Source organism: Pseudomonas sp. OA65, from assembly GCF_017498305.1.
In the GTDB taxonomy this organism is placed as follows: domain Bacteria; phylum Pseudomonadota; class Gammaproteobacteria; order Pseudomonadales; family Pseudomonadaceae; genus Aquipseudomonas; species Aquipseudomonas zanjanensis.
In genome coordinates this window covers 173014-281190 of record NZ_JAGDEZ010000004.1, presented here as the reverse complement: position 1 = coordinate 281190, position 108177 = coordinate 173014, and the positions used below count along the sequence as shown (strand labels likewise).

General features: G+C 60.4%; 102 protein-coding genes, 2 tRNA genes and 4 pseudogenes (1 of these 108 only partly in view). 57 read left to right on the top strand and 51 right to left on the bottom strand.

Going from position 1 to position 108177, the window contains the following annotated elements; translation table 11 throughout:
• Positions 1-70: 70 nt before the first annotated feature.
• On the bottom strand, positions 71-733 hold the full coding sequence (yrfG, locus tag J3361_RS05635; RefSeq protein ID WP_207963170.1) for a GMP/IMP nucleotidase: 663 nt from the start codon (positions 731-733) through the stop codon (positions 71-73).
• Positions 734-821: 88 nt separating this feature from the next.
• On the opposite strand from yrfG, the gene nudE reads away from it, so the two are divergent.
• Positions 822-1388, top strand: a complete 567-nt coding sequence (nudE, locus tag J3361_RS05630; protein ID WP_207963168.1) for an ADP compounds hydrolase NudE — start codon at positions 822-824, stop codon at positions 1386-1388.
• A complete protein-coding gene (gene cysQ / locus J3361_RS05625) occupies positions 1385-2212 on the top strand; it encodes a 3'(2'),5'-bisphosphate nucleotidase CysQ (RefSeq protein WP_207963166.1) in 828 nt (275 codons plus the stop codon). Before nudE ends, cysQ begins: the two co-directional genes overlap by 4 nt.
• A 212-nt stretch (positions 2213-2424) precedes the next feature.
• Here the strand turns inward: cysQ and J3361_RS05620 are convergent, their stop codons facing one another.
• From J3361_RS05620 to rfbB, 7 genes are all read right to left on the bottom strand, one after another.
• Positions 2425-2880: a YiiD C-terminal domain-containing protein gene (locus J3361_RS05620; protein WP_207963164.1), complete on the bottom strand. Its 456-nt coding sequence runs from the start codon at positions 2878-2880 to the stop codon at positions 2425-2427.
• Between the two features lie 37 nt (positions 2881-2917).
• Positions 2918-4309, bottom strand: coding sequence for a sigma-54 dependent transcriptional regulator (locus J3361_RS05615; RefSeq protein WP_207963162.1), 1392 nt, complete (start codon positions 4307-4309; stop codon positions 2918-2920).
• On the bottom strand, positions 4306-6114 hold the full coding sequence (locus tag J3361_RS05610; RefSeq protein WP_207963160.1) for an ATP-binding protein: 1809 nt from the start codon (positions 6112-6114) through the stop codon (positions 4306-4308). The genes J3361_RS05615 and J3361_RS05610 overlap by 4 nt, the downstream gene beginning before the upstream one ends.
• A gap of 68 nt (positions 6115-6182) precedes the next feature.
• Positions 6183-7067, bottom strand: a complete 885-nt coding sequence (rfbD, locus tag J3361_RS05605) for a dTDP-4-dehydrorhamnose reductase (RefSeq protein ID WP_207963158.1) — start codon at positions 7065-7067, stop codon at positions 6183-6185.
• Positions 7064-7609 (bottom strand): dTDP-4-dehydrorhamnose 3,5-epimerase, encoded by a 546-nt coding sequence (gene rfbC / locus J3361_RS05600; protein ID WP_207963157.1) that lies wholly within the window; start codon positions 7607-7609, stop codon positions 7064-7066. Before rfbC ends, rfbD begins: the two co-directional genes overlap by 4 nt.
• Positions 7606-8481 (bottom strand): glucose-1-phosphate thymidylyltransferase RfbA, encoded by an 876-nt coding sequence (gene rfbA, locus J3361_RS05595; RefSeq protein ID WP_207963155.1) that lies wholly within the window; start codon positions 8479-8481, stop codon positions 7606-7608. Before rfbA ends, rfbC begins: the two co-directional genes overlap by 4 nt.
• Positions 8478-9560: a dTDP-glucose 4,6-dehydratase gene (rfbB, locus tag J3361_RS05590; protein WP_207963153.1), complete on the bottom strand. Its 1083-nt coding sequence runs from the start codon at positions 9558-9560 to the stop codon at positions 8478-8480. Before rfbB ends, rfbA begins: the two co-directional genes overlap by 4 nt.
• A gap of 207 nt (positions 9561-9767) precedes the next feature.
• On the opposite strand from rfbB, the gene J3361_RS05585 reads away from it, so the two are divergent.
• The 9 genes from J3361_RS05585 (at position 9768) to J3361_RS05545 (ending at position 19498) form a co-directional block, all read left to right on the top strand.
• On the top strand, positions 9768-12680 hold the full coding sequence (locus J3361_RS05585) for an aminotransferase (protein ID WP_207963150.1): 2913 nt from the start codon (positions 9768-9770) through the stop codon (positions 12678-12680).
• A gap of 260 nt (positions 12681-12940) precedes the next feature.
• Positions 12941-14047, top strand: a complete 1107-nt coding sequence (aguA, locus tag J3361_RS05580; RefSeq protein ID WP_207963149.1) for an agmatine deiminase — start codon at positions 12941-12943, stop codon at positions 14045-14047.
• A gap of 244 nt (positions 14048-14291) precedes the next feature.
• Positions 14292-14492 carry a hypothetical protein gene (locus J3361_RS05575; RefSeq protein ID WP_207963147.1) on the top strand — a complete coding sequence of 67 codons (201 nt, stop codon included), beginning with the start codon at positions 14292-14294 and terminating at the stop codon, positions 14490-14492.
• A gap of 304 nt (positions 14493-14796) precedes the next feature.
• Positions 14797-15468, top strand: coding sequence for a DsbA family protein (locus tag J3361_RS05570; RefSeq protein ID WP_207963145.1), 672 nt, complete (start codon positions 14797-14799; stop codon positions 15466-15468).
• Positions 15469-15717: 249 nt separating this feature from the next.
• A complete protein-coding gene (locus tag J3361_RS05565) occupies positions 15718-17004 on the top strand; it encodes an OprD family porin (RefSeq protein ID WP_207963143.1) in 1287 nt (428 codons plus the stop codon).
• Between the two features lie 290 nt (positions 17005-17294).
• Positions 17295-18041 (top strand): 2OG-Fe dioxygenase family protein, encoded by a 747-nt coding sequence (locus J3361_RS05560; RefSeq protein ID WP_207963141.1) that lies wholly within the window; start codon positions 17295-17297, stop codon positions 18039-18041.
• A gap of 13 nt (positions 18042-18054) precedes the next feature.
• Positions 18055-18492 (top strand): GNAT family N-acetyltransferase, encoded by a 438-nt coding sequence (locus J3361_RS05555; protein WP_207963140.1) that lies wholly within the window; start codon positions 18055-18057, stop codon positions 18490-18492.
• Positions 18489-19202: an AzlC family ABC transporter permease gene (locus J3361_RS05550; protein ID WP_207963139.1), complete on the top strand. Its 714-nt coding sequence runs from the start codon at positions 18489-18491 to the stop codon at positions 19200-19202. The genes J3361_RS05555 and J3361_RS05550 overlap by 4 nt, the downstream gene beginning before the upstream one ends.
• Complete coding sequence (locus J3361_RS05545; protein WP_186707272.1) at positions 19181-19498, top strand: AzlD domain-containing protein; 318 nt, start codon at positions 19181-19183, stop codon at positions 19496-19498. The genes J3361_RS05550 and J3361_RS05545 overlap by 22 nt, the downstream gene beginning before the upstream one ends.
• Here the strand turns inward: J3361_RS05545 and J3361_RS05540 are convergent.
• Positions 19415-20341, bottom strand: a complete 927-nt coding sequence (locus J3361_RS05540; RefSeq protein ID WP_207963138.1) for a LysR family transcriptional regulator — start codon at positions 20339-20341, stop codon at positions 19415-19417. The genes J3361_RS05545 and J3361_RS05540 overlap by 84 nt on opposite strands.
• A gap of 450 nt (positions 20342-20791) precedes the next feature.
• Here J3361_RS05540 and J3361_RS05535 point away from each other — a divergent pair, with 450 nt between their 5' ends.
• The 4 genes from J3361_RS05535 to J3361_RS05520 all read left to right on the top strand — a co-directional run bounded on the left by J3361_RS05535 (position 20792) and on the right by J3361_RS05520 (position 22546).
• Positions 20792-21082, top strand: a complete 291-nt coding sequence (locus J3361_RS05535) for a type II toxin-antitoxin system RelB/DinJ family antitoxin (RefSeq protein ID WP_207963137.1) — start codon at positions 20792-20794, stop codon at positions 21080-21082.
• The gene (locus J3361_RS05530; RefSeq protein ID WP_041475662.1) at positions 21048-21362 is read left to right on the top strand and encodes a type II toxin-antitoxin system YafQ family toxin; all 315 of its coding nucleotides are present in this window, start codon (positions 21048-21050) and stop codon (positions 21360-21362) included. The genes J3361_RS05535 and J3361_RS05530 overlap by 35 nt, the downstream gene beginning before the upstream one ends.
• Before the next feature lie 96 nt (positions 21363-21458).
• Positions 21459-21869 carry an MbcA/ParS/Xre antitoxin family protein gene (locus tag J3361_RS05525; protein ID WP_060739641.1) on the top strand — a complete coding sequence of 137 codons (411 nt, stop codon included), beginning with the start codon at positions 21459-21461 and terminating at the stop codon, positions 21867-21869.
• Positions 21869-22546, top strand: a complete 678-nt coding sequence (locus tag J3361_RS05520; RefSeq protein WP_207963136.1) for an RES family NAD+ phosphorylase — start codon at positions 21869-21871, stop codon at positions 22544-22546. The genes J3361_RS05525 and J3361_RS05520 overlap by 1 nt, the downstream gene beginning before the upstream one ends.
• Positions 22547-22707: 161 nt before the next feature.
• Here J3361_RS05520 and J3361_RS05515 read toward each other — a convergent pair whose 3' ends face one another.
• From J3361_RS05515 to J3361_RS05500, 4 genes are all read right to left on the bottom strand, one after another.
• Positions 22708-24315 (bottom strand): methyl-accepting chemotaxis protein, encoded by a 1608-nt coding sequence (locus tag J3361_RS05515; protein ID WP_207963135.1) that lies wholly within the window; start codon positions 24313-24315, stop codon positions 22708-22710.
• Between the two features lie 285 nt (positions 24316-24600).
• The gene (locus J3361_RS05510) at positions 24601-25866 is read right to left on the bottom strand and encodes a type II toxin-antitoxin system HipA family toxin (RefSeq protein WP_207963134.1); all 1266 of its coding nucleotides are present in this window, start codon (positions 25864-25866) and stop codon (positions 24601-24603) included.
• Positions 25859-26110: a helix-turn-helix transcriptional regulator gene (locus tag J3361_RS05505; RefSeq protein WP_207963132.1), complete on the bottom strand. Its 252-nt coding sequence runs from the start codon at positions 26108-26110 to the stop codon at positions 25859-25861. The genes J3361_RS05510 and J3361_RS05505 overlap by 8 nt, the downstream gene beginning before the upstream one ends.
• A gap of 280 nt (positions 26111-26390) precedes the next feature.
• The gene (locus J3361_RS05500) at positions 26391-26669 is read right to left on the bottom strand and encodes a DUF3077 domain-containing protein (RefSeq protein ID WP_024619250.1); all 279 of its coding nucleotides are present in this window, start codon (positions 26667-26669) and stop codon (positions 26391-26393) included.
• A gap of 564 nt (positions 26670-27233) precedes the next feature.
• Here J3361_RS05500 and J3361_RS05495 point away from each other — a divergent pair.
• The 7 genes and pseudogenes from J3361_RS05495 to J3361_RS05465 all read left to right on the top strand — a co-directional run bounded on the left by J3361_RS05495 (position 27234) and on the right by J3361_RS05465 (position 31141).
• Complete coding sequence (locus J3361_RS05495) at positions 27234-27473, top strand: type II toxin-antitoxin system RelB/DinJ family antitoxin (protein WP_207963130.1); 240 nt, start codon at positions 27234-27236, stop codon at positions 27471-27473.
• A pseudogene (locus J3361_RS05490) lies at positions 27466-27546 on the top strand (type II toxin-antitoxin system mRNA interferase toxin, RelE/StbE family); the annotation flags it as partial. The gene J3361_RS05495 and the pseudogene J3361_RS05490, both read left to right, overlap by 8 nt.
• A 54-nt stretch (positions 27547-27600) precedes the next feature.
• Positions 27601-28032: a hypothetical protein gene (locus J3361_RS05485; RefSeq protein WP_207963129.1), complete on the top strand. Its 432-nt coding sequence runs from the start codon at positions 27601-27603 to the stop codon at positions 28030-28032.
• Positions 28029-28951, top strand: a pseudogene (locus tag J3361_RS05480) (hypothetical protein). The gene J3361_RS05485 and the pseudogene J3361_RS05480 overlap by 4 nt, the downstream one beginning before the upstream one ends.
• Positions 28948-29487 carry a DNA-binding protein gene (locus J3361_RS05475; RefSeq protein WP_207963128.1) on the top strand — a complete coding sequence of 180 codons (540 nt, stop codon included), beginning with the start codon at positions 28948-28950 and terminating at the stop codon, positions 29485-29487. The pseudogene J3361_RS05480 and the gene J3361_RS05475 overlap by 4 nt, the downstream one beginning before the upstream one ends.
• Positions 29484-30188, top strand: a complete 705-nt coding sequence (locus J3361_RS05470) for a hypothetical protein (protein ID WP_207963127.1) — start codon at positions 29484-29486, stop codon at positions 30186-30188. Before J3361_RS05475 ends, J3361_RS05470 begins: the two co-directional genes overlap by 4 nt.
• Entirely contained in the window at positions 30161-31141 is a 981-nt protein-coding gene (locus J3361_RS05465) for a hypothetical protein (protein WP_207963126.1), read from the top strand. Before J3361_RS05470 ends, J3361_RS05465 begins: the two co-directional genes overlap by 28 nt.
• A 38-nt stretch (positions 31142-31179) precedes the next feature.
• Here J3361_RS05465 and J3361_RS05460 read toward each other — a convergent pair whose 3' ends face one another.
• The 14 genes from J3361_RS05460 to vapB all read right to left on the bottom strand — a co-directional run bounded on the left by J3361_RS05460 (position 31180) and on the right by vapB (position 42226).
• Complete coding sequence (locus J3361_RS05460) at positions 31180-31671, bottom strand: hypothetical protein (RefSeq protein WP_207963125.1); 492 nt, start codon at positions 31669-31671, stop codon at positions 31180-31182.
• Positions 31672-32316, bottom strand: coding sequence for a hypothetical protein (locus J3361_RS05455; protein WP_207963124.1), 645 nt, complete (start codon positions 32314-32316; stop codon positions 31672-31674).
• Positions 32303-33034, bottom strand: coding sequence for a hypothetical protein (locus tag J3361_RS05450; protein ID WP_207963123.1), 732 nt, complete (start codon positions 33032-33034; stop codon positions 32303-32305). The genes J3361_RS05455 and J3361_RS05450 overlap by 14 nt, the downstream gene beginning before the upstream one ends.
• A 1324-nt stretch (positions 33035-34358) precedes the next feature.
• The gene (locus J3361_RS05445) at positions 34359-34964 is read right to left on the bottom strand and encodes a DUF4145 domain-containing protein (RefSeq protein WP_207963121.1); all 606 of its coding nucleotides are present in this window, start codon (positions 34962-34964) and stop codon (positions 34359-34361) included.
• 116 nt (positions 34965-35080) lie between these two features.
• Positions 35081-35156, bottom strand: a tRNA-Thr gene (locus J3361_RS05440).
• Positions 35157-35231: 75 nt separating this feature from the next.
• Entirely contained in the window at positions 35232-36056 is an 825-nt protein-coding gene (locus J3361_RS05435) for an FkbM family methyltransferase (RefSeq protein WP_207963119.1), read from the bottom strand.
• Between the two features lie 331 nt (positions 36057-36387).
• The gene (locus J3361_RS05430; RefSeq protein WP_207963179.1) at positions 36388-37620 is read right to left on the bottom strand and encodes a methyltransferase; all 1233 of its coding nucleotides are present in this window, start codon (positions 37618-37620) and stop codon (positions 36388-36390) included.
• Entirely contained in the window at positions 37601-38290 is a 690-nt protein-coding gene (locus J3361_RS05425) for an ABC transporter permease (protein ID WP_018606351.1), read from the bottom strand. The genes J3361_RS05430 and J3361_RS05425 overlap by 20 nt, the downstream gene beginning before the upstream one ends.
• Positions 38287-38982 (bottom strand): ABC transporter permease, encoded by a 696-nt coding sequence (locus tag J3361_RS05420; protein WP_207963117.1) that lies wholly within the window; start codon positions 38980-38982, stop codon positions 38287-38289. Before J3361_RS05420 ends, J3361_RS05425 begins: the two co-directional genes overlap by 4 nt.
• A gap of 78 nt (positions 38983-39060) precedes the next feature.
• Positions 39061-39813 carry an ABC transporter substrate-binding protein gene (locus J3361_RS05415; protein ID WP_207963116.1) on the bottom strand — a complete coding sequence of 251 codons (753 nt, stop codon included), beginning with the start codon at positions 39811-39813 and terminating at the stop codon, positions 39061-39063.
• Positions 39814-39826: 13 nt separating this feature from the next.
• On the bottom strand, positions 39827-40600 hold the full coding sequence (locus tag J3361_RS05410) for an ABC transporter ATP-binding protein (RefSeq protein WP_014336086.1): 774 nt from the start codon (positions 40598-40600) through the stop codon (positions 39827-39829).
• A gap of 301 nt (positions 40601-40901) precedes the next feature.
• Positions 40902-41402 carry a hypothetical protein gene (locus J3361_RS05405; RefSeq protein WP_207963115.1) on the bottom strand — a complete coding sequence of 167 codons (501 nt, stop codon included), beginning with the start codon at positions 41400-41402 and terminating at the stop codon, positions 40902-40904.
• 174 nt (positions 41403-41576) lie between these two features.
• Positions 41577-41996: a tRNA(fMet)-specific endonuclease VapC gene (vapC, locus tag J3361_RS05400; protein ID WP_207963114.1), complete on the bottom strand. Its 420-nt coding sequence runs from the start codon at positions 41994-41996 to the stop codon at positions 41577-41579.
• A complete protein-coding gene (gene vapB / locus J3361_RS05395) occupies positions 41996-42226 on the bottom strand; it encodes a type II toxin-antitoxin system VapB family antitoxin (RefSeq protein ID WP_058546214.1) in 231 nt (76 codons plus the stop codon). Before vapB ends, vapC begins: the two co-directional genes overlap by 1 nt.
• A 136-nt stretch (positions 42227-42362) precedes the next feature.
• Here vapB and J3361_RS05390 point away from each other — a divergent pair.
• Positions 42363-42577: pseudogene (locus tag J3361_RS05390) on the top strand (carboxypeptidase regulatory-like domain-containing protein); the annotation flags it as partial.
• 9 nt (positions 42578-42586) lie between these two features.
• Here the strand turns inward: J3361_RS05390 and J3361_RS05385 are convergent.
• The 10 genes and pseudogenes from J3361_RS05385 to J3361_RS05340 all read right to left on the bottom strand — a co-directional run bounded on the left by J3361_RS05385 (position 42587) and on the right by J3361_RS05340 (position 51521).
• Positions 42587-43036 carry a hypothetical protein gene (locus J3361_RS05385; RefSeq protein ID WP_207963113.1) on the bottom strand — a complete coding sequence of 150 codons (450 nt, stop codon included), beginning with the start codon at positions 43034-43036 and terminating at the stop codon, positions 42587-42589.
• Positions 43037-43076: 40 nt separating this feature from the next.
• On the bottom strand, positions 43077-45311 hold the full coding sequence (locus tag J3361_RS05380; RefSeq protein ID WP_207963112.1) for an ATP-binding protein: 2235 nt from the start codon (positions 45309-45311) through the stop codon (positions 43077-43079).
• Positions 45308-45913: a biliverdin-producing heme oxygenase gene (locus J3361_RS05375; protein WP_207963111.1), complete on the bottom strand. Its 606-nt coding sequence runs from the start codon at positions 45911-45913 to the stop codon at positions 45308-45310. Before J3361_RS05375 ends, J3361_RS05380 begins: the two co-directional genes overlap by 4 nt.
• Before the next feature lie 77 nt (positions 45914-45990).
• A pseudogene (locus tag J3361_RS05370) lies at positions 45991-46578 on the bottom strand (PDDEXK nuclease domain-containing protein); the annotation flags it as partial.
• Between the two features lie 269 nt (positions 46579-46847).
• Positions 46848-47255 (bottom strand): hypothetical protein, encoded by a 408-nt coding sequence (locus tag J3361_RS05365; protein ID WP_207963107.1) that lies wholly within the window; start codon positions 47253-47255, stop codon positions 46848-46850.
• A gap of 65 nt (positions 47256-47320) precedes the next feature.
• Positions 47321-47650 (bottom strand): DHCW motif cupin fold protein, encoded by a 330-nt coding sequence (locus J3361_RS05360; protein WP_207963105.1) that lies wholly within the window; start codon positions 47648-47650, stop codon positions 47321-47323.
• 116 nt (positions 47651-47766) lie between these two features.
• Positions 47767-47842 (bottom strand) — tRNA-Phe (locus J3361_RS05355).
• Positions 47843-47944: 102 nt separating this feature from the next.
• Positions 47945-48217: an oxidative damage protection protein gene (locus J3361_RS05350; RefSeq protein ID WP_207963103.1), complete on the bottom strand. Its 273-nt coding sequence runs from the start codon at positions 48215-48217 to the stop codon at positions 47945-47947.
• Positions 48214-49281, bottom strand: a complete 1068-nt coding sequence (mutY, locus tag J3361_RS05345) for an A/G-specific adenine glycosylase (protein ID WP_207963096.1) — start codon at positions 49279-49281, stop codon at positions 48214-48216. The genes J3361_RS05350 and mutY overlap by 4 nt, the downstream gene beginning before the upstream one ends.
• Positions 49278-51521 (bottom strand): AsmA family protein, encoded by a 2244-nt coding sequence (locus J3361_RS05340; RefSeq protein ID WP_207963091.1) that lies wholly within the window; start codon positions 51519-51521, stop codon positions 49278-49280. Before J3361_RS05340 ends, mutY begins: the two co-directional genes overlap by 4 nt.
• 386 nt (positions 51522-51907) lie before the next feature.
• Between J3361_RS05340 and J3361_RS05335 the strand changes: the two genes are divergently transcribed.
• The 7 genes from J3361_RS05335 to J3361_RS05305 all read left to right on the top strand — a co-directional run bounded on the left by J3361_RS05335 (position 51908) and on the right by J3361_RS05305 (position 57858).
• Entirely contained in the window at positions 51908-53569 is a 1662-nt protein-coding gene (locus J3361_RS05335) for an OFA family MFS transporter (RefSeq protein WP_207963087.1), read from the top strand.
• 281 nt (positions 53570-53850) lie between these two features.
• The gene (gene hisB / locus J3361_RS05330) at positions 53851-54444 is read left to right on the top strand and encodes an imidazoleglycerol-phosphate dehydratase HisB (protein WP_003186751.1); all 594 of its coding nucleotides are present in this window, start codon (positions 53851-53853) and stop codon (positions 54442-54444) included.
• Complete coding sequence (hisH, locus tag J3361_RS05325) at positions 54444-55082, top strand: imidazole glycerol phosphate synthase subunit HisH (RefSeq protein WP_024619262.1); 639 nt, start codon at positions 54444-54446, stop codon at positions 55080-55082. The genes hisB and hisH overlap by 1 nt, the downstream gene beginning before the upstream one ends.
• Positions 55082-55336 carry a DUF2164 domain-containing protein gene (locus J3361_RS05320; protein WP_058546227.1) on the top strand — a complete coding sequence of 85 codons (255 nt, stop codon included), beginning with the start codon at positions 55082-55084 and terminating at the stop codon, positions 55334-55336. The genes hisH and J3361_RS05320 overlap by 1 nt, the downstream gene beginning before the upstream one ends.
• Positions 55337-55435: 99 nt before the next feature.
• Positions 55436-56185 (top strand): 1-(5-phosphoribosyl)-5-[(5-phosphoribosylamino)methylideneamino]imidazole-4-carboxamide isomerase, encoded by a 750-nt coding sequence (gene hisA, locus J3361_RS05315; RefSeq protein WP_207963086.1) that lies wholly within the window; start codon positions 55436-55438, stop codon positions 56183-56185.
• Positions 56186-56277: 92 nt separating this feature from the next.
• The gene (gene hisF / locus J3361_RS05310) at positions 56278-57048 is read left to right on the top strand and encodes an imidazole glycerol phosphate synthase subunit HisF (RefSeq protein WP_207963081.1); all 771 of its coding nucleotides are present in this window, start codon (positions 56278-56280) and stop codon (positions 57046-57048) included.
• A 63-nt stretch (positions 57049-57111) separates the two neighbouring features.
• A complete protein-coding gene (locus tag J3361_RS05305) occupies positions 57112-57858 on the top strand; it encodes an ABC transporter substrate-binding protein (RefSeq protein ID WP_207963079.1) in 747 nt (248 codons plus the stop codon).
• Positions 57859-58119: 261 nt separating this feature from the next.
• Here the strand turns inward: J3361_RS05305 and J3361_RS05300 are convergent, their stop codons facing one another.
• From J3361_RS05300 to gpmI, 4 genes are all read right to left on the bottom strand, one after another.
• Entirely contained in the window at positions 58120-58899 is a 780-nt protein-coding gene (locus J3361_RS05300; RefSeq protein ID WP_207963077.1) for a divergent polysaccharide deacetylase family protein, read from the bottom strand.
• 1 nt (position 58900) lies between these two features.
• On the bottom strand, positions 58901-60217 hold the full coding sequence (locus tag J3361_RS05295) for a S41 family peptidase (RefSeq protein WP_207963075.1): 1317 nt from the start codon (positions 60215-60217) through the stop codon (positions 58901-58903).
• 32 nt (positions 60218-60249) lie between these two features.
• Entirely contained in the window at positions 60250-61542 is a 1293-nt protein-coding gene (locus tag J3361_RS05290) for a murein hydrolase activator EnvC (protein ID WP_207963073.1), read from the bottom strand.
• Between the two features lie 240 nt (positions 61543-61782).
• Positions 61783-63312 (bottom strand): 2,3-bisphosphoglycerate-independent phosphoglycerate mutase, encoded by a 1530-nt coding sequence (gene gpmI, locus J3361_RS05285; RefSeq protein WP_207963071.1) that lies wholly within the window; start codon positions 63310-63312, stop codon positions 61783-61785.
• Positions 63313-63464: 152 nt separating this feature from the next.
• Between gpmI and J3361_RS05280 the strand changes: the two genes are divergently transcribed.
• Genes J3361_RS05280 through secB form a run of 3 tightly spaced genes read left to right on the top strand, consistent with a single transcriptional unit; the run spans position 63465 to position 64657 of the window.
• Positions 63465-63878 (top strand): rhodanese-like domain-containing protein, encoded by a 414-nt coding sequence (locus J3361_RS05280; protein WP_207963069.1) that lies wholly within the window; start codon positions 63465-63467, stop codon positions 63876-63878.
• A 1-nt stretch (position 63879) separates the two neighbouring features.
• Entirely contained in the window at positions 63880-64134 is a 255-nt protein-coding gene (grxC, locus tag J3361_RS05275) for a glutaredoxin 3 (RefSeq protein WP_186710850.1), read from the top strand.
• 40 nt (positions 64135-64174) lie between these two features.
• Entirely contained in the window at positions 64175-64657 is a 483-nt protein-coding gene (gene secB / locus J3361_RS05270) for a protein-export chaperone SecB (protein WP_058546235.1), read from the top strand.
• Between the two features lie 147 nt (positions 64658-64804).
• On the opposite strand, the gene trmL is transcribed toward secB, so the two are convergent.
• A complete protein-coding gene (trmL, locus tag J3361_RS05265; protein WP_092173386.1) occupies positions 64805-65260 on the bottom strand; it encodes a tRNA (uridine(34)/cytosine(34)/5-carboxymethylaminomethyluridine(34)-2'-O)-methyltransferase TrmL in 456 nt (151 codons plus the stop codon).
• Here trmL and J3361_RS05260 point away from each other — a divergent pair.
• Positions 65259-65699 (top strand): hypothetical protein, encoded by a 441-nt coding sequence (locus J3361_RS05260; RefSeq protein WP_207963067.1) that lies wholly within the window; start codon positions 65259-65261, stop codon positions 65697-65699. The two genes, trmL and J3361_RS05260, sit on opposite strands and share 2 nt — an antisense overlap.
• Before the next feature lie 522 nt (positions 65700-66221).
• Here the strand turns inward: J3361_RS05260 and ntrC are convergent.
• The 6 genes from ntrC to glnA all read right to left on the bottom strand — a co-directional run bounded on the left by ntrC (position 66222) and on the right by glnA (position 72486).
• A complete protein-coding gene (ntrC, locus tag J3361_RS05255) occupies positions 66222-67658 on the bottom strand; it encodes a nitrogen regulation protein NR(I) (RefSeq protein ID WP_186706133.1) in 1437 nt (478 codons plus the stop codon).
• Complete coding sequence (glnL, locus tag J3361_RS05250) at positions 67655-68740, bottom strand: nitrogen regulation protein NR(II) (RefSeq protein ID WP_053117539.1); 1086 nt, start codon at positions 68738-68740, stop codon at positions 67655-67657. The genes ntrC and glnL overlap by 4 nt, the downstream gene beginning before the upstream one ends.
• A gap of 253 nt (positions 68741-68993) precedes the next feature.
• Positions 68994-69617 carry a DUF4124 domain-containing protein gene (locus J3361_RS05245; protein ID WP_207963065.1) on the bottom strand — a complete coding sequence of 208 codons (624 nt, stop codon included), beginning with the start codon at positions 69615-69617 and terminating at the stop codon, positions 68994-68996.
• Complete coding sequence (locus J3361_RS05240; protein ID WP_207963064.1) at positions 69614-70129, bottom strand: DUF4124 domain-containing protein; 516 nt, start codon at positions 70127-70129, stop codon at positions 69614-69616. Before J3361_RS05240 ends, J3361_RS05245 begins: the two co-directional genes overlap by 4 nt.
• A 265-nt stretch (positions 70130-70394) precedes the next feature.
• Positions 70395-70958: a chorismate mutase gene (locus J3361_RS05235; RefSeq protein WP_207963057.1), complete on the bottom strand. Its 564-nt coding sequence runs from the start codon at positions 70956-70958 to the stop codon at positions 70395-70397.
• A 121-nt stretch (positions 70959-71079) separates the two neighbouring features.
• A complete protein-coding gene (glnA, locus tag J3361_RS05230; protein ID WP_014336114.1) occupies positions 71080-72486 on the bottom strand; it encodes a type I glutamate--ammonia ligase in 1407 nt (468 codons plus the stop codon).
• 328 nt (positions 72487-72814) lie between these two features.
• On the opposite strand from glnA, the gene thiI reads away from it, so the two are divergent.
• The gene (thiI, locus tag J3361_RS05225; RefSeq protein WP_207963050.1) at positions 72815-74269 is read left to right on the top strand and encodes a tRNA uracil 4-sulfurtransferase ThiI; all 1455 of its coding nucleotides are present in this window, start codon (positions 72815-72817) and stop codon (positions 74267-74269) included.
• 137 nt (positions 74270-74406) lie between these two features.
• A complete protein-coding gene (gene typA / locus J3361_RS05220; protein ID WP_207963049.1) occupies positions 74407-76227 on the top strand; it encodes a translational GTPase TypA in 1821 nt (606 codons plus the stop codon).
• A gap of 222 nt (positions 76228-76449) precedes the next feature.
• On the opposite strand, the gene J3361_RS05215 is transcribed toward typA, so the two are convergent.
• Positions 76450-76887 carry a YkgJ family cysteine cluster protein gene (locus J3361_RS05215; RefSeq protein WP_024778075.1) on the bottom strand — a complete coding sequence of 146 codons (438 nt, stop codon included), beginning with the start codon at positions 76885-76887 and terminating at the stop codon, positions 76450-76452.
• A gap of 254 nt (positions 76888-77141) precedes the next feature.
• On the opposite strand from J3361_RS05215, the gene J3361_RS05210 reads away from it, so the two are divergent.
• From J3361_RS05210 to J3361_RS05190, 5 genes are all read left to right on the top strand, one after another.
• Positions 77142-79592, top strand: a complete 2451-nt coding sequence (locus J3361_RS05210) for a glycogen/starch/alpha-glucan phosphorylase (protein ID WP_207963046.1) — start codon at positions 77142-77144, stop codon at positions 79590-79592.
• A 318-nt stretch (positions 79593-79910) separates the two neighbouring features.
• A complete protein-coding gene (locus J3361_RS05205; RefSeq protein WP_207963040.1) occupies positions 79911-83534 on the top strand; it encodes a DUF2339 domain-containing protein in 3624 nt (1207 codons plus the stop codon).
• Positions 83531-84907 (top strand): DUF3999 domain-containing protein, encoded by a 1377-nt coding sequence (locus J3361_RS05200; protein WP_207963039.1) that lies wholly within the window; start codon positions 83531-83533, stop codon positions 84905-84907. The genes J3361_RS05205 and J3361_RS05200 overlap by 4 nt, the downstream gene beginning before the upstream one ends.
• A 256-nt stretch (positions 84908-85163) precedes the next feature.
• Complete coding sequence (locus J3361_RS05195; protein WP_030141457.1) at positions 85164-86174, top strand: class 1 fructose-bisphosphatase; 1011 nt, start codon at positions 85164-85166, stop codon at positions 86172-86174.
• 3 nt (positions 86175-86177) lie between these two features.
• The gene (locus J3361_RS05190; RefSeq protein WP_207963038.1) at positions 86178-86774 is read left to right on the top strand and encodes a DUF924 family protein; all 597 of its coding nucleotides are present in this window, start codon (positions 86178-86180) and stop codon (positions 86772-86774) included.
• Between the two features lie 404 nt (positions 86775-87178).
• Here J3361_RS05190 and J3361_RS05185 read toward each other — a convergent pair whose 3' ends face one another.
• Entirely contained in the window at positions 87179-89071 is a 1893-nt protein-coding gene (locus J3361_RS05185) for a methyl-accepting chemotaxis protein (protein ID WP_207963037.1), read from the bottom strand.
• A 284-nt stretch (positions 89072-89355) separates the two neighbouring features.
• Here J3361_RS05185 and J3361_RS05180 point away from each other — a divergent pair, with 284 nt between their 5' ends.
• The gene (locus J3361_RS05180; protein ID WP_003186715.1) at positions 89356-89610 is read left to right on the top strand and encodes a hypothetical protein; all 255 of its coding nucleotides are present in this window, start codon (positions 89356-89358) and stop codon (positions 89608-89610) included.
• Positions 89611-89641: 31 nt separating this feature from the next.
• The gene (locus J3361_RS05175) at positions 89642-90211 is read left to right on the top strand and encodes a lipocalin family protein (RefSeq protein WP_079301546.1); all 570 of its coding nucleotides are present in this window, start codon (positions 89642-89644) and stop codon (positions 90209-90211) included.
• A gap of 118 nt (positions 90212-90329) precedes the next feature.
• On the opposite strand, the gene J3361_RS05170 is transcribed toward J3361_RS05175, so the two are convergent.
• Entirely contained in the window at positions 90330-91694 is a 1365-nt protein-coding gene (locus J3361_RS05170; RefSeq protein WP_207963035.1) for a formimidoylglutamate deiminase, read from the bottom strand.
• 143 nt (positions 91695-91837) lie between these two features.
• On the opposite strand from J3361_RS05170, the gene hutC reads away from it, so the two are divergent.
• The 14 genes from hutC to pip all read left to right on the top strand — a co-directional run.
• Complete coding sequence (gene hutC, locus J3361_RS05165; RefSeq protein ID WP_207963178.1) at positions 91838-92548, top strand: histidine utilization repressor; 711 nt, start codon at positions 91838-91840, stop codon at positions 92546-92548.
• Complete coding sequence (locus J3361_RS05160; protein WP_207963033.1) at positions 92545-93114, top strand: HutD family protein; 570 nt, start codon at positions 92545-92547, stop codon at positions 93112-93114. The genes hutC and J3361_RS05160 overlap by 4 nt, the downstream gene beginning before the upstream one ends.
• Before the next feature lie 460 nt (positions 93115-93574).
• On the top strand, positions 93575-95263 hold the full coding sequence (hutU, locus tag J3361_RS05155) for a urocanate hydratase (protein WP_207963028.1): 1689 nt from the start codon (positions 93575-93577) through the stop codon (positions 95261-95263).
• Between the two features lie 148 nt (positions 95264-95411).
• Positions 95412-96878, top strand: a complete 1467-nt coding sequence (locus J3361_RS05150; RefSeq protein ID WP_207963027.1) for a cytosine permease — start codon at positions 95412-95414, stop codon at positions 96876-96878.
• Between the two features lie 70 nt (positions 96879-96948).
• Positions 96949-97917, top strand: coding sequence for an ABC transporter substrate-binding protein (locus tag J3361_RS05145; protein ID WP_207963026.1), 969 nt, complete (start codon positions 96949-96951; stop codon positions 97915-97917).
• A 71-nt stretch (positions 97918-97988) separates the two neighbouring features.
• Positions 97989-98840, top strand: a complete 852-nt coding sequence (locus J3361_RS05140) for a proline/glycine betaine ABC transporter permease (RefSeq protein WP_207963025.1) — start codon at positions 97989-97991, stop codon at positions 98838-98840.
• Positions 98837-99667, top strand: coding sequence for a glycine betaine/L-proline ABC transporter ATP-binding protein (locus J3361_RS05135; RefSeq protein WP_207963024.1), 831 nt, complete (start codon positions 98837-98839; stop codon positions 99665-99667). Before J3361_RS05140 ends, J3361_RS05135 begins: the two co-directional genes overlap by 4 nt.
• Positions 99668-99842: 175 nt before the next feature.
• On the top strand, positions 99843-101366 hold the full coding sequence (hutH, locus tag J3361_RS05130) for a histidine ammonia-lyase (protein ID WP_207963023.1): 1524 nt from the start codon (positions 99843-99845) through the stop codon (positions 101364-101366).
• Positions 101367-101497: 131 nt separating this feature from the next.
• The gene (hutH, locus tag J3361_RS05125) at positions 101498-103030 is read left to right on the top strand and encodes a histidine ammonia-lyase (protein ID WP_207963021.1); all 1533 of its coding nucleotides are present in this window, start codon (positions 101498-101500) and stop codon (positions 103028-103030) included.
• A 117-nt stretch (positions 103031-103147) separates the two neighbouring features.
• Entirely contained in the window at positions 103148-104350 is a 1203-nt protein-coding gene (gene hutI, locus J3361_RS05120) for an imidazolonepropionase (RefSeq protein ID WP_207963020.1), read from the top strand.
• Between the two features lie 12 nt (positions 104351-104362).
• A complete protein-coding gene (gene hutG / locus J3361_RS05115) occupies positions 104363-105166 on the top strand; it encodes an N-formylglutamate deformylase (RefSeq protein ID WP_207963019.1) in 804 nt (267 codons plus the stop codon).
• A 293-nt stretch (positions 105167-105459) separates the two neighbouring features.
• Positions 105460-106407, top strand: coding sequence for a choline ABC transporter substrate-binding protein (locus J3361_RS05110; RefSeq protein WP_207963018.1), 948 nt, complete (start codon positions 105460-105462; stop codon positions 106405-106407).
• A gap of 161 nt (positions 106408-106568) precedes the next feature.
• On the top strand, positions 106569-107483 hold the full coding sequence (locus J3361_RS05105) for an alpha/beta hydrolase (RefSeq protein WP_207963017.1): 915 nt from the start codon (positions 106569-106571) through the stop codon (positions 107481-107483).
• A gap of 104 nt (positions 107484-107587) precedes the next feature.
• Positions 107588-108177: the 5' portion of a prolyl aminopeptidase gene (gene pip / locus J3361_RS05100; protein WP_003196909.1), read on the top strand. 382 nt of this gene lie beyond the right edge of the window; the window shows 590 of its 972 coding nt (coding positions 1-590); its start codon is at positions 107588-107590; the stop codon falls past the right edge of the window.

The following is a 108177-nucleotide window of genomic DNA, read 5'->3' as shown; positions in this document are numbered from 1 at the left end:
GGGCTGCGAAGCGGCCCCAATGCATCTGCTGCGCAGCCGAGCGGGAGCAAGCTCCCTCGCCACACTGGTCCTAAAGCCCTTCGATCAAGTCCCGATAGTCCCCCAGCGCGTCAAACTCCCCCGTGTCCTTCGGCCCCTTGCGGCTATCCGGCTCGCTGACGGCCAGCAGGTGCGCCACGCCAAAGTCCCGGGCGCTGCGCAGCACCGGCAGGGTGTCGTCGATGAACAGGCTGCGGGCCGGGTCGAAATTCAGGTCCGCTTGCAATGCATCCCAGAATTGCGGGTTTTCCTTGGGAAAACCGTAGTCGTGGGAACTGATCAAACGGTCGAAGTAGGGGGCCAGCTCGATGCGCTCCAACTTCAAGGACAACGAATCGCGGTGGGCATTGGTGATCATCACCACGCGTTTGCCGGCCTGCTGGATCGCCGCCAGGAAGGTATCGGCGTCCGGGCGCAAGGCGATCAGGTGAGCGGTCTCCAACTTCAGTTCGCGCACCGGCAGTTTCAGCTCGGCGCTCCAGAAATCCAGGCAATACCATTGCAACTGGCCGGCGTTGCGCTCGAACAGCGGCTGCAGCTCCATCTCGGCCATCGCCCGGCTCACGCCATGCAGGTCGGCGTAGCGCTGGGGCAGGTGTTCGAGCCAGAAATGGTTGTCGTAATGCAGGTCCAGCAGGGTGCCGTCCATGTCCAGCAGAACCGTATCGATCTCATGCCAGGGCAGCAAGGCCATAAAACTTCTCCAGCGGTAATCGGATATCCGACACAAACAATCAGAATAGGCCGGGTATAGTAGCCCGCTATCGCCCAGGGAGCCGTTTATGCGCCAGAAACCCACCATACTCGATCGCCGGATCGTCGCGACCAGCCGCCTGTTCTGTGTGGAAGAACTGAAATTGCGGTTTTCCAACGGTGTGGAGCGCACCTATGAGCGTCTGGCGAGCAAGGGTGCAGGCTACGGCGCGGTGATGATCGTGGCGATGCTCGACGCCGACCATGCGGTGCTGGTGGAAGAGTATTGCGGTGGCACCGACGCTTACGAAATGTCCCTGCCCAAGGGCTTGATCGAGCCAGGGGAAGATGTGCTGGCGGCGGCCGAGCGGGAGCTCAAGGAAGAGGCCGGTTTCGGTGCGAGACAGTTAGAGCACTTGACCGAGTTGTCGCTGTCCCCTGGCTACATGAGCCAGAAGATCCAGGTGGTGCTGGCGACCGATCTATATGAGGAACGGCTGGAGGGCGACGAGCCCGAGCCGATGCGCGTGGACAAGGTCAACCTGCGCGAGCTGTCGGCCCTGGCGCAGAATCCGCAATTCACCGAGGGCCGGGCCTTGGCGGCGTTGTATCTGGCCCGTGACCTGCTGACCCAACGTGGAGCGTTCCTGTCATGACATTTCCTCATTCGCTGATGGCCCCGGTGGTCGAGCTGGCGCTCAAGGCCGGCGAGGCGATCCTGCCGTTCTGGCGCGCCAACGTGTTGGTCAACCATAAGGCCGACGAGTCGCCGGTGACCGCCGCCGATATGGCGGCTCATGATGTAATCGTGGCCGGGTTGGCGGCGCTGGCCCCGGAAATCCCAATCCTTTCCGAAGAAGACGCCGATATTGCCCAAAGTGTGCGGGTCGGTTGGCAACGCTGGTGGTTGGTGGACCCGCTGGATGGCACCAAGGAGTTCATTTCCGGCAGCGAAGAGTTCACCGTCAACATCGCTTTGGTGGAACAGGGCCGCGTGGTGTTCGGGGTGGTGTCGATGCCCACCAATGGTCGCTTCTACGTGGGGGGCGCAGGGCTGGGTGCCTGGCGTGGTGACAAGGGGGGCGTACCTTTGCCTATCGCGGTGCGTGACGGTTTGGCGCCAGGCGAGGCGTTCACCGTGGTCGCCAGTCGCCGGCACACCAGTCCGGAGCAGGAGCGCCTACTCAATGGTTTGAGCGCGAGCCTGGGCGAGTTGCAACTGATCAGTATTGGCAGCTCGTTGAAGTTTTGCCTGGTGGCCGAAGGCGCGGCGGATTGTTATCCACGGCTGGCGCCGACCTCCCAGTGGGACACCGCCGCCGCCCAGGGGGTATTGGAAGGTGCGGGAGGCGCGGTGCTGGACTTGAGCGGCGAAGCGTTCTGTTACCCACCGCGTGAGTCGCTGTTAAATACGTCGTTCCTGGCGTTGCCGGCGAAAGCGGCGTGGCGTGGGAAGCTGTTGGAGCTTGCTCGTTCCTGAACCCTATCTGATTCTTGTGGCAAAAGCTTTTTGTCTGGCAAGAGTGCTTTTTGTGGCGAGGGAGCTTGCTCCCGCTGGGTTGCGAAGCAGCCCCTGCTTTTGCGGTTGCTGCGCAACCGAGCGGGAGCAAGCTCCCTTGCCACAGGGGCTACCCACCCTCCAATCCAGGTCACAGGGGCTACCCACCCCTACAATCCAAGCCATGTGCTGTTTTAGCGGTGCAACACGTATTGCCCCTCGAACTGTACAGCCACGTCCTCGCTCCCGCTGTTCATTACCTGGGTCTGCAAGGCCAGCCGCGCCCGTCCGTAACGCCGGTAGGTGGACAGGAAGCGTTTCCAGGGCTTTTCCTCAGGCGCTTGGCAGACGACAGTCGCATCGCGGGTCACCGGCAACGGATAACTGATCTGCCCTTCCTGAATCACGATATGCCCGTCTTCAATGCCTTCCTCGCGCAAGGCCAGGTGCAGCCAGCCCCAGCCGCCGAGTACGGCGCCGCAATACAGGCTGCCGCCGAACATGGTGCTCTTGTGGTTGACGTTGGCCGCCAGCGGCAAGGACAGGCGCAGTTGTCGGGCCTGCCAGTCGAGCACCTTGAGGCCCATGTCCCGGGTCAAGGGGATGTCGTGGTGCAGGATCGATTCCAGGTAACGACTGTCGCGGTTCATTGCGGGGCCTTTTGCTTGAAAGAAAAATAACGATAACTCAATCGGACTCATCGGCCGAACCGTGGCCGCTGTCGCCGAAGGTCAGGCCATGCTTGCGCAACTTGTCGTGCAGGGTCTTGCGGGGAATGCCCAAGGCCTCGGCCAGGCTGCGCACCGAGCTGTGGGGGCGGGCCAGTTCGGCGGCGATGAGGGTTTTCTCGAAGTTCTCCACCTGCTCGCTCAAGCCGCCGCTGACCAGTTCCACCGGTGCGCCAGGGTTGCCGTCGGGCGCGCTGTTGTCCAGGGCCAGTTCCAGGCCCAGGGCAAAGCGCTCGGCGGCGTTCTGCAGTTCTCGCACATTGCCCGGCCAGCTGTGGCGCAGCAGCAATGCCCGGTGCGCCGGCTGCAATTCGTGGGGCGGCAGGCCATGTCGGGCACTGGCTTCGTTGGCGAAATGCTGGAACAGCATCAGCGCATCCTCGCCCCGTTCGCGCAACGGCGGTATGCGCAGCGGCGCGACGTTGAGGCGGTAATACAGGTCGGCGCGAAAACGCCCCTGGTCGGCGGCCTGGCGCAGGTCTTCCTTGGTCGCGGCGATCACGCGGATATCCAGCGGGATCTGTTGATTGCCCCCCAGCCGCTCCACCATGCGCTCTTGCAACAGACGCAGCAGCTTGACCTGGACATCCAGGCTCATGCTTTCGATTTCATCGAGGAACAGCGTGCCGCCATTGGCGAACTCGAACTTGCCGATGCGGCGTTTCTGCGCGCCGGTAAACGCGCCGGGTTCGTGGCCGAACAGCTCGCTTTCCACCACCGACTCGGCCAGTGCCCCGGCGTTGATCGCCACGAAGGGGCCGTTGCGTCGGCCGGAGAGGTCGTGCAAGGCACGGGCGACCACTTCTTTGCCGGCGCCGGTCTCACCGAGGATCAGTACGTCGGCGCGGGTGGCGGCCAACGCGCCGATCTGCTCGCGCAGGCGCAGCATCGGTGTCGATTGGCCGACCAGGCGGGCGCTGAGTTCGTGGCGATCGCTGAGGGCCAGGCGCAGGCTGCGGTTGTCCAGTACCAGGCGGCGCAAGGCCAGGGCGCGGCGTACGCTGTCGAGCAGATGATCGCTGGCGAACGGTTTTTCCAAGAAGTCGTAGGCGCCGGCGCGCATCGCCTGCACCGCCAGCGGCACGTCGCCGTGGCCGGTGATCAGCAGCACCGGCAGCTCTGAGTCCTGGGCGTGGAGTTCGCTCAGCAATTCGAGGCCGTCCATGCCCGGCATGCGAATATCACTGACCACCACCCCCGGCCAGTCACGGGGCAGTTGCGCGGCCACGCCCTTGGCTTCGGCCAGGGGCAGGATTTTCAGGCCGGCCAGGTCGAGGGTCTGGCTCAAGGCCTGACGCAAATGGGGATCGTCGTCGATCAGCACCACCTCAATCCGGTTGTCGATGGTCATACACTTCGGTCCTCGGACGGTTGCAGGCTCACCCCGGGCGCGCCGGCGCGCAGCTTCAAGGTAATCAGGGCGCCGCCTTCCTTGTGGTTGGCGAACGACAGTTCGCCGCCAAAGGCGCGCATCAGGGTGTCGCAGATCGCCAGCCCCAGGCCAAGGCCCTGGGTGCGCGTCTTGGTGGTGTAGAAGGGTTCGCCGGCGCGGCCCAGGGCCTCCATGCAAAACCCCGGGCCGTTATCGCGGATGTACAGGTTGACGCCGGTTTCGGTGGCCTGGGCACTGAGCCAGAGTTTGCGCGGCGGGCCTTTCTCGGTGAGCGCATCGAGAGCGTTGGCCAGCAGGTTGCCGAGCACCTGGCGCAAGCGGGTTTCGCCGGCCTCGACCCACAGCGTGGCAGCCGGCAAGTCGCGGATCAGTTCCACTTCCATGCTGCGCCGGCGTTTGGCGAGCAGGGCCAAGGCATCGTCCAGCGCCGGCTGCAGGGCGACGCTTTCTGGGGCATGGCGGTCGCGGCGGGCGAAGGCGCGCAGGTGGGCGATGATCGACGCCATGCGCCCGGTCAGTTCGCTGATCAGCTTGAGGTTGCCCCGGGCGTCGTCGGTGCGTTGGTGGTCGAGCAAAATCTCGGCGTTTTCCGCGTAGCTGCGAATCGCCGCCAATGGCTGGTTGAGCTCGTGGCTAATGCTCGCCGACATGGTGCCCAAGGCCGATAGCTTACCGGCCTGCACCAAGTCATCCTGGGCGCGGACCAACTCCTGCTGGGCCTGTTCGCGCTCCAGCACTTCCTGCTTCAACCGTCGGTTCAGCCCTTCCAGGTCACTGGTACGCTCGGCCACCCGGCCCTCCAGCTCCTGGCGGGCCTTGGCTTCGAAGGCGATCCGATCCAGGTAATGGCGCCTGCGTTGCATCATCAATCCGAGCAACAACATCAAGACCAGCAAGGCCGCGCCACCGATGGCAACCACGGTGCGCACCGGACGGTCGATCAGCGTGCGGGGGGCGAGGATGCTCACGCTCCAGCCGGTTTCTTCGATCGATTGGGTCTGGGTCAGCCAGGCGTTGGCATCCAGGTTCAGCGGCTTGGGATCGCGGGTTGGATAAGGTTGTACCGCGCTGATGGCCTTGCGCTCGTCGTCGCTGAGCGGCCGGGTCGCGCGAAAGCGCCATTCCTGGCGCGACGTGAGAATGACCACGCCATTGTGGTCGGTCACCAGCAACTGTTCCGGAGTCTTGCCCCACAGGCTTTCGGTGTGGTCGAGGTCGACCTTGACCACCAGCACGCCGATGACTTTTTCGCGGTCGTGCACGGCGGCCGCGAAGAAATAACCGCGCTTGGCCGACGTCGTGCCCAAGCCGAAGAAACGCCCCAGGCGTCCGGCCATGGCTTCGATGAAGTACGGCCGGAAGGCGAAATTGCGCCCGACGAAACTGTCATGTTTGTCCCAGTTCGACGCGGCCAGGGTCTTGCCGGAAGGGTCCATCAGGTACATGACTTCGGCGCCGGTCTGGGCGCTGATGTTTTTCAGCAGCCGGTTGGCGTTGCCTTGGGTCACGCCATCGTCCGGGGTCGACAAGGCGGCGCGCAAGGCCGGCAGCTCGCCGAGGATCTGTGGCAACACTTCATAGCGGTGCAGGGTGCCCAGCAGGTTGGCGACGTAAAGGTCCAGGGTCTGGCGGTTCTGGCCGGCCAGTTCGCTGCGGTAATAACGTTCGGCCAGGTGCTCCAACGGCCACAGCAACGGCGCCAGGCACAGCGCGAGCAAGGCCAGGCTGCGCCAACGGGGTCTGCGGGGAAGGGTGGAATTCATGAGCATGGGGCGCCTGTGGTGACAGGCGTATTATGCCTAGTTGCCTCGCAAATACTATTTGTAAGGCCTTACCAGACTTGTCCGGCCAGACACTGCTGCAACGCGCTTCGCCAGTCGGGCTGGCTCACCGCCCATTCCTTGGACAGGCGGCTGCAATCGAGGCGCGAGTTCAACGGTCGAGGGGCCGGCGTCGGGTAGTCGCTGGACGCAATGGGCTCCAGTCGTGCACACGGCTTGTGTCGCTCGAGCAGGTTTTCGCCGATGGCCTGGGCGAAACCGAACCAGGACGTCTCCCCCCGGGCTGTCAGGTGATAGGTGCCCCAGGCGCCGGGGTGGCCGGTCTGCCAACGCTCGATCAGTTGCGCGGTGCTGTCGGCAATGGTGTCGGCCCACGTGGGTGCACCGATCTGATCGGCCACCACCCGCAGCTGCGGTTTTTCCTGCAACAGGCGCTGCATGGTCAACAGGAAATTGCGCCCTTCGGTGGAGTACACCCAACTGGTGCGCAGGATCAGGTGCTGGCCGCCCGCCTGGCGGATGGCATTTTCGCCGGCCAGTTTGCTGCGCCCGTAGACACTCAGCGGGTTGGGCGTGTCGTCCTCGGTGTAGGGGGTGGGCTTGAGGCCATCGAAGACGTAGTCGGTGGAGTAGTGAATCAACGGGATGCCCAGTTCAGCCGCTGCCTGGGCCAGGATGCCCGGCGCCGTCGCATTGATGGCGAACGCCCGTTCCGGCTCGCTCTCAGCCTGGTCGACGGCCGTGTGGGCGGCGGCATTGATGATCAGGCCGGGTTTCAGGGCCTTGATGGGGGCGCGCAGGGAATCCGCCTGCGCCAGGTCAAGCTGGTCGCTGCCGCATATGAGCAACTCGCCCATGCCGCTCAGGCGCGACTGGAGCGTTCGGGAAACCTGGCCATTGCGGCCGATGATCAGGATGCGCAAGGAAGTACTCATGGGAACAGGTCTGCCTCGTACAAGGCCTTGCCGTTCTGGTCCTTGGCCGAGAGGATCGGCGCGCCGTCCAGTTCCCAATCGATGCCCAGTTGCGGGTCGTTCCAGCGGATGCAGCGTTCGGCCGCGGGGGCGTAGTAATCGGTGGTCTTGTAGAGGAAGTCCGCCGACTCGCTCAGCACGACGAAACCGTGGGCGAAGCCTGGCGGCACCCACAGTTGCCGATGATTCTGCGCCGACAGACGAACACCCGCCCATTGGCCGAAGGTCGGCGAGCTGCGGCGGATGTCCACCGCGACATCCAGCACTTCCCCGGCCGTGACGCGAACCAGTTTCCCCTGGGCCTTTTCGATCTGGTAGTGCAGGCCACGCAGCACGCCCCGGGTGGAGCGGGAATGGTTGTCCTGGACGAACTGCAAGTTGCAGCCGGTCGCCTCGGCAAACGCCCGGGCATTGAAGCTTTCGTAGAAAAAACCCCGGTCGTCGCCGAAGACTTTCGGTTCGATGATCAAGACGTCCGGCAAACGGGTGGCGATGACGTTCAACGTGTTTCTCCGGCGATCTTGAACAGGTACTGGCCGTAGCCGGTCTTGCCAAAATACTGGGCGCGCTCAAGGATGTGCTCGCGGCTGACCCAACCTTGCTGGTAGGCAATTTCTTCCAGGCATGCCACTTTCAGGCCTTGGCGATGTTCGATGGTCTGTACGTATTGCGAGGCTTCCAGCAGGCTGTCGTGGGTGCCGGTGTCCAGCCAGGCGAAACCACGGCCGAAGCGCTCGACGTGCAGGTCGCCGCGTTTCAGGTACGCATTGTTGACGTCGGTGATTTCCAGTTCGCCGCGTTTGGATGGCTTGATGGCCTTGGCGATCTCGATCACATCGTTGTCGTAGAAATACAGGCCGGTCACCGCGTAGCTGGATTTGGGTGCGGTGGGTTTTTCTTCGATGGACATCGCCCGCCCTTCCGGATCGAAGTCGATCACGCCAAAACGCTCAGGGTCCTTGACCCAGTAGCCGAACACCGTGGCGCCACTCGGGCGGTTGATGGCGGTCTGCAGTTGCTCGCCAAAATACTGACCGTGGAAAATGTTGTCGCCCAGGATCAGGCACACCGAGTCGTCGCCAATGAATTCCTCGCCGATCAGGAACGCCTGGGCCAGACCATCGGGCGTCGGCTGCTCGGCATAGCTGAAATTCACACCAAACTGTTGACCGTCGCCCAACAGGTTGCGGTATTGCGGCAGATCCTGAGGGGTGGAAATAATCAGGATGTCCTTGATGCCTGCGAGCATCAGCACCGAGATCGGGTAATAGATCATCGGTTTGTCATAAATCGGCAAGAGCTGCTTGGAAACCCCGAGGGTAATCGGGTGCAGGCGGGTGCCGGAACCGCCGGCCAGGACAATGCCTTTCATCATGCAATTGCATCCTTGTTGTCGAGCGAGCCCAGGCGCTCGCCCTGGTAACTGCCGTCCTGGACCCGTTGGCACCACAGCAGGTTTTCCAGATACCACTGCACCGTCTTGCGCAGCCCGGTCTCGAAGGTTTCTTGAGGTGTCCAGCCCAGTTCCCGTTCGATCTTGCTGGCGTCGATGGCGTAGCGCAGGTCATGGCCGGGGCGGTCCTGGACGAAGCTGATCAGGTCGGCATAGTGCTCGACGCCTTCGGGTTTACGTGGCGCCAGCTCTTCGAGCAACGCGCAGATGCTGCGCACCACGTCGATGTTTTTTTGTTCGTTGTGCCCGCCAATGTTGTACGTCTCGCCGATTACGCCCTGGGTGACGACTTTGAGCAGCGCACGGGCATGGTCTTCGACGAACAGCCAGTCGCGCACTTGCTGGCCGTTGCCGTAGACCGGCAGCGGTTTACCGGCCAGCGCATTGAGAATCACCAGGGGGATCAACTTCTCGGGGAAGTGAAACGGCCCATAGTTGTTCGAGCAGTTGGTCAACAGTACGGGCAAGCCGTAGGTGCGTTGCCAGGCGCGGACCAGATGATCGGACGCCGCCTTGCTCGCCGAATACGGTGAACTTGGGGCATAGGCTGTGGTTTCGGTGAACAGGTCGTCCACGCCGTGCAAGTCGCCGTACACTTCATCGGTGGAGATGTGGTGAAAGCGAAACGCGCGCTTCTGCGGTTCGGCCAAAGCCTGCCAATACGCCCGGGTGGCTTCCAGCAGGCTGTAGGTGCCCACGATGTTGGTCTGGATGAAGTCCGCCGGGCCATCGATGGAGCGGTCCACATGGGACTCGGCCGCCAAGTGCATGATGGCGTCAGGTTGGAATCGCGCCAGCACCGCACTGACAGCCGCTTGATCCACTATATCGGCCTGGACGAATTCGTAGCGGCTGTCGTGATCGATGCTGCTCAGCGATTCGAGATTGCCGGCGTAGGTCAGCTTGTCGAGGTTCAGGACAAGGTGCTCGGTATCGAGAATCAAATGCCGTATGAGCGCCGAGCCGATGAAGCCAGCACCGCCAGTGATGAGAATGCGCATCGGGTAAGCCTTTTTCCGTGGAACGACAAAGCACAGGAGCATAGCTTGTCGGCATGGCGGGAGCGGTGCAAGCGAATATCCCACAGGCAGACCCTCCTAAACAGCTTCCCAGGAGGGCTGTGCATATTTTTGAACAGGAGGGGTTGCTTATCCCTCGGCTCAGTGGCGAGATAGGCATCCGAACAAAACCACCTCAGGGGTCCTTGTATGCCACTCGCTACGTTGGTTCACCGCGCCAGTTTGCCAAGCCCACAGATCAGCGCCGAGCAAGCGCTGGTACTGCTGCGCTCGAATTACGGACTCAGCGGCGACCTGCGACCCCTTGGCAGCAACCAGGACCTCAACTACCGCGTCGACAGCGAGCGCGGGCGCTTTGTGTTGAAAATTTGCCACGGTGACTACGCTGTCCAGGAAATCCAGGCCCAACATGCCGCCCTCAAGCACTTGGCCGGACACGACGGGGTGAAAGTGCCGCGGGTCATTGCGGCGATTAGCGGCCAGGATCTGCTGACCTTGGACGTCGACGGCCAGGCGATTCACATGCGTCTGCTGGAATACATCGACGGCCAGTCTCTCACGCAGCTCAAGCACCTGACGCCCGAGCTGGTGACAGGCCTGGGCCGCCTGTGCGCGGAAATGGACCTGACCTTGGCGACATTCGACCACCCGGGCCTGGAGCGCACCCTGCAATGGGACGCGCGCCATGCCCCGGCCCTGGTCGATTACCTGTTGCCCGTCATCGAGGATGAACAGCGGCGTCATCAGGTCGCCGAGGTCGCGCAACAGGCCGAACGGCGCTTGCAGCCGCTCAAGGCCAGCCTGCCGGTGCAGGCGATCCACATGGACATCACCGATGATAATGTGGTCTGGCAGCGCGATGCCCAGCGCCAATGGCAATTGCAAGGCGTTATCGATTTTGGCGACCTGATCCGTACCTGGCGCATTACTGACTTGTCGGTGACGTGCGCAGCCCTGCTGCATCACGCCGACGGCGATCCGTTCTTTATCTTGCCGGCGATCAAGGCCTACCACGCGATCAACCCCTTGCAGCACCAGGAACTGTTGGCGCTGTGGCCGCTGATCGTGGCGCGCGCCGCAGTGCTGGTGCTCAGCGGTGAGCAGCAGGTTTCCATCGACCCGGACAACCAATACAGCCGCGACAACCTGGCCCATGAGTGGGAGATTTTCCGCGTCGCCCACTCGGTGCCCTTCGAACTGATGGAAGCGGCGATTCTCACTGCCGTCGGCCACAGCCTGCCGGCCATTGCCAGCGAGGGCTTTGCGCCGCTGTTGCCGACCCTGGTAGGGCGTGAGTTCGCCCTGATCGACCTGGGAGTGCTGAGCCCGCATTTCGAGGCCGGCAACTGGGAGCAGCCGGGAATCGACCAGCGCCTACTGGATGAAGCCGCCGGTGTTCATGGTCTGGCGGCCAGCCGCTATGGGCAGTACCGCTTGTCTCGCACCCGGCCGGACAGCGCCGTCGAACCCGACACTTATCCCTTGCACGTGGCGTTGAGTGTGCCTCGGGGAACGCCGCTCGAATCTCCGTTCGCCGGGGTTGTGCACAAGTCCGCCGATGGCATGTTGCAATTGGACAGTACACAGTTGAGCGTGCGGTTGTGGGGCGTGACGTCGCCGCTGCAGTCCGGCGCGGCGCTGGTCAAGGGACAAGTGCTGGGCGAAGTGACGGGGTCGTTGTGTGTCCAGTTGTGCCGGGGCGCCCAAGTGAATCCGCCACTGTTCTGCACGCCTTCCAGGGCCCTGGCCTGGCAGGCGCTGTGCCCTTCGCCGGCGGTGTTGCTGGGGCTGGCGTGCGATGCCGAGCCAGAGATCGATCCCGAGGTACTGCTGGCTCGTCGCGATGCGAGCTTTGCCCGTTCACAGAAACACTATTACGTCGATCCGCCGCGCATCGAGCGGGGCTGGCGCAACCATTTGATCGACATGCAAGGGCGCTCGTACCTGGACATGCTCAACAACGTCGCCGTGCTGGGCCATGGTCATCCACGCATGGCGGCCGTGGCTGCCCGGCAATGGTCGCTGCTCAATACCAACTCGCGTTTCCACTATGCGGCGATCGCCGAGTTTTCCGAGCGCCTGCTGGCGCTGTCGCCCTCCAACATGGACCGAGTGTTCCTGGTCAACAGCGGCACCGAGGCCAACGATCTGGCGATCCGCCTGGCCTGGGCCTACAGCGGCGGACGGGACATGCTCAGCGTGCTGGAGGCCTATCACGGCTGGTCAGTAGCGGCCGATGCGGTATCGACCTCCATCGCCGACAACCCCCAGGCCCTGAGCAGTCGCCCGGACTGGGTGCATCCGGTGACAGCGCCGAACACCTATCGCGGCGAATTCCGTGGCCCCGACAGCGCGCCGGATTACGTGCGCAGCGTCGAACACAACCTGGCGAAAATTGCCGAGAGCAAACGCCAACTGGCCGGTTTCATCTGCGAGCCGGTGTACGGCAACGCCGGTGGGATCGCACTGCCGCCCGGTTACCTGAAGCAGGTCTACGCGATGGTGCGCGAGCGCGGTGGGGTCTGCATCGCCGACGAGGTGCAGGTCGGTTACGGGCGCATGGGCGAGTTCTTCTGGGGTTTCGAAGAGCAAGGCGTGGTGCCGGACATCATCACCATGGCCAAGGGCATGGGCAACGGCCAGCCGCTGGGCGCGGTCATCACTCGCCGGGAAATCGCCGAGGCGCTGGAGGCCGAGGGGTATTTCTTCTCGTCGGCCGGCGGCAGCCCGGTCAGTTGCCAGATCGGCATGGCGGTGCTGGATGTCATGGAGGAGGACAATCTCTGGGAAAACGCCCGGGTGGTGGGCGGGCATTTCAAAGCTCGACTGGAGGCCTTGATCGATCAGTATCCGTTGGTCGGTGCGGTGCACGGCTCTGGGTTCTACCTGGGTGTGGAGCTGATCCGCGACCGCGATACTCTGGAGCCGGCCACCGAGGAAACTACGGCGCTGTGCAATCGCCTGCGGGAGCTGGGCATCTTCATGCAACCGACGGGTGACTACCTGAACATCCTCAAGATCAAACCGCCGATGGTGACTACGCGCCAGAGTGTGGATTTCTTTGTCGATATGCTGATGAAGGTATTGGACGAGGGGCTGTAATCGATCTGGAATGCCGAGCTGTGAAGCTGTATTCCCCTGTGGGAGCGGGCTTGCTCGCGAAAGCGGTGGTTCAGATGGCATTGATGCTGAATGTGCCGCCGCCTTCGCGAGCAAGCCCGCTCCCACAGGTTTTCTCGTCATAAAATCGATTTTTGTCGATGTTTTAAGAGGATTTTTGATTGCTGTCGGTTTTTGTGACTTTATTAGTCGATATTTATCGTCTATAAAGTGACCACTGCCTATCGCCCAGGAGATGACCCATGACAACGTTGCACAGCACTCCGCGCGCGGATGGTTTCCACATGCCTGCCGAATGGGCGACCCAGACCCAGGTCTGGATGATCTGGCCCGAGCGCCCGGACAACTGGCGCTTGGGCGGCAAGCCCGCACAAGCTGCCCACGTGGCGGTCGCCAAGGCCATCGCCCGTTTTGAACCGGTGACCGTGGCGGTGTCCGCGGGCCAATACGAAAATGCCCGGGCGCGCCTCGACGTGCCGAATATCCGCCTGGTGGAAATGTCCAGCGACGACGCCTGGGTCCGCGATACCGGCCCGACGTTCGTGATCAATGACAGCGGTGAAGTGCGCGGTATCGACTGGGACTTCAATGCCTGGGGCGGCTTTGACGGCGGCCTGTACGCGCCGTGGAACCGTGATTCGCAAGTGGCCGGCAAGATCCTCGAGCTCGAGCGCAGCCCGCGTTATCGCACCGAAGGTTTCGTGCTCGAGGGTGGGTCGATCCATGTGGACGGCGAAGGCACCGTGATCACCACGGAGGAGTGCCTGCTCAACCGCAATCGCAACCCGCACATGAGCCGTGAGGAGATCGAGGCGGTGCTCAGTGCGCAATTGGCCGTGGACAAGATCATCTGGCTGCCGGACGGTCTGTTCAATGACGAAACCGACGGTCATGTGGATAACTTCTGCTGCTACGTACGGCCTGGCGAAGTCCTGCTTGCCTGGACCGACGACCCGCAAAACCCGAACTACACCCGCTGCCACGCGGCGTTGGACGTGCTGCAAAACAGCACGGATGCCAAGGGGCGCTCGTTCACAGTGCATAAAATGCCGATCCCGGGGCCGTTGTATGCCACCGAAGAGGAATGCGCGGGCGTGGATGCGGTGGAAGGTTCCCAGGAACGCAACCCAACCGTGCGACTGGCCGGTTCCTATGTGAACTTCCTGATCGTCAACGGCGGCATCATTGCGCCGAGTTTTAACGACCCGCTGGATGCAACGGCCAGGGACATCCTGCAGAACCTGTTCCCGCAGCACGAAGTGGTCATGGTGCCAGGCCGCGAACTGTTACTGGGTGGCGGGAATATCCATTGCCTTACTCAACAGCAACCCGCGCCGTTCGTAAAATGAGTGGCGATGTAACAGCCTGGCGATAATGCCTGCACCGGTTCTAAGTCGCTGATTTTGGATCCATCCCGGCAAGCCCGCGGCCCGATTGGGTCGCGGGTTTTTTTGTGTCTGTTCGCCGCTGGGCATGGATACATTGGCATAGCTCTTGTATTGGATCAGCGGCAGTTCCGGGGAAGGGAGCTGAGTTGTTTTGTCATAAACCTTGGATAAATTAGCCGCTCATCAACCAGGAGAGGGCGCTGGAATGAATATGACAAGCGAGCGCACATGCCATCCCTTGGCCGTAAATGGTGAGTCGCTTCAAGCGTTGGCGCAGTGGTTGAAGTCCAATGGAACGCGTCAGATCAGGGAACCTGATCCGCGCCGGATGATCATTGAGCGCTACCCCGCTGGCCTGTTCAGCGAGGCTGAGCTGGAAGCGCTGTGGGATGTGATGCAAGGATAGAATTCGACGGATTGATAAAAAGCGCTGGCCGGGATGGCAGCGCTTTTTTTGTGTCTGCTGGTTTTCAAGCTCACCCGGATCCTTGTGGGAGCGAGCCTGCTCGCGATAGCGGTGGATCAATGCCACTGATGTCGACTGACACGCCGCCATCGCGAGCAGGCTCGCTCCCACAGGAGGTGGCGTTTCAATTCAGCGGCTATTCGCCCGATCCACGCAACACACTGAAAACCGTTCCAGCGTTTTTCCGTAGAACTGTCGAGGCTACCCTGCTGCCATCGAATCCTCATGGCTAGCGGAGTTTTCCATGACCACTCTCCATTACATCTACGACCCGCTGTGCGGTTGGTGCTACGGCGCCAAACCGCTGGTGCAGGCGGCCCAGGCCGTATTGCCAGTGATCGCCCATGGCGGCGGCATGATGACCGGCACCAATCGCCAGCAGGTCTCGCCACAATTGCGCAATTATGTGATGCCCCACGACCGGCGCATCGCCGAATACTCCGGGCAGCCTTTTGGCGAGGCCTACTTCGATGGTTTGCTGCGTGACCACAGCGCGGTGTTCGATTCGGCGCCGCCGACCGCCGCCGTCCTGGCGGCCGAACAGCTCGGCGGCCATGGCCTGGAACTGCTCGGACGGCTGCAAACCGCACACTACGTCGAAGGCCGGCGCATCGCGGACGACGTCGTCCTGCTGGAACTCGCTCAATCCATCGGCCTGCCGGCCCAGGCGTTCCTGTCGGCGTTCCGCGCGGCTGATGTGCAAAGGCATATCAAGGCCAGTCGCGCCTTGTTGGCCCAGGTTGGCGGCCAGGGCTTTCCAACCTTGGCTTTGGATCGGGATGGCCAGTTCACGCTGATCGACATCGGCCCCTGGCTGGGCAAGCCCGAGGCATTCGCCCAATGGCTGAAGCGAGCCGCGCCGGAACAAACATCTGCGCCATCGGCAAGTTGCGGTTTGGATGGTTGTTCGTTTTGATCGGTTCTTAGATGTTTTTCGCCTAATTACAGACGATTCACGAAATTGACACACTGTTGAGGGCGCGACTAGGATTCGTCCTACGCCTGTGGCTGACAGCCATGACTCTTAAATAATAAAAAGGCCCGACACGATCACTCGTGGGCGGGCCTTTTCATTATTTTCAGGAGCAAGAGTCCGAAAAAGAGCGCAAAGCGCCATTTCGGCTGCTCGTCGCGGTGCGTATCAACCCGTACAAGGAAAATAATCATGTTGAACAAGCGCATTAGTTTGATCGCACTGGGGATCTTGAGCACGACACACGCCATGGCCAACGACCAGGCGGAGTCAAAGGGATTCGTTGAAGACAGCAGCTTGAAAGTGCTGTTGCGCAACGCCTATATGAATCGCGACTACAAAGACGGCAACGAGGACAAGGCCGAATGGGGCCAGGCGGCCATCGGTACGTTCTCGTCCGGTTTCACCCAAGGCACGGTGGGCGTGGGTGTCGATGCCTTTGGCCTGTACGCGTTGCGTCTGGACGGCGGCAAGGGTCGTAGCGGTGCGCAAGGCATCGATTTCTTCAAGCAGGGCGACAGTGGCAACGCGGCCGATGATCTGTCCAAGTTCGGGGCAGCGGTCAAGTTCCGCGTTTCCAATACCGTACTGGCCTACGGTGACCAGATGCCCGCCCTGCCGGTGCTGAGCTATGACAACTCGCGCCTGCTGCCGGAAAGCTACACCGGCACGCTGATCACCTCCAAGGAGATCAAGGGACTGGAACTGAACGCCGGCCGTTTCACCGCCGAGTCGCGCAAGAGTGCCGAAGGCCGTGACAGCGGCGGCCTGAAGTCGATCAACGTCTTGGGCGGCAGCTATCAGTTCACCGAGCAGTTCAAGGCTTCGCTCTATGCCTCGGATGTCGAAGACGTATTGAAGAAGCAATACGTGAACGCCAACTACGTATTCCCACTGGCCAAGGATCAATCCCTGACCCTGGACTTCAACGGTTATCGCACCAAGCTGGACAACAGCTACGTTCGCGAAAACAACGTCACCGGCGACGACAACAAGATCTGGAGCCTGGCCGCTACTTTCGCCACCGGCCCCCACAGCTTCACGCTCGCCCACCAGCGCAGCACCGGCGACAGCAACCTGGGTTATGCGTATGGCGGTTATCAGCGCGGGCAGAACCGTGTGGGTGATGGCGGCAACACGATCTACCTGGCCAACTCCTACTGGTCCGACTTCAATGCTGAGGACGAGCGCAGCTGGCAGTTGGGCTACGGCCTGGATTTCACCACCTTCGGCGTACCGGGCCTGACCTATAACGTCGCTTACGTACGTGGCGATAACATCACCACCTCTACCAGCGAAGGCGGTACCGAGCGCGAGATCTTCAACCAGTTCAAATACGTGGTCCAGAGCGGCCCGGCCAAGGACTTGAGCGTAAGGTTGCGCAGTTCCGTGCTGCGGGTGTCGCAGAAGTCCAGCGAGTACAACGTCAGTGGTAATGAGCTGCGGGTGTTTGTGGATTATCCGATCAGCGTCTTCTGATGCCTGATCAGGTTGTAAGTCGATAACGGTGGCGAGGGAGCAAGCTCCCTCGCCACCGTTGATTCATGCCTGCCTGAAGTGAACAGCATGGCGACGCCAAGCTCGGGTTCTTTTTGCTTTTAGCTCAAGAAAAGCCGCTGGAATCGCCTGTTTACCCGAGAAAAAATCGTACTAATGCAACATTGCCCACCGTTTCAAGCGCCGCTTGAAATGCCTCAAATACTTTCTCATGGACGTAAATCCTGCACCTACTAGATTAGGCCGCTCAATGCAGTGGAGACCTATGAAAAATGATCGTTCTGAACAGGGAAGTGGGCGAAGCGCTGAGACGTGACAAATACGTCAACGTTCGCGGTGGGGACTTCAACCTCTACGGTCATTTCGGCGACTTTGTCCGGCTGACCAAAAGCTGGGAAAACATGGAGCCCGACAGTTATTACGGCCAGGCCGAGTCAGGCATGCGTTTTCGCCGCTACAGCGACTTCGAATACAACCCGACGACCCGCGAACTCACGCAGCTCGAACATCGGGCATACGTTCAGTCCAAGGCCAACAACAGTTATGTCGGCGGAATGGAGCGGCACTTCGAGGATTTCTCCAACGAAGTGATCAACTCGCCGGTGATGCGCAGCCTGATCGACACGGATTTCGAGGTGTACAAGAACGTCCTGCCGCAGGAACTGCACGATGAAATCTGGCAGTGCCAGATCCATCAGATCCGCATCGAGATCAAGCCGGGCAAACAATTGGAAATTACCCCTGAAGGGATTCACTGCGACGGTTATCCGTTCAGCGGCGTGCACTTCTGGGGCCGTCAGAATGTGGCGGGTGCGGAAAGCCGCTTGTACACCGCCCAGGAAGAACAACTGGCGGCAACGACCTACGAGGACATCCTCGACACCACGTTTTTCCTGGATCGCGACATGCGCCATTACGTGACCCCGGCGCGCAACACCCATAGCCATGACATGGCGTATCGGCAGATCCTCGCCATCTCCTTCTCGCGGCCCGGGACCGCTTTCGACATTGTTCGCTGAACGGCTCGAACCCATGGACGACCTGACGCAGCAAGTCCTGTTGCGTCGGGCCATGGTCCGGGACGCCGAGCGGCTGGAACGGTTCTTTCGCGGTTTCGACGAAGTGTCGTTCTGCGAATGGCAGGATGCCCGATTCTTGCGCGGTGTGTTGTTGCAGGACACCACCACCGCTTACCTGGCCATCGATGCGAGCGGTGAAGTGGTGGGCGCGGTGATCGGCGGTATGCTCGGTACCCGTGGCACGATCAATCACTTGGCGGTCAGCCCTCAGCATCGCACCAGGGGCCTGGGCCAGCGCCTGGTCGAGGCCGCATCGGCTGACATGAAGCGGGTAGGCGTGCTGCGCATGTTCCTTTTCGTCGACGATGCTAATCTGGCCGGCAAGCGTTTTTGGGCGGCCCAGGGGTTCTGTGAGCCCCGGGGTGAAATCACCTTCGAGAGGGATTTATGAGCAAGACTTCCAGCCAGCCGCTGGCGGTCGAACCACAAGCCTCGCGTACCTTTGCTGAAGCCAGTCCGGTGGTAGCGGGTTATTTCACGGTTTCGTTTGTGTTCGGTCTGATGGCGGTCAACGCCGGGCTGCCCCTGTGGTTGCCGGTAGCGATGTGCCTGTTCGTCTACGCGGGCGCTTCGCAATTCGCGGCGCTGGCGTTGATCTCCAGCGGTGCCTCGCTGACCACCATCGTGCTTACTACGTTTTTGATCAATGCCCGGCACATGCTGATGTCGGTCTACATGGCTAAGGCCCTGCGCGCGCTGGGGCTCAGTCGTTTCGAACGCTGGTGCTACGCGGCGGGGCTGACGGATGAGTCGTTCGCTTTCCACAGCGTCAAGCTCGGCAGCGGGGCGCCGGTGAGCGTGCGCTACCTGGTCGGCTTCAACCTGTTTTGCCACACATCCTGGGTATTGGGCGGTTTGCTGGGTGCGGTGTGCGCGCAATACGCGGCGCACCTGATCAAATACCAGCTCGACTATGCCCTGACGGCGATGATGCTCTATGTGCTGGTTTCATTGTGCGATACGCGCAACAAACTGATCGCGGCCCTGGCGGCTGTCGTCTGCATGGGCGGGCTGAGCCTGCTGGGCAGCTCGCCGTTCAATGTCTTCATTGCCACGTTCGTTGGCTGCGGGGTAGGCGTATGCCTGACCAAACGTTCCTGATCCTGGTCGTGGTCCTGATGATGGCCGTAACCTTCCTGCCGCGCGCCCTGCCGTTGCAGATCAATACCGACCACTGGCCGCCCTTCGTCGCCCGTGCCCTGGAATACCTGCCCGTGGCGATCGTCGCTGCGATCAGCCTGACCCCGTTGTTGATCAAGGACCAGCAGATACAACTCGATCGCCCTGAGTTTTATGCTGCGATTCCGACGCTGTTATGTGCGTATTTCAGCCGCAACCTGTTTCTCAGTGTGGCGCTGGGCACGGCGGCGTACATCGCGCTCGGTTCGTTCCTGTAGCCTCAGGTCCACCACATCGTGCAGCGCCTGGCCAGACAGCTCCGGATTATTCACCGCCAGGCGGACCTCCAGGAAGTCCTCGAAGTCCGGGAAAATCGCCAGGCCGCTGCCCAGCGCGGCCTCCCGGGACACCAGCCCCAGGCCATCGAGTTGCGTGATCAACGACAACGTCAGCGTCTCGCTGCAGGAATAGACCATGCGCTGGCTCGACCCGTATTCGCCCAGGCCAGCGTCGAGAAAACGCAGGAAGCTGTGGGAATACGGACATTCTTCTGCCGGACGCACCTGAAACTTGTCACCGAGCAGGCCAAGGGAGTCGTCTTCGTCGCCACAATGGGCACCGACCACCTGCACCTGCACATCCGGCATGGTGATGCTGGTAAAACCACTTTGTTGCTGCCCGATCAGGATCGCCAGGTCAAAATCTTCATTCCTGAGCTTGCTCAGGTTCTCCATCGACTCGGCGTAGCTGAATTCCAGCTGATACTGAGGGAATACGGCGATCAACCGATCGATCATCCGCCGGTTGAACTCCGTCGGCAGGGTGGTATTGAGCGCCACTTTGAGCGTGCGCTGTCGCGGCGTCTTGAGCGCTGCGACTTTTTCTTCCAATTGTCGGGTGGCAACCAGCACCTGGTCCATGAAGGGCGTCAGTTCCGAGCCTTGGCTCGTCAACGTCAGGCCTTTGTTCGAGCGCCGGAACAACCGGAAACCAAATTGCTCCTCGACCTTGTTCAACTGCGCCGCCAACGCCTGCACCGTGAGGCACGAATGCTCGGCCGCTGCCGACAACGAGCCGGTCTGCACGATACGCATGAGGTTGCGTAGGGTTCTGCTATCCATGAGGTAATGCCCTCTGCTTAAGTGGGCTCGCTATTGTTGTGCACCTGGGCCGGGCCAGGGGGGCATGCTGGCTATCATCATGCACCTTGCCACGCTTGTCGCGATTTTGTGCCGAAAAGCGCCGAGAGGCGATTATTGGAGCTTATGCGGGATTTGGGGATTTTGCCCAGTCGTTGCTGGCCGGGATCAGTTAGCAGGGTCATAGGTGGACTGTCTTGCGAAAAATCCTGCGTGAGTCTCGGAACACTCCCAACATCATGGCTGATCGCTCTGATATCCGTCCTTGGAAACTCAGGTTGAAATACGCCCCTTAATACAGGCGATGCCAAACCTGCTGTTATCCATGCAAGGCCGCTTATCCACCTGACGTTGACCCATGGCGGCAGTCCCACCACAATGTTTTTGAGGTAGCGCCAATGTAGCTACAAATTTAGCGATGAGGTTTATTTCATGGGTGCATTATTAAAAACCACCGACGTGCGTTGCCGCATTGATGAGGACTTGAAGGCTCGTGCCACCGAGGTTTTGAACGCCTGCGGATTGAGTGTTAGCGACGCGATGCGTCTTTTCCTGCGCCAGGTTGTTGAGACTCAGGGGCTTCCATTCGAAATACGAGTGCCTTCGGACAAGACCGCCCGGGCCATGATTGAGGCACGGGATATCCGTCAACGATTCAACTCGATAGACGACATGCTGAGAGAGGCTGATGGCGAAACCGGGAGAAAAGCAAAAGCGCGCTGAATTGCCGAAGCAATGTGCATATACGTCTGAATTCAAAAAATCCTGGGAGCGTTACAAACGGGCAGGGCGGCGCGATATGAATGAAGTGCGTCATGTGATGGTCATGCTTTTTTTGGGTGAGCAGCTACCGAGCGAATACATGGATCATGCCTTGACTGGTAACTGGGTTGGATTTCGAGAGTGCCATATTGGCGGTGACTTTTTGTTGATTTATGAGCATTCACGCCCGGACCTGGTTACGTTTGTTGACTTGGGAAGTCATGCCGAATTGTTCAAATAGGGAATTTGTGGAGTCCACTTGCGAATAAAAAATTAAAAATAATCCGCATCTGTACTATCCTCTAAGCACCACCCCGCTACAAAGGAGCCCAAACCCATGGCGACTTCCTCCATCACCCTCAACGCACAGCAGCAATTGGATTCCCCGGACGCGGGTCGAGTAGCGTTGAAGTTTTTCTTCAACCTCATGGCGCTCTGGGGCTGCAGCGTCGAGCAGCAGCGCACCTTATTGGGCAAGGTGGGAAATACGACCTTCTACAAGTACAAGCAATTGCCGGAAAACGTGAGGCTGCCTCGCGATACGCTGGAGCGCATTTCCTACCTCATGGGTATCCACAAGGCGCTGAGCATCATCTTCAGCAACAGCCGGGACCGTGCTTATCAGTGGGTCAGCAGCCCCAACACCGCGGCCCCGTTCAACGGCCAGTCGGCGCTGTCCTACATGTTGACCGGTCGGGTGGTGGACATCGCTGACGTGCGGCGATACCTCGACGGAGTGCGCGGCTGATGGTGCCACCACTGGCGGACCCGCAATGGAAACGGGCCTATCGGATCGTCAACAGCAGCTTCCCGCCGATTTCGCTGTTTGAAGACGTACTCGACCCTGAAGACCTGCCCACCGCCTACGCCCTGGAAGCGTTGACCAATGATCGGCTGATGGAACAGGCTGGGGTGCTGTCCCGGGTACGCCCTGAGGACCGTATCTCCGGGCCCGGCTCGTCACCAGTAATGGCAGCGTTTACTCACATCGGCAAAAGCAGCCGCTTCAGCGACGGCACCTTTGGCGTCTATTACGCCGCTAGCAGCCAGGAAGCGGCCATTGCCGAAACCTGCTACCACCAGGCACGATTCCTCGGCGCGACCAACGAGCCCGACCTCGAGTTGACCATGCGCACCTACGTCAACAAGGTCGTCAAACCCTTGCACGACATCCGCCACGATTATCCCCACCTCCACGACCCGGACCCTACCGCCTACGGTCCATCTCAAGTGTTCGCCCGACAACTGCGTGAAACCCTGTCGTGGGGGCTGCTGTACCACAGCGTCCGATTGCCCGGCCACGAATGCGTGGCTGCGTTTCGCCCGCCGGCGGTTTCGATTCCGGTGCAGGGCAAGCATATTCGGTACGTCTGGAGTGCCCAGAAGCGGGAGATTTCGTTTGTGTTTGAGGTGAGTCAGGTGTGAGTTGGAATAGAAAAGCACCTGACAGAATCAGCAACGCTACTTAATAGGGAGTGAACTCGTGGCGAGGGAGCTTGCTCCCGCTGGGCTGCGCAGCAGCCCCTTTTATGAGTGCTACACACTCAAGCGGGAGCAAGCTCCCTCGCCACAAGAGCGTCTATTGATCAAATCTTGAACTGCTGCACTGAGGCCTGCATCGATCCCGCCGCATCGTTCAATTGATCCGCCGTTTGCGTCAGGTTGTGAATGGAACGGGTGTTTTCACGGGACTGCTCGGCAATCGACTCCACACGCTGGGCCATTTCATCACTGGCTTTGGACTGCTCGGCAATGGTCTGGGAAATTTCCTCCACCACTTCGGCCGCATGCCGGGCACCGGTGCGGATTTCGCTGATGGACACCCCGGCCTGCTGGGCCAGGTTGACGCCTTCGTCCACACGGCTGACACAGGCCTGCATGTTCGCCACCGCGTCCCGGGCGCTGGACTGGATGCGCTCGATCATCGCGGTGATTTCCTGGGTGGACTGCGTCGTGCGCGCCGCCAGGTTGCGCACCTCATCGGCCACCACCGCAAAACCACGCCCCGCCTCACCGGCGCGGGCGGCTTCGATGGCGGCGTTGAGCGCCAGCAAGTTGGTCTGTTCGGCGATGCTCTTGATCACCTGGATAATCGAATGAATGTCCTCGGAAGACGCGTCCAGCGCCGTAATCTTGCCGGACGACTGGTTGACCACTTCGGCGATCCGGTTCATGCCTTCCACCACCCCGAGAATCACCTGGCCACCGCTGCTCGCCAAATGCTCGGACTGCGCTGAAATCGTCCGGGCGCTGTCGGCGTGCTGATGGATCTGGCTGATGTTCGCCATCATCTGCTCCATGCTCGCCGCCATGCTGGTCGCGCTCTGGGCCTGCTGGTCGGCGCTGGACACAATCTGCCGCGCCGTATCGCCCAAATTCCGGGACGTGCCGTGCAACTCATCGCTCTGGCTGCGGATCGTGGCGATCATCTGCCGTAGATTGGTCTGCATCTGCTCGATCACGCCCTGCAACTGACCCAGCTCGTCCTTGCCCTGGGCCCCCATCGAGCGCTGCAAATCCCCTTGGGAAATCGCCTGGGTATTGAGGATGATCTTGTTGAGCGGCGTCAGCACCGCCTTGAGCAGGCTCCACGACAACAGCGCCAGCGCCACGCAAGTGGCCAGCAACGTCGCGATCAGCCAGCGTTCCGAGGTATGGATACTGTGGTCCTGATGCTCACGCGATGACTGCGCCTGGTTTTCGATCAGTTCGCTCACCGCCTCGTTGTGTTCCTCCAGCGCCGAAAACGCGCCGTCGAACTCTGCCCGTAACGCCTGGCCGTCCTGGGCGCCGTTCAAGGCCTTGCCGATGACTTGCTTGGCTTTATCGATGTAGGTTTCAACCTCGGGCTTGAGCTCGCCAATTGCCTTGGCGATATCTACGGGCAACTTCGCCTCGGCATTTTCCGCGATGACCTTGCGCATCCGCTGCGTATGCTCGTCGAACGCCTCCAACACTTCCTTCACCCCCTGGGCATCGCCCGGCTTCACCAGCAGAGCGGCGAGTACATCGGCACGAATGGCGTCGTGCATCATGTCCGCCTCCATGTGCTTGCGCATGGCCGAAATACTGGTCTCATTCTGCACCAGGGCCTCGGTCATGGAGTGATAACCCCACAACCCGATACCGCCGAGCAGCAACGCAAAAGAAAGACTGACCAACCCCGAGCCTATGACCTTGGTGCGGATCTTCATCGCTTACTGCTCCTTGGAGCGGGGGAATTCTGGGAAGTGTAGTCGAGCGCAAGCGGAGCCTTGGAACAGGCAATGCCCTTATTCGAGGCTATCGGCGGGGGAAATGATTAGATGAGCCCGTGGCGAGGGAGCTTGCTTGCGCTGGGCTGCGATATAGGTAGCCCGTTCCTTTTACCAGCTCTATCGCACGCACCGGTTTTACGGCGGATTCGCCTCCGAGCGGGAGCAGGCTCCCTTTGCGACGGGGGCCGGCACGCTCAAGATCCTTGCAACCATAAGCCGAGTTCATTTTTGCGCCAATGGCTTCCCCCTGAAGCGCAACGGTGCCGAGTCATAAAGTGCGGCAAACCGGCCCGCGTCCCACTCCCCTCGCATACCCTCCAACAACCCTCCATCCATTCGATACCCGCTGCTTGCCAGGGCCTGGCTCATCGCATCGGCGATTCGTTCGATGATCAAGGCGGGCTTATCGACTTTGCAATGCTTACGACCGAACTCGATCAATTGCTTGCGATCAGGATAAGTTTTTACCTTGTTCATCTTGATCGCCAATGTGCGGTCTACCAGCGAGCGGCCAGACTTGGGGTTGTAGTGTTCATAAACCGTGGTGGTGGTGACATCAAAAACCGGCGCCAACCGCACGCTTTCCAGTGCGTCTGGATGCGTATAGATAACACCAAAGTTTTTTAGATGGGCGTCGCCGTTGCGCACCATCACCGAGAGGCACACCGAAGAAAAAAAGCATTCCAACTCGCGAAGCGGTTCAGCATGACGGCATACCTGTTCCACTACTGCGGCGAGAATTTCGTAGCTTTGGGAGTATTTGTAATTGTCGTGGGGGTCTTTATGCAGGCCGAGCAATACCGCCATGTCTTCGAACCCCAGCCGTCCGGAAGGGGTCAGGTCGAACCTCTCCATAACAAACAACTCGCCGTTTTCCGAGAGCCAGAATGGCGGCGTTTCAAGCCCTGCCAGGCGTGCCGCCTCCAGGCAAAGGAATTCGTTTTGCGCCAGATGGGCATACTCCTCAGCACCGGATTTAACGATCAGATCGGAGCTGAGCATGGTTTTTCGATCACCCGTCAGCTTGTCCAAGTCAGGCACGAGCACCTTGGGCTGCACACCCGAAATACCCGACTCGAAATACGTATCGACCAGAAAATCAAAAACGCTTTGTGAAATGTCCGCCGACAGAATGTCCTGCAGTCCGACCTGAGCAAGAATAGGCACCGAAGCCTCGACAGGATTTAGATAGCTGAGTCGCCCGATTTGGTTGCCACCTATTACCGACAACAGGCGCATATCATCAACTTGCATATGCCTGGCCATCCGACGCTTGATCTGGTCCGCCAGAAAACCCTCAGGCACATTCATGTCGAATATCGGATGAAGGACATTGCTAACTGAAGGCGTAGGGTCATAGGGCATGACCAGCGAAACCTCCCGAGGCGCCTCGGCACTGGCATACGCAAACGAGAACTGCGAACCTTTGGACAAGTCGCCGCTATAGCCTTGTGGTGTCATGACATTGAGCAACTTGACCCTACTCATCATGTTCCACCAGATCTGCCAGAGATTTGAGATCAATGCGTTTGTCGACGATTTCCAGTGCCATTCCCAATGCAGACACGACCCGAAACAGGGTGTACATGGCCACGTTTTCACCGGCTTCAAGGTCGATTATTGTCTTGCGATTGCAGTGGGCTTTTTCAGCGAGACGTTGTTGGCTGTAGCCTTTGGCACGGCGTAGCGAACGTATTCTTTCGCCGAGAGCTGAAGGATTTAGAATGAGCATGATGTCCACCATAACGGACTTTTTGCGAGAGATCCCTGAGTATGTCCTTAATAGCGGACATTTCAAGCGTCTTGTGACGGGCATCCCGAATGGGAAGTGACATTCAGCATCCTGACCGCTGATCACACCACCTGAAACTTTGCTTCTGAAAATCTCGTAAGAATTTGCTTCCTGTTGCGAGAGAGCTTGCTCCCGCTGGGCTGAAGCAGCCCCTCTTTAATCCGCTTCTGCAAATAAAATTCAATGCTGCCCTCTCAGAGCAGCATTGCAGTGGCAGCCCTTAGGCCGGATTGCTCCCTGGCGCCTCAAGCACCTTCACCACATCATCGATGACGGCCTTGCTCATATCCTGCAAATAACACGACGCCCAGGCATACCGATCCGTACTGCGAATCATCGCCGCGTCCTCGGCCAGGACCTTGGCAACGTGGAGCAGGTCGGAGGCGTGGGACAGGGCTTCGCCGATGGGGATACCGCTGTTGACGCGGAAGAGCGGGCGGTCGGAGTGGTAGCAGAAGGGGGTTAGGCCTGGGGTTTTGAGGTCTTGCGGATTTGGCATTGTCTGGCTCCTTGACTGTGAGAGCCGCAACCGTCCTTTCCTACGGGATTGGGTGGCGGCCATGCACGGGGTAGGAAAACCGGGAATCAAGGCACCCGGCACACCCGAAGGTGTCCCGCGCACAGCCGCCATAACGCATATCGCAGACACAAAAAAAGCGCCTGCAATAGTAAGCGAGACGCAGCTGATGCGCCTTGATTTACTTCGGGTTTCCTACGCCCGGTCGCTGAATTGGCAGCGACGGTCAGAGAGTAGCGGGCGATTGGTTAGGGTGCAATCGTGGCGCGATGCTGGCGGGGGAGGGCTTCGTTTTGCATGCGCGGATATGCCGAAACATCTCATCGTTTTAGCGCATAAAAAACCCGCACGATTTGAGCATGCTGACCGGGTCAACCTAGGCTTGGCGGGTATTTGGCAGCCATTTTAGGTTGCTGGAAAAGGTCGTCAACGTCCTAATGAAAGCATTTGTAACCCCGGATTGGAGGTGGGTGAGTTCTGGGACTCGCCGGATTCAGGCTTTTCCTTCAATGTAAAGACCAATGTCATTACAGTGAGGGCCGTCTCATGGCTTCCATCAACGTCCGTATCGACGACGACTTCAAGGCGCGTGAATACCGCGAACTGGAAAAGCTCGGCGTGACCCCTTCCGAGCTGATGCGCCAAGCCTTGCAGTACGTAGCGGAGCGCGGCCAGTTGCCGTTCAAGCCCGTCTTGATGACCGAAGACGATGAAGCCTTGTTCGCAACGTTGCGCGAGCGACTCGCAGCTCCGCGGCGGGTTAAGGTTTCGCTAGACGACCTATAGCCTCGAATTCGATGCACGGGCACTAAAGGAATGGCAAAAGCTAGGGAATACCGTCCGTGAGCAGCTCAAAAAAGATGAGGTTCGGTACCAATCTGTGATTGCGAATCCTGAGCCGGGTAAGATCCGCGTGCACGACGCCAACGGTCTGCCATCGCTGATTGACTTGGTAGAGAGCACTCGCGAACAACAGCTGCTGTTGGCGTTTGAGCGTCAAATGCGATCAATCAATTCAGGAGCTGATCGGGCGCTAGTGGCTGGTTTTATGTCGGACGCCTTGGGCGCGCCGCACTTTTACGGCAGTCTGCCAGACGAGCAACTGAGTCTTACCGGAGCCGTTGTGTTGGGCGAACCGATGCCGTTCCCCTGTCGTGATGGGCAGAGCGTCAAAGCCGCACGGATGCACACCGCTCAGCAACTGCGCCAGGTTGCTGATCACTTCTCGTCGCACAAGCTGCAGTTGCGGCAGCAAGCCACCGGCTTCAAACAGCAGTTGATGCAGGCGCTGGCCGCTCAGGACCTGGGCGCGATCCGGGCGGTAACCTGGGAGCTGCCCGCATGAGTTGGACCCCCGTGACCATGCGCTGGCCAGAGCAGGCCACCAGCTGGATGACAGGCCTGGAAGCGGCCCAAACCCTGGCGGGGAGTGAGCTGGCAAATACTGCGCTGCGCATGACGGGTCTCAGCGACTTGGCCACCACCAACCCGGGACCAGTCGGCGCTGCTGCTCAACAGGCGATCGCCAATGGCCGCGCCGCGATAGCCGAGCAAATGGACCAGGCACCGTCCTGCCTGGTCGTGACGCCGTTCCAGAGCGGTATCGGCCAGGGCACCGGTAACCAGCGTTACCTATCTGCGCCAAACCTGCTGCAGCATCTAGCCGACAAACCTTGGACCCGAGCGATGCCGGTCGACCTAAAGGTGAGCAATACGCGCTGTCTTTGTTGTTCCTGGCCACCGGCTATGCGGAATTGGCCAGCACGTTGTCGAGATTCAATGCTCTGCTGCCTATGCCCGACCTCGTACGCACCGAACGCCGCGCCGGGCAATTAGCGCGCCTGGAGGCTGAAAAATGGGAACTGCCCAGCGCCGGCGCGTTGCCTCGCTGGCAAGCCCTGCCGCTGGAGCGCTGTACGCTGCTCAAGGCCGCGAAACAGAGCATGACCAGCCAAGTGGCCGTGCTGGAAGGTTACGCTGCTGACAGTGCGCCTATGGGTGACTTGGCGGCACTGGCGACACGCAAGGCCGCTCAACAGCAAAGTCGAAATCAGAAGATGTCCGATCTGCAGGCACTGCTGGCCAACGGCAGTCCCGATGATCGACTGCGCGCGCGCCTGGTCGGACCGGGTGACGTGAATCAGCTACGCCGGGCGATGCTTGATGGCGAGGCCCCCGGGCACGAGTGGGTGCTTAGCGCCGGTGTCGTACTGGTCGGCTCGCTGACCGGCTTGAGCTTCGTTCGCGAACTGGTGGGCCTATGACTGCACTGCTGCTCGACGGCCAGAAAGTACGTGGGAAGGGCCTCAAGGTCTCGGCGAACCTGCGTATCGAGACGGAAGACCTGTCTGGCCAAACCAGCAATACCAGCGTCGCCCATAAGGGCTTCAAACCAAAAACTCTGACCGTCACGCTGATGATCCCATTCCGCAATCGGGCGGACTTGGTCGCGCTGATGTCGCTGGCGGAAGCGACTGCCGGCGGTGGCCAGCGTAAGACTTACCGTGTGGTCAACGATACCGCCGAGAGCTTCGGCGTACGCCAGGTCGAGTTCGCGGAAAACTTCAGTGCCCGGGAAGACGACGTGCTTCGCGGCTGGCAGATTCAGTTCGGCCTGAGTGAAAAGCTTTCAACCGCCGAGAAGGTGGAGACGCGCCGCCCTGGTAATGCAGTCAAGTCCCAGGGTGCACCTGGAGAGGCCGTTGGCGGTGAAGGTGCGCCAGGTGATGGAAGCAGCCAGCCGGGCGGTCTCAGTGGTTTTGAGGCGGTTCTGAAACGAGTGGATGACGCCCTGTCATGAAACTACATAAGGTTTTGAGCATTGCCGGCGAGCGATACCCGCTGGTGAAAGATGAGGTTCGGCTGGATCTTGGTAGTCCTGGACGGGCGAGCTTTACGGTGAAAGCCGGTCAAGCCTTGAAGGGGCTTGTGACGCTGGATATCGGTTACAACGAACGCACCCTGCAGCGGCACTTCATCGGGTACATCGAACGCAGCACCGCAACCAACTCCCAGCAGCAGGCGCTGTTCTGCCGCGAATTGACGGCCGTCCTGGCCTTACCGCTCCCAATGAACTTGCGTCATGTGGATCTGCACCAGGTGCTCGAGGAGATCAGCACCCGCACAGGCTTGCGGTTTCGTGTTCCGGATCAACCCTACGCCCGGGTCAAGACGCCATTTTTCTACAGCTTGGCTGCTGGATATCAAGCCATGGACAGCTTGGCCAGGGTTTTCAATATCCCCGATTTCATCTGGCAGCAGCAGGGTGACGGGGAGGTATACGTGGGCAGTTGGACAGACAGTTTCTGGGGTATTCGCCAACCTATCCCACTGCCAGCCGAGCTGTTTGACGGCTACAACGGCAACCAGAGCGCCATGGTCGCGGTTCTTCCAGGACTTCGACCAGGTGCAACGATCAATAACAACGAGCGGATCACTGCAGTGACGCTCATTGATTCGCAGATGGGTATCAGATGGAAGACGCAATCCGCCGCTCAGTAGAACGCCAATTCCCCGAGCTGACGGGGTGCTATCACCTACCACGCTTTGGCCGGGTTACCGCGGTGCCGGACGCCCCCCGTGCCGCGGGGCTATGCGACGATTTCCGGCCGCGCTTCGGTGTCGACGTTGAGGTATTGCTGCCTGATGGCGAGCCAGATCCGGCTCTGCCGATCCTGACGGGCTTGCCGCTGCCGGCCCCGATGGGCGGGCAAGAAGCTGGCATGTTCGGTTTTCCGGAAGAAGGCACTACGGTGGTGGTTAGCTTCGCCTATGGGCTGCCGCACAAGCCATTCATAACCCAGATCCTGCCCCATGGCCTGAGCCTGCCCCGGGTGCCAAAGGGCGACCAGGTGTGGCAGCACAGCGAAGCCTGCCAGCAGCGCGTCGACGTCGATGGGAACTGGTTGCGTCAGACTGATGGCAAGATCCAAGACAAGGCGATCGAGCGCGAAGTGGAGGCCCTGCAGAACACCGAGACGTTCCAGAGCCACACCAGGACAGTCGACGACCATTCAACTGAATCGGTGGGAGGCATCAAGACGATTGAGGCCCTGGGAGCGCTCAAGCTGCTGTCGGGTGGGTCGGCGAGCCTGGCGGCCGTTGATGATCTGCATCAGGCCACCGGCCGCGATCTGAACCTGGTGGTGGGGCAGAAGCACAACGCCGTAGTGGGGGGCGACATGCAGGAACGAATTGAGGGTTTGCGTGACAGTGCGGCAGCAATTAGTCAGCGCCTCCGAGCGCCAAAAAATTGGATTGGTTCTGAAGGCGTTAACTTATTTCGAATTGTTTGCGACACTCTGGATATTCTTCATAAAATGAATATGCAGCTAACGAGACACACTCATGGTCAGGGACCCGCGCCTAGTCCAGTCGATACTGCCGTATTTTCAAATGGATCAGCTCAGGCTGAGGCCCTAGCATCGCAGCTCAAGATTATTACTCTAGAGTAGTAAGCATCCTAGAACTCGGTACGTAGTAGATGGCCTCTTTACGGATGAGGTATTTTTTTCTGTATTCCTTCGCTTAGAAGCTCATAGCTCAAACGACCTGACTTCAGTGCATCCAGAATTATTACACGCAGTTTTGTTAAAGTGAATCTCTCTGTCTTTCCTTGACGGATTTGATCTGCTATGGCATCAGATACAAAGCCAAGATGAGTGATGTTGAGTTGAGCAAGGTCACGATGGGTATCAACTAAATCCGAGCATACCGTTTGTCCTGGTGTTTGACGGATTTCTATCCCTTTTTCTAGGAACTGGGATTCATCGATAACCACTATGTCGATAGTATCTAACCGGTCATTGGCAGCGGCGATTGCGAGGACACCTTGAGCAACATCGGCTGGCGAATCAACTCTCCAGAAGGATAAAGTATTTCCGCTGGTCTTAAGGCAGTGAGTGATAGCGTCTGCGTTGACAGGACCCGGTTCATCAGAAACGCTCCATTTGGACATTGTTATCTTGCGCACAAGATAGGTCATTCAGGCGTCTCCGCAAAAATCAGCAATCACCTGTTGTCGATATTCATCTAACCACCTTGGCGTAAGAGCGTGGTTCTTTAAGTGCGTAATAAGCGTCGGGTCTTCCCAATATTCATAAACTCTTATTGCGCACTCTTTAACTTCGACTGAGATGTGCGAAAGTGAGGCGCGAGCTATAAGTTCGTTAACTGGGTGGAAAGTTTCGCGGCTTAAGTGTGCAATAGCATTTAATATGCCGACGAGACGTTTTTCGTTGTTCGAGCAGTCCAGGTAGATTTTTCCCAAATTGATTTGGACTAAAAGTGCGTCATCCTGTAGCCACTTTTCTATATAGTGCTCTGTAGCGGACTTAAGCCCCGGCTCAAAAACGTCAGCATCGAGGCAAGCTTCAAGCCCAGCTCGGAACAGCTTGGCTTTTTCCTCACCCGACGCGGCTACTGGATTAACCGTTTGGGTCGTACTTGCTTCCTCTATCCATATTTCTTTTTGCGCTAGAACATTAAAATCATTCGAATCACTAAACGTGGTTTGGGTGGCTGCCCTCACGGATGTTTTGAAAAATGGAGAATGCGCACTATTATTTCTGATCACCTTAGACCATGCTTCTACGAGTTCCGGTACAGATCTTGTGTTAATTGTTTGCACGTTGAATCACCTCGCCTATTCCTTTATTGATATTTCCTTGTATCTCAAGTGTCTTGGTGAGGAAGGTATCTATAAATTCAGCTGACAGATTAGCTATTCGTTTTTCGGTTGGAATATTGATGTCAATGTTAAGAAGTAGTGTGTCAAATTCGCGATTGCCAGATGCGTCATTCAGTTGTACATGTACTTTCGATAAGTTATAAATGGCGTTCACTTCTTGATTTACTGGATCGGCAAAAGCTATAAGTGCAACATTGCGAACGCTCCATTCAACAATGCTGGCGTCTGGAATAACATCGAATGCTTCTTTGATGAAAACTTTTCTAAGTTGCTGAAGTTGATCTTCGCTCATTTCTTGGAGGAATTTATCGCAAACCACCCCCATTCTCTTATAAGTTATTTCGAATGTTTTTCTAAGCTGCTCAGCAATTTTTCGAACCTCGTCGAAGAAAACCTCCATGGTCAATGAGGCTGAAGGAGAGCCCGGAAGTGGTGTGGCGACGAAATCAATTCGATTTAATAGTATGTTTACTGACAGACCGTTCCGCATAGACTGCAATGCCAGCCTGGGTTCCATTTTATTAGTTTGAAGGTTGAGTTCTTGTAAGTTGCCAGGTAACAAGCCGCTCGAAAAAAAGCCTTCTATACATTTCTTTATATTGTCTTCCGTAGGTGTGAGCAGAGAAAAGTCTCCAAACAAGGAAACTTGAAACTTCATGTTCATTTCGCCGTTCACAATAACCGCTCCCATTTTCTGTAATTAAAACTCTTCGGCCTTATACAGTATCCTCGTGAAACTATCAATGGCCACTCCTCAGGCCCGTTCTGAGGAGCTGCTATCAAGCTCAACCGATGCCTTCAGCTTATGAAAATTAAGAGTCACAGCGGCATCGGTGCGTTGGTTGAGCATAGCGTTGAATTCCCTGTATGTGATTGTGTTTTTTCTACTATAGGGTGGCAGCTTCGGAAAGGTTCGCTGTTCCAAGAACCCGATTGTTTGACTCCCCTCGGCCTGCCAAATGTCGCTACAACGCCGCCTCCCGTGATCAACCCGCCTGGACAGCGCATGTGAGGTTTTCTTCGCGTGTAACAAAAAAACGTCAAATAAAGCACTTATCCCCCTCCCGCCGACGGACCTTGCGTCCTTTTTTTGTGCAAATTCGAATGTAGTGCAAGCAACCCTGTAGCCCAGGCTAGCCGCGGGGCATCGCAGGCGCCTGCTCATTTCACGGTTTGCAAATTTTGGAAAAGAAGTGCAGAGCGCTTGCACAACTGAGCTGTGAACACGAACGGAGGGGTAAGTGCTGCGGTGCCCGGTTCTGCTGGACGAAAATTCGAAAACGAGCCGTTCGACTAAGTTTTGCATTTTGCGGCCGATCTGTTTCTGCAGGTGTTGGCTTCTACCAGCGAGTCGAGGCGAAATGGCTGCAACGCCCACTAGGCGAGCGATACCGCTCGATGCAGGTTCTGGCGCAGCTTTCACTCAACTGCATGCGTTTCGACTCGCTGAGCGCATCAGATCAGGCGTCCAAAGGAGCGATGCCGGCAAGTCTTGTATCGTTTCAGAGGCTGTCAAAGTGCCATTCCCAGGTGAAGGCTGGGAAAAAGGTAATTTTGGGAATTTGAAGAAGCAGCGGGGCTATAAGCCTTGTGTAGCTTAGCGTTGAGCGATTACCGAAGAAGGTAATTTAGGGTAATCGAAAAGGTAATTTTTAGTAACACACTGATTTTAAAGGGTTTCACTGGGTTTGGATCTGACCAGGGAAAAAGGTAAGTGGGTAACTAAAAAATTACCTTATTATTACCTTTGATACATATCGCTAACCCTTTGATGGTAAAAGCAATTTAGCGTTACGGATGGCTCAATTACCAAAATTACCTTTTTCCCAGCCCTGAACATAAATCGAGATCTAGGACAGCAGTGGGGTCAATGTTCGCTTATGCTAGGTCGCCGTACGCCCCCAACGTGGTTCGTCAACGGTCCTAAAATACTTCTCGATAGGGACCAAGCTCGCGTCAATATCTTGAGGAAGACGAGGGTTTCATTTGGCGCGGCCACGAGCTACGCGAGCAGGAAGTACAAAGAGGAATTGCGCTAACGCAATGGCGAACTCAATAGATTTCCGAGCGTCCGCTTCGTCAGGCAAGGCACCACTTTCATCCACATGTCTTTGATCGTTTGCATCCAACCTTACTTCATGCGCCCATTTGGCCATTTCGGGGGTTATAAGATGCGCTTTTTCAGCCGACTCAATGCGATTGAAGAGGGTGCCCTCCTTGAAGCCCTTTTCCTTAAGCATCGCATCGACTGCTGACGCGGTAAGCATCACTGCTCCCGCTGGGGCGTGGACGCAAGCAAGCGCCTGGTCTAGGTACGCTTTGGCCCGTTGGGGCACTGCCTCATCCACGGCATCCGAAGTAGGCCATATTTGCGAGATATCCAACTCCATCGTTTGATTGCCGTTCGTATGAAAATAAGACACGGCCATGGAGACCCCGCCGCAGCTTCGGCATTGATAAATCCCCCAAGTACGACGGTTGCGATCTCGATCGTCTGTCGATTCAAAACCGGCGACTCGATGCAAGGAGGGTTTGGCAACGCCGCATTGTGGGCAGCGTTCAAGCGGAAGTGTGGGACCTTGGCGCATATCCAATGACTCCTTCTTTGAACGCTGGTTTAAGTTGTCGCGGGGTGTTGTTACGTCGCTTGTTACGTCCAGGACAAAAAACAAAGGCCTGCATCGCTGCAAGCCTTTGATTTTATTGGTGCCGGCACCAGGAGTCGAACCCGGGACCTACTGATTACAAGTCAGTTGCTCTACCAACTGAGCTATACCGGCGTGTGGGCGACGATTATAGCGATTGGGCGCGTTCTGTAAACCCCTGAATTCTGACTATTTTTGCACGACCCGTGCTCAAGCGCGGCGCAGCAGGGCGCGTACTTTCTGCAAGGCTCGCCACGCACGGCTGTTTTGCATGGCGTGAAGTTGGGCTTCGGCCTGTTCAGCCCGTTGCAGGGCGGCGTTGAGCTGTGGGTCTGCGTCGTCGACGGGGTGGCTGAACTTGTGGCCTTTGCAGAGTTGGAAGCCGTCGAGGTTGCACGGGGGGATGTCGAAGGCGGGTTTGAGGGCCAGGTGTTCTTCGGCGAGGTAGTAGGTGTTGATGCCGTCGAACAGGATGGATTGGTAGCCGGCGTCGGTCACCAGGTTTTCCCAGGTCTGGTCGCGGGCCCATGGGGTTTCGATGAGGATGATCCAGGGGCGCCAGCGGCTGAAGTCCATGCCGCGCAGTACGGTTTCTTCGTGGCCTTCGACGTCGATTTTCAGGAAGTGGATGGGGCGGTCCTGGGCGTATTGCTCGCAGATGGCGGCCAGGGTGCGGGATTGGACGGTCTGGGTGCGCACGTCCATGCCGGCGTCGCGGTGTTGTTGGGCGACGCTGGTTTCTACTGTGGATAAGCCTGTGTCGGCGATGGTGTAGAAGGTCAGGCTCTCGGCGTTTTCGCCGGCCACGCATTGCAGGTTGATGTCGCCGGGGCGTTGTTGGCAGAGGGCGTCGTAGTAGGCCGGTACCGGTTCGATGTTGATGCCGCGCCAGCCGCGGTCGTAAAAAGCTCGGGTGACAGAATCATCTGTCGGATGGTTGGCGCCGACGTCGAGGTAAAAGCCGTTTTCCACCGATTGAAGGGCGCGCCACAGGCGTATGTCTTCGAAGTTTTGTGCGTAGGAAATGAACGTCACGGCCAGTCCTTGAGTGTGTCGGCATTGTGTCAATCACGATACGTGTGGCTGTTGTATAGCACGGACGTGGTGGACGCAATTACTGGCGCGAGGCAGCACTGAATTCGGCGGTTATGTCGTTTTGCTTAGACGCTTATGCACAACGGGCTGGATGACGCGCAGGGCATCTTGCGATTTTGTGACCGCTTTCGCGTTTCGTCGCAAATGCCTGTTTTCATGGTTTTTTATCCATGTGAACAAAAAATGACCAATACGGTTTTGGTCAGGAAATCACGGATTTCTTGGATCCAGGTTTATTTCATCAACAGAGTTATCCACAGGCTGTTTCGTCTCAGCAACGCTCTGCCAGCAGTAGCAGATTACGCGGTGTCAACGCTGTTTCGCAGAAGGTGCCAAGGCGCACGTCATAGCCTTGTTCAGTGAGAAAAAGTGCTCGGTCCAGCACCAGCCAAAGCTCCAGTGGTCGTCGGAAAAGGCCTCGGAGCAACTCCAGGTTGCGCACCTCGGCCAGGCGCTGGTGACCTGCTGCTTCCAGAGCGACCCAATCAGGCGTGCCGACTGTGGATAAGTCTTTGAGGGCCGCCAGATCGGTGCAGTACTGGGCGAAGGATTTTTCCAGCCAGGGGCTGGGCAGTGACGGGGTGGGCAGGTAGTCGTCGCGGCCTCTGACTTGCCGTTGCAGCAGGTCGAAACCCAGGCGCCAGGCCATGGATTGGTCTCGCTGTCTTCTTACGCGCGCGCCAGCGGTGACGGTTTCGGTCTGCGGCAGGCCGAGATCGTCAAGTGATAGTTGTAGGGCAGAGCCTTTGGCGGCGTCGGACAGCGCTTGATAGCGTTCGCTGCTGATGCGGTTGTAACAGCATGGCGCGATAGCCAGTTGTGCACAGCCAGCGTCGCTGGCCAGGTGCATCAGGCGCACATGCAGGTCGCCGCAGGCATGCAGGGCCACGGGGGTGTGTCCCGGATACAGCGCGAGGGCCGCGTCCGCGCCCAGCACATCTTGTTGCAGGTGCGTGGCGGGCAGGTGATGGCGCTGGCTCAACAGTTGGCCGCTGGCGACCAGTGCGGGGTCGTACTCCAGGCAGGTCAGTTGTTGCTCACCGTGCAGCAGGCGTCGACCGAGGTGGCCCTTGCCGGCGCACCAATCGAGCCAGTGAGTTGGCTGGGTGATAAAGTGCAAGCGGCTGGCGAAGGCTTCGATCTGCTGCCATTTGCGCCCGGGTACGTCGACGTTGAGGCGATGGCGTGGTGCTTCGAGCGTGCTGGCCGGCAATTCAGCAACAGCGCTCAGTGCGCGGGAGACAGCGGCCAATTCCGGGAATGGTGCTGGCGCGTCTTCCATCACCCAGGGCTGATGATGATCGTTTTCCGCCGCTTCCAGCGAACGCTGGCGTAGCCATTGGGCCAATTCCGGGTGGGACGTTTCCCAAGGCAGATGTAGATAGGTGAATGGGCGTGGTTTCCACAGCGCCTGGTGCGCCGTAAGAAAAGCGTCTAACGCCGTGAAGCGGGCGAGCAGTGCCTCGCCCGTCAGCACGCCGCTATCAGCGTCCTTGGCAGGCATCGACACGCAACCAGCGTTCCAGTTGCTTGAAACCTTGAACCAGGACGAAGGACATCAGCAGGTAGAACATGCCCGCCGCGAAGAAGATCTCCACCGGCATATAGGTCCGGGCAATGATCGTGCGGGCCATGCCGGTGAGTTCCAGCAGGGTCACGGTGCTCGCCAGGGCACTGGCCTTGAGCATCAGGATCACTTCGTTGCTGTAGGCCGGCAGGCCGATGCGCGCGGCGCGGGGCAACATGATGTAGAACAGCGCCTTGGGCCGCGACATGCCCAGGGCCCGTGCGGCTTCGATCTCGCCCTTTGGGATGGCCTGGATCGCGCCGCGCAGGATCTCGGCGATGTAGGCGGCGGTGTGTAGGGTCATGGTGGCCGTGGCGCACCAGAACGGATCCCGCAGGTACGGCCACAGCGCGCTGCTGCGCACGGCATCGAATTGCGCCAGGCCGTAGTAGACCAAAAACAGCTGGACCAGCAGTGGCGTGCCACGGAAAAAGAAGATGTAGGCGTAGGGCAATGCCCGCACCTGCCACAGGCGCGAAGAGCGGGCGATGCCCAGTGGAATCGCCAGCAGCAGCCCTGCGATCACGGCGATGGCCACCAGCTCCAGGGTCAATGTCGCGCCCTGGGCCAGCTTCGGCAGCCACTTGATGATGACGTCCCAGTTCATTGGGTGCTCCTGGTAAATCCACGGGCGGCGCGTCGTTCCAGCAGGTGCATGCCGATCATGGCGAGCACCGTCAGCCCCAGGTACATCAACGCCGCGACCATATAGAAGGTGAACGGTTGCTTGGACACGGTCACGCCGATTTGCGCGTGGCGCATGATTTCTTCCAGGCCGATCACCGAGACCAGCGCGGTGTCTTTCATCAGGATCATGAACAGATTACCCAGGCCGGGCAGGGCGATGCGCCACATCTGCGGCATGATCAACCGGGTGAAGATCCGCCATTTCGACAGGCCGAGGGCGACGCCGGCCTCGCGATGGCCCTTGGGGATCGCCAGGATCGCCCCGCGAAACACTTCGGTGGCGTAGGCGCCAAAGCACAGGCCCAGGGCAATGACCCCGGCTGCGAAGGCGTTGAGGGCAAGGTCGGGGTTGCCGAAATATTCACCCAAGGCGCGCATCAGGTTGACGGTGCCGAAATAGATCAATAGCACCCAGAGCAGTTCCGGGATGCCGCGAACCAGTGTTGAATAAGTACCGCCAAGCCATTGCAGTGGCTTGTATGGAGAGGTCTTTGCCAGGGCCCCGAGCAGGCCGAGCACCAGCCCCAGGCAGAGGGCCGTGAGCGCCAACTTGACGGTCATCAGCGCGCCGGCGGCAAGCGCTGGGCCGAATCCGTAGAGATCGATCATCATGGGTAGGAATTCATATCGCGGCAGGCTTTGCTAAGGGCCGGCGCCGCCAGAGAGCTGCGCCGGCCAGGCACGTCAATATCAATAGATATTGAACGGAAAGTACTTGTCGTTGATTTTTTTATAGGTGCCGTCGGCCACGATTTCTTTCAAGGCAGCGTTCAGCTTGTCGCGCAGCGGGTCACCCTTGCGCACGGCGATACCGATCTTGTCGCTTTCCACCACCGGGTCGCCCTTGAATTCGTAAGCACGGCCCGCATCGGTTTTCAGCCAGTCGTAGTTCACGTATTTGTCCGCCAGGATCGCGTCGACGCGGCCGGAGGTCAGGTCCAGGTAGGCGTTATCCTGGGTGTCGTAAAGCTTGGTGGTGATGTCGCTGCCCATTTCATCTTCCAGCCAGGTGCCGGCGAGGGTGGAGCGTTGTGCCCCGATGACCTTGCCGTTGAGTGAGGCTTTATCGGTTTTGAAGTCGACATTTTTTGGTGCGATGAATTGCAGTTTGTTGGAGTAGTACGGGTCGGTGAAGTCCACGGCCTGCTTGCGTTCTTCAGTGATCGACAGCGACGAGACCAGGAAGTCGAACTTCTTGGCGTTCAAGGCCGGGATGATACCGTCCCAGTCGGAAGTGACCACTTCGCACTCGACTTTCATCTTGGCGCACAGAGCATCGCCAATATCCTTATCGAAGCCGACCACGTTGCCGCTGGCGTCCTTGTTGTTGAACGGCGGATAGGCCGCTTCGATGCCCATCTTCAGCTTTTCGGCCGCCATGGCGCTGGCCGAAAAGACCAGGCTGGCCGCTGCGGCCAGGAGGAATTTCTTGTAGGTCTGCATGTGTACTGCTCCGTTAGCGGTTGCTGGACATGAATTGTTTGCAGCGCGCCGAAAGCGGGTTCTCGAAGACCTGCTGTGGCGATCCTTGTTCCTCGACCAGGCCTTGATGAAGAAACACGACTTCGCTGGAAACCTGACGGGCGAAGCCCATTTCGTGGGTGACCAGTAGCATGGTGCGTCCTTCTTCGGCCAGGGCGCGGATCACACTAAGTACTTCCTGGACCATTTCCGGGTCAAGGGCGGAGGTGGGTTCGTCGAACAGAATCACCTTGGGCTGCATCGCCAGGGTGCGGGCAATGGCGGCGCGTTGTTGCTGGCCGCCGGACAGCTCGGCCGGGTAGGCGTGGCGCTTGTCGGCGATACCGACCTTGGCCAGCAGCGCTTCGGCCACTTCGACGGCTTCGGCCTTGCTCTGGCCAAGCACCCGGCGCGGGGCTTCGATGATGTTATCGAGCACGCTCATGTGCGGCCAAAGGTTGAAGTTCTGGAAGACGAAACCGATTTCGCTGCGCAGGCGGTTGATCTGTTTACCGTCCGCGGCCACCAGTTCACCGTTCTTTGCGGCCTTGAGCTTGAGCTCTTCGCCGGCCACCAGGATCTGGCCCTGGTTGGGGTTTTCCAGCAGATTGATGCAACGCAGGAACGTGGACTTGCCGGACCCGGAGGATCCGAGGATCGAGATCACATCGCCGTCGCGGGCGGTCAGCGAGACGCCTTTGAGCACCTCCAGCTGTCCGTAGCGTTTATGCAAATTGCGGATTTCAAGCGCGGGCGTGGCCTGGGCCATGTGCGGTCCTCATGGTATGTGCTCCCTTGCTGTTGGCAGCCTTCCTTGGCGAGGCGGCCAAGCTAGCATGCGTCCGAATGGCCGCCAACAGCGCTACGGGTGGTAAACCGGTGATGTGCGGCAGGTTGTCGCATCGGCACAGCAGACTGTCGCGCCATCAACAACCGAACGGCCGTATGAACCGTGTTTACCAGTGAAAAGCCCGGGGAGTCGCGTAAAAAAAGGCGCGATGGTGCCAGCTTTGGGCGGGGGTTGGAAGGGTTAACCGGATGAGCGTTACCGCAATCAAAAGTCTGTTGGGTTATTCGGGAGCGTCCTCCAGATCCCACAGTATTTTGAGCACCTCTTTGAAGCTGGCTTTTGCAGTTACGAAATCCGCCTGCACTTCAGGGCTGTGAAGCCAATCCTCCGCTGCTTCCTGATCGATATCGTCAGCCCACTTTCGGTAAGCGACCAGGGTATTTTCGGTCAGAATCTGGACCGCCATGGCTTCGTTTTCAGCATTTTCATTATCCAGCAGATCGGGCTGTTCACTGGTCATGGCAAGAAGTAATGCCATCATCCTGACCATCATGTCGATGCGCCCCGCCTCTTCTTCGGCGTCTTGCATCTCATAAAACAGCGACAGGAAGTCTCTAGGGCGTTCTGCGAATTCGTCTTGCAGGGGATCCAGGAAGTAGGGATCGTCGTATTCGGGAAGATCAAACGTGGTGGCAGCAGGCTTTGTACGACTGACGCGTATTTGCTTGGCTTTTGCTTTTGCACGCTTGGCGCGTTTTTGTTGCTTGTTCGCGGAGGCCATGGGTGTGGTTCCGTTACTCGTTAAAGAAAAGCGGCCATAAAACCTGTGGGAGCGAGCTTGCTCGCGATAGCGGCAGAAAAGCCAACGCAGATGTGAAGTTGAAGGCCTCATCGGAGCAAGCTTACTCCCACAGGGGCTCGATGGAGCTGCTTTTCTAACGTCAAACCACCAAAGTTACAACCCCGGCTTCGTCACAGTGGTCCAATCCTCGATGCGCAGTCCCGGGACTCTTTCGAATTCTTTCAGGTTATTTGTGACCACGATCAGTCCGAGGGAACGGGCATGGCCGGCAATCATTTGGTCGTAGGGGCCGATTGGCCTGCCAATCTTTGCCAACTCTGCCCGGATCATTCCGGCATGTGCTGCAGCCTCATAACCAAAAGGTAAAACCTCAAGTCGGGCACAGAACCCTTCGATGACGCCGAGATTTTTCTCTGGGGCGGATGATTTTTCTGCCCCGTAGATCAACTCCATCAGTGTGACGGCGCTAATGCAGAGCTGGCCGTGATGACGATTAAAGGCTTCTCTAACGATCTGGGGTTTGTTCTTGATGGTGAAGATACAGACGTTGGTGTCGAGCATGAATTTGATCATCAGAAAGACTCGCGCTCCTGATCGGCAGGCTGCTCACGCTCTGCCATGAAGTCTGCTGTCGCGCTATCGCCATCGAACCAGCTATCCCACGCTTCGCCGGCCGGTGTAATGATGCGCGCTCTGCCTATGGCGATAACATCTACACGCTTTACGTCGCTTGGCATCGCCACTGCTTTGGGGAGCCGGACCGCTTGGCTGCGGTTGCTCATGAAGAGGGTGGTTTGTTCCATGTGCAGTCCTCCATTAAATGCAGTGGGAAGCATAGGACAGTGAAGGGATATGTCAATGGGATATACCGGCTGCAGAAATGATCTCGTCCTAACCCATAGTCCCAATCGATCTAAACCTTAAAGCGCACCTGTGCTCCACAAATACGTCCCGGACGTGGACGTGACCGTGCAAAGGTATCGGGAGAAATAGTGCTGACCCTCAGCGATGCAGGGCCGCTGGTTTATGTGCAACTGCCACCGGGCAAGTACAACGTGGTGGCGACGCGCAATGGTGAAGCGCGGCGCGACACGGCTGAGGTAGGCAGCGGGGCCGCGCGCAAACTGGTGTTCCACTGGAACAGTGACGAATAGCCGGCCGGCTTATTCGGCGGCGGATTCTTTTTCCAGGACTTGGCGATAGCGGTCCAGCGCCTCGCTGAAGTCCTTGATGAACTCCGGCGTGCTGAGCCAGCGCTGGGCGCTCTCGCGGTCCATTTCATCGACCCACATGCGGTAGTCCACCAGCATGTCGGCGGCCAGGTTGGTTGCCGCCATGCTTTCGTTTTCGGCATTTTTCAGGTCGAGCAGACCCGGGCGTTCGATGATCATCGCGCTCAGGGACGTGAGTAGCGTATCGAGCATTTCACTGCGGCTGACGGCCTCGGCGTCGCGCAGCTTGGCGAACAGTTCCAGCACGTAGACCGGCGGCTGGGCGGTGGCGTGGGCCGGGTCGCCATACATCGGGATCGATTTGCGTCCGGTCATGCGGATTTGCTTGGCTTTGTCTTTGGCGCGCTTGGCGCGTTTTTGCTGTTTGTTCAGTGAGGCCATTGGGCTTCGGTTTCCAATTCGTTAGGGGACGGTGCCCGGCTCAGTCGATTTTCGGCACGGTAAAGCGGAATTCGCTGCCTTGGCCTGGCTGGCTTTCGGCGTGCAGTTTACCGCCATGGGCTTGGACAATCCCCTTGGAAATGTACAAACCCAGCCCGGTGCCGTTCGGATTGCCTTCCTTGGTCGTCCAGTAGCGCTCGAAAACATGAGGTAACTGCTCTGGCGCAATTCCTTCACCGGTATCGCGGACGCTGAACACGATCTCATTGCCGACGGACATCGCACTGATGCCCACCGAACCCTGTTGCGGCGTGAACTTGATGGCATTGCCGATCAAGTTGGACAGTACCTGGAACAGCCGCTCGGGGTCGGCGTTGATCCGCAGGTTGGGTTCGGCATGGAAGGAAATGTCGATGGCCTTGGCATTGGCCAGCGGCGTCAGCAGTGAGCAGGCGTCTTCGAATATCTGGCTGACGTCCATCGGTTGGGGATTGATGGTGTAGCGCCCGGCATCGATGCGCGAGGTGTCGAGCAGGTCTTCCAGCAGGGCGTTCATGCGGCTGGTGGCTTGTTGCATGGTGTCGATGGCGGAGGAAATTCGCTTCGAGCTGTGGGAGCCGTCCGAGCTGAAGGCTTTTTGCATCATGCCGCAGAGCATGGAAATGACCGTCATCGGGCTGCGCAGGTCATGGGACACCACCGCCACCAGTTCATCGCGCGCTTGCACGGCCAGACGCTCCTTGTGCACCTGGCGGGCCAGGTCGTTTTCCAGGGCCGAGCGCCGCAGGTCGTTGGCGGCGAACAGGTCGCCATGGGTCCATTTGGTACTGATACCGGCCATTTCGACTTTCCAGATCTCGAAAGATGTACGGGGTCGCAGGCGCAGGCCGGTCTCGCTGTTCTCCAGGTCCAAGGGCTTTTGCGGGTCACCGCTCCATTGGAGGGTTTGCTTCACCTCGGGACGGAACCACAGCACGCCGTTTTCAATAGGCTTGGGCAGGTGGATCGCCAATACGCCGCTCGCCACGTCCTGATAAACCTGGGCAGGTGCGAAGACGCTGCCCAGGTTGTGGTGGGCGAATACCGGCTGGCCGGTTTCCAGAATCCATTTGTGCAGCTCGCGGATCTGCTCCGGCTCCGGGCACTGGCCATGGCGGTGCAGCTTGTTGTCTTCGAAAATCGCCACACCACTGGCGCCGATCAGGTCCATGAGGCGTTGCGGCTCGTGGGACAGGCCGTCGAAGACGTTGTCGCTGGATTCGGCCATGGCAGCGGCGAGGACCTTGAGGTCTTTCAGCTTGGCGTCCCGTTGCCGGGCCAGTTCCAGGGCCTGCATGGCGCTGATCTGCAGCGACAGCACTTGGCCGATGGTCTGGCAGGCCATGCGCATTTCATGGGGCACCAGCAGCGGCTGGCGATGGCCGCAACTGATCAGTCCCCACAAGCGCTCGCCTTCCATCAACGAGATGCTCATGGACGACAACACGCCCATGTTTTTCATGTACTGGCGGTGGATCGGCGAGACGCTGCGCAATGTGGCAAAGCTCAGGTCCAGGGGCGCCTGGGTATCGGGCTGCAGCTCCGGGACCAGCGGCACCGGTGCGTAATCGGCGTTGGGGATGATCCGCAGCCAGTTGGTGCGATACAGCTCACGGGCCTGTTCGGGAATATCCGACGCCGGGAAAAACAGCCCTTTGTAGAGTTCCATTGAAGGTGCGCTGGCCTCGGCGATCACCTGGCCGTGGCCTTCTTCCTCGAAGCGGTAGATCAGCACCCGGTCGTAACCGGTCATGGCCTGGATTTCCCGCACGCTGATTTCATACAGGGCCTGGAGGGTTTTCGCACTTTGCAGGCGTTGCAGCATGCGGCCCAGGTTGGCCTCGCCGCTGACGCCTTCGGGACGATAGTCGCTCAGGTGCTGTTCCAGTTCGACGATCAGGGCGCCCTGATGGCGATGCACCAGGGCATCAAAGCGCTGCTGGTTGACGACAATGGCCACGGGCACGTTGTCGCTATCCGGGGCAGCGCGACAGGCGACGAGGATCGCCTCGGCCTGTTCCAGCCCCAACAGTGCGTCGAGGGTTTGGCCCAACAGCCTGTGGGGATCTTGCCCCGTCAACTGCAACACGTTGGCGCTGACCTGACGGATCACGAAATCGGGCTCGGACAGCATCAACAACACACCATGAGGCTGGATGGCCCCAGGAAAGCGAATCGGCTCGTCTGCGCAATTGGCCAGCAGTTCTTCGAAGGCTTCCTGGTTTTCCGAGGTCATAACAGTACCTTTTGGCTGTCCAGCCAGTGTTCAAAATGAGTGAACGTCGCCTTGGCGGCGCGTGTGACTTCGAGCGTCCGGGCCTCGCCAAGGTTCCTGTCGTCCAGGTATTGGAGGAAATCCTTCCAGCGTCGGCCGGTGAGTTCGCCATACACATTGAGAAAGGCTGCGCCACTGGCCGCGTCGAGACCGAGCTGCTCGGCCACCCGGCGCCGCAGTATCTGGCCGCCGAGGGTCGCGCCTTCCAAGACATAGGAAACGCCGAGGGCGGCGGCTCGGGAGTCGATTCGTGGCAGTGCCTGGCAGATGGGTAATGCCTCGATAACGGCGTCATCCAGGCCCAGGGCTGTGAGATCGGCCCGCAATACCGGGAGTTTGATGCGCAAGGATTGGTCCAGCCCGGTTGGAATCAGCGCCAGCCTGTGAAGCCGCTGCTCCAGGGGCTGATAAAAACCGTAGTAGGCCACCATCAGGCGCCGGTACAGATCCAGATCCAACTTTGGCGAGAAAAACGGCAGGCGTTTTTCCAGGGCAACATGCAGTTCAGCGGTTTCGGTCCGCAATGCCTGGATCAGGGAAGGGGGTGAAGAGGCCAATGACATGCGGGATGGAGCTCATTGAGTGAAGCGTTGCTGGAAAAAAAGCGCATCAAGCTTACATGGGTTTTTTGAGTGCGCGATCAGCTTTTATCCTTGAAGTCGCTGCGCCCGATTGCCCCTTCCTCAAGGCGTGCCTGTTCGCGATCCAGGGCGTTGCGCAGCTCTTCTTCGGTGGGGAGCACCAATTGATACTGGCTGGCGAATAGCTGTTCATTGCCCTGCAACACGGAATAACGCACCACCGATTCATCCTTTTGAGCGCAGAGAATGATGCCCACGGTAGGTTTGTCGTCGGGGCCGCGCTTGAGGTCATCGTAGAGACGCACATACATATCCATCTGGCCGATGTCCTGGTGGCTGAGCTCGCCGCGCTTGAGATCGACGATCACAAAGCACTTGAGCAGGTAGTTGTAGAAGACCAGATCGATGTAGAAGTCTTTGCTTTCGGTGCTGATGCGTTGCTGCCGGGCAATGAAGGCGAAGCCCTTGTCCAGTTCAAGAAGGAAGCCCTGCAGATAGTCGATCAAGGCCTGCTCCAGTCCCCTTTCCAGAAGGGGACCAGCAATGGGCAGCCCGAGGAGTTTCAGGACTGCCGGATCCCTGATGACGTCCTCTGTACCGAGGTTCATCTCCCTGATATGGGTGATGGCCTTCTGGCGTGCCTGGCGAATCAGCTCGCCGAGTTCGTTGATCAAGGGGGCAAGCTGTGGGTCATCCTGGGGCAGCAGTGGCGTCATCGCGGTATCCAGCCATTGAGAGGGGGCGGACCGCAAGGATGCTCCAGGCGACGTCTCGATGATGCCGGACGGGGCTGATTGCTTGGAGGGAAAAATAACTGATTTATGCAGGACGGGGATGACGCCGTCCTATGTCCGTTGGCCTTGGTGTGTAGGAGCTATCCCTACAGCCTGTAGTCAAGCGCGAGCCCCTTCGCTGCTCAGACCTTACCTTGCGCCAGAGCCTGGGAGGCGGCCACATAATCAGCCTGGAATTGCTTGCTCTCCACCCAGTCCAGCGCCGTCTGCTCATCGACACCCGTGGCCAGGCGGCGATATTCGATCAGGGCGGTAATGATGAAGTCAGTGGCTTCTTCCTCACCTTCCTGCTCCAGCACCAACTCCAGCAGTGGATGGCCCAGGAAGGCCGTGCACATGGCCTGTTGGCTGATCTTTTCGGCGGCACCCATCAGTTGGAACAGGTCCGATAGGTCCACGGTTTCCAGATCGATGCGCTCATCGTTCGGGTCGAGGAAGTCATTCGGCGCAGTGGCGCGCTTAACCCGGTTCTGCTTGGCTTTCACCTTGGCGCGCTGGTTTCGTTTCTGCTGTTTGTTGACCGATGCCATGGGTCGGTTCCTTGCTGGAAAATAAGGCCACCTATCCTACAGCTTCAACGCGGGCGCTTCGAATCTCAATCCACGATGAAGAGCGTAGCCCCCGATGAAGTGGAGGATCGATGAGGCTCGGCCTGGTCGGCGACCTGATAGCTCATGCCCGGCTTGAGCAAAAACTGCCGGCCGTCTTCGAGTTCAGTGTTGAGCTCGCCCTTGAGGCAAAACAGGATATGGCCCTTGGTGCACCAATGGTCGGCCAGGTACCCGGCCGTGTATTCCACCATCCGTACTCGAATGTTTCCGAACTGCCGCGTGCGCCAATAGGCGGTTCCGGTAATACCCTTATGCTCGGTGGGTTCGATGGTTGACCAATCGGTGGTGCCGAAAGGAATGCCCGTGATGTCCATGTCGACTCGCTTGCTGGAGGGGAGCGGACGAATGTAGCTGAGTCGTTAAGGCGGAGGAAGAAAATCCAGGCAATAAAAAACCCCGATCAATTGCTTGATCGGGGTTTTCGGTATTTTGGTGCCCAGAGACGGAATCGAACCGCCGACACGGGGATTTTCAATCCCCTGCTCTACCGACTGAGCTATCTGGGCAACGGGGCGCATTAAACGGGTTTTTCAGGGGGGCGTCAAGCAAGTTTTCAAAAAATATTTAATTATTACCGTCGCTTACGATCCGCCCCCGCGCTGAACAGCTTATTCGGACGGCGGTACGTAGCCTTCGGCCTTGGCGTAATCTTCGCCGGAAAAGAACTTGTCCATCTCGCCCTGAAGGTATTTGCGATCTTCGGCGTTCATCATGTTCAGGCGCTTTTCGTTGATCAGCAGGGTCTGGTGTTTCTGCCAGTCGCCCCAGGCCTTGGCCGAGACGTTGTCGTAGATGTCCTGGCCCTTGGCGCCCGGGAATGGAGCACGTTCCAGGCCTTCCAGTTGTTCTTTGTACTTGCGGCACATGATGGTGCGGGTCATTGCAACTCTCCTGCGTTCATTACGGCGGCCGCGCGTTCGAGCAAGGTTTTGACCGGGGCGGCAAGGCCCAGGCGCGGCGGGGTGGCGAGGTTATACCAGAGCCAGTCGGCCTCGGCCACGTGATGGCCGGTTTCCCGGACCCGGACCAGCCAGGGTTCGATCGCCAGCTGGAAGTGGCTGAAGGTGTGCACCAGGCTTGGCATCTCCTGTTGGCTGCCCAACTCCAGCGAGTGTTGCAGGGCCAGGTGCTGCAAGTCGTCGAGGTCGTCGAGTTCCGGCAGGCTCCACAGCCCGCCCCACAGCCCGGTGGAAGGGCGACGGTAAAGCAGAATCGCGCCCTCGTGGTTGGCCAGCATTGGCATCAAGGTGCGTTTTTTGGGGACTTCCTTGCGCGGCTTGGGGATCGGGTAGCGGGTTTCCAGGCCCAGCATATGCGCCTCGCAGCCTTGCTCGAGCGGGCAGAGCAGGCAACTGGGCTTGCTGCGGGTGCAGAGCGTGGCACCCAGGTCCATCATAGCCTGGGTGTAGGCGTTGACGCGGTCCTGGGGCGTGAAGCGCTCGGCGGTGGCCCAGAGCTGTTTCGCCACCTTGGGTTCGCCTGGGTAGCCCTCTTGGGCGGTGAAACGCGCCAGCACGCGTTTGACGTTGCCATCGAGGATCGGCGCCCGCAGGCCCATGCTGATGCTGGCAATGGCGCCGGCGGTGGACAGGCCGATGCCCGGCAACTCGGTGAGTTTTTCCACGTCCCGGGGGAATTCGCCGCCGTACTGCTCGACGACGATTTTCGCGGTTTTCTGCAAGTTGCGCGCACGGGTGTAGTAACCCAGCCCGGTCCACAGGTGCAGCACTTCGTCCTCCGGCGCGGCGGCCAAGGCTTGAACGGTGGGCAGCGAGGCCATGAACCGGTCAAAGTAATTGAGCACGGTGCTGACCTGGGTCTGCTGCAACATGATTTCCGAAACCCACACCCGATAGGGCGAGATGTCTTGTTGCCAGGGCAAGTCGTGGCGCCCGTGGCGGTCGAACCAGTCCAGTACGGCGGTGGAAAACTGCTCGGCTCTCATCGCTTGAACAGCCCCTTGAGCGCATCTTTCAGCTCGGGGCTGACCTTGTCGCCGAGCTTTTCATCGAGCTTCTCATCGATCTTGTCGCCGAGCCGATCGCCGGCCAGCTTCGCCGCGACCTTGCCCAGCCCGTCGTTGTCCAGGCGGCAGGCTTTCGCACCCAGCTCCAGGGGACCGCGGCAGCGCAACGGCCATTCGACATCGACGTAGCGTTCGTTGACCTGGCAGGCCGGGTCGGGCATGTCGCTCTTGTCGCCTTCGACGATGATGCCGACGCGATAGTCCATGCCCAGCACCCGCAGGTCGATATCGCCGTTGCCGTTGACGCTCATGCCGGGGATGCGGACTTTCAGGTCCGGGTTGTGGGCCACGCCATTGGTGAAGGTGAGGTTGCCGTTGAGTTGCTGGAACGGCGTGTCCTTGCCTCGGGGTTCGCCGCTGAGGGACTTGCGATTGAGGGTGGCGATGCCTTTGCACAGTTGCTGTTCGAGGTTGGCATTGAGCAGCACGCCATCGTTGATGACGAACCCGGCGTTGCCATTGAGGCTGTCGATCAGGGCCTTCTGGCTATTGCCGGTGGCGGTGATCGCGCTGTTGAGCGTGACCAGGCCTTTGACCGGCGGGCTCTTGCCCTGGCTTTCGATGATCTTCTCGGCAGGGACCCGGTTGATGCGGGTTTGCAGGCTCAACTGTGGCGTAGGCTGGCGCACGTCCAGGGTGCCTTTGGTTTCGAAGTTGCCGCTGTACAGATCGCCCCGCAGGTTCTCCAGGGTCAGCAGGCCACCCAGGCCGGTGGCCTTGAGCGCGGCGTTTTGGATCGGCAGTTTGTCGAGAGTCAGTTGCCCGAAGGTCAGGTCGGCATCGAGGTCCAGCTTGCTCAGGCGCTCCACCGGAAACAGCCGATCGTTACTCCAGGCACCCTGGGTCGGAGCGCTCGGCAACGGTGTGCTGCCGGCACCGGCCATGGCGCTGGCTTCGGTGTTGCTGACTTCAGCCTCGCGGGCAGCCTTGGAACTGTCGGCTTCGGCGGATTTTGGCGGCAGGTAGCGGTCGACGTTGAACGTGTCGGTCTTTAGCTGCACGCGCAGGGCCTGCTTGGCAAAGTCTGCCACGGCGATACGGCCGCTGAATTGGCTGTCGTCGACCTTCAGGTTGATGTCGTTGAATTCGACGCTGCTTGGCGTGCCGGCAATGCGGCTGGCCAATTCGACCTTGCTCAGGCTGCCTTCGGCCATGGCCGGGAGTGTCTGGCCGACGCTGTCGACGAACTTCGCCAGGTCGAACTGGGCGATCGATATTCCACCATTCAATTGCGGGGTCTTGTCGAGGTCGTTGACCTTCAGCTCACCGAGGGCGCGCAGTTGGTTGAGCGACAGCTTGATACCGGTCCATTCGGCGACGTTGGCCGCCTTGTCGAGGAACAGTTGCCCTTGAGCGGCGAAGTTCAGGGTCTTGCCCTGCAACGGATCGCCGGTAGCTTCGCCGGACAGCTTCAGGTCTTCGAACTTGTAGCGCTGCAAGGCGCGCTCGAAGCGCAGTTCGCCGGTCACTTCGGTGCGTACGCGCACCGCCGGCTGGTTGCTGGACAGGAATGCAGTCAGCGTCACCGGAATATTGGTGGAGTCGTGGACCGGGCCGGTGCTCAGCTGGATGCTTTCGGCGGTGAACAGTTTGCCGGTCTGCTCGTCGGTGTATTCGACCCGGGCGTTGTTCACGGTCAGGCTGTCGATGTCCAGGCGAGTCGGCTGGGCAGGTTTTTCTGCCGGGGTGCTGGCAGGCGGGGCAGGTTGTTCGGCCGGCGTCGGTGCCGGGGTGTTCGCCGTCGTCGCGGAGGCCGGCGCTTTACCGATGTCTTCCCAGTTTCCGTGACCGTTCTTGTCACGGTTGAGCCGCAGGTTCAGGCCTTCGACACGCACATCGCTCATCTGCACTTCCCGGCGCAGTAGCGGGATGACCCGGACCGAAAGACCGAGCATCTGCAGGTCGGCGAAAGGTTGGGTTGGATTGGCCAGGGTCGCGACGCTGGCGTCGTGCAACTCCAGGCCCAGCCATGGAAACAGGCTCCAGCCGATATCGCCATTGAGGGTCAGCTCGATATGGGCCTTGTCGCGGGCTATCTGGCGGATCTCTTCTTTGTAGTCGTTGGGATCGAACAGGTGGGTCAGGGCAAAGCCCAGGGCCACAATGATCAGCAACAGCCCGAGAAGTACCAGACCCAGGATTTTGCCGAACGCTTTCATGGGCGAATCCTTGTAGGTTGAGTTCAAAATTTAGCCGCGAGTATAACGCCCCGAGTTGCTGGCGCGTTGAGTGATCGTTCTTCCGGCAGGTCTGCCGAACAAAGACCCATGGGGACGGGGCTGGTTTCAGCCGCGGAAAAAATAAATCGTTAGCCCCCTACAGAAAGCGGGCAAGCGTGCGATAAGACAGATGGCACGAAAAAGGTGATATCACTTTGGTTTTTCTGCCGCGAGCAAATGGTAACCTTTGCCCGTTCGTCCGTCCTTCTGCGACTTGATGTCGCACACTATGGAGCTTCACCAGAAAATACAGCCATGCCTGCGTGCAATGAAGGCTGAGGGTGATGCGTGGCTGACGAACCATTCCAATAATTGGGGGATACACAATGAGCACGAGCATCACGGCGGGCGGCATCGCCGACCAGCCAGCGTTCCTCTCCAAGGAACGCATCATCGCCAAGCCGGGTTTCAACCGGTGGCTGGTTCCACCGGCCGCACTGGCCATTCACCTGTGCATCGGCATGGCCTACGGCTTCTCGGTGTTCTGGTTGCCACTGTCCAAAGCCTTGGGAATCACCAAGCCTGTGGCTTGTGCACCGGATATGAGCTTCATCTCGCAAGTCTTTTCATCCCAATGTGACTGGCCGATCTCGATGCTCGGCTGGATCTACACCCTGTTCTTCATTTTCCTGGGCTGCTCGGCAGCGATCTGGGGCGGCTGGCTGGAACACGCCGGGCCACGCAAGGCCGGCGTTGTATCGGCCTTGTGCTGGTGCGGTGGCCTGCTGATTTCCGCGCTGGGTATCTATACCCACCAGATATGGCTGATGTGGGTCGGTTCCGGGGTGATCGGCGGTATCGGCCTGGGCCTGGGCTACATCTCCCCGGTGTCGACCCTGATCAAGTGGTTCCCGGACAAGCGCGGCATGGCGACCGGCATGGCGATCATGGGTTTCGGCGGTGGTGCGATGGTTGGTGCTCCGCTGGCTGCGGCGCTGATGAACCACTTCGCTTCGCCGACTGGCGTGGGCGTTTGGCAGAGCTTCCTGGTGATGGCCGCGATCTACTTCGTGTTCATGATCGGTGGCGCCTTGTCGTACCGCGTCCCGCCAACCGGCTGGAAGCCTGAGGGCTGGACCCCAGCACCGAAGAAAGCCGCGAACGCGATGATCACCCATCGCCACGTTCACGTGAACGTTGCCTGGAAAACCCCGCAGTTCCGCCTGGTATGGCTGGTGCTGTGCCTGAACGTGTCCGCCGGTATCGGCATCATCGGCATGGCATCGCCACTGTTGCAGGAAGTGTTCGGCGGCAAGTTGCTCGGCAATGACTTGTCTTTCGGTCAGTTGGATGCTGCGCAACTGGGTCAGATCGCGGCCATTGCGGCCGGTTTCACTGGTCTGCTGAGCCTGTTCAACATCGGCGGCCGGTTCTTCTGGGCATCCTGCTCGGATTACCTGGGTCGCAAAAACACCTATTTCGTGTTCTTCGCCCTGGGCTTTGCCCTGTACGCGCTGATCCCGAACCTCGGTCACCTGGGCAGCGTCGCGCTGTTCGTGGCGGCGTTCTGCATCATCCTGTCGATGTACGGCGGCGGTTTCGCTACCGTGCCAGCCTACCTGGCGGACCTGTTCGGTACGCAAATGGTCGGTGCAATCCACGGTCGCCTGCTGACCGCCTGGGCTGCGGCAGGCGTGCTGGGTCCGGTATTGGTGAACTACTTGCGTGAATATCAGTTGAGCATCGGTGTTGAACGTGCCGCGGCCTATGACATCACCTTGTACATCCTCGCCGGCCTGCTGGTACTGGGCTTCCTGTGCAACCTGATGGTCCGTCCGGTCGCCGACAAGTACTTCATGACCGACGCCGAACTGGCCGCCGAACAGGCGCTGGGCCATGACAAGGGCGCCGACAGCACCACTTCGCTGGAATGGAAAGCCGCACCGGGCACCAAGCCCCTGGCGATCGCGGCCTGGCTGGTGGTGGGCATTCCGTTGGCGTGGGGTGTGTGGGTGACCCTGCAGAAGACAGCGGTGCTGTTCCGCTAAGACCGTTGCCCTGGCCATCAGGCCAGGGCACACCTCATGTGGGAGCGAGCCTGCTCGCGAAGGCGGTGTATCAGTGACATCAATGTCGGCTGGCACATCGCTTTCGCGAGCAGGCTCGCTCCCACATTTGTTTTATGAGTCCTGAAAGACTTGTACGCACATGTCTATCCCCGACCACACGGGCTTCAGCCCGTCAGTGATGTCACCTCTTGTGTTTCTGTTTGCCGCTCGCGCCCCTATAATGGCTGCCTTTTTCGCCCAATGATTTTGCGGAGCTGGTGATGGCCGAACGTAAGGCGTCTGTCGAGCGCGACACTCTGGAAACCCAGATCAAAGCCTCGATCAACCTGGATGGCACCGGTAAGGCCCGGTTTGATATTGGTGTGCCTTTTCTTGAGCACATGCTGGACCAGATCGCCCGCCACGGGCTGATCGACCTGGACATCGTCAGCAAGGGCGACCTGCATATCGACGACCACCACACGGTGGAAGACGTCGGTATCACCTTGGGCCAGGCCTTTACCAAAGCCATCGGCGACAAGAAGGGCATCCGCCGCTACGGCCATGCCTACGTGCCGCTCGATGAAGCGCTGTCGCGCGTGGTCATCGACTTCTCCGGCCGGCCTGGCCTGCAGATGCATGTCCCCTACACCCGTGCCACCGTTGGCGGCTTCGACGTCGACCTGTTCCAGGAATTCTTCCAGGGCTTCGTCAACCACGCCAACGTGACCCTGCACATCGATAACCTGCGCGGGCACAACACCCACCACCAGATTGAAACCGTGTTCAAGGCGTTCGGCCGCGCGCTGCGCATGGCTGTGGAGCTCGATGACCGCATGGCCGGCCAGATGCCTTCCACCAAGGGCGTCCTGTAATGCAGACTGTCGCGGTAATCGACTACGGCATGGGCAACCTGCACTCGGTGGCCAAGGCCCTCGAGCACGTGGGCGCCGGCAAGGTGCTGATCACCAGCGATGCCGACGTGATTCGCGAAGCCGACCGGGTAGTGTTCCCCGGCGTCGGGGCGATTCGTGATTGCATGGCCGAGATTCGTCGCCTGGGCTTCGACAAACTGGTGCACGAAGTCAGCCAGGACCGTCCGTTCCTCGGTATCTGCGTGGGCATGCAAGCCTTGCTCGATCGCAGTGAAGAGAACGATGGCGTCGATTGCATTTCGCTGTTCCCTGGCCAGGTGAAGTTCTTTGGCAAGGGCCTGCATGAAGACGGCGAGCACTTGAAGGTCCCGCACATGGGCTGGAACGAAGTGAAGCAGACGGTGGATCACCCGCTGTGGCACAACATTCCGGACCTGGCGCGCTTCTACTTCGTGCACAGCTACTACATCGCCGCCGGCAATGCGCGGCAGGTGGTGGGCAGCGGTCACTATGGCGTCGATTTCGCCGCGGCCCTGGCCGATGGTTCGCGCTTCGCCGTGCAGTTTCACCCGGAGAAGAGTCATACCCATGGCCTGCAATTGTTGCAGAACTTCGCGGCGTGGGACGGACGCTGGTAATGGCCCGCAAGAAACCGCCGATCCTCACACTGACCTCCGAGCAGGAGAGTGAAGCGAACCGCAAGATCCAGCGGTTCATGGAGGAACGCTTCGAGCTGGACCTTGGCTCGTTCGAAGCGGCGGAAATTCTTGACCTGTTTACCCGCGAAATTGCTCCGCATTATTACAACAGGGCGATTTTCGACGTGCAGACGCACCTTAAAGAAAGGTTCGAAAGCATTGAAAGCGACTTGTGGGCGCTTGAGAAGAATTAGAGCAGCGGCAAGCTTCAAGCTTGAAGCTGCAAGTATTGGAACGCGTGCCTGCGTGCAGCTTATGGCTTGCAGCTTGCAGCTCTTTGACGAAGGAAAAGCATGCTAATTATTCCCGCTATCGATCTCAAGGACGGCGCTTGCGTACGTCTGCGCCAGGGCCGCATGGAAGACTCCACGGTGTTTTCCGATGACCCGGTGAGCATGGCCGCCAAGTGGGTGGAGGGCGGCTGCCGTCGCCTGCATCTGGTCGACCTGAACGGCGCCTTCGAAGGGCAGCCGGTCAATGGCGAAGTGGTCACGGCCATTGCCAAGCGCTACCCGAACCTGCCGATCCAGATCGGCGGCGGCATTCGCTCGCTGGAAACCATCGAGCACTACGTCAAGGCTGGCGTGAGCTACGTGATCATCGGCACCAAGGCTGTGAAAGATCCGGCTTTCGTCGCCGAAGCCTGTCGCGCGTTCCCGGGCAAAATCATCGTCGGGCTGGATGCCAAGGACGGTTTCGTCGCCACCGATGGCTGGGCGGAAATCAGCACCGTGCAAGTCATCGATCTGGCCAAGCAGTTCGAAGCCGACGGCGTGTCCTCGATCGTTTATACCGACATCGCCAAAGACGGCATGATGCAGGGCTGCAACGTGCCGTTCACCGCTGCGCTGGCCGCTGCCACCAAGATCCCGGTGATCGCTTCCGGTGGTATCCATAACCTGGGTGACATCAAGTCGCTGCTCGACGCCAAGGCGCCGGGCATCATCGGCGCAATTACGGGCCGCGCGATTTATGAAGGCACGCTGGATGTTGCCGAGGCTCAACTATTTTGCGATGGCTACGCGGCCAGCTCCAAGCTGTAAGCCGCGAGCTGCAAGTTTAAAGCACGATTACGGTCTGCTTGACTTGCAGCTTATAACTTGAAGCTTGCAACTCTTAATCGGAGATTAAGCCCATGGCGTTAGCCAAGCGCATCATTCCCTGCCTCGATGTGGACAACGGCCGCGTGGTCAAGGGCGTCAAGTTCGAGAACATCCGTGATGCCGGAGACCCGGTGGAAATCGCCCGTCGCTATGACGAGCAGGGTGCGGACGAGATTACCTTCCTCGACATCACGGCCAGCGTCGATGGCCGCGATACCACGCTGCATACGGTCGAGCGCATGGCCAGCCAGGTGTTCATCCCGCTGACCGTGGGCGGTGGCGTGCGCACCGTGCAGGACATCCGCAACCTGCTCAATGCCGGTGCTGACAAGGTGTCCATCAACACCGCGGCGGTGTTCAACCCGGACTTCGTCGGCGAAGCGGCCCAGCACTTCGGCTCGCAGTGCATCGTCGTGGCCATCGACGCGAAGAAGGTCTCCGGCCCGGGCGAAACCCCGCGCTGGGAAATCTTCACCCACGGTGGGCGCAAACCCACCGGCCTGGACGCCGTCGAGTGGGCGAAGAAAATGGAAGGCCTGGGTGCCGGTGAAATCCTGCTGACCAGCATGGACCAGGACGGCATGAAAAACGGCTTCGACCTTGGCGTGACTCGCGCCATCAGCGATGCACTGGGCATTCCGGTGATCGCGTCCGGCGGCGTCGGCAACCTGCAACACCTGGCCGACGGCATTCTCGAAGGCCACGCCAGCGCGGTGCTGGCGGCGAGCATTTTCCACTTCGGCGAATACACCGTGCCGGAAGCCAAGGCCTACATGGCGCATCGCGGTATCTGCATTCGCTGATCGCTGGACACCATGGCGGGCCCAAGGCACTCTTGGGCACACCATGGATTGCGGTAGCCCGACATGCTCAAACGCCTCGTTCTTGCCTTTGCCGGTGCCACGTTGCTGCTCGCAGGCACTGTGCGCGCCGCTGATACTTCGCTGGTGTTGCTGACGGAAAACTTCCCGCCGTACAACATGGCCAAGAACGGCAAGAACTTCGCCCAGGACGAGAACATCCAGGGTATTGCCGTGGACATTGTCCGCGAAATATTCAAGCGCGCCGATATCTCCTACAGCCTGACGCTGCGTTTCCCTTGGGAGCGCATCTACAAACTCGCCCTGGAAAATCCGGGTTACGGTGTGTTTGTCATGGCGCGGTTGCCGGAGCGTGAAAAGCTGTTCAAGTGGGTCGGCCCCATTGGTCCGGACGACTGGATCATGCTCGCCAAGGCCGACAGCAAGATCGCCCTCGACTCGCTGGAGCAGGCGCGCCAATACAAGGTCGGTGCCTACAAGGGCGATGCGATCGCCGAGACGTTGGCCAAGCAGGGGCTGAAGCCGATGCTCGTGTTGCGCGATCAGGACAATGCCCGGAAGCTGGTCAACGGCCAGATCGATCTATGGGCCACCGGCGACCCGGCCGGGCGTTACTTGGCGCGTCAGGAAGGGGTGAACGATCTCAAGACCGTGCTGCGATTCAACAGTGCCGAGCTGTACCTGGCCTTGAACAAGGACGTGCCGGACGACGTGGTTGCCCGGCTGCAAAAGGCCTTGGATGAGCTGCGCAAGGAAGGTGAAGTGGACGCGATCATGGCGCGGTATCTCTGAAGGTTGCGCCAGCCGTGTCGCCGCTATCGCGAGCAGGCTCGCTCCCACAGTGGATCTTTGTACCGGACATAATATTTGTGTTCACAGCAGATCCCCTGTGGGAGCGGGCTTGCTCGCGAAAGCGGTGAATCAGCTTGCAGAGGTGTTGAGTGTGCTGGCCCCTTCGCGAGCAAGCCCGCTCCCACAAAGTTGCCTGGGTGTTCACAGATACGATGCCCACCTCAGAATCCCTGTGGGGGCGAGCCTGCTCGCGATGGGCTGCTACCGATAAACCCCATCTTTCCCATGCCCAACCATCGCCCGATTGCTGCGCAGGCTGATCATCGACTTGATGTCGATCCATTCGATGCCTTGGGCCTTGAGCCGGGGCAGTTCGCGTTCGAGCACGGCCAGGGTCTGCGGGTAGGGATGGCCGATCATCACGGCTGAGCCTTGCCTGCGGGCCAAGTCGATGGCGGTTTGCAGTTGCTGGGCGATGGCGGCTTCGGTGCGTTCGTCGTCCAGGAAGACATCCCGAGACACACTGGCGAGGCCGATCTTCTGCGCTTCGGCAGCGGCGACGGTCTGGGCGCTGGTGCGGCTGTCGACGAAAAATTTGTGACGCTGCTGCAAATTCGCCATCAGCCAGGCCATGGCCTGGGGCTGGGCGGTCATGCGGCTGCCCATGTGGTTGTTGATCCCGCTGGTATAGGGCACGGCGGCGAACGCGGCGTCCAGGCGTTTGCCCAACTCTTCGATGGGCAGTTCGGGGTGCCAGGCGAATGGCCCGGTGGCCGGGTCCATGGGCATGTGGAGCATGACCAGCTTGCCGGCGCGATGGGCTTCCCGGGCGAATTCGGCGGCGTGGGGCGTGTCGGGCATGATCGCGGCGGTGACCGGACCAGGGAGGGCCAATACCCGGCGATCCCGAGGCAGGTTTTGCCCCAGGTCGTCGATGATCAGGCTCAGGTACGCCTTGTGCGGCGAAGAAGGTGTGACGGGGGCCGCGTTAACGGCTCCCGCCAGCAGGCACAGCAGGACGAAGGTGAAGCGCAAGCCCATCTCAGCGGCCGGACGTGATGTTCAACCCCTTGAGCAAGCTCAAGGCCTGGGCCAGTTGATAGTCGTCGTCCTGCGGCATTGGCTTGGCCTTGGCGCCGGAGCCGGTCGGTTTGTCGGCGCCGCCGTTGCCATTGCCCAAGTGACCTTGCAGGTCGGCTTCCTTGAAGTATTCGCTATCCGCCTCGCTAGTGATCTTGGCCTTGCGCACTTCGATGTCCGGGACGATGCCCTGGGCCTGGATGGAGCGGCCGTTAGGCGTGAAGTACAGCGCGGTGGTGATCTTCAGGGCGCGCTCGTTGTTCAGTGGCAACACGGTCTGCACCGAGCCCTTGCCGAAGCTGGTGGTGCCCATGACCACGCCGCGTTTCTGGTCCTGCAGGGCGCCGGCGACGATTTCCGAAGCCGAGGCGCTGCCGCCGTTGATCAGCACCACCAGTGGCACGGCTTCGCTCAAATCGTTGCCAGTGGCCGAGAAACGCAGTTCGGAATTGGCGATGCGCCCCTTGGTGTAGACGATCAGGCCCTTGGTGATGAAGTGGTCCACCACTTCCACGGCCGATTGCAGCACGCCGCCGGGGTTGTTGCGCAGGTCCAGGACCAGGCCGTTGAGTTTCTTGCCGTTGTCCTTGCGCAGCTTGGCCAGGGACTTGGCGACTTCTTCGCCGGTCTTGACCTGGAACTGAGTGATGCGGATGTAGCCGTAGCCCGATTCCAGCAACTGGCTCTTCACGCTCTTGACCTGGATGACCGCCCGGGTCAGGGTCACATCGAACGGCGTGCCGCCGTCGCGTACCAGGGTCAGGGTGATCTTCTGGCCGATCTTGCCGCGCATCTTGTCCACGGCTTCGGTCATGCTCTGGCCGCGGGTCGGTTGGCCGTTGATCTTGACGATAAAGTCACCGGCCTGGATGCCAGCCTTCGAGGCAGGCGTGTCGTCGATCGGCGAGACGACCTTGACGAAACCGTCTTCGCTGCCGACTTCGATGCCCAGGCCGCCGAACTCGCCGCTGGTGCTTTCCTGCAGCTCGGCAAAATCCTCCGGCCCCAGGTAGGCCGAATGCGGGTCGAGGTTGCTGAGCATGCCTTTGATGGCGTTCTCCAGCAGCATCTTGTCATCCACGGGCTCGACGTAGGCGGCCTTGATCCGGTCCATGACCTCGGCAAAGGTGCGCAATTCGTCCAGCGGCAGCGGGGCCTTGGTGGTCGCGGCGGTGGCGGCGGGTACCGATGGCGCCGGTTCGGCGGCAAAAGCCAGGGGCGCACCGATCACGAGGGCGATCGTCAGGGCCAGCGAGGTAAGGCGGGACAAATGCAGCATGTCGAACGAACTCCTTAATAGGATGGGCGCGCTTATCCTTGCGCACGACACCATTGGGCCGGGTCGCTGGGGCGACCCTGCTGACGAATAGCGAAATACAGTGCTGGCGTATCCTGCCCGCCACTGTTGCCGACCGTGGAGATGGACTCACCAGCCTTGACCACATCCCCCGCCGCCTTGAGCAGCGTCTGGTTGTGGCCGTACAGGCTCAAATAACCGTTGCCGTGATCGAGGATCACCAACAGGCCGGCGCCGCGCAACCAATCGGCGAAGACCACGCGACCGCCATGCACGGCATGTACCTGGCTGCCGGCGGAAGCGCTGATCATGACCCCATCCCACTTAGTGCGAGTGTCGTCGCCGCGGGTTTCACCGAAGCGCGCAAGCAATCGACCATTGACTGGCCATGGAAGTTTGCCTCGGGCTGAAGCAAAAGCGCCGCCGAAGGTTTCGCCATCGCTGGAAACCAGCGCGCCGGGGTTCGATTTTGCAGGTTTGCGCGGGGCGTCGCCGGCTTCCGCGTCGGCTTGGGCTTCACGCAAACGCTTTTTTTCGGCTTCCTGCTGGGCGATCAGCGCTTTCTGACGCGCTTCTTCTGCCTCTCGAGCCTGACGGGCCAGGGTTTCCTCGATGGTTTTCAACACATTGGCCAGTTCGGCCTGGTCCTGCTCGCGAGCCTTGAGCTTGCTGTCGCGGGCCTTCACGTCGTCATTGAGCTTGGCCAGGGCCACCTGGCGCTCCTTGCGAACCTTCTCGAGTTCTTCACGCTGGGTGTCGAGGCTGCTTTTCTGCACCAGCAACTGGGCTTGCTGCAGCTCGATGTCTTTTTCGACATTGGCCAGTTGGCGCAGGGTTTCGTTGAAATTCTTGAGTTGCTCCAGGCGGGCCTGGCTCAGGTAATCGTAATAAGTGAGGGTGCGGGCGAATTTCTCGGGGTTCTGCTGGTTGAGCAGCAGCTTGAGGTATTCCTGGCGGCCGTTCTGGTAGGCGGCCCGGGCCTGGATGGCGATCAGCTTTTGCTGCTCAGTGCGCGCGCTCTGGAGTTTTTTTTTCTCTCCATCGAGCCGCTGCAGTTCGGATTCGCTTTTCTTCAGCTCTTTTTGCAGGGCCTCGACCTGCTTCTCCAGCTTGCCCATCTCGGTTTCGGTGCCGCGCAGGTCTTTCTGCACGCTGGATTTCTCTTCCTGCAACTTGCCCAGCAGCTTTTTCAGCTCGGCAATGTCCTGGCGCGTGGCTTCCAACTGCTGTTGGGTTTGCGCGCGCTCGTCGGCAAAGGCCGGTTGGAGCATACAGGTCAGAGCGAGGGCTATCAGGACGCGAAGCATAGAGGCGGGCGACACCAGGGAAAGGGACGGCCTAGTATGCCCGCCCCACGCCGCAAAAAAAACGCCCATTTGGGGCTGTGTGATAACTGGAGTGGTGCAGGGCACTTATTTCCCGGCAAACCCCTGTGGGAGCAAAGCTTGCTCGCGATGACGGCAGCACATCCAACGAAAATGTGGATTGTTAGATTGCTGTCGCGAGCAAGCTTTGCTCCCACAGGGCTTGCCGGGATTTGTGTTGGGTCAGACCAGGATCGACGTCCCGGTCATTTCCGCCGGCTTCTCCATGCCCAGCAACATCAGCATGGTCGGCGCTACGTCAGCCAGCACGCCGCCGTCGCGAACCTTGAAGTCACGCTTGCCGACATAGATGAAAGGCACTGGCTCGGTGGTGTGGGCGGTGTGGGCCTGGCCGGTGGATTCGTCGGACATCTGCTCGACGTTGCCGTGGTCGGCCGTGATCAACGCTTCCCCGCCGACTTTTTCCAAAGCCTCGACGATGCGACCCACGCAGGTGTCCAGGCATTCCACGGCCTTGACCGCCGCCTCGAACACACCGCTGTGGCCGACCATGTCGCCGTTGGCGTAGTTGACCACGATCACGTCGTAACGCTGGTTTTCAATGGCGTCGACGATGCGATCGGTCACTTCCGGCGCGCTCATCTCCGGTTGCAGGTCGTAGGTGGCGACTTTCGGCGAGGGGATCAGGATGCGTTCTTCGCCCGGGAAAGGCTCTTCACGGCCGCCGGAGAAAAAGAACGTCACGTGGGCGTACTTTTCGGTCTCGGCGATGCGCAGTTGAGTCTTGCCGTTTTTCGCCAGGTAGTCGCCCAGCACGTTTTCCAGGCTGCCGGCGGCGAAGGCCGATGGCGCGGGAATGCTGGCGGCGTATTGAGTCAGCATCACGAAACCGGCCAGTTTCGGCTGGCGGACGCGTTCGAATTCCTGGAAATCGTCTTCGACAAATACTCGGGTCAGTTCGCGGGCGCGGTCGGCGCGGAAGTTCATGAACACCACGGCGTCGCCGTCTTCGACTTTCACCGGCTCGCCGATAGTGGTGGCTTTGACGAATTCGTCGCTTTCGCCACGCTCATAGGCGGCTTGCAGGCCTTCCTGGGCGGTGGCGGCATTGAATTCGGCGTTGCCGTCGACGATCAGGTTGTAGGCCTGGGATACGCGGTCCCAACGGTTGTCACGGTCCATGGCGTAGTAGCGGCCGATGAGGCTGGCGATGCGCCCCTTGCCGAGGGCCTGGAACGTGGCGTCCAGCAGCTCGATCGACGACGTGGCGCTTTTCGGCGGGGTGTCGCGGCCATCGAGGAATGCGTGCAGGTAGATCTTCTCGGCGCCACGCTTGGCAGCCAGTTCGGCCATGGCGATCAGGTGGTCCTGGTGGCTGTGCACGCCACCGTCGGACAGCAGGCCCATGAAATGCACGGCCTTGCCGGCGGCCACGGCTTTATCCACGGCGGCGCAGATGGTCGGGTTTTCGAAGAACTCACCGTCGCGGATCGATTTGGTCACGCGGGTGAAATCCTGATACACCACGCGGCCTGCGCCGAGGTTCATGTGGCCGACTTCGGAGTTGCCCATCTGCCCGTCCGGCAGGCCGACGTCCATGCCGCTGCCGGAGATCAGGCCGTTGGGCACGGTGGCCCACAAACGGTCCAGCACCGGCTTGTTGGCCGAATACACGGCATTGGATTCGTGGCTGTCACTGTGACCGAAGCCGTCGAGAATCATCAGGACCAAAGGTTTAGGCGTGGTAGTCATGGAATCCACTCGTGGCGGGTTAAAAGAAGACGATGGAAAAGGGACGGGCAGTTTAAAGGTAAGTTCCGACGGCGTCACCGCCGGGCGGGGTTTGGCCGACCTTGCGTGCTGTGTATACTGGCCGACATTTTAACGCCCTGGAACCTCCTTCGATGGTTGCTCACCTGATTGAATTTGCCACTAACCACTACATTCTCGTCGGTATCTTCGTCGTACTGCTGGCGTTGCTGGTTGCCCACACGATGCAGGGCGGCGGACGCAGCCTGAGCACCGGCGAGCTGACCGCACTGGTCAACAAGGACGCCGGCGTCGTGGTCGATATCCGCCCGAGCAAGGACTACGCCGCCGGTCACATTGTCGGCGCGCTGAATATCCCTCAGGACAAACTGATCGCACGCGCGGGCGAACTGGAAAAACACAAGGCCAAGACGCTGATCCTGGTCGACGCCCAAGGCCAGCAGGCCGGTACCCTTGCCCGCGAACTGATGAAGTCCGGCTTCACCGCCGCCAAACTGTCCGGTGGCGTTGCAAGCTGGAAAGCCGACAATCTGCCCCTGGTGAAGTGACATGCCCCACGTAGTTGTCTATTCCAGCGATTACTGCCCTTATTGCTCCCGAGCCAAGCACCTGCTCCAGAACAAAGGCGTGGCTTTCGAAGAGATCAAGGTCGACGGCAAGCCGCAACTGCGCGCCGAAATGACCCAGAAGGCCCGGCGCACTTCCGTGCCGCAGATCTGGATCGGCGACACCCACGTGGGCGGTTGCGATGACCTGTTCGCCCTGGAGCGCGCCGGCAAGCTCGACGCGCTGCTCAAGGCCTGAATTCCCTATTAATAGAACCTGAAAGTAAGAAGGATCTGCGATGACTGACCAACAGAACACAGCTGCCACTGAAGAAGAAGCCGCACCGCAATTCTCCTTGCAGCGCATTTACGTTCGCGACCTGTCCTTCGAAGCCCCGAAAAGCCCGGCGATCTTTCGCCAGCAGTGGGAGCCGAGCGTAGGCCTGGACCTGAACACCCGTCAGAAAGCCCTGGAAGATGACTTCCACGAAGTGGTGCTGACCCTGTCGGTGACCGTGAAGAACGGTGACGAAGTGGCGTTCATCGCCGAAGTGCAACAGGCCGGTATCTTCCTGATCAAGAACCTGGACGCCGCTTCGATGAGCCACACCCTGGGCGCGTTCTGCCCGAACATCCTGTTCCCTTACGCCCGCGAAACCCTGGACAGCCTGGTGACCCGCGGTTCGTTCCCGGCCCTGATGCTGGCTCCGGTGAACTTCGATGCCTTGTACGCGCAAGAACTGCAGCGCATGCAGCAAGAAGGCGGCGCGACCGTTCAGTAAACGGCGCTCCAAGGCCTGGATACAAAACCTGTGGGAGCGAGCCTGCTCGCGATAGCGGTGTATCAGTCAACTCAGTACTGACTGACATAACGCTATCGCGAGCAGGCTCGCTCCCACAGGAGTTTCTGGCCAGGATTACCGATAACGTTATTGAAAGCCGTTCTGCCGCCACGCCTCGTAAACCGCCACCGCCACGGTATTGGACAGGTTCAGGCTGCGGCAGCCTTCGCGCATCGGCAGGCGCAGGCGCTGCTCGGCGGGCAGGGCGTCCAGCACGTCAGCCGGCAGGCCACGGCTTTCCGGGCCGAACAGGAACGCATCACCGGCAACGAAGCTGGCGTCATGGAACGGCCGCGAACCCTTGGTGGTAAACGCGAACAGGCGCGGATGCCCGAGGCTCTCCAGACAACTGGCGAGGTCGGCGTGACGCTGCAAGGTGGCATACTCGTGGTAGTCGAGGCCGGCGCGACGCAGGCGCTTGTCGTCCATGTCGAAGCCCAGCGGTTCGATCAAATGCAGGTGGCAGCCGCTGTTGGCGCACAGCCTGATGACATTGCCGGTATTCGGCGGAATTTCCGGTTGAAAAAGGATGACGTGAAACATGCACGGCTCCGCAGATAAAGATGAGCGGCATTCTACGCCGCAAACCGACCGACGTTCGAAGCTAATGCCTCGGGTGATGGGTTCGTTGGCGATCGTCGGCATGATGGTGGGGCTGATGATCGGACGCCTGACCACGCCCGACCCGAGCGCGCTGCAGCAGGTCGAGGTGACTGATGGCGTGCTTGTGGCCTGGTTCAACAATGAACCCAAGCTCCATGGGGAAATCGTCGACGGCTCGGTGGCGCTGCTGTTCCAGGCAGAAGGCCGGCCGCAGAAGGGCCAGTTGAAAGTCAACGGCAAGGACGTGAACTGGCGGGTGCGTTTGAGTGACAAGGGGTTGTTGCTGACGCTGGTGGCGGCGCGTCCGTTGCGAGGGGAGTGGGCCGGCAGCGAAGTCGATGACCGCTGGCGGCTGGAGGTCCGTCTCCAGGAGCAATAAAAGAGGGAATCCCCGGCCTGCCTGTACCAAGGTCCCCAAAACGGGAGGGCTCGCGCTGAGCGCATGGCCCTGGATGTAAAGAAGGGAAACCTTGACCTGCCTGTATCAAGGCCCCCAAAACAGTGGGCTCGCTGAGCCCGTATAAAATGGGGAATCCCCGGCCTGCCTGTACCAAGGTCCCCGAAACTGGGTAGTGATCTAGCTATTGCAGGGGGCGTGCCAGTTTTGAATGGTTTGTCACGAAAAACCTGCTGGTGATGCTGAAAGCCCCGTATTCCGGGGCTTTTGCTTTTGTTTTTGCGTTTTTTTTTGAGCTGTGCCGATGGGGTTTGGCTTGTGGTGCATGTGCAATTGCGGTTCGTAGTGCATTGATGCGGTGCATGAAGCCTTTAAAAGCATCGCGAGCAGGCTCGCTCCCACAAGGTTCAGTGGTGTTCACGCGCTCGCGAACACCGAAAATCCATTGTGGGAGCGAGCCTGCTCGCGATTGGCCTTCAAGATCAGCGAAGAGCTAAAGGCTGATCAGCCCTCATCCCCGTCATCATCATCCCCACCATCGACCTTCATCCCCAATTCCTTGATCTTGCGGGTCAAGGTATTGCGGCCCCAGCCCAGTAGCACGGCGGCGTCGCGGCGGCGGCCGGCGGTGTGCTTGAGGGCGGTTTCGATCATGATCCGCTCGAAGCTGGGCACGGCACTGTCCAGCAGGCTCGACTGGCCACGGGCCAGGGCCTGGTCGGCCCATTGGCGCAGGGCTTGTTCCCAGTTGGTCACCGGGGCCGAATCCTGCGGCAGGCTCAACAGCTCCGGCGGCAGGTCGCTGATGTGCACCTCGCGACCCGAAGCCATCACCGTGATCCAGCGGCAGGTGTTCTCCAACTGGCGCACGTTGCCCGGCCACGGCAGGTTCTTGAGGTATTCCTCGGTTTCGCTCTTGAGCAGCTTGGGCTCGACCGCCAGTTCCTGGGCCGCGCGGCTGAGGAAGTGCCGGGCCAGGGTCGGGATGTCTTCACGACGGTCCGCCAGGCGCGGGATATGGATGCGGATCACGTTCAGGCGGTGGAACAAGTCCTCACGGAATTTGCCGGCGTGTACCAGGGTTTCCAGATTCTGGTGGGTCGCGGCGATGATGCGCACATCGACCTTGACCGGCGTATGGCCGCCGACCCGATAGAACTCGCCATCGGCCAATACGCGCAGCAGGCGGGTCTGGGTGTCAGCCGGCATGTCGCCGATTTCATCGAGAAACAGCGTGCCGCCGTCGGCTTGCTCGAAGCGCCCACGGCGCAGGTTGGCCGCGCCGGTGAACGCGCCTTTCTCATGGCCGAACAGTTCGGACTCCATCAGGTCCTTGGGAATCGCCGCCATGTTCAGCGCGATGAACGGCGACGCCGCCCGTGGACTGTGGCGATGCAGGGCGTGGGCCACCAGTTCCTTACCGGTGCCCGACTCGCCATTGATCAGCACGGTGATGTTGGAGTGGCTCAAGCGCCCGATGGCGCGAAACACTTCCTGCATCGCCGGTGCTTCGCCGATGATTTCCGGGGTGCGGGCCAGGGCCGGCACTTCTTCCAGGCCCTGTTGCTCCTGGGCGTGCTGGTTGGCGCGCTTGACCAGCGACACCGCTTCATCGACGTCGAATGGCTTGGGCAGGTATTCGAAGGCGCCGCCCTGGTAGGACGCCACGGCGCTGTCCAGGTCGGAATGGGCGGTCATGATGATCACCGGCAGGCGCGGATGCTGTTCGCGAATCCGCGCCAACAGATCCAAGCCGCTGGCGCCCGGCATGCGGATGTCGGAGATGATGACGTCCGGTTGCTGACGCGCCAGGCGACTCATCACCCCGTCGGCGCTGTCGAAGCTCTGGGTGGTCATGCCTTCCTGTTGCAAGGCTTTCTCCAGGACCCAACGGATAGAACGGTCGTCATCGACGATCCACACGGTTTCACTACGGCTCATGTCGATGTGGCTCCTTGTTCCAGTGGCAGGAAGATCGAGAAGGTGGTGTGGCCGGGGTGGCTCTCACATTCGATCAAACCCTGATGCTGACTGATGATGTTCTGGGTGATGGCCAGGCCCAGCCCGGTACCGTCCGGACGGCCGCTGACCATGGGAAAGAAGATGGTTTCCTGCAGCTCGGCAGGGATGCCCGGGCCGTTGTCGATGATTTCGATCTTGGTCACCAGGCGATGGCGCACGTGGCCGATGGTGAACTGGCGCATGGCGCGGGTACGCAGGCTGATGCGGCCCAGGCGCAGTTCGTTCTGGCTGCTGATGGCCTGCATCGCGTTGCGCACGATGTTCAGTACGGCCTGAATCATCTGCTCGCGGTCGATCAAGACATCGGGAATGCTGGGGTCATAGTCGCGCACCAAGGTGATGCAGCCTTGGCTTTCGGCTTCCACCAGGCTGCTGACGCGCTCCAGCACTTCATGGACGTTGCACATCGCCAGGGACGGCAGCTTGTTCGAGCCAAGCATGCGGTCCACCAGGTTCCGCAGGCGGTCGGCTTCCTCGATGATGACGTTGGTGTAGTCCTTGAGGCTTTCTTCCGGCAGTTCGCGGGCGAGCAACTGCGCCGCGCCACGTATCCCGCCGAGGGGATTCTTGATCTCGTGGGCGAGGCCGCGCACCAGCATCTTGCTGGTTTCCTGCTTGGACAATTGCGCCTCTTCCTTGGTGATTCGCAGCAGGCGATCACGCGGGTGGACTTCCAGCAGCAGCAAGGTGGCGCCGTTGTTCAGGATCGGCGTGACCGCGTAATCCACGGTCAGGGTCTGGCCGGTCAGGGCGGTGAGCATCGCCTCACGCTTGGTGAACGGGTGGGCCTGCTCCACCGCCTGGCGCAAGGAGTTGAGCGCTTCGGCGGATTCGGTGAACAACTCGCTGATGAATTGCCCGTGGCTGCGCTGGCCGCTGACAGCCAGGAGCATTTCCGCCGCCGGGTTCATGTACTCGAGGCGCAGTTCGGCGTCGAGCAGGATGGTCGCGGTGGTGAGGTTATCGAGCAGCAAGCGGTGTAGTGCGTCGCTAATGGTCATCAGGACCTCTTTTGGAGCGTAGCAACTGGGGACCGGTCCCAAATTGCGCGCGCGATTAATGCGCTGTTGCGAGGAAAATGCAAAAACCAAACCAAGGCTCCGAAAAGAAGCGTTTAGAGCCTCAAAAGGGTGTTTTTCGGCCCCTTGCGTGGCGTTCTGCCAGCTTTTTCGGGTACTTTCGAACCAAAATGGGTTTTGGATCTGGGTATCGTGCAAGCTATTGCACCAATATAGTGCGCAAGTCTTGGTGGTGTTAGAAGAACGGCAGGATGCTGCTTTTTTCTTCTTCAGGCTTTTCGGCGAGAGGGCACTCAGGCCGTTGACCGTAATCGGCCGTGGCGCAGGGCTTGATGCGGCGCTTTTGCGCCAGGGACATGCGCTGCATGTGGAAGGGCTGGTTGGCGGTGCGTTCGACGATGCGGTCCTGCTCATCGAGGATTTCCACCGCTAAATGATGGGTGCCTCGGTCGATGTTGCTCAAGGCGAATACCGGGCTCGGCCCTGGCGCCCCTGTAGGTTGGCCGTCGAGCAGCAGGCGGTAGCGATGGCCTTTTTTCAGGCCCGGTTCGCTGGTGACGCTGACGATCAGTTCGCCTGCGGTGCTGCGTATCGTCGCGTCCGGCTCGGGTATCAACAGCCGGAGCATTTCGTAATGAAACAGTGGCTCGGGCGGGGCTTCGGCTGCGGGCGCCGAGGGTGTGCTCGGGGGCGGCGTCGGCATCCGGTTACCGGGTGGCAGTTGGACTTTTTTGGCGTTGCCGGGGCGCGGCTGATCGGTGAACACACGATTGCCCTGGGCATCGATGTAGGTGTAGACCTGCGCCATCCCGGGCAGTGCCGTCATCGCCAGGCCCAGCGCGAGCAGCCAGCGGATCATGGCTGGTGCACCCGCTGCACGGTGAAGGTGACGGTTTCGCTTTGTTGCACGAGGGTTTCCCCGTCGATGACCTGAACAGCCAGGCTGTGCTCGCCCCGATCGATATTCACCAACTGCAGACGCGGCACGTTGCTCGGCTGGCCGTAGGGCTGCCCGTCCAGCAGCAGCCGGAACAGATGCGGGCTACGCAGGCGCGGTTGCGCCCGTACGCCGACGGTGAAGGTGCCGTTGTTGGCGCGCAGGGCCTCTTCGGTGGGGATGTCGGTCAGTTCCAGTGTCTCGTAGGCATTGCGCGGCTCGTCGCTGTTGGCGGGGGCTGGCGGTGTGTCCGGGGTGGACGGGGATTGGTGTTCGATGCTGTTGAGCGGCGGCAACTCCACCGTCTGCGCCGGTACGCCTTGGGGCGGCTGGTTGCTGTAGGCGGTGTTGCCCTCGGCGTCGGTGTACTTGTAGATCTGCGCGGCGGCGGGCAGTGCCAGCAACAACAGGATGATTGAAAAACCGCGACCCATGGGAAATCGACCGAAAACCAAAGTGATGGATGCAGCATAGGCCAGGGCGGATGGTTGGCCCAGTGTTGTGTTCGCAGCAAATCCCCTGTGGGAGCGGGCTTGCTCGCGAAAGCGGTGTGTCAGCAGTGAATACAAATCTTGTGCCCGATGCATAACCACTGTGGGAGCGAGCCTGCTCGCGAAAGCGGTGTGTCAGACGCTGATATGTTGAATGTACAGGCCTCATCGCGAGCAGGCTCACTCCCACAAGGGAAGGGGGGCTGTCTTAAGCTTTTGTGGAGATACACAGTCCTCCGGTCGCTCGGATCAGCGCGAGGCGGTGCACCGGGTGCTGCTTGTTGTGGTGGGTGGCTTGGGCCAGCCATTGCGGGCACTGCGGGTCGGTGCGGTAGGGGGCGAAGTCGGCCAGTTGCTGCAACAGGCGTTTTTGCAATCGATCAAGTTGTGGGCGGATCTCGCCTACCAGGTCCGGGCGTGGCAGGTCTGGGGCCTTGCCGTCCAGGGCCCAGTCGGACAAGTTGATGTATTGCACCATTTTGTTGGCTTCTATCTGGGCGGCGAAGAACGCTTCCACGGTTTCACCGCTCAGCTTGTAGGCCGGCGCTTGGGCAACGGCGCCGGCAATGACTTCTCGCTCGCGCTGACGGTCCTCTACGGGTTTGCCACTGTCCCATTTGCTCAGCGCCACCTGATCGGCGATGGCCAGGCGTTCGCCAATGGCGTTGAGCAGCGGGGTAAGGTCGTCAGGGGCGCGGGTCGAGGCCGCTTCGGCGGTGGAAGCCAGCAGCGCGGCAGACAGGGCAAGGCAGAGCTTGAAGCGCAACGTCATGGGCAGTCTCGTCTTTGTGGGGAAGCGACGAGGCATCATGCACGTAATCGGCGCCCATAAAAAAGGCCTCCCGAAGGAGGCCTCTCTTTAGTTCGCGCCGTGCGTGGCGGCGCTTACTGGATCAGCAGCTGTAGTACAGCTCATATTCCAGTGGGTGTACGAAGGTGCGAACCTTGATTTCTTCTTCGCTCTTCAGTGCGATGTAAGCGTCGATGAAGTCATCGCTGAATACGCCGCCCTTGGTCAGGAAGGCACGGCCCTTGTCCAGCTCTTCCAGGGCTTCTTTCAGGCTGCCACAGACCTGTGGGATTTCCTTGGCCTCTTCAGGCGGCAGGTCATACAGGTTTTTGTCAGCGGCATCGCCAGGGTGGATCTTGTTCTGGATACCATCCAGGCCGGCCATCATCAGTGCAGCGAAGGCCAGGTACGGGTTGGCGGCCGGATCCGGGAAGCGTGCTTCGATACGGCGGGCTTTAGGGCTGTTCACGTAAGGAATACGGATCGAGGCGGAACGGTTGCGAGCCGAGTAGGCCAGCATGACCGGAGCTTCGAAGCCTGGAACCAGACGCTTGTAGGAGTTGGTCGACGGGTTGGTGAAGCCGTTCAGGGCTTTACCGTGCTTGATGATACCGCCGATGAAGTACAGGGCGGTGTCCGACAGGCCGGCATAGCCTTCGCCTGCGAAGGTGTTCTTGCCGTCCTTGGAGATCGACATGTGGACGTGCATGCCCGAACCGTTGTCGCCGTACAGAGGCTTCGGCATGAAGGTCGCGGTGCGGCCGTAGGCGTCAGCCACGTTGTGTACGCAGTACTTGAGGGTCTGTACTTCGTCAGCCTTCTTGACCAGCGTGTTGAACTTCACGCCGATTTCGTTCTGGCCGGCAGTCGCCACTTCGTGGTGGTGAACTTCGACGGTCTGGCCCATTTCTTCCAGTGCGTTGCACATGGAGGTACGGATTTCGTGGTCGAAGTCGAACGGTGGAACCGGGAAGTAGCCGCCCTTGATGCCTGGGCGGTGACCTTTGTTGCCGCCTTCCACGTCCTGGTCGGACATCCACGAACCTTGTTCGGAGAAGATCTTGAACATCGAGCCGGAGATATCGGACTTGAACTTGACCGAGTCGAAGATGAAGAACTCGGGCTCAGGACCGAAGAAAGCGGTGTCGCCGATACCGGTGGACTTCAGGTATTCCTCGGCGCGGTGGGCGATGGCGCGTGGGTCGCGGTCATAGCCTTGCATGGTCGAAGGTTCGATGATGTCGCAGACCAGGATCAGGGTCGGCTCTTCGGTGAACGGGTCCAGGACGGCGGTTTCGTCGTCCGGCATCAGGATCATGTCGGAGGCTTCGATGCCTTTCCAGCCAGAGATGGAGGAACCGTCGAACATCTTGCCGATTTCGAAGAATTCGTCGTCCAGCGCATCACGGGCCGGCATGGTCACGTGATGTTGAGTGCCTTTGGTGTCAGTGAAGCGCAGATCAATCCACTTGACGTCATGATCTTTGATGAGTTGAACCGACTTCGACATATGTCCTCCGGGTGGCTTCGGGCGGGTAGTGGAGTGCCCTTAGATATGGGTGATGCCGGCGCGAATACTCTGCCAAGGCAACCTGCCTCACAAGGGAGCAAATTGCATGCCAGTGCCCCACCATGGGTTTTTTGCACCAAATCCACGCTTTTAAAGGCGTAAATCACAGATTGTCAGACAATAACGCACTGCAATGTGGCGCCGTCAATCGATAATGACCTGTTTTGGTGCATGCAAAACCATCTGCACAGAAACTGGTTAAACCTTGAGCAATTTCCGCTATAATCCGCGCCCCCCTTTTTCGGCTGGCCGTTCGCGCGCTGTTTTCATGAAACTAATCGTAAAAGTCTTCCCCGAGATCACCATCAAGAGCCGCCCGGTACGGATGCGTTTCATCCGCCAGTTGGCCAAGAACATCCGTGCCGTGCTCCGAGACCTGGACCCGGCCGTGGTGGTGAATGGCGTGTGGGACAACCTCGAACTGGAAACCCGCGTCAGCGAACCCAAGCTCCTCAAGGAAATGACCGAGCGCCTGAGTTGCATGCCGGGCATCGCGCATTTTCTGCAAGTCGATGAATACCCGTTGGGTGATTTCGACGACATCCTTGCCAAGTGCATGCTTCATTATGGCGATGCACTGACCGGCAAGATCTTTTCGGTGCGCTGCAAGCGTGCCGGCAAGCACCCGTTCAGTTCGATGGATGTGGAAAAGTACGTCGGCAGCCAATTGCGCCGGCAGTGCGGCGCGGCTGGTATTTCGTTGAAAGACCCGCAGATCGAAGTACGCATCGAAATTCGCGACCAGCGGCTGTTCGTGATCCACAGCCAGCACAACAGCATCGGCGGTTACCCGTTGGGTTCGCTGGAGCAGACCCTGGTGCTGATGTCCGGTGGCTTCGACTCCACGGTGGCCGCCTATCAGATCATGCGTCGCGGGTTGATGAGCCATTTCTGCTTCTTCAACCTTGGCGGGCGCGCCCATGAATTGGGCGTAATGGAAGTGGCGCACTTCATCTGGAAGAAGTACGGCAGCTCCCAACGCGTGTTATTTGTGAGTGTGCCGTTCGAGGAAGTCCTGGGCGAGATTCTCGGCAAAGTCGATAACAGTCATATGGGCGTCATTTTGAAGCGTATGATGTTGCGCGCCGCTTCACGAATTGCCGACCGCCTGCAAATCGATGCGCTGGTGACCGGCGAGGCGATTTCACAGGTGTCGAGCCAGACGTTGCCGAACCTGTCGGTGATCGACTGCGTGACCGAGAAGCTGGTCTTGCGGCCGCTGATTGCCAGCCACAAGCAGGACATCATCGACCAGGCCAATGAAATCGGCACCGCCGAGTTTGCCCGGCACATGCCCGAGTATTGCGGCGTCATCTCGGTCAATCCGAAGACGGCGGCCAAGCGCGGGCGGGTTGAGCACGAAGAGAAAGAATTCGACATGGCGGTGCTCGAGCGAGCGCTCGAAAACGCCAGGCTGGTACCAATCGATCGCGTAATCGATGAATTGGGCCAGGACGTACAAATTGAAGAAGTCGGCGAAGCGCTGGCCGGTCAGATCATCATCGACATCCGCCACCCGGATGACGCTGAAGACGACCCGCTGAGTGTCGCCGGCATCGAGGTAAAAACGATGCCGTTCTATGCAGTGAACGCGCGTTTCAAGGAACTGGACCCTACTCGCCAGTACCTGCTCTATTGCGACAAAGGCGTGATGAGTCGCCTGCATGCCCACCATTTGCTCAGTGAGGGGCATGCCAATGTGCGCGTTTATCGACCGAGCTAAGTGCCCGGGGCTGTTTGCCTGTGGCCTGCGTCACCGGCCCCCCGACGCCGCCGACAGGCTGTAACGGCTGTCGGAACTCAACGTAAATCGCTGCCACGACCTGTCAGCACACCGAATCCTCTGATCGAGATACACAAGTGATCGAAAATCTACGCAACATCGCCATCATTGCTCACGTTGACCATGGTAAGACCACCCTGGTAGACAAACTCTTGCGTCAATCCGGCACCCTGGAGCGCAACGAGCTCAACGACGAGCGCGTGATGGACTCCAACGACCAGGAAAAAGAGCGCGGTATTACCATCCTGGCTAAAAACACCGCCATCAACTGGAACGGCTACCACATCAACATCGTGGACACCCCGGGCCACGCCGACTTCGGTGGTGAAGTAGAGCGCGTGATGTCGATGGTCGACTCCGTGCTGCTGCTGGTTGACGCTCAAGACGGCCCTATGCCGCAAACCCGTTTCGTGACCAAGAAGGCTTTCGAAGCCGGCCTGCGTCCGATCGTGTGCATCAACAAGGTTGACCGTCCAGGCGCGCGTCCTGACTGGGTTCTGGACCAGATCTTCGACCTGTTCGACAACCTGGGCGCCACCGAAGAACAGCTGGACTTCAAAGTCGTCTACGCCTCGGCCTTGAACGGCATTGCCGGTCTGGACCACACCGAAATGGCTGAAGACATGACCCCGCTGTACCAGTCGATCGTCGACAACGTACCTGCGCCGAAAGTCGACCGTGACGGTCCGTTCCAGATGCAGATCTCGGCACTGGACTACAACAGCTTCCTGGGTGTTATCGGTGTTGGCCGTATCGCTCGTGGTCGCGTCAAGCCGAACACTCCGGTCGTGGCTGTCGGTGCCGACGGCAAGCGCCGCAACGGTCGTATCCTGAAGCTGATGGGTCACCACGGCCTGCACCGTGTAGACGTTGAAGAAGCGGCTGCCGGCGACATCGTCTGCATCAGCGGCATGGACTCGCTGTTCATCTCCGACACCCTGTGCCACCCGGACACCGTTGAAGCGATGAAGCCGTTGACCGTCGACGAGCCAACCGTTTCCATGACCTTCCAGGTCAACGACTCGCCATTCTGCGGTAAAGAAGGCAAGTTCGTGACGTCCCGTAACATCAAGGAGCGTCTGGACAAAGAGCTGCTGTACAACGTTGCACTGCGCGTTGAAGAAGGCGACTCGGCTGACAAGTTCAAGGTCTCCGGCCGTGGCGAACTGCACCTCTCGGTACTGATCGAAACCATGCGTCGCGAAGGCTTCGAAATGGCTGTAGGCCGTCCGGAAGTGATCATCCGTCTGGTTGACGGCGTGAAGCACGAACCGTTCGAAAACGTCACCATCGACCTGCCGGAAGAATCCCAGGGCAAGGTGATGGAAGAGATGGGCCTGCGTAAGGGCGACCTGACCAACATGGTGCCGGATGGCAAAGGCCGTGTACGTCTGGAATACAACATCCCTGCTCGCGGTCTGATCGGTTTCCGTAACCAGTTCCTGACCCTGACCAACGGTGCTGGCATCCTGACCTCGATCTTCGACCGTTACGACGTGATGAAGTCGGGCGACATGTCCGGCCGTCAGAACGGCGTTCTGGTTTCGGTTGAAACCGGCAAGGCACTGACCTACTCCCTGGAAACCCTCCAGGCGCGTGGCAAGCTGTTCGTCGAGCACGGCCAGGAAATCTACGGCGGCCAGATCGTTGGCCTGAACAGCCGTGACAACGACCTGGGCGTGAACCCTACCAAGGGCAAGAAGCTCGACAACATGCGTGCTTCGGGTAAAGACGAAACCATCGCCCTGGTTCCACCTGTTCGCTTCACCCTGGAACAGGCCCTGGAATTCATCCAGGATGACGAGCTGTGCGAAGTGACGCCTAAGTCGATCCGCCTGCGCAAGAAGATCCTGGACGAAAGCGAGCGTACCCGCGCCGCCAAGAAAGCCAAGGCCTGATTGCCTTAGCCTCGGCTGAATGAAAACGCCCCCGGTTGTGAGACCGGGGGCGTTTTTTTGTGCCTGGAAATTGTGCAATGCCTGTGAGGGCCCCTTCGCGAGCAGGCTCGCTCCCACAGTTGATCTTCAGTGGATACAGGTTTCGTGTCCGACACAAATCCCCTGTGGGAGCGAGCCTGCTCGCGAAGGCGATGGATCAGGCGCCGCCAAGCCATCAAGGGATCAGAACCGATCCAACGTCCGTGGATTGCGCTCGCGCTCCACTTCCTTGGGCTTGTAGGCGCAATAGCCTGGCCGAGGCCCGACCCGCGGATGGTTGCGGCAGGTGTCCGGGCGCTTCTCGTAAATGGTGCACAACCGGCTCTTGCGGTCCAGATAAAGGCAATCGTTGTTACTCATGCGCTGAAGCGTGAAGATTTCCGACTTCTGGTTGTAGCGCTCGACGATCCCTTCCTTTTGCAGGCGCTTGGCGATGTTCTTCGGCGGGTCGCCCAGCTCGAACTCATCGACGATGCCAATGCGGATCAGGTCCTTGATCTTGACCTCCACCGGCAGCGTGCAGCAGCTTGACACGCAGGAGCCGCACATCGGGGCGGAGTACTTGGCCCAGGTATCGAGTCGGTCGATCTCCGCGGCGGCGATCAGGTTGGGCTTCATCATCACGGTTTACCAGCATGCATCAGGGCGCGCGATCATACCGGGACTGGTGAAATTTTGAACGACCATCTGCCGGTTTTTTTTGCATCCCGGCAAAACCTGTCCGGACCGGCACGGCCCCTGCATTCATTCGACCATCCGGCAATTTCATGGCGGCGATTCTCCGACACTCGGGGAAATCCACCGAACCAAGAGCCTGTACCGTCTGTCAGACCGTCTAGGCTCAGACAATTCCATGCTCGTTCGAGGTCTTATCAATGACTCAAGAACCACTTGTTCGCGAAGCTGAAGTTGCGGCATTTCGCGACGCCGTGTTGACCAAACTCACTTATGCCGTCGGCAAGGACCCCGATCACGCGTTTGATCACGATTGGTTCGAAGCCATTGCCCTCGCCGCCCGCGACCACATGGTCGAACACTGGATGGACCACACGCGGCAGATCTACCGCAAGGGTCAGAAGCGGGTCTATTACCTCTCCCTGGAATTTCTCATTGGTCGCTTGCTCTACGACAGCCTGAGCAACCTGGGCCTGCTGGACACTGCGCGCGAGGCCTTGACCGAACTGGGCGTGGACCTGGAGCGTATCCGCCTGCTCGAGCCCGACGCGGCGCTGGGCAACGGTGGCCTGGGCCGCTTGGCGGCGTGCTTCATGGAGAGCATGTCCACGCTGGGTATTGCCGGCCATGGCTACGGTATTCGTTATGAACACGGCCTGTTCCGCCAGGCCATCGTCGACGGTTGGCAGCAGGAGCAGACCGAGCACTGGCTGGATTTCGGCAACCCGTGGGAGTTCGAACGTCCGGAAGTGGTCTACCCGATCGGCTTTGGTGGCAGCGTCGAAACCGTTACCGACGACACCGGCAAGACCCGCCAGGTCTGGTCCCCGGCCGAAACCGTGCGGGCCATCGCCTATGACACCCCGGTAGTAGGCTGGCGCGGCGCGAGCGTCAACACCTTGCGTCTGTGGCGTGCCCGGGCCATGGAAGAGCTGCACCTGGAGCGCTTCAATGCCGGCGACCACCTCGGCGCCGTAGCCGAAGTGGCCCGGGCCGAAAGTATTTCCCGCGTGCTGTACCCGGCCGATAGCACCGAGGCCGGCCAGGAACTGCGTCTGCGCCAGGAATATTTCTTCGTCGCCGCCTCGTTGCAGGACTTGCTGCGCCGCCATCGCAACATGCACACCTCGGTGCTGACCCTGGGGGATCACGCCGCGATCCAGCTCAACGACACGCACCCGTCCATTGCCGTGGCCGAGTTGATGCGGCAATTGGTGGATGTCTACGACGTGGCCTGGGATGCGGCCTGGCAGGTCACCCAGGACACGCTGTCCTACACCAACCACACGCTGCTGCCCGAAGCCCTGGAAACCTGGCCGGTAGGGCTGATGGAGCGCATGTTGCCCCGGCACATGCAGATCATCTACCTTATCAACGCCCAGCACATCGATTCGCTGCGGGCCAAGGGTGTGCACGATTTCGACGTGCTGCGCTCGGTGTCGCTGATCGAGGAGGACAACGGTCGCCGGGTGCGCATGGGTAACCTGGCGTTCCTCGGTTCCCACAGCGTCAACGGTGTGTCCGGGCTGCATACCCAGTTGATGCGCAGCACGGTGTTCTCCGAGCTGCACAAACTCTATCCCGATCGGATCAACAACAAGACCAACGGCATCACCTTCCGCCGCTGGTTGTTCCAGGCCAACGCCGAATTGACCTCGATGATGGTCGACGCCCTCGGCCCGAGCGTGCTCGACAACCCCGAGGAGCGCCTGATCGAACTGGAGCCGTTCGCCGACAAGCCGGCGTTTCGCAAGGCGTTCGCCGAACAGCGCCTGCACAGCAAGAAGGCCTTGGCTTACCTGATCCACGAGCGACTGGGCATCGCCGTCAACCCGGCGGCGATGTTCGACGTGCAGGTCAAGCGGATCCACGAGTACAAGCGCCAGTTGCTCAACCTGATGCACACCGTGGCGCTGTACCAGGCGATTCGTGCCGAGCCGGAAGTGGACTGGGTGCCGCGGGTGAAGATCTTCGCCGGCAAGGCCGCTGCCAGTTATCACCAGGCCAAGCTGATCATCAAACTGACCAACGACATTGCCCGGGTGGTCAACAACGACCCGACCGTGCGCGGCTTGCTCAAGGTGGTATTCCTGCCCAACTACAACGTCAGCCTGGCCGAGAGCATCATCCCGGCGGCGGACTTGTCGGAGCAGATTTCCACCGCCGGTTTCGAAGCGTCGGGCACCAGCAACATGAAGTTCGGCCTCAACGGCGCGCTGACCATCGGCACCATGGACGGCGCCAACGTGGAAATGCACGAGCGCGTCGGCGGCGAACACATGTTCATCTTCGGCTTGACCGCCGAGCAGGTGGAAGCCCGCAAGCGCAATGGCGAGTTCAGCGCCGCGCCGGACATCGCCGCCTCACATCGACTCAACGATGTGTTGCAGGCGATTCGTGGCGGGGTGTTCTCGCCGGATGACCCGATGCGCTACGCCGGGCTCGTGGACTCGCTGGTGGATTACGACCGCTTCCTGGTGTGCGCCGATTTCGACGCCTACTGGAACGCCCAGGCCAAGGTCGAAGAGCGCTGGCATGACTCCAAGCAATGGTGGCGTTCGGCGGTCCTCAACACTGCGCGCATGGGCTGGTTCTCCTCGGACCGGACCATCCGGGAATACGCCACCGACATCTGGAAAGCCTTGGAGTAGCCTTTACTGCAAGAAATGTGAGCGAAGCCCAACGGCGGTTGGGCTTCGTCGATATACTAGGCGCCAGTTTCGCCGGGCTGTGTGGCCGGACTCGGTACTGGAAATGCCAACCATCCAATGTGGGAGCGAGCCGTGTGGGAGCAAGGCTTGCCCGCGATGAGGGCGCCGCGGTCTCTTGAGGACCGCAGCGCCTGGATCGCGAGCAAGCTTTGCTCCCACACAGCTCGCTCCCACAGGGTTTGGGGGTTTCCACTAGACTGATCCAGGCACCGCATCACCCCGGTTACGCCCGCAACGGGCCGCTTAGGGATATCGACCATGCAATGGATCTTGACGCTGTTGGGCCTGGCACTCGGCTGGGTGGTGGACGAGTCGTTCGCCGATGCGCTGATAGGCGCACTGGTGGGGCTTGGCATCGCCCAGTCGTTTCGACTGGGGCGCCTGGCTATCCAGGCGGCCAAGCAACAGATCTTATTGCAAGAGGCCCAGCAGAGCGTGCTCACGTTGGAGGCCCGCCTGGCGGTTCTCGAACGCGGCAAGGTGGCCGAACCGCCTGATCCGGCGCCAGCGTCCGAGGTTGTCGAACCCCAGGCCGCGCAGCCTGCAACGCGCACCGAGCCGCAGCTCGTCTGGGAGTTGCCGCCAGACCTCGAACCCGTTTCCGCGATGGCCAGCCAGGCCAGCCAGCCGTTGCCCGATGACATTTGGACGCCCGCGCCAGAGACCTCCAGTCGACGTGCCAACCGCGACTTCGCTCCTCTGCCCCTGGAGCCGATGGCTGCAGAACCGGCGGCCCCCCGTGGCCCAAATCTATTCGACCGCGCTATCACGGGCGCACGCAACTGGTTGTTCGGCGGCAACACCGTGCTGCGGGTCGGCGTGGTGCTGCTGTTCCTTGGCCTGGCGTTCTTGCTGCGCTACGCCACCGAAGGCATGGTGGTGCCGATCGAATTGCGCTATGCCGGCGTCGCGGCCAGCGCGTTGGGCCTGCTGGGCCTGGGCTGGTGGTTGCGCCAACGCAACAGCAGTTATGCGCTGATGCTCCAGGGGACCGGGATTGCCGTGCTGTACCTGACAGTGTTCGCCGCCATGCGCCTGCATCCGCTGCTCGATTCAAAGGCTGCGCTGGGCCTGCTGGTGGCGGTCACGGTGTTCTCGGCGATCCTCGCGGTTACCCAGAACGCCATGGGCCTGGCTGCTGCGGCGGCGCTTGGCGGGTTTGCCGCCCCGATCCTGACCTCCACCGGCAGCGGCAACCACGTTGCCCTGTTCAGCTATTTCATCCTGCTCAATGCCGGCATCCTCGCGATTGCCTGGTTCAAGGCCTGGCGCCTGCTCAACCTGATCGGTTTTGTCGGCACCTTCGGCATCGGTTTCGCCTGGGGCCTGCGTTCCTACACGCCGGAACTGCTGTGGAGCACCGAGCCGTTCCTGATCCTGTTCTTCCTCATCTACCTGGCGATTGGCTTGCTGTTCACGCGGCGCAAATTGTTGGAAATGAGCGACGCTCCTGAAGACGCTAGCCGCGAGGCGTTGCTGCGCTGGTCGGCGCGCAAGGGCGATTACGTGGACGGCAGCATGCTGTTTGGCCCGCCGCTGGTGGGCTTCGGCTTGCAGTTCGCCTTGGTCGAGCACCTTGAATTCGCCGCCGCCTTCAGCGCCCTGGCCCTGGGCATGATCTACATGGGCCTGGCTCGGCTATTGATGGATGGGCGCGCCCTGCTGTTGGCGGAAACCTGCCTGGCCCTGGGGGTGATTTTCGCCAGCCTGGCGATTCCGTTGGGGCTCGATGCCCGTTGGACCGCGGCGGCGTGGGCCGTGGAAGGCGCGGGAATCTTCTGGCTGGGCCTGCGTCAGCAACGTCCATTGGCCCGGGCCTTTGCCTTGTTGCTGCAAGTGGGCTCGGCACTGGCGTTCGTCAGCGAGTTGAGTTCTGGCGACGGCAGCTTGCTCGATGGCTCACCGCTGGGGGCGTTGATGCTTGGCGGCGCCTTGCTGTTCACCTTCTACCAGTTGCACAAGGCCGAGCCCGGACACTGCTCGCATTGGGAACGCCAGGGCCGGCCTGTGCTGGCTGTGCTGGGGTTGAGTTTCCTTTATCTGTTGGCACCGCTGTTCTTCTTCACCCACGGCACCGCCATTGCCTGGGCCTTCGCCGGATTGGCAACGCTGTTTGTCGGCCTGCGCCTGCAATCAAGAGCCTTCCTGTTTACCGCGTTCGCCGTGCAACTGTTGGGCGGTGCGTTGTTCCTGATGCGCCTGCAAGGCGCGGAAGGGGATTCGACGGCCGTGTTCAGTGCTGGCTGGAGCGGTTTGCTCAGTGCCTCGCTGATCGGCCTGGCGTTGATCGGCGGCATGTTGCTGGCGGCGCGCGACGACATGGTGCGCAACGATGTCCGGTTGCTGCGCGGCTTGTCGGTGGTATTGCTGGCGGGGCTGGTGCTGATCAATCTCGCGGTGCTGTTCGTCCTGCCGTGGCAAACGGCGAGCGGCGTATGGGCGGCCAGCGGCCTGTTGATCATCTGGCTGAGCCTGTACCTGAAACAACGGGTGAGCTTTGTCTTCGGCCTGCTGCTGCAACTGCTGGGCGGTGCGGCGTTCCTGACGGCGGGGCCGGCGCTGTTGGGGCCGCTCAATGCCGAGGACCTGCGGCCCCTGGCCCATAGCGGCTTCTGGACGCCGTTGGTGCTGGGGCTGGCAGCGCTGGTGGGGGCATGGCGCCTGCAACGGGCGCATGCGGCGCAGGAACTCGATGCCTTGAGCTTGCAGCGCCTGTCCGAACTGCTGCTGATCTGGGGCGCCGGTTGGTGGGCGCTGGCGTGGGTCAGCGAGGTGCTGCGCTTCGCTCCGGCGAACCTGCAAGGCAGCTTGCTGTTGGCGCTCGCGGCAGTCAGCGTGGCGGTGTGGAGCGTATTGTCGCCGCGCTTGAAGTGGCCGGCGCTGGGGCTGCTGTGCACCTTGTTGATCCCGGCGGCGGGTTGTGTGCTGGTGGCAACGGGGCACAGCCATTACCACCCGGCGGCGAACTTTGGTTGGCTGGCCTGGCTGGCGGTATTCGCCGTGCATCTCCTCTCGCTCAAGCGCTTGGCCGAGACGCTGCCGGCGCAGGCGCGCAGCACGGCCCACGTCCTCGGTTGCTGGTTGCTGATGGCGGTGCTGATGCTGGAGTTGCGTTACGGCCTGCTGTTGCTGTCCGAGCAGTACAACGCCTGGCGCTGGCTGGCCTGGGCGATCCTGCCAGGCTTGTACCTGGTGCTGATGGCCACGCCGCGTGCCTTGCCTTGGCCGGTCTCGGCCCAGCCGCGCGAATACCGTGTCTACGCGGCGGCGCCCATGGCGCTGTTGATGCTCGGTTGGTTCTGGCTGACCAACACCTTCAGCGATGGCAACTCAGAGCCACTGCCTTACGTGCCGTTGCTCAATCCCTTGGAGCTGGGCCTGCTGTTCGCCTTGTTCGGTATCTATGTGTGGGCCCGCAACGCCGTGGCGCAATCGACGAACCGCTGGAGTCGCGTCGGGCACATTGCCCAGTTGATCGCCGGTGTGTCGCTGTTCGCGTTCTTCACTGCCCTGGTGATGCGCACGGCTCACCAGTGGATGGGCGTGCCGTACGAGCTGGATGCGCTGCTCGAGTCAATGTTCGTGCAGGCCGGCTTGTCCATTGTCTGGACCCTGATCGCCCTGGGCCTGATGATCGGTGGTCACCTGCGCCATCGTCGGGAAGTGTGGCTGGTGGGCGCGGCGTTGATCGCCGTGGTCGTGGCGAAGCTGTTCTTTGTCGAATTGAGTAACCGTGGCGGTCTGGCGCGGATCGTGTCGTTTATCGGCGTGGGCGTGTTGTTGCTGGTGGTGGGCTACTTCGCGCCGCTGCCGCCAAAACGCCCGGAAACGGCCTCACCGGTCGAGCCGCCGATGCCTGTCAGTGAGGGAGTGTCATCTTGAGTCGCACGTTGAATCGGATCGGGCTGGGTATGGTCGGCTTGTGGGTGGTCTTGTCGGCTACGGCCCAGGAGCAACCGGCGGATTTCGCCCATCAGGTGCCGTTGGCCTTGAGCGGCGAAGGGCCGTGGTATCGCCTGCCATTGCCATTGGATGTTCAATTGCAAGCGCGGCAGACTGACCTGAGTGACCTGCGGGTCTTCAACGCCGCCGGCCAGGCCCAGGCCTACGCCTTGGTGCGCGAGTCGGCCCAGAGCCGGGAAAACCGCACCCTCACCGACGTGAAGTGGTTCCCGCTGTACAACGCCGCCGATGATAACGAGCGCGCGCCTAGTGTACGGGTGCAATCGAACGCCAACGGCACCCTGGTGGAAGTCCAACCCGCCAGCCGGCTCGAAGCCGGGGAAGAGGCGTTGCGTGGCTGGTTGCTGGATGCCAGTGCGATCAAGGCACCGCTGCAGCAGTTGATCCTCGACTGGACCAGCGAGCGCGACGGCTTCCAGCGATTCACCATCGAAGCCAGTGACGATTTGCAGCACTGGCAGTCATGGGGCGAAGGCCAGGTGGCGCGCCTGACCTTTGCCGACGAGCAGGTCGAACAGCATGAAGTGAACCTGCCGGGGCAGTCGGCGCGCTACCTGCGGCTGCTGTGGGATTCGCCGTCCTCCGCACCGGTGCTGACTTCGGCCCAGTTGCAAAGCGCCAGCCGCGAAAACCTGCCGTTGCCACTGGCCTGGTCGCAGCCGTTGGCCGGCAGCACGACGAAGACCGGTGAATACACCTGGCAGCTGCCCATGGGGCTGAACATCGAACAGGTGGAGGTCGAACTGAGCCAGGCCAACAGCCTGGCGCCGGTGACCCTGGCTGGCCGCCGCGAAAGCAGCCATCCGTGGCAGCCGCTGGGCGCTGGTTTGCTTTATCGCCTGACCCAGAACGGCCAGGACGTGCTGCAAAACCAATTGCAACTGTCCGGCCAGACCGTGCAGCAATTGAAGTTGACCGTGGACGAGCGCGGCGGTGGCCTGGGAACCGAAGCCCCGGCGTTGCGCTTTGCGGTGCGTCCGACCCAGGTGGTGTTCCTGGCGCGGGGCGAAGGGCCTTATCGCCTGGCGCTGGGCAGCGCGACCGTCAAGGCGGCCAGCTTACCCTTGACCACGCTGGTGCCCGACTACAAACCGTCGCGCCTGGCGACGCTGGGGACGGCGACAGTGAACGGCGCGGCCACTTCGACGCCGACTGCGGCCGCTGCCACTGTGCCGGCGACGGTCGATACCAACTGGAAGAAAATCGGCTTGTGGGCGGTGTTGCTGCTGAGCGTGCTGTTCCTCGCGGCGATGGCCTTCAGCCTGCTGCGCAAGCCGCCGGTCAAGAACTGAGGCGGGTGCTGCGCACCCATCGCGAGCAGGCTCGCTCCCACACTGGATTTATGGCGGATATAAAATCTGTGTCCGCAGAAGATCAAATGTGGGAGCGAGCCTGCTCGCGATAGCGTCCTATCAAGCAACAGAAATACCCAAGCGAAGCGCTGCGCCGTGAACTCAATCCTCCATATCCCGTCTCATAGGAGGAATTAAGTCCCGACTCGCGCTAAACTGCGCTGGTTTTTCCGCCCCCTATTCTTCGGAGCCGTCCATGTCCCGCGTTACCTTGAGTCGCTATTTGATTGAGCAGACCCGCAGCAACAATACCCCTGCCGATCTGCGCTTTTTGATCGAAGTGGTGGCGCGTGCCTGCAAGGAGATCAGCCACGCCGTCTCCAAAGGCGCCTTGGGTGGTGTCCTGGGCAGCATGGGCACCGAAAACGTGCAGGGCGAAGTGCAGAAGAAGCTGGACGTGCTGTCCAACGAAATCCTGCTCGAAGCCAACGAATGGGGCGGTCACCTGGCCGGCATGGCGTCCGAGGAAATGGACAATGCCTACCAGATCCCCGGCAAATATCCCAAGGGTGCCTACCTGCTGGTGTTCGACCCACTGGACGGTTCGTCGAACATCGACATCAATGCGCCGGTCGGCACCATTTTCTCGGTACTGCGTTGCCCGAACGAGTACCTGAGCCAGAACGAAGCCCTGAATGAAAAGGCCTTCTTGCAGCCAGGCACCGAGCAGGTTGCCGCCGGTTACGCCATCTACGGCCCGCAGACCATGCTGGTGCTGACCTTGGGCGACGGCGTCAAGGGCTTCACCCTGGATCGCGAGATGGGCAGCTTCGTCCTGACCCACGAAGACATCACCATTCCTGAAACCACCCAGGAATTCGCCATCAACATGTCCAACCAGCGTCACTGGGAAGCTCCGGTACAACGCTACGTCAGTGAGTTGCTGGCCGGTGAAGAAGGCCCGCTGAAGAAGAACTACAACATGCGCTGGGTCGCCGCGATGGTTGCCGATGTGCACCGGATCCTGACCCGTGGCGGCCTGTTCATGTACCCGCGCGACAGTCGCGAGCCCTCCAAGCCAGGCAAGCTGCGCCTGATGTACGAAGCCAACCCGATGTCGTTCCTGGTGGAGCAGGCCGGTGGCGCTTCCACCGACGGCCACCAGCGCATCCTCGACATCAAGCCTGAAGGCCTGCACCAGCGCGTTGCTGTGTTCCTCGGCTCGAAGGAAGAAGTGGCACGCGCCACGGCTTACCACAAGGAGTAAACCATGGCCGAGCCCTGGCAGCCGTTGCTCGATTGGTGGTTTGGTTCAGCCCAGACGCCGGACGAAATAGCGGCTGACAAGGGCAAGCTGTGGTTTGGCAAAGGCCATGATCGCCTGGCGCAAGAGCGCTTCGGCGATCAGGTCGAGCAGGCACTGGCCGGCGGATTGACCGATTGGGCGCAACGCCCGGAAGGTTGGCTGGCCCTGGTGTTGCTGCTGGATCAACTCCCGCGGATGATCTTTCGCAACACCCCCAAGGCTTTTTCCGGTGACCTGCGTGCCCAAGCGCTGGTGGCCCAAGGCATGGCCGCGGGTTTCGACCGGCAACTCAAACCGATCCAGCGGGTATTCATCTACCTGGTACTCGAACACTGCGAAAACCTCGCGGTGCAGAACGAGGCCGTATCGCGGTTCATCGAACTGGTTCGAGAGCAACCCGAGGCGCAGCAGGCGGTGTTTGAAGACAACCTGGATTATGCCGAGCGGCATCAGAAGATCATTGCCCGATTTGGACGCTTTCCCCATCGCAATGCGGTGTTGGGGCGCGAGTCCACGGCTGAGGAAGTGGAGTTTTTGAGCAGGCCTGGGTCCAGGTTCTAAATAGTGTTGTGGCCGCTATCGCTATCGCCATCGCGAGCAGGCTCGCTCCCACAGTTGATCTTCCACGGAGGCACCTTTTGTTGCTCAACAGAAACCCAGTGTGGGAGCGAGCCTGCTCGCGATGGGGCCAGATGCTTCAACCGCGCTGCTTTCTGCTTAAGAGCGGGGCAAGTCTGTGAATTCTCCATGTACGCTCATTGAAGATCCATCTCATCCAATTCGGTGACACCGCAAGACCATTGTGGGAGCCAGCTTGCTCGCGATAGGGGTGCCACAGTCGACGAAAATGTTGGATGTGCCGGCCTCTTCGCGAGCAAGCCCGCTCCCACAGCTGATCAGGTTTCCCTGACGGAACGCGGTCAACTGTGGGAGCGGGCTTGCTCGCGAAAGGGCCCTTGAGAGCGCTAGATCCGGAAACTCCCCACCAACTGCTTCAACCGCGCCGCCTGCTGCTCCAGGTCGGAACAGGCGCGCAAGGTCGCTTGCAGGTTCTCCACGCCTTCCTGGTTCAGCGTATTGATCTCGGTGATGTCGACGTTGATCGATTCCACCACGGCGGTCTGTTCTTCGGTGGCGGTGGCCACGGATTGGTTCATGCCGTCGATTTCACCGATGCGTTGGGTGACGCTGCTCAGTCGCTCGCCGGCCTGGTTGGCGATGCTGACGCTGCCTTCACTCTGGCGCTGGCTGTCGGTCATGGTCAGTACCGCTTCCCGCGCACCGACTTGCAACTCCTCGATCATCTTCTGCACTTGCTGCGCCGAATCCTGGGTGCGGTGGGCCAGGTTGCGCACTTCGTCGGCCACCACCGCGAAGCCGCGACCGGCTTCACCGGCCCGGGCCGCTTCGATGGCGGCGTTGAGGGCGAGCAGGTTGGTTTGCTGGGAGATGCTGGTGATCACCTCGAGGATCTGACCGATGTTCACCGTGTTGCTGTTCAAGGTTTCGATGTTGCCGCACGAATCGCTGATCTTGGCTGACAACTGCTGCATGGCCGCGATGGTTTTATCCACCACTTGCTGGCCATCTTCGGCCAGGTTGCGGGCCTCGCTGGAATGTTGCGAGGCGAGGGCGGCATTCTGGGCGATTTCCTGGGCGGCGGCGCCGAGCTGGTTGATGGCCGCGGCCACGCTGCTGGTGCGCGACGCCTGCTGGTCGGAGTTGAACATCGACGAGTTGGACGCGCTGACCACGCGCAGGGCGACTTCGTTGACCTGGCCGGTGGCCGAGGCCACTTCGCGGATCGAGGTGTGAATGCGCTCGACGAAACGGTTGAACGACGTGCCCAGGGCGCCGAATTCATCATGGCCGTGGATGACCAGGCGCCGAGTCAGGTCGCCTTCGCCTTCGGCGATGTCATGCATGGCGCGGCCCATGGTCAGCAGCGGTTGCATCAACACGCGGATCAACATGCCCAGCAAAGCGATGATGAACACCACGGCGATGAACATGGCGATCAACGCCGAGGTGCGGAATTCGCTGAGCATTGCCAGGGCGGTGTCCTTATCAAGCACCAGCGCCACGTACCAGTTGGCCCCGGGCACGCCGTTGACTTGGGTGAAGGAGATGAACTGGGTCTTGCCGTCGAGGTCGACTTCTTTCACGCCCGGGCTGATTTGCGGCGCGCCGTTGGGGTAGGCCTCGGCCAGGGTCTTGAGCACGCGCTTGCTGTCGGGGTGGATCAGGATCTTGCCGTCGGCGCTGACGATGAACGCGTGGCCGTGGCCGCCGAAGTTCAGCGAGTTGATGATGGCGCTGACGCTGGACAGGTCGATGTCCGCCCCGGCCACGCCGATCATCTGATTCTGGCGCTGTACCGGTGTCGCAACGGTAATGACCAACTTGCCGGACGAAGCCGCGATGTAGGGTTCGGTGACGATGGTTTGCTGTGCGCTGTTGGCGGCCTTGTACCAGCCACGGGCGCGCGGATCGTAGTCGGCGGCGCGATTGCCGGCCGGGACGGAGAACATCACGCCGTCGGTGCCGCCGAAATAGCTGAGCTGGAAGTTGCCGGTGTAGGCCGGCAGGCCCACGGCGCGCTTGAGGCTGTCGGCACTGTTGCCGTCCACGGCGATCTGCTGGGCCAGCGATTGCAGCAATTGGATACGGCCGTCGACCCACGTCTGGATGTTACGGCTGGTCAGGTTGCCGAGTTCCTGCATGGAGGTCTCGGTGCTGGCATGCAGGCTCTGGCGTTGACGGTAGTCGTTGAACAGGATGAAACAGGCGAATGCAACGGCCACCACGAGGGCGGCAGCCAGCAGGATTTTATGGCTGAATTTCATGTTTCTGGTCATTAAGAGCACTACCGCGGAGGGACGGGTCAGGACGGGCTGTCAATTTGCCATAGCGCAGGGTTTTGCGCTGTGACTTTTTATCGGCGTCAAAGCCCGGCCCATCAGGCGTCCCGGGTCCAATCCCGACGAAAGGTACGACGGCGTCACAATCCGGTTGATTCATTCCTGAAACACCTCTGTACGGCCAATAAATACTGGCGGCGCGAGGGAACCAGATAGGGGTTTTCTCTTCTAAGGATCAGGTTGGCACCCTGCCACCTCCCTTCCGCTCCAGGAGTTACACCATGTCGCTGCGTTCTATCGCTCTGCTGTTTATGTGCGTCGTGCTGACCGCATGCAGCAAGGTCAACCAGGAAAACTATTCGAAGCTGTCGGCTGGCATGCCCAAGGCCGAAGTCGAAACGTTGCTGGGGAAACCGACCGATTGCTCAGGCGCCCTAGGCATGTCCAGCTGCACCTGGGGCGACCAGAAAAGCTTTATCAGCGTGCAGTACGCCGGTGACAAAGTGTTGATGTTTTCCGGCCAAGGCCTGAAGTAAACCGAGGCCACAGGCCTGCGGGAGAAAAATAATGATGCGGTTAGTTTTTGTGCTTTTGGCCGGCCTGGTATTGGCTGGCTGTGCCACTTCTGGCGAAGATCCGTTGGCACCCAAGACGGTCAACAGCGTCAACCTCAAGCGTTACCAAGGGACCTGGTATGAGTTGGCCCGCCTGCCCATGTATTTCCAGCGCAATTGCGCGCAATCGGAAGCTCACTACACCCTCAAGCCTGACGGCAACGTGGGTGTGCTCAATCGCTGCCTGACCTCGGATTGGCAGTGGGAAGAGGCCAGGGGCACCGCGACGCCGCAGGTGCCGGGCAAGACCGACAAACTCTGGGTCGAATTCGATAACTGGTTTTCCCGGATCGTGCCGGGCGTGGCGAAAGGGCAATACTGGGTGCTCTACGTCAGCGATGACTACAAGACCGCTATCGTCGGCGACCCGAGCCGTCGCTACATGTGGCTGCTGTCCCGCACACCGACCGTCAACAGCGTCGTGCGCGAGGAGTTGCTGAGCAAGGCGCGCCAGCAGGGCTACGACACGACACGCCTGATCTGGCGCGCGTCGGACCGGCAGATGGCCAAGACTTCGGACTAAGCGACAACCAGGATCCAGGTGGGAGCGAGCCTGCTCGCGAATACGGTGCATCAGACACATCAATGTCGGCTGTCACACCGCTTTCGCGAGCAGGCTCGCTCCCACAGGTTAATAGGGGTCAATCCAAAAGTTCGCGCAATACCTGGGTAAACGCCCGGGCGCTTTGCTCTTCGCCGGCATGCCGCCCCTCACGCACCACCCACCGTCCGCCGACCATCACATCGCGCACCTGGCGATCGCCGCCGGCGAACAGCCAGCGATTGAGGATCCCGTCGCCCTGGGCCGTGGCCAGGTATGGATCGTTTCCATCGAGCACCAGCCAGTCGGCGCGCTTGCCGATTTCGAGAGCGCCGATCGGCTGCCCCAGGGCTTGGGCGCCGCCTTCCAATGCCGCGTCAAACAAGGTGCGGCCAACCATCGGCTGATCTGCCTGATACAAGCGATTGCGCCGTTGATCCCGCAGGCGCTGGCCATATTCCAGCCAGCGCAATTCTTCGACCACGCTCAATGACACATGGCTGTCGGAGCCAATACCGAGGCGTCCGCCCTGGGCGAGGAAATCCACCGCCGGGAAAATCCCGTCCCCCAGGTTGGCTTCGGTGGTCAGGCACAGGCCGGCAATCGCCCGGCTCTTGGCCATGAGGCTGACTTCCTGGGCGTTGGCGTGGGTGGCGTGGACCAGGCACCAGCGCTGGTCGACCTCGGTGTTTTCATACAGCCATTGCAACGGGCGGGCGCCGCTCCAGCTCAGGCAGTCGTCGACTTCCTTCTGCTGTTCGGCGATGTGGATGTGCACCGGGCACTCGCGGTCGCTGGCGGCCAGCACGTCGTGGATTTGCCCTGGCGTCACGGCGCGCAGCGAGTGGAAGCACAGGCCCAGTGCCTGGGACGCTTGCCCGGCCAGGATCGGCTGCAAGCGCGACTGCAGCTTCAAGTAGTTTTCGGTGCTGTTGATGAAGCGGCGCTGCCCGTCATTGGGTGCCTGGCCGCCAAAGCCGGAGTGGCTATAGAGCACCGGCAGCAGCGTCAGGCCAATGCCGGCGGCGCTGGCGGCGTGGCTGATGCGCAGGGCCAGCTCCGCCGGGTCGGCGTAGGGCGCGCCGTTGGTGTCAAGGTGAACATAATGGAATTCGGCGACCGAGGTGTAGCCGGCCTTGAGCATTTCGATGTACAGCTGGCGGGCGATGACGCCGAGTTGGTCGGGGCTGATTTTTCCGACGAGGCGGTACATCAAGTCGCGCCAGGTCCAGAAACTGTCGTTGGGATTGCCCGCCACCTCCGCCAGCCCGGCCATCGCTCGCTGGAAGGCGTGGGAGTGCAGGTTCGGCATGCCCGGCAACAGCGGACCGCCCAGCCGTTCGGCGCCGTCTGCGTGGGAGCCGGTCTGGATATGGGTCAGGACGCCTGCGGCATCGACCTCAAGACGTACATCATCGGCCCATCCGCTAGGCAGCAGCGCGCGTTCGGCAAAGAAGGCGGACATGGTTCAACCTCATCGTGCGTAATTTGTATATACATATACAGACGTTTGCCTGGCCGGTAAACTCCGGCAAGCTAGCAACCTTATTCGCAGAACAGGGAACCGCCGTGCCGACTCCGCCTGCCAAACCGCCGCTGGCCGCACACATGGGTGACAGTCCGGCGCCCTTGTACGCCCGCGTCAAACAGATGATCACCCAGCAGATCGACAGTGGAAACTGGCCGCCGCATTACCGCGTGCCGTCGGAAAGCGAGCTGGTCAGCCAGTTGGGCTTCAGCCGCATGACCATCAACCGTGCCCTGCGGGAAATGACCGCCGATGGCCTGCTGGTGCGCATGCAGGGGGTCGGCACGTTCGTGGCAGAGCCCAAGAGCCAATCCGCGTTGTTCGAAGTACACAACATCGCCGACGAAATTGCCTCCCGTGGTCATCGCCATACTTGCAAGGTCATCACCCTGGAAGAAGAGGCGGCCGGTTCGGAGCGGGCCCTGGCCCTGGACATGCGTGAAGGGCAAAAGGTGTTCCATTCGCTGATCGTGCACTTCGAGAACGACATCCCCGTGCAAATCGAGGACCGTTTCGTCAACGCGCTGGTGGCACCTGAATACCTCAAGCAGGACTTCACCGTGCAAACCCCCTACGCCTACCTGAACCAGGTTGCACCGCTGACCGAAGGCGAGCACGTGGTGGAGGCGATCCTGGCCGAGCCGAGTGAGTGCAAGCTGTTGCAGATCGAAAGGGGCGAGCCGTGCTTGTTGATTCGCCGCCGCACCTGGTCCGGGCGCCAACCGGTCACCGCCGCACGCCTGATCCATCCGGGCTCCCGTCACAGTCTGGAAGGGCGTTTCCATAAATGAGCCAATTGAAGGTTTTACGCGCCGCGGATTACCCACGCATGCCGTGGAAAAACGGTGGCGGCAGCACTGAAGAAATCACTCGCGATGCCGGCGTCGGCCTGGAAGGTTTCGGCTGGAGGTTGTCGATTGCCGACATCGGTGAGTCGGGTGGTTTTTCCACCTTCGCCGGTTACGAGCGGGTCATCAGTGTCTTGCAGGGTGACGGCATGACGTTGAATGTCGATGGTCAGGCGACGCGGGCGCTTTATCCGCTGGACGCTTTTGCGTTCAGCGGCGAGAGCCATGTGTTTTGCACGCTGCTGGGCGGACCGATTCGCGACTTCAACCTGATCTACGCACCGCAGCGTTACCGCGCTCGATTGCAATGGTTGGGCGGCCAGCAGCGGTTCTTCAGCGAGGCGGGGACGGTGTTGGTGTTTAGTGCGGCTCCGACGCTGAGGGTCAAGATGGATGAGGCTGTCGAGGCGCTGGGGCTTTATGACTGCTTGCAACTGAGCGGAAATACCGGGCTGCTGGAAATCACCACCCACGGCCAATGCTGTGTGATCGAGCTGACGGCCCACTAATTTCAGCTTCTTAAGTACCCTGTGGGAGCAAGGCTTGCCCGCGATGAAGGCGATGCGGTCTGACAGAAAATCGAGTCGCCTGCGTCGCGGGCAAGCCTTGCTCCCACAGATAAATTCCCTCGCCACGAAGTGCCTGCCTGCTGTTTCTTCTGCGCACCAACTTGTTACCGAACGCCCCAGCGTGGCGCAATACCACGCTTCTATGCCCTTCTGATTTGCCACTCGAAAACCCTCCTTAAAAATTTCATGCAGCCCAGCAGCCCTTGAATCACAAGGTTTTCAGCCGATTCCTCAGCCGTTCCTGAAGACCGCCTCCAACAAGTTGGTCGCTTGATTGCATATGCTTGTACATACAAGTAAAGACGTATGCGTATGAGTCACCGATATTCAACGCAACGTTCGTAGAAATCGCTGCCCACTGCCCGGGCTGGTCTGGATTGATCGCTGAGGAGTTTTTGCTGTGACCGACGCTACCCGCAAACCCGAAAAATACCGTGACGTTGAAATCCGCGCCCCTCGCGGTAACACGCTGACCGCCAAGAGCTGGCTGACCGAAGCGCCGCTGCGCATGCTGATGAACAACCTCGACCCGGAAGTGGCCGAGAACCCCAAGGAACTGGTTGTCTACGGTGGCATCGGCCGCGCGGCGCGCAACTGGGAGTGCTACGACAAGATCGTCGAAAGCCTCATCAACCTGAACGACGACGAAACCCTGCTGGTGCAATCCGGCAAGCCGGTGGGCGTATTCAAGACCCACAGCAACGCGCCTCGCGTCCTGATTGCCAACTCCAACCTGGTGCCGCACTGGGCCAGTTGGGAGCACTTCAACGAACTCGACGCCAAGGGCCTGGCCATGTACGGCCAGATGACCGCCGGCAGCTGGATCTACATCGGCAGCCAGGGCATCGTCCAAGGTACCTATGAAACCTTCGTCGAGGCTGGTCGCCAGCATTACGATTCCAACCTCAAGGGCCGTTGGGTGCTGACCGCCGGCCTGGGCGGCATGGGCGGTGCGCAACCCTTGGCCGCGACCCTGGCCGGTGCGTGCTCGCTGAACATCGAGTGCCAGCAGGTGAGCATCGATTTCCGCCTGAAAACCCGCTACGTCGACGAGCAAGCCAAAGACCTCGACGACGCCCTGGCGCGCATCGAGAAATACACCGCCGAAGGCAAGGCGATTTCCATCGCACTGTGTGGGAACGCGGCTGAAATCCTGCCGGAAATGGTCCGTCGTGGTGTGCGCCCGGACATGGTCACCGACCAGACCAGCGCCCACGACCCACTCAACGGCTACCTGCCGGCCGGCTGGACCTGGGACGAATACCGTGCCCGCGCCAAGACCGAGCCCGCCGCCGTGGTGAAGGCCGCCAAGCAATCGATGGCCGTCCACGTCAAAGCCATGTTGGCCTTCCAGAAAATGGGTGTGCCGACCTTCGACTACGGCAACAACATTCGCCAGATGGCCCAGGAAGAGGGCGTCGAAAATGCCTTCGACTTCCCTGGTTTCGTCCCGGCGTATATCCGTCCGCTGTTCTGCCGTGGCATCGGCCCGTTCCGCTGGGCGGCGCTGTCCGGTGATCCGCAGGACATCTACAAGACCGACGCCAAGGTCAAGGAACTGATCCCCGACGACGCGCACCTGCACAACTGGTTGGACATGGCCCGCGAGCGCATCAGCTTCCAGGGCTTGCCGGCGCGTATCTGCTGGGTTGGCCTGGGCCAGCGCGCCAAGTTGGGCCTGGCGTTCAACGAGATGGTCCGCAGCGGCGAGCTGTCGGCGCCGATCGTCATCGGCCGCGACCACCTCGACTCTGGCTCCGTGGCCAGCCCCAACCGTGAAACCGAATCCATGCAGGACGGCTCCGACGCCGTTTCCGACTGGCCGCTGCTCAATGCCTTGCTCAACACCGCCAGTGGCGCGACTTGGGTTTCGCTGCACCACGGTGGTGGAGTCGGCATGGGCTTCTCCCAGCATTCGGGCATGGTGATTGTCTGCGACGGTACCGACGAAGCGGCCGAGCGGATTGCCCGCGTCCTGCACAACGACCCGGGTACTGGCGTGATGCGTCATGCCGATGCCGGTTACCAGATCGCCATTGATTGCGCGAAGGAGCAGGGGCTGAACCTGCCGATGATTACTGGCAAATAATCGCAGACCACTGTGGGAGCGAGCCTGCTCGCGAAGAGGCCGGCACATTCAGCACATGTGTTGGCTGATAGACCGCCATCGCGAGCAGGCTCGCTCCCACAGGAATGCGGCGCAAATGAATCCGAGAACAATCCACAGAGGTTGAACCATGGCTGTCACCAGCACACGCGAAAACAGCAAGCCGTTGATCGAGAAACGTTCGATCGACTACATCCCGGAAGCGGAGCGACACGGTCGGCTGTTGAGCCAGTTCACCCTCTGGATGGGGGCCAACCTGCAAATCACTGCAATCGTCACCGGCGCATTGGCGGTGGTGCTGGGCGGTGATGTGTTCTGGTCGTTGATCGGTTTGCTGATCGGCCAAGTGCTCGGCGGTGGCGTCATGGCGTTGCATGCCGCCCAGGGGCCAAAGCTGGGCCTGCCGCAGATGATCTCCAGCCGGGTGCAGTTTGGTGTGTATGGCGCGGCCATCCCGATCGTGCTGGTGTGCCTGATGTACCTGGGTTTCACCGCAACGGGCACCGTGCTTTCCGGCCAGGCGCTGGGCCAGTTGTTTGGCGTCAGCGACAGTATTGGCATCCTCATTTTCGCCAGTGTCATTGTGCTGGTCACGGTGCTCGGGTATCGGGTGATTCACTTCATTGGCCGTGTCGCCAGCGTGATTGGTGTGATTGCCTTTGTTTACCTGTTTGCTCGCCTGATCAGCCAGACCGACGTGGGCGCACTCCTGCAAATCCGCCATTTCAGCTGGAGCAGTTTCCTGCTGGCGGTGTCGCTCGCGGCCTCCTGGCAGATCGCCTTCGGCCCCTACGTGGCGGACTATTCGCGTTACCTGCCGAGCAAGACCTCTTCGGTGAAAACCTTTTTTGCCGCAGGTGCCGGTTCAGTCATCGGCGCACAAGTGGCGATGATCCTCGGCGTGTTTGCCGCCGCCTCGGCCAACGGGCAGTTCGCCGGTCACGAAGTGGCCTACATCGTTGGCCTGGGCGGTACCGGTGCCACGGCTGCGTTGCTGTACTTCAGCATCGCGTTCGGCAAGGTCACCATCTCCACGCTGAACTCCTATGGCAGCTTCATGTGCATCGCGACCATCATCAGCGGGTTCCGGGGACACCTGAACGTAACGCGTGTGCAGCGTCTGGTGTTCGTGCTGTTCATTGTCGGCGCGGCGACCTTGATCGCGCTGCTCGGCCAGCACTCGTTCCTCGGTGCGTTCAAGTCTTTCATCTTGTTCTTGCTGGCGTTCTTCACACCGTGGAGCGCAATCAACCTGGTGGACTACTACTGCATCACGCGCGAGCGCTATGACGTGCCGGCATTGAACGATCCGAAGGGTCGCTACGGTCGCTGGAATGCCCTCGGCATCAGCGTCTACGTCTTTGGTGTACTGGTTCAGTTGCCGTTCATTGCCACCAAGTTCTATACCGGTCCGTTGGTGAAAGCCATGGGCGGTGTGGACATCTCCTGGATCATCGGCCTGGTGGTCCCGGCGGCGCTGTACTACGTCCTCGCCAGGAAGTGGCACAGCGCAGTACCCGATCAATTGATCCTGCCGGTCGAGCAGGACGCGGTTGACGCACAACCGAGCAGGGCGGGCCGCATCCAAGCGGTCTGATGGGACGTTGACAGGGCTGGATGCCTCTTGACTGCCGTAAGCCAATCCAACTGATTAGGAGCGTCACATAATGAAGTCGAACAAGACCCTGCTGACCACATTGCTTTCCATGGGCCTGCTGGCCAGCGCCGGCGCCACGCAAGCGGCCGGTTGGTGCGAGTCGGGTAAACCGGTGAAATTCGCCGGCCTTAACTGGGAAAGCGGCATGCTGCTGACCGACGTCCTGCAAGTGGTCCTGGAAAAAGGCTACGACTGCAAGACCGACAGCCTGCCCGGCAACTCCATCACCATGGAAAACGCCCTGAGCAGCAACGACATCCAGGTATTTGCCGAAGAGTGGGTCGGCCGCAGTGAAGTCTGGAACAAGGCCGAGAAGGCCGGCAAGGTGGTCGGCGTCGGTGCCCCGGTGGTGGGTGCCATCGAAGGCTGGTATGTGCCGCGCTACGTGATCGAAGGCGATGCCAAGCGCAAGCTCGAAGCCAAGGCCCCGGGCCTGAAGAACATCGCCGACCTGGGCCAGTACGCCGCCGTGTTCAAGGATCAGGAAGAACCGTCCAAGGGCCGCTTTTACAACTGCCCGGCCGGCTGGACCTGCGAGCTGGACAACAGCGAAATGCTGAAGAGCTACGGCCTGGAAAAAACCTACACCAACTTCCGTCCAGGCACCGGCCCGGCCCTGGATGCGGCGGTGCTGTCGAGCTACAAGCGTGGCGAGCCGATCCTGTTCTACTACTGGTCGCCGACGCCGCTGATGGGCCAGGTGGACTTGGTCAAACTGGAAGAAAAACCCGGCGTGCATAAAAGCGTGAGCATCAAGGTCGGCCTGTCCAAGACCTTCCACGACGAAGCCCCGGAATTGGTGGCGGTGCTGGAAAAGGTCAACCTGCCGATCGATATCCTGAACCAGAACCTCGGGCGCATGGCCAAAGAGCGGATCGAGTCGCCGAAACTGGCGAAGATCTTCCTGAAGGAACATCCTGAAGTCTGGCACGCCTGGGTCAGTGAAGACGCTGCCAAGAAAATCGACGCGGCTCTGTAGGTCGAATCTTTCCCGGCCAACCGTGGGGCTGGCCGGGACATTCACCGCATCCACCTGATCGAGAGTCTCTTATGTTTCCCGAAAGCTTTACCTTCTCCATCGCCGACTGGGTCAACGGTTGGGTTGATTCCCTGGTGACCAATTATGGCGATGTGTTCCGGCACATCTCCGACACCCTGCTGTGGGCCATCGTCAACCTCGAAGGCCTGCTGCGCATGGCGCCGTGGTGGTTGATGCTGGCCATCGTCGGCGGCATTGCCTGGCACGCCACCCGCAAGGTCGTCGCTACGGCGGTGATCGTCGGCCTGTTGTTCCTGGTGGGTGCGGTGGGCCTGTGGGACAAACTGATGCAGACCCTCGCCCTGATGCTGGTGGCGACGCTGATCTCGGTGATGATCGGCATTCCCCTGGGCATTCTCTCGGCGCGCAGCAATCGCCTGCGTTCGGTGCTGATGCCGTTGCTGGACATCATGCAGACCATGCCGAGCTTCGTGTACCTGATTCCGGTGTTGATGCTGTTCGGCCTGGGCAAGGTCCCGGCGATTTTCGCCACGGTGATCTATGCCGCGCCGCCACTGATTCGCCTGACCGACCTGGGCATCCGCCAGGTGGACGGCGAAGTGATGGAAGCCATCAACGCCTTTGGCGCCAACCGCTGGCAGCAGCTGTTCGGCGTGCAACTGCCCCTGGCCCTGCCGAGCATCATGGCCGGGATCAACCAGACCACCATGATGGCCCTGTCGATGGTGGTCATCGCCTCGATGATCGGCGCCCGTGGCTTGGGTGAAGATGTGTTGGTGGGCATCCAGACCCTCAACGTCGGGCGTGGCCTGGAAGCGGGCCTGGCCATCGTGATTCTCGCCGTGGTCATCGACCGCATTACCCAGGCCTATGGTCGTCCTCGGCATGAGGTGAGCAAATGAGCAACGCAGCCATCAGCAAGATCGAAGTCAAGAACGTCTTCAAGATTTTCGGCAACCGCTCCAAGGACGCCCTGGAGCTGATTCGCCAGAACAAGACCAAGGACCAGGTGCTGGCCGAAACCGGCTGCGTGGTCGGCGTGAATGATCTGTCGCTGAGCATCGGCACCGGTGAGATCTTCGTGATCATGGGCCTGTCCGGCTCCGGCAAGTCCACCCTGGTGCGCCACTTCAACCGGCTGATCGACCCTACCAGCGGCGCGATCCTGGTGGACGGCGAAGACATCCTGCAACTGGACATGGACGCCCTGCGCGAATTTCGCCGGCACAAGATCAGCATGGTGTTCCAGAGCTTCGGCCTGCTGCCCCACAAGAGCGTGCTGGACAACGTCGCCTATGGTTTGAAAGTACGCGGCGAGAGCAAGCAGGTCTGCGCCGAGCGGGCGCTGCACTGGATCAACACCGTGGGCCTGAAAGGCTACGAGAACAAATACCCGCACCAGCTCTCCGGCGGCATGCGCCAACGCGTCGGCCTGGCTCGGGCCTTGGCGGCGGACACCGACATCATCCTGATGGACGAAGCCTTCAGTGCCCTCGACCCGCTGATCCGTGCGGAAATGCAGGACCAGTTGCTGGAGCTGCAAAAGACTCTGCACAAGACCATCGTCTTCATCACCCACGACCTCGACGAGGCCGTGCGCATTGGCAACCGCATCGCGATTCTCAAGGACGGCAAGCTGATCCAGGTCGGCACGCCGCGGGAGATCCTGCACTCGCCGGCGGATGAGTATGTCGATCGGTTTGTACAGCGCAGGGCTGCGGTGGTTTGAGGCCGGACTCAGTTGTGGCGAGGGGATTTATCTGTGGGAGCAAAGCTTGCTCGCGATACAGGCGCCTCGGTTCCAGAGAGACCGCGTTGTTTTTATCGCGGGCAAGCCTTGCTCCCACAGATGTCCGCTTTTCGCCACAAATGTTATTGGCAACTTTATGGGTATGAGGTTTGAGATGTCCCAGGCTGAAAAAATCATCATCACCGGCGCTCCATTGCGCTGGCAGGACGTCGTCGCCGTCGCGCGCTTCGGCGCTGAGCTCGAGCTGTCGAGCCAGACCTGGGCGCGGATCGACAATGCCCAGGCCATCGTCCAGCGCATCGTCGCCAGCGGCGAACGCGCCTATGGCGTCAACACCGGCCTGGGCGCCTTGTGCAATGTCTCGCTCAAGGACGAACAACTCAGCCAACTGTCGCGCAACACCCTGCTCAGCCATGCCTGTGGCGTCGGCCCGGCGCTCTCCGACGAGCAGACCCGGGCGATTCTCTGCGCCGCCATCCACAACTACAGCCAGGGCAAGTCCGGCATCCATCGGCGCGTGGTCGAGGCGTTGCTGGCCCTGCTCAATCACGGCATCACCCCGCAAGTGCCGTCCCAGGGTTCGGTGGGTTACCTGACACACATGGCCCACATCGGCATCGCGCTGCTGGGTGTCGGCCAGGTCAGCTATCGCGGACAAATCGTCCCGGCCGAACAAGCCTTGGCTGCAGAAGGTTTGCAACCGGTGCAACTGGGGGCCAAGGACGGCTTGTGCCTGGTCAACGGCACGCCATGCATGACCGGCCTCAGTTGCCTGGCGCTGGCCGATGCCACGCGGTTGGTGCAATGGGCCGACGTGATCGGCGCCATGAGTTTCGAGGCCCAGCGCGGGCAGATTGCCGCGTTCGACGCCGACGTCATGGCCCTGAAGCCGCATCCGGGCATGCAGCAGGTCGGCGTCAATCTGCGGGCTTTGCTCGACGGCAGCGAAGTCATCGCCGGTAGCCTGGGTATTCGCACCCAGGACGCCTTGAGCATCCGCTCGATTCCCCAGGTGCACGGCGCCGCTCGCGACCAGTTGGCCCATGCCCGGCAACAGATCGAAACCGAACTCAACTCGGTGACCGATAACCCGCTGTTGCTGGGGACACCGGAGAACTTCCGGGTCATGTCCCAGGCCAATCCCCACGGCCAATCGGTGGCGTTGGCGGCCGACCTGCTGGCGATTGCCATGGCAGAGATCGGCTCGATCGCCGAGCGTCGTCTCGACCGCTTGATCAATCCTCACGTCAGCGGCCTGCCGGCCTTCCTGGTGGCCAACCCCGGCGTGAACTCGGGGATGATGATCGTGCAATACGTCGCCGCGTCGCTGTGCGCGGAGAACAAGCAACTGGCGCAACCGGCGGTGCTGGACAATTTCGTCACCTCCGGGTTGCAGGAAGACCATTTGAGCATGGGCACCAACGCCGCCCTGAAGCTGCACCGGGCGCTGGAAAACTGCACGCAGATCCTCGCCATTGAATACTTGCTGGCGGCCCAGGCTTTTGAATTTCTCAAGACGCAGCGCTTCGGCGCCGGGACCGACATCGCCTGGAAGCTGCTACGCGAGCGCGTTCCGGCCTACGACCAGGACCGCTGGCTGGCGCCGGACATCGCCAGTGCCGCCGGGCTGCTGAAAGACCCGAATGTGCTGCACACCGTATTACCGAATTTGAACTGATCGAAAAATAGCGCCAGCGTGCCAAGGCACCTATAGCCCACAAGGCATCGCCCAAAAAGCGAAGGTGACGGATAACGGAACATTCCGGAGCGACTGGCGGGTGAAAACAAAACTCTCAAAAGGAGCAATACATGACTGCCTTAAACCTGATTCCCGGCCAATTGAGCCTGGCTCAATTGCGTGACATCTATCAGCACCCGGTCACCCTGAGCCTGGACGCCAGCGCGTCGGCGCAGATCGAGGCCAGTGTTGCGTGCGTGGAACAGATCCTCGCCGAGAACCGTACCGCCTACGGCATCAACACCGGTTTCGGCCTGCTGGCCTCGACCCGCATCGCCAGCGAAGACTTGGAAAACCTGCAGCGCTCCCTGGTGCTGTCCCACGCCGCTGGCGTGGGCGAGCCGATCAGCGATGCGCTGGTACGGTTGGTCATGGTGCTCAAGGTCAACAGCCTGAGCCGGGGTTTTTCCGGCATCCGTCGGCAGGTGATCGATGCGCTGATTGCGCTGGTCAATGCCGAGGTCTACCCGCACATCCCGCTCAAGGGTTCGGTCGGTGCGTCCGGTGACTTGGCGCCGCTGGCCCATATGTCCCTGGTGCTGCTGGGCGAAGGTAAGGCCCGCTACAAGGGTGAATGGCTGCCGGCCGTCGAGGCCCTTAAAGTCGCTGGCCTCGCGCCGCTGACCCTGGCCGCCAAAGAAGGCTTGGCGCTGCTCAACGGCACCCAGGTTTCCACTGCGTTTGCCTTGCGCGGTTTGTTCGAAGGCGAAGACCTGTTTGCCGGTGCCCTGGCCCTGGGTGGTCTCACCGTGGAAGCGGTGCTCGGTTCGCGTTCGCCATTCGATGCGCGCATCCATGCCGCTCGCGGCCAGAAAGGCCAGATCGATGCCGCCGCGGCCTACCGCGACCTGCTGGGCGAGCGCAGCGAAGTCTCCGATTCGCACCAGAACTGCGACAAGGTCCAGGACCCGTACTCCCTGCGCTGCCAGCCGCAAGTGATGGGCGCCTGCCTGACCCAGTTCCGCCAGGCCGCCGAAGTGCTGGTGATCGAGGCCAACGCGGTGTCGGACAACCCGCTGGTGTTCGCCGCCGAGGGCGACGTGATTTCCGGTGGCAACTTCCACGCCGAACCGGTGGCGATGGCCGCCGACAACATGGCCCTGGCGATTGCCGAAATTGGCTCCCTGAGCGAGCGGCGCATTTCGTTGATGATGGACAAGCACATGTCGCAACTGCCGCCGTTCCTGGTGGCCAATGGCGGGGTGAACTCCGGCTTCATGATTGCCCAAGTCACCGCGGCCGCCTTGGCCAGTGAAAACAAAGCGCTGTCCCATCCCCATTCGGTGGACAGCCTGCCGACCTCGGCCAACCAGGAAGACCACGTCTCCATGGCCCCGGCCGCTGGCAAGCGCCTGTGGGAAATGGCCGAGAACACCCGTGGGATCCTGGCGGTGGAATGGCTCGCGGCGTGCCAAGGGCTGGACCTGCGCGGTGGTTTGAAAACCTCCGCCAAGCTGGAACAGGCCAGGGCATTGCTGCGTGCAGAAGTGCCGTTCTATGAGAAGGACCGGTTCTTTGCGCCGGACATCAATGCAGCCAGCGAGCTGTTGGCGAGTCGGTGCCTGAACGAATTGGTTACGGCGCAGTTGTTGCCGAGCCTTTGATGGCCTCTTCGCGAGCAGGCTCGCTCCCACATGGATGGCGCTCCCTCAGATTCTGCGCAGCTCTTGTGGGAGCGAGCCTGCTCGCGAATCGATTTTGAATGCGACGAGGAAACCGGGATGAAAACCCTCTGGCAAAACTGCCACGCCGCCACCATGGCCCAGGGCGTCTACTCGATCATCGAAGACGCTGCCATCGTCACCCAGGGCGAGCACATCCAATGGATCGGCCCGCGTGCCGAGTTGCCGGCGGGGGACTACCCGGCGGTCAACGACCTCAAGGGTGCCTGGGTCACGCCGGGGCTGATCGACTGCCACACCCACACGGTGTTTGGCGGCAACCGCAGCGGTGAGTTCGAACAGCGCCTGCAAGGTGTCAGCTACGCCGAAATCGCCGCAGCCGGCGGTGGCATCGCCAGTACCGTGCGTGCCACTCGCGCCGCCAGTGAAGACGAGTTGTTTGCCAGCGCCGCCAAACGTCTGAAGAGCCTGATGCGCGACGGCGTGACCACGGTGGAAATCAAATCCGGCTACGGCCTGGACTTGGCCAACGAGCGCAAGATGTTGCGGGTCATCCGCCGCCTCGGCGCCGAGTTGCCGGTCAGCGTACGCAGCACCTGCCTGGCGGCCCACGCCTTGCCGCCGGAATACAAGGACCGCGCCGATGATTACATCGAGCACATCTGCACCGAGATGCTGCCGGCCCTGGCGGCAGAGGGGCTGGTGGATGCGGTGGACGCCTTTTGCGAATACCTGGCGTTTTCCCCGGCGCAGGTCGAGCGGGTGTTCATCACCGCGCAACAATTGGGGCTGCCGGTGAAATTGCACGCCGAGCAATTGTCATCCCTGCACGGTTCCAGCCTGGCGGCGCGTTACCAGGCGCTGTCGGCCGATCACTTGGAGTTCATGACCGAAGACGACGCCAAGGCCATGGCTGAATCCGGCACCGTGGCGGTGTTGTTACCGGGGGCGTTTTATTTCTTGCGAGAAACCCAGCTGCCGCCCGTGGATGCCCTGCGCAAGCACGGCGTGAAAATCGCCGTGGCCAGCGACCTCAACCCCGGCACCTCGCCGGCGTTGTCGTTGCGCTTGATGTTGAACATGGCCTGCACCTGTTTCCGCATGACCCCGGAAGAAGCCTTGGCGGGGGCGACGATTCATGCCGCCCAGGCCTTGGGCATGGCGCAGACCCACGGTTCGCTGGAAGCCGGCAAGGTCGCGGACTTTGTCGCCTGGCACATCGACCGCCCAGCCGACCTGGCGTACTGGCTCGGTGGTGATCTGGACAAACGCGTCGTGCGTCACGGCGTGGAAATCGATTGAGGAGAAACGGTTGTGGAGAAGGTCCTGAATTTCAAGCAAGGGCGCGTGCCGCTGTTGATCAGCATGCCCCACGCCGGCCTGCGCCTGACCCCGGCGGTACAGGCCGGGTTGATTCCCGAGGCCCAGAGCCTGCCGGACACCGACTGGCACATCCCAAGGCTCTATGAGTTTGCCGCCGAGCTGGGCGCCAGCACCCTGGCTGCGGAGTACTCGCGATTCGTCGTCGACCTCAACCGCCCCGCCGATGACAAGCCGATGTACGTCGGCGCCACCACCGGTTTGTACCCGGCGACGCTGTTCGATGGCGTGCCGCTGTTTCGCGAAGGGCTGGAGCCATCGGCCGAGGAGCGGGCGACGTATCTGCAACAGGTCTGGATGCCGTATCACCAGGCGCTGCAGCAGGAACTGGCGCGGCTCAAGGCCGAGTTCGGCTATGCCTTGCTATTCGATGCCCATTCGATCCGTTCGGTGATCCCGCACCTGTTCGACGGCAAGCTGCCGGACTTCAACTTGGGCACGTTCAACGGCGCCAGCTGCGACCCGATCCTGGCCAGCCAGCTCGAAGGCATCTGCGCGCGTCACGATCAGTTCACCCATGTGCTCAACGGGCGTTTCAAGGGCGGACACATCACGCGGCACTACGGCAACCCGGCCGAGGACATCCACGCGGTGCAACTGGAACTGTGCCAGAGCACCTACATGGAAGAATTCGAACCGTTCAACTATCGTCCGGATCTGGCGGCGCCGACCCAGGTGGTGCTCAAGGAATTGCTGGAAGGTTTCCTGGCTTGGGGACGGCAGGCTTACAGAAAATAAAGACCTACCCGATGATTCTGTGGCGAGGGGATTCTGTGGGAGCAAAGCTTGCTCGCGATACAGGCGCCGCTGTTTCGCAGAGACCGCGTTGTCTTCATCGCGAGCAAGCTTTGCTCCCACAGAGACATTTCCTCGCCACAGGTTTGTTTTGTTCAAGGGTTGTAACTGTCGCCACCGTGCAAAACCAAGTCGCCACAGTTCACCTTTACCTCCTCGGCGCTGCGTAATGTTTTGGGGACGGTGCAGCAAGACACCGACCTACAACAATCCACTGCCGCACGAGACCCCTCGCGATGAAAAGACTGTCCAAGCGCTGTCTGTCGTTCCTCTGCGGTACCGTTCTACTAAGCTCCGGCGCGATGGCCGCCGAACCTGCGTCCTGCCAGACCGTGCGCATGGGCGTGGTCAACTGGACCGACGTGATCGCCACCAGCGGCATGGCCGATGTGCTGCTCACCGGTCTGGGTTACGAAAGCAAGCAGACCAGCGCCGTGCAGCAGATCATCTTCGCCGGCATCCGCGATAAGCGACTCGATATCTTTCTGGGCTATTGGAAGCCGGCGATGGACAAGAACATCGCGCCGTTCCTGGCGGCCAACCAGGTGAAGGTATTGGACAAACCGAGCCTGGCCGACGCCCAGGCCACCCTGGCCGTTCCAGACTACGTGGCGGCGGCAGGGCTCAAGACCTTTGCCGACATCGCCCGGTTCAAGGATCAGCTCGGCGGCAAGATCTATGGGATCGAGCCGGGGAGTGGCGCCAACACCACCATCAAGACCATGATCGAAACCAATCACTTCGGCCTCAAGGACTTCAAGCTGATCGAGTCCGGTGAAGCGGGCATGTTGGCGGCGGTGCAGCGGGCGGTGAATCGCAAGGAATTCGTCGTCTTCGTCGGCTGGACCCCGCACCCGATGAACATCAACATGAACATCGCCTACCTGACCGGCAGCGAAGACGTCTATGGCCCGAACGAAGGCGCCGCGACCGTGTCCACGGTGACCGCGCCGGACTACGCCCAGCGTTGCCCCAACGTCCAGCGGCTGCTGGAAAATCTCAAGTTCACCGCCGCCCAGGAAAGCCAGCTGATGGTGCCGATCATGGAGCGCAAGACACCCCAGGACGTCGCCCGCCAATGGCTGCGCGAGCATCCCGAGGATTTGCAGCGCTGGCTCGCCGGCGTGACCAGCTTCGATGGCAAGGATGGCGTAGCGGCGGTTCAGGCCAGCCTCAAGAACTGAGCTACCTGGCTGTGGCGGGGTGATTAATCTGTGGTGGAGTGACTTATCTGTGGGAGCAAGGCTTGCCCGCGATAGCGATGTGTGTGTCGACATAGCTGTTGAATGAACCACTGCCATCGCGGGCAAGCCTTGCTCCCACATCTCAATAGGTGGTGTTCTTCATGGCCTCATATCCACTCTCTAGACAGATGTCCGCCTTCATCGACAAAACCCTGAGCTTCACCGCCCCGGACGACAGCCTCGCCGGTTCGCGCCAGGCCTACAGCCAGATGTGCCGGGCGTTTACCCCACCGCGTCCGCCAACGCTCGTGGTGGAGGATTTGCAGTTGGCCGGCGTGGCCATCCGGGCCTATCACCCGCGCAGTGCGCCGCCGCTCGCCGGCTGGCCGTGCATTCTCTACCTGCACGGTGGCGGTTGGGTGGTGGGGGACCTGGATTCTCATGACTTCATCTGCATGGAACTGGCGGCTGAGCTTGGCGCGTTGGTAGTGGCGGTGGATTACCGGCTGGCCCCGGAGCATCCGTTTCCGGCCGCGTTCGAAGATTGCCTCGCGGTGTGGCATCACTTGGCGGACACCCCGTTTGCCATCGACCCGCGTCGCCGGGCGGTGGCCGGTGACAGTGCCGGCGGCAACCTCGCCGCTGCGTTGTGCCTGGCCTTGCGCGATGCCGGGCAGCCGTTGCCCCGGGCCCAGATGTTGATCTACCCGGTGCTCGGCGGCCCCGCCGATTTGCCGTCGCGTCACGAATGCTCCGATGCCCCGCTCCTGAGCAGCCGCGACCTGGAGCGCTATGAGGCGCTGTACCTTGGTCGCTTGCAGTCCACGTCGTACGCTGCACCGTTGCTCGCCGATAACCTGAGCGACTTGCCGCCGGCGCTGATCGCCGTAGCCCAATGGGATCCTTTGCGCGACGACGGCATCCTTTATGGCGAGCGGCTGAATGCCGCAGGGGTGGACGCCGCGCTGTATGTCGGCACAGGGCTGATCCACGGTTGCCTGCGTGGCCGGGGCCAGGTGCCAGAGGTCGATCAGCTGTATCGCACGCTGCTGGCGTTCCTGGCTGACACGCTTTGACTGCGCAGGGGCATGCTCATTAAGGCGATTCGGGTTTATGATGCCGGACGGCAGACTAAATAGAAGTCCCCACAGGGATGACTCGACCCCTTACGGAGCGCGCAATGCAGACTTTGTACCCGCAGATCAAACCCCATGCCCGGCACGATCTGGCTGTCGATGACACCCACACGCTCTATGTCGATGAAAGCGGTTCCCCGGAAGGCCTGCCGGTGGTGTTCATTCACGGTGGCCCGGGGGCTGGCTGCGATGCGCAGAGCCGGCGCTACTTCGATCCGAACCTTTACCGTATCGTCACCTTCGACCAGCGCGGTTGCGGTCGCTCCACCCCCCACGCCAGCCTGGAAAACAACACCACCTGGGATCTGGTCGAAGACCTTGAGCGCATCCGCAAGCACCTGGGCATCGAAAAGTGGGTGCTGTTCGGCGGTTCCTGGGGCTCGACCCTGGCCCTGGCCTACGCCCAGACCCATCCGGAGCGGGTGCATGGCCTGATCCTTCGTGGGATCTTTCTCTGCCGTCCGCAGGAAATCGAGTGGTTCTACCAGGCCGGCGCCAGTCGCCTGTTTCCCGACTATTGGCAGGACTACATCGCGCCGATTCCGTTGGATGAGCGCGACGACCTGCTCAGCGCTTTCCACAAGCGCCTGACCGGCAACGACCAGATCGCCCAGATGCACGCGGCCAAGGCCTG

Bases quoted from the DNA above. Each gene is read 5' to 3' on its own strand.
- yrfG (WP_207963170.1), bottom strand. From the start codon at position 733: ATGGCCTTGCTGCCCTGGCATGAGATCGATACGGTTCTGCTGGACATG.
- nudE (WP_207963168.1), top strand. From the start codon at position 822: ATGCGCCAGAAACCCACCATACTCGATCGCCGGATCGTCGCGACCAGC.
- cysQ (WP_207963166.1), top strand. From the start codon at position 1,385: ATGACATTTCCTCATTCGCTGATGGCCCCGGTGGTCGAGCTGGCGCTC.
- J3361_RS05620 (WP_207963164.1), bottom strand. From the start codon at position 2,880: ATGAACCGCGACAGTCGTTACCTGGAATCGATCCTGCACCACGACATC.
- J3361_RS05615 (WP_207963162.1), bottom strand. From the start codon at position 4,309: ATGACCATCGACAACCGGATTGAGGTGGTGCTGATCGACGACGATCCC.
- J3361_RS05610 (WP_207963160.1), bottom strand. From the start codon at position 6,114: ATGAATTCCACCCTTCCCCGCAGACCCCGTTGGCGCAGCCTGGCCTTG.
- rfbD (WP_207963158.1), bottom strand. From the start codon at position 7,067: ATGAGTACTTCCTTGCGCATCCTGATCATCGGCCGCAATGGCCAGGTT.
- rfbA (WP_207963155.1), bottom strand. From the start codon at position 8,481: ATGATGAAAGGCATTGTCCTGGCCGGCGGTTCCGGCACCCGCCTGCAC.
- rfbB (WP_207963153.1), bottom strand. From the start codon at position 9,560: ATGCGCATTCTCATCACTGGCGGTGCTGGCTTCATCGGCTCGGCGCTC.
- J3361_RS05585 (WP_207963150.1), top strand. From the start codon at position 9,768: ATGCCACTCGCTACGTTGGTTCACCGCGCCAGTTTGCCAAGCCCACAG.
- aguA (WP_207963149.1), top strand. From the start codon at position 12,941: ATGACAACGTTGCACAGCACTCCGCGCGCGGATGGTTTCCACATGCCT.
- J3361_RS05575 (WP_207963147.1), top strand. From the start codon at position 14,292: ATGAATATGACAAGCGAGCGCACATGCCATCCCTTGGCCGTAAATGGT.
- J3361_RS05570 (WP_207963145.1), top strand. From the start codon at position 14,797: ATGACCACTCTCCATTACATCTACGACCCGCTGTGCGGTTGGTGCTAC.
- J3361_RS05565 (WP_207963143.1), top strand. From the start codon at position 15,718: ATGTTGAACAAGCGCATTAGTTTGATCGCACTGGGGATCTTGAGCACG.
- J3361_RS05560 (WP_207963141.1), top strand. From the start codon at position 17,295: ATGATCGTTCTGAACAGGGAAGTGGGCGAAGCGCTGAGACGTGACAAA.
- J3361_RS05555 (WP_207963140.1), top strand. From the start codon at position 18,055: ATGGACGACCTGACGCAGCAAGTCCTGTTGCGTCGGGCCATGGTCCGG.
- J3361_RS05550 (WP_207963139.1), top strand. From the start codon at position 18,489: ATGAGCAAGACTTCCAGCCAGCCGCTGGCGGTCGAACCACAAGCCTCG.
- J3361_RS05545 (WP_186707272.1), top strand. From the start codon at position 19,181: ATGCCTGACCAAACGTTCCTGATCCTGGTCGTGGTCCTGATGATGGCC.
- J3361_RS05540 (WP_207963138.1), bottom strand. From the start codon at position 20,341: ATGGATAGCAGAACCCTACGCAACCTCATGCGTATCGTGCAGACCGGC.
- J3361_RS05535 (WP_207963137.1), top strand. From the start codon at position 20,792: ATGGGTGCATTATTAAAAACCACCGACGTGCGTTGCCGCATTGATGAG.
- J3361_RS05530 (WP_041475662.1), top strand. From the start codon at position 21,048: ATGGCGAAACCGGGAGAAAAGCAAAAGCGCGCTGAATTGCCGAAGCAA.
- J3361_RS05525 (WP_060739641.1), top strand. From the start codon at position 21,459: ATGGCGACTTCCTCCATCACCCTCAACGCACAGCAGCAATTGGATTCC.
- J3361_RS05520 (WP_207963136.1), top strand. From the start codon at position 21,869: ATGGTGCCACCACTGGCGGACCCGCAATGGAAACGGGCCTATCGGATC.
- J3361_RS05515 (WP_207963135.1), bottom strand. From the start codon at position 24,315: ATGAAGATCCGCACCAAGGTCATAGGCTCGGGGTTGGTCAGTCTTTCT.
- J3361_RS05510 (WP_207963134.1), bottom strand. From the start codon at position 25,866: ATGAGTAGGGTCAAGTTGCTCAATGTCATGACACCACAAGGCTATAGC.
- J3361_RS05505 (WP_207963132.1), bottom strand. From the start codon at position 26,110: ATGCTCATTCTAAATCCTTCAGCTCTCGGCGAAAGAATACGTTCGCTA.
- J3361_RS05500 (WP_024619250.1), bottom strand. From the start codon at position 26,669: ATGCCAAATCCGCAAGACCTCAAAACCCCAGGCCTAACCCCCTTCTGC.
- J3361_RS05495 (WP_207963130.1), top strand. From the start codon at position 27,234: ATGGCTTCCATCAACGTCCGTATCGACGACGACTTCAAGGCGCGTGAA.
- J3361_RS05475 (WP_207963128.1), top strand. From the start codon at position 28,948: ATGACTGCACTGCTGCTCGACGGCCAGAAAGTACGTGGGAAGGGCCTC.
- J3361_RS05470 (WP_207963127.1), top strand. From the start codon at position 29,484: ATGAAACTACATAAGGTTTTGAGCATTGCCGGCGAGCGATACCCGCTG.
- J3361_RS05465 (WP_207963126.1), top strand. From the start codon at position 30,161: ATGGAAGACGCAATCCGCCGCTCAGTAGAACGCCAATTCCCCGAGCTG.
- J3361_RS05460 (WP_207963125.1), bottom strand. From the start codon at position 31,671: ATGACCTATCTTGTGCGCAAGATAACAATGTCCAAATGGAGCGTTTCT.
- J3361_RS05450 (WP_207963123.1), bottom strand. From the start codon at position 33,034: ATGAAGTTTCAAGTTTCCTTGTTTGGAGACTTTTCTCTGCTCACACCT.
- J3361_RS05445 (WP_207963121.1), bottom strand. From the start codon at position 34,964: ATGCGCCAAGGTCCCACACTTCCGCTTGAACGCTGCCCACAATGCGGC.
- J3361_RS05430 (WP_207963179.1), bottom strand. From the start codon at position 37,620: ATGCCTGCCAAGGACGCTGATAGCGGCGTGCTGACGGGCGAGGCACTG.
- J3361_RS05425 (WP_018606351.1), bottom strand. From the start codon at position 38,290: ATGAACTGGGACGTCATCATCAAGTGGCTGCCGAAGCTGGCCCAGGGC.
- J3361_RS05420 (WP_207963117.1), bottom strand. From the start codon at position 38,982: ATGATGATCGATCTCTACGGATTCGGCCCAGCGCTTGCCGCCGGCGCG.
- J3361_RS05415 (WP_207963116.1), bottom strand. From the start codon at position 39,813: ATGCAGACCTACAAGAAATTCCTCCTGGCCGCAGCGGCCAGCCTGGTC.
- J3361_RS05410 (WP_014336086.1), bottom strand. From the start codon at position 40,600: ATGGCCCAGGCCACGCCCGCGCTTGAAATCCGCAATTTGCATAAACGC.
- J3361_RS05405 (WP_207963115.1), bottom strand. From the start codon at position 41,402: ATGGCCTCCGCGAACAAGCAACAAAAACGCGCCAAGCGTGCAAAAGCA.
- vapC (WP_207963114.1), bottom strand. From the start codon at position 41,996: ATGATCAAATTCATGCTCGACACCAACGTCTGTATCTTCACCATCAAG.
- vapB (WP_058546214.1), bottom strand. From the start codon at position 42,226: ATGGAACAAACCACCCTCTTCATGAGCAACCGCAGCCAAGCGGTCCGG.
- J3361_RS05385 (WP_207963113.1), bottom strand. From the start codon at position 43,036: ATGGCCTCACTGAACAAACAGCAAAAACGCGCCAAGCGCGCCAAAGAC.
- J3361_RS05380 (WP_207963112.1), bottom strand. From the start codon at position 45,311: ATGACCTCGGAAAACCAGGAAGCCTTCGAAGAACTGCTGGCCAATTGC.
- J3361_RS05375 (WP_207963111.1), bottom strand. From the start codon at position 45,913: ATGTCATTGGCCTCTTCACCCCCTTCCCTGATCCAGGCATTGCGGACC.
- J3361_RS05365 (WP_207963107.1), bottom strand. From the start codon at position 47,255: ATGGCATCGGTCAACAAACAGCAGAAACGAAACCAGCGCGCCAAGGTG.
- J3361_RS05360 (WP_207963105.1), bottom strand. From the start codon at position 47,650: ATGGACATCACGGGCATTCCTTTCGGCACCACCGATTGGTCAACCATC.
- J3361_RS05350 (WP_207963103.1), bottom strand. From the start codon at position 48,217: ATGACCCGCACCATCATGTGCCGCAAGTACAAAGAACAACTGGAAGGC.
- mutY (WP_207963096.1), bottom strand. From the start codon at position 49,281: ATGAGAGCCGAGCAGTTTTCCACCGCCGTACTGGACTGGTTCGACCGC.
- J3361_RS05340 (WP_207963091.1), bottom strand. From the start codon at position 51,521: ATGAAAGCGTTCGGCAAAATCCTGGGTCTGGTACTTCTCGGGCTGTTG.
- J3361_RS05335 (WP_207963087.1), top strand. From the start codon at position 51,908: ATGAGCACGAGCATCACGGCGGGCGGCATCGCCGACCAGCCAGCGTTC.
- hisB (WP_003186751.1), top strand. From the start codon at position 53,851: ATGGCCGAACGTAAGGCGTCTGTCGAGCGCGACACTCTGGAAACCCAG.
- hisH (WP_024619262.1), top strand. From the start codon at position 54,444: ATGCAGACTGTCGCGGTAATCGACTACGGCATGGGCAACCTGCACTCG.
- J3361_RS05320 (WP_058546227.1), top strand. From the start codon at position 55,082: ATGGCCCGCAAGAAACCGCCGATCCTCACACTGACCTCCGAGCAGGAG.
- hisA (WP_207963086.1), top strand. From the start codon at position 55,436: ATGCTAATTATTCCCGCTATCGATCTCAAGGACGGCGCTTGCGTACGT.
- hisF (WP_207963081.1), top strand. From the start codon at position 56,278: ATGGCGTTAGCCAAGCGCATCATTCCCTGCCTCGATGTGGACAACGGC.
- J3361_RS05305 (WP_207963079.1), top strand. From the start codon at position 57,112: ATGCTCAAACGCCTCGTTCTTGCCTTTGCCGGTGCCACGTTGCTGCTC.
- J3361_RS05300 (WP_207963077.1), bottom strand. From the start codon at position 58,899: ATGGGCTTGCGCTTCACCTTCGTCCTGCTGTGCCTGCTGGCGGGAGCC.
- J3361_RS05295 (WP_207963075.1), bottom strand. From the start codon at position 60,217: ATGCTGCATTTGTCCCGCCTTACCTCGCTGGCCCTGACGATCGCCCTC.
- J3361_RS05290 (WP_207963073.1), bottom strand. From the start codon at position 61,542: ATGCTTCGCGTCCTGATAGCCCTCGCTCTGACCTGTATGCTCCAACCG.
- gpmI (WP_207963071.1), bottom strand. From the start codon at position 63,312: ATGACTACCACGCCTAAACCTTTGGTCCTGATGATTCTCGACGGCTTC.
- J3361_RS05280 (WP_207963069.1), top strand. From the start codon at position 63,465: ATGGTTGCTCACCTGATTGAATTTGCCACTAACCACTACATTCTCGTC.
- grxC (WP_186710850.1), top strand. From the start codon at position 63,880: ATGCCCCACGTAGTTGTCTATTCCAGCGATTACTGCCCTTATTGCTCC.
- secB (WP_058546235.1), top strand. From the start codon at position 64,175: ATGACTGACCAACAGAACACAGCTGCCACTGAAGAAGAAGCCGCACCG.
- J3361_RS05260 (WP_207963067.1), top strand. From the start codon at position 65,259: ATGCACGGCTCCGCAGATAAAGATGAGCGGCATTCTACGCCGCAAACC.
- trmL (WP_092173386.1), bottom strand. From the start codon at position 65,260: ATGTTTCACGTCATCCTTTTTCAACCGGAAATTCCGCCGAATACCGGC.
- ntrC (WP_186706133.1), bottom strand. From the start codon at position 67,658: ATGAGCCGTAGTGAAACCGTGTGGATCGTCGATGACGACCGTTCTATC.
- glnL (WP_053117539.1), bottom strand. From the start codon at position 68,740: ATGACCATTAGCGACGCACTACACCGCTTGCTGCTCGATAACCTCACC.
- J3361_RS05245 (WP_207963065.1), bottom strand. From the start codon at position 69,617: ATGATCCGCTGGCTGCTCGCGCTGGGCCTGGCGATGACGGCACTGCCC.
- J3361_RS05240 (WP_207963064.1), bottom strand. From the start codon at position 70,129: ATGGGTCGCGGTTTTTCAATCATCCTGTTGTTGCTGGCACTGCCCGCC.
- J3361_RS05235 (WP_207963057.1), bottom strand. From the start codon at position 70,958: ATGACGTTGCGCTTCAAGCTCTGCCTTGCCCTGTCTGCCGCGCTGCTG.
- glnA (WP_014336114.1), bottom strand. From the start codon at position 72,486: ATGTCGAAGTCGGTTCAACTCATCAAAGATCATGACGTCAAGTGGATT.
- thiI (WP_207963050.1), top strand. From the start codon at position 72,815: ATGAAACTAATCGTAAAAGTCTTCCCCGAGATCACCATCAAGAGCCGC.
- J3361_RS05215 (WP_024778075.1), bottom strand. From the start codon at position 76,887: ATGATGAAGCCCAACCTGATCGCCGCCGCGGAGATCGACCGACTCGAT.
- J3361_RS05210 (WP_207963046.1), top strand. From the start codon at position 77,142: ATGACTCAAGAACCACTTGTTCGCGAAGCTGAAGTTGCGGCATTTCGC.
- J3361_RS05205 (WP_207963040.1), top strand. From the start codon at position 79,911: ATGCAATGGATCTTGACGCTGTTGGGCCTGGCACTCGGCTGGGTGGTG.
- J3361_RS05195 (WP_030141457.1), top strand. From the start codon at position 85,164: ATGTCCCGCGTTACCTTGAGTCGCTATTTGATTGAGCAGACCCGCAGC.
- J3361_RS05190 (WP_207963038.1), top strand. From the start codon at position 86,178: ATGGCCGAGCCCTGGCAGCCGTTGCTCGATTGGTGGTTTGGTTCAGCC.
- J3361_RS05185 (WP_207963037.1), bottom strand. From the start codon at position 89,071: ATGACCAGAAACATGAAATTCAGCCATAAAATCCTGCTGGCTGCCGCC.
- J3361_RS05180 (WP_003186715.1), top strand. From the start codon at position 89,356: ATGTCGCTGCGTTCTATCGCTCTGCTGTTTATGTGCGTCGTGCTGACC.
- J3361_RS05175 (WP_079301546.1), top strand. From the start codon at position 89,642: ATGATGCGGTTAGTTTTTGTGCTTTTGGCCGGCCTGGTATTGGCTGGC.
- J3361_RS05170 (WP_207963035.1), bottom strand. From the start codon at position 91,694: ATGTCCGCCTTCTTTGCCGAACGCGCGCTGCTGCCTAGCGGATGGGCC.
- hutC (WP_207963178.1), top strand. From the start codon at position 91,838: ATGGGTGACAGTCCGGCGCCCTTGTACGCCCGCGTCAAACAGATGATC.
- J3361_RS05160 (WP_207963033.1), top strand. From the start codon at position 92,545: ATGAGCCAATTGAAGGTTTTACGCGCCGCGGATTACCCACGCATGCCG.
- J3361_RS05150 (WP_207963027.1), top strand. From the start codon at position 95,412: ATGGCTGTCACCAGCACACGCGAAAACAGCAAGCCGTTGATCGAGAAA.
- J3361_RS05145 (WP_207963026.1), top strand. From the start codon at position 96,949: ATGAAGTCGAACAAGACCCTGCTGACCACATTGCTTTCCATGGGCCTG.
- J3361_RS05140 (WP_207963025.1), top strand. From the start codon at position 97,989: ATGTTTCCCGAAAGCTTTACCTTCTCCATCGCCGACTGGGTCAACGGT.
- J3361_RS05135 (WP_207963024.1), top strand. From the start codon at position 98,837: ATGAGCAACGCAGCCATCAGCAAGATCGAAGTCAAGAACGTCTTCAAG.
- hutH (WP_207963023.1), top strand. From the start codon at position 99,843: ATGTCCCAGGCTGAAAAAATCATCATCACCGGCGCTCCATTGCGCTGG.
- hutH (WP_207963021.1), top strand. From the start codon at position 101,498: ATGACTGCCTTAAACCTGATTCCCGGCCAATTGAGCCTGGCTCAATTG.
- hutI (WP_207963020.1), top strand. From the start codon at position 103,148: ATGAAAACCCTCTGGCAAAACTGCCACGCCGCCACCATGGCCCAGGGC.
- J3361_RS05110 (WP_207963018.1), top strand. From the start codon at position 105,460: ATGAAAAGACTGTCCAAGCGCTGTCTGTCGTTCCTCTGCGGTACCGTT.
- J3361_RS05105 (WP_207963017.1), top strand. From the start codon at position 106,569: ATGGCCTCATATCCACTCTCTAGACAGATGTCCGCCTTCATCGACAAA.